Genomic DNA, 110,778 nt, shown 5'->3' on the forward strand with positions numbered 1-110,778 from the left:
GCATTTGTTCACGCACAGTTCCAGCACGGCGCGCTCGATGTGGCGCACTTCTTCCATCTGGCCGCGCAGGGTGTCGCACAGCTTTTCCACGACCTTGGCCGTGAAGCGGATGCCCAGCAATTCCTGCGAAATGGCTTCTTGCGCCTTGACGTAGGCTTTCGAGTTGTAACCCTCGGGCGCCTTGCGCATCTTCTCGTACTGCGTGGAAATGACGTTGAATTTCTCCAACGCATTCTTTTTCAGCTGCGCCAGTTGCTCGCTGGAGAAACCGGCCGCGCCGCCATTGGCGTCGCCGTCTTCTTCCTCGGCTTCCTCTTCCTCTTCCTCGTCGTCACCGCTGGCGGCGACGGGCGCGGCGGCGGGCGCCGGCGCATTGCTTTCGTTCAAGTCGACGAAACCGTCGACCACTTCATCGACCTTGATTTCATCGCGCGCGATTTTTTGCGACAGCGCGACGATTTCGCCGATGGTGGTCGGGCAGGCGGAAATCGCCTGGATCATATCCTTCAGGCCACCTTCGATGCGCTTGGCGATCTCGATCTCGCCTTCGCGCGTCAGCAGCGCCACGGCGCCCATCTCACGCATGTACATGCGCACGGGGTCGGTGGTGCGGCCGAAGTCGGAGTCGACCGTCGACAGGGCCGTCGCGGCGGCCGCTTCCACTTCATCGTCGCTGGTGACGGTGGCGACGTTGTCGGTCAACAACAGGCTTTCCGCGTCAGGGGCGCGCTCGTAGACGGCGATGCCCATGTCGTTGAAGGTGGCGATGATGCCTTCGATCGCTTCCGGATCGATGATGTTTTCCGGCAATTGGTCATTGATCTCGGCATAGGTGAGGAAACCGCGTTCCTTGCCCATGTTGATCAAGCCCGTGATCTGCTTGCGGCGGCGTTCCAGGTCCGCTGCCGACGCTTCCGGATCGCCCAGCGCGTCCGCCAGGCCGCCCTTGGCCTTGCGGTCGCGCGCCTTCGAGACGGCCTTCAGTTCCGCGCGCTCGACGGCGTTGAGTGCCGCCACTTCATCGTTTTCCGGCGTGAATTCGCTTGGCTTGCGGCCGCGGCGGCCCGGCACCTTGACGGTCGGCAAGAAGTAATTCGAGGTATCGATGGCGGCCAGGGCGTCGGCGTCGGTGGTCTTGCTGACCACTTGCGCGCCGGTGATGATGGTCACGGGGGCCGCTTCCGGCTTGGCGCGCACGACTTTCGAGCGGGCTGCCGTCACCACCTTGTTCGTGGCGGCGCTTTCGCTGACCTTGCGCGGCGCGGCCGGGGCCTTGGCGCCAGGGGCGATCTTCACGCTCGGCGTCTTGGCCGGCGCCGCTTCGGCGAGCTCGGCAGCAGCCTCGGCGACAGGTGCGCTGACGGCGGCTTCGACAACCGGCTCGGCCGGCGGCACGGCGGCCAGGCGCGAGCGGCTTTTCTTCACCACGGTGACGACGGTCGGCGCCGTCGTGACGGTGGCTTCCGGATTCGCTTGCGCATTATCGATGAAGTAAGATAAAGTCGTTTTGGGTACGGCAAGTGGCGCCGCGGCTGGGCGTGGCGCCTTGGCGGACAACGTTAAAGTTTTTGGCGTATTCTTCATGAGATATCTCTTAATGCGAGACCAGATGGTGTCGGCGCGAAGTGAATGATTCCACCTAAGCCTGCGAAACCGGACTCGATGGAGCGTATTGTTGCGGCTGCCGTCAAGGGCAGCGGCGCCTGTCTATCGTGACGTTCATAGCCCGCGCAGCCGGCATGAGGAGCGCGGGACCGAACGGCGAGGCCGAAACCGGGTCAGATAAATAAGCGATGTACATTGCGGAATGAAAAAAAGCCCGTACCAGAACGGGCTTGAATCTATTGTTGTTCAGTGAAGACACAGCGGAGAGCAAGATTATGCACGAAGGCCAGTTATCTGGATAATTGATAAACAAAATATCTGATATCAAAATTATCAATAATGATGGCCCTGCACCGCACTGCTCCTATCCCCTGCACACCTGAGCCAGACCTTCAAAAACAGGGCCCAGTCATCAGCGCAAGCCGACATTATACACATTTCCCGCATTTCGCGCTGTGTCCGCTGTAGTGCGAACCCGCTTGTCGCAGCTCAAGTTGCCAAAAAAGACAATGCACTTGCCTGTGGCGCGTGCTATGCTCCCCTTTTATAGCCCAACCAATGATGTCGATGACCAGCTCCACGCCAGACCAGCAAGCCACCACTCCTGACACGCCAGTCGATGCAGCCCCAGCGGCGGCACCGGCCGCAGCGACCACGCCGGCGCCTGCCGGACTGACCGCGCGCGCCCTGCTGAAGCAGTTCCAGGAGCAATTCCCGCCATTCCGCGATTGCCTGCCCTTGTCGATCGGTATCGACAAGCAGATCCTGGCACGCCTGCCGGACCTGGACCGCAAGCTGATGCGCACGGCGCTGGGCATCCACACGGGTTCGCTGCGCTACCTGCGCGTGATGGAAAAAGCCAAGGTACGCTACGACCTCGACGGCACGGCCGGCGCGGAAGTGACGCAAACCCACCGCGAGCACGCCACGCAAGTATTGCAGCAGCGCTTCAAGAAGGAAGCCGAACGCAAGAAAGCCGAACGCGACGCGGCCGCCGCCGAAGAGGCGAACCGCTTGCGCCTGGAAAAACTGAATCAGCTGACCGCGAAATTCTCGCGCAAAGGCTGATCCGGTTTCATGGATACAGCTGCCGCACCGCCCCTGCCCCCCTATCAAGGCATCGCACTCGACCACGTCAAGCTGGTACGCACCAGCGATGACGCAAAAGCGGCCATGGCCGCCCTGCTGGCAGCGGACGCCATCGGCTTCGATACGGAATCGAAGCCGACCTTTGTCAAGGGCGAGTCCTCCACGGGACCCCATCTGATCCAGCTGGCCACCGACGACATCGCCTACCTGTTCCAGGTCGGCAGCACGCCGGCGCCGGCCCTGGCCGAACTCAAAGCCATTCTCGAGTCGACCGCCACGCTGAAGGTGGGCTTTGGCCTGTCCGACGACGTCAAGCGCCTGCGCAACAAGCTGGGCATCGCGCCGGCCCAGGTGCTCGACCTGTCCGTCGCCCTGCGCGGCGGCCAGCGCAACGACCTGGGCGCGAAGACGGCCGTGGCCAAGTTCTTCGGCCTGCACCTGCAGAAATCGAAAAAGATCTCCACCACCAACTGGGCCACGTCGCGCCTGACGGACAAGCAGATCCTGTACGCGGCCGACGATGCGCAAGTGGCCCTGCGCGTGTACCGCCGCTGGATCGCCGAGGGCGGCAAAGTCACGCCGCAAAAAGCCCCGCGCGCCAGCCCGCCGCCTGTCGCCGCCTGAGCCTGCGCGCCGTCCCGCAGTAAGGCGCTGCCCGGCCGCCCGGGCTGAAACCCGGCGGCCGGTGCGGCCTTACTTGACCAGGCGCAAGGTCAAGGGATAGCGGTAAGTGAGGCCGTTGCTGGCCTTGACGGCCGCGACGATCGAGCACACCAGGTTGGCCAGCGCCACGACCCAGAACAGGAACAGGCCGATCAGCACGAACGACAGGATGAAGCAGGCGAAATACCAGATGATCAGGGTGATCTGGAAATTGAGCGCTTCGCGGGCGTTCTCGGCCGAGAATTTATCCGCCTCGTCCTTCTTGATCAAATAAATGATCAGCGGCGCCACCCAGCTGGTGAACAGGCCGCCTACGTGGGACAGGATGGCGATCGTCGTATCCTGCGAACGACCCACTTCCGGCTGCGTGTTATCCATTATCATTCCCATCATTAGTTATAGATACACCAATATAACAGCAATATTTCTTTTTGGAATGAAACACTTGCTGTCGCAAGGAACTTTTTTTGTTCGCCGCTATGCCGCGGCCAGCGCCAGCCGCCCCAGGGTGGCGATGGCTTCTTCCAGCTGCGTGCTCCACGGGTGGCCGTAATTGAGGCGGATGCAGTGGCGAAACGCGCGCGTGGCGGAAAAAATGGGGCCGGGCGCGATGCTGATGCCGGCCGCCAGCGCGCTGCGGTGCAAGGCCAGCGCATCGATACCGGCAGGCATCTCCACCCAGACGAAATAACCGCCCTGCGGCCGCGTCACGCGCGTGCCGGGCGGAAAATGCACGGCGATGGCTTGCAACATGGTGTGTTGCTGCGCCGCCAGGGTCAGCCGCAACTGGCGCAGATGGCGGTCGTAGCCGCCTGCCGCCAGGTAGTCGGCCAGCGCCATCTGCAACGGGATGGGCGCCGACAGGCTGGTGGTCAGCTTCAGGCGCTCGACCTGGCGCGCGTAGCGGCCCGCCACGGCCCAGCCCAGCCGGAAGCCGGGCGCCAGGGTCTTGGAAAACGAGCTGCAATGCATGACGAGGCCGGCGCTGTCGTGGCTTTTCGTCAGGCCCGGGCGCTGCTTGCCAAAGTACAGCTCGCCATACACGTCATCCTCGATCAGCGGCACGCCATGGCGCGCCAGCAGGTCGACCAGCGCGCGCTTCTTTTCCGGCGGCATCAGGCTGCCCAGGGGATTCTGGAAATTCGTCATCAGCCAGCACGCCTTGGGCTGGTGGCGCAGCAGCAATTCCTCGAGCGCCGCCAGGTCGACGCCGTCGCGCGGGCTGGTGGCAATTTCCACCGCCTTGAGTTCCAGCCGCTGCAGCGCCTGCAGGCAGGCGTAGAAGCTGGGCGACTCGATCAGCACCGTGTCGCCGGGCCGCGTGACGGCTTGCAGGCACAGGTTCAGCGCTTCCAGCGCGCCATTCGTGATGACGATGTCGTCGCTGGAAACGGGCACGCCGTCCTGCTGGTAGCGCAGGGCGATCTGGCGACGCAGCTCCGCATTGCCCAGCGACAGATCCGTGACGCTGCTCCACGGGTCGAGGCGGCGCATGCTGGCCGACACGGTCCGCGCCAGTTTTTCCATCGGGAACAGGTGCGGGCTGGGGAACGCCGAGCCGAAGGGCACGATATCGCGCGACCCCACGGCGCCCAGCACCTCGAACACCAGGTCGCTGACGTCGACCGTGGTGCTGGCGTCGACGGGGCGCGAACTGTCCGGCTCGGGGGCCAGCGCGGCGCGCCGCGGCGCCACGTAATAGCCGGAGCGGGGCCGCGAGACGATCATGCCGCGCGCTTCAAGCAAATAATACGCCTGGAACACCGTCGACGGACTCACGCCCCTGCGCGCATGCTGCTGGCGCACGGAGGGCAACTTATCACCAGGCAACAACAGCTGCGTGCTGATCATGGCGGCGACTTCTTCCGCCAATTCCTCATATCGTTTCAACCCTGCTCCTCAAACTGATCCGTAGTTTTATTGCACAACTGATCCTGTCACAGTGACAGCGCCCGTTATATGCTAGGGTAACAACATCCGGGCAGCAACACCGGCACGCCATTATCGACCGACGAGACAGCTTATTTCCCCATGCGACTTTCCATGCTACTGCATTCCCCCCTCGTGCTGCTGGCCCTGGCCGTCGCGCCGCCCGCCACGGCGCAGGCCGCGCCCGCCGCCATCTCCGCCAGCCACGACAGCCTGGAACAGCGCATCAAGGCGTGCACGGCTTGCCATGCACGACAGGAAAAGCATGATGCCTTCTTTCCCCGCATCGCCGGCAAGCCGGCCGGCTACCTGTACCACCAGTTGCTGAACTTTCGCGAGGGACGGCGCCAGTATCCGCTGATGAACTATATGGTGGAACACTTGTCAGACGACTACCTGCGCGAAATCGCCGACTATTTTGCGGCGCAGCACCCGGCCCCGCCGCCGGCCCAGCCCAGCGGCGCCGGCACGGCGGCCTTGGCGCGCGGCAAGCAGCTGGTGCTGCATGGCGATGCCGGCAAAAAAATCCCCGCCTGCATCGCCTGCCATGGCCAGCAGCTGGCCGGCGTGGCGCCCGCCATCCCCGGCTTGCTGGGCTTGCCGCGCGACTATATCAACGCCCAGCTGGGCGCGTGGAAGAACGGCATCCGCCGCGCCCACGCCCCCGACTGCATGGCGCAAGTGGCGCAGCGCCTGTCGGACGCGGACGTGGGCGCCGTCTCGGCCTGGCTGGGCACGCAAGTGGCCAGCGCCGATGCGCGCCCCGCCGGCGGCATCGCCCTGCCCCTGCCCCTGCATTGCGGCGGCGTACCCGGTTCCAGCGCACAGGTGGCGCCATGAAGAAATGGCTGATCGCTGTTGCCGGCGTGGCCGTCGTCGCCGCCGGCGCCAGGTTCGCGCTGTATCCGGGCGACGACCTGGGTCCGCCCGCCGCCGCCAACACCTTGAGCCCGCAACAGCTGGTCGCGCGCGGTGCCTACCTGGCCAAGGCGGGCGACTGCATGGCCTGCCACACGACGCGCGGCGGCGTCCCGTATGCGGGCGGACGGGCCTTGCAGACGCCGTTCGGCAAGGTGCTCTCGCCCAACATCACGGCCGACAGGGAAACGGGCATCGGCAGCTGGACGGCCGACGATTTCTGGCGCGCCATCCACAACGGCAAGTCGAAGGATGGGCGGCTGCTGTATCCGGCCTTTCCCTACACCAGCTACACCAAGGTGCGGCGCGAAGACAGCGACGCCCTGTACGCGTATTTCCAGAGCGTGGCGCCGCACAGGCAAGCAAACGCGCCGCACGCGCTGCGCTTTCCTTACAACCAGCAGATCGCGCTGGCCGCCTGGCGCGCCCTGTATTTCAAGCCGGGCGTGTACCAGCCGCTGACGGACAAGAGCATGGAATGGAACCGCGGCGCCTACCTGGTGCAGGGTCTGGGCCACTGCAGCGCCTGCCATAGCAGCCGCACGACCCTGGGCGGCAGCGACGACGGCCTGTCGGGCGGCCTGATTCCCGTGCTGGGCTGGTACGCGCCCTCGCTGACGTCGGACGCGGAAGCGGGCCTCGGTGACTGGGATACGGCGCATATCGTGGAATTGCTGCAAACGGGCGTGTCGCCGCGCGCCACCGTCTTCGGCCCCATGGCGGAAGTCGTGCGGCAAAGCCTGCAGCACATGGAGACGAGCGACGTGCAGGCCATGGCCGTCTACCTGAAAAGCCTGCCTGGTCCCGCGCAGCCCGCGCAACGGACGCCGCGCGACACGTCAGAGCAGGCGCGGCAGCAACTGGCGCTGGGCGCGAAACTGTATGAGGAGCAATGCGCGAGCTGCCACCAGGCCGACGGCAAGGGCGTGCCGCCCGGCTACCCGCCGCTGGCCGGCAACCGCGCGCTGACGACGCAATCGGCCGTCAACGCCATCCGCCTCGTGCTCAACGGCGGCTTCGCGCCCGGGACCCAAGGCAGCCCGCGCCCGTATGGCATGCCGCCGTTCGGCCCCGTCATGGATGATGCGGAAGTAGCGGCCGTGGTGACCTACCTGCGCGCGTCCTGGGGCAACGATGCGCCGGCCGTGTCGGCGCTGGAGGTGAACAAATACCGCAGCGTGCCGCTGGAGTAAGGCCGTTTGACGATTATCTCAAACTGAGATAATCCATGAATCACGATACCACTTCGTCACAGCATCACTTCAGCCTATGCGCATCGTCGCCAACAAGGGGCTTTGATGGATTTCGCCAGCAGGCATCCCCCGGCTGGCGAACCCTTGCCAGCATGGCGCAAGATCATCGAATCGCGGTCGTTTGCCAATTTCGCCATGCTGAAGTCGATATTTAACGCCGCCGATCGTGTCGGTGATTACTATGTTTTTAATTTTGGCGGTAACAAATACCGGATCATCGCCGCGATTCACTTCAATCGCCAGCTGTTATTCATCCGGAAAGTGCTGACGCATAAGGAGTACGACGCATGGAAACCTTGATGCATCGTGAAATGATTACAGAAATCACCGTCCACTATCAGGCCTTGTCCAAGCTGGTTCCTCTGCAGGCAATACCTGATGCGACCGCGTATGAACATGCTGCCAGCGTCTTGCATCAGTTATTGGACGCCGGGGCGGCCGAGGAAACGCACCCCTTGGCCGGGCTGGTTGAGAGTATTGGCCGGCTGATAGCCGATTACGATCAGGAGCATTTTCCACCGGTTCCCGTCTCGCCTGAGGCCACGCTGCGCCTGTTGATGGAGCAACATGCGCTGACGCAATCCGACGTGCCGGAAGTGGGCACTCAAGGCGTCGTCTCTGAAGTACTCAACGGCAAGCGCACATTGAATGTGCGGCAGATCAAGGCCCTGGCGCAACGGTTCAATGTTCCCGCCAGTGTGTTCATGGCGTAAGCCAATAAAAAAAACCGGCCAGCGCCGGTTTTTCACGTCAAGCAGCCGTTCTCAGCGGAACTTGCTCTTGTGCCCCGTTTTGAGGTCCAGCGCATAGCGCACGCCGTTGTCCGTCAACATGACTTCATCGGGCGGTTCCTCGCCCGCCAGGGCGCCGTCGATCAGCGGCAAGCCTTCGCCCTTGCGCATCAGGTCGTCGCAGCGCTCGTACACGTTGGCGCAACCGGTGGAAGCCATCAGCGATTGCACGATGGCCACTTTCCATGCGTCGACGCCGCCGGCGTTGAATTCGCAGATCAGGTAGCCTTGCACGCCGCCGAACAGCTGCACCACCAGGCCCGGCAAGCCCTCGTCTTCGCCCTTGATCAGGGTCAACAGCTGGTTTTCGCCCGCCTTCTTGATGGCAGATAATTTTTTCTCGATGGCGGCCTTGACGCGGCGCTTGATCAGCGCGTGGTCGACCGGTTCGTCTTCCTTGAAGCTCCAGATGCGCGCGCGGATCTGCGACTTCGAATTGTAGGCGGCGCGGGCGATGAACTGCTTGGACGAGCTTTGCACGATGGCCGTCGAGCCGGGCTTCATTTTTTCCTGCGGCTTGCCTTCGACTTTTTCAATCGCGGACGCGTAAATCCACGATTGGCCCAGCAAGCTCTTTTCCTTGCCCTGTTTGATGGTGATGATCAGCATGTAATTCCAGTAGTGTGAGCGGCGCGTGCCGCTCGTCGTATGTGCAATACCGGCATGATACCTCATGCCATCCTGTCGCATCCTCCCGCATTCCATGCCGCTGCTGGCGCAGTCTGTCGCAACGCGCTACGCAGGCGCGGCCGGCTGGCATACCATGCCTGCAGACCAATTCCAAACAGGGAGCAAGAATGCCACAGCCACTTTTCCACCCACGCCATGTCCGCGCCGCCACCGCCCTGCTGCTGGCCGCCTGCGCGCTCGCCATCCCGGCCGCGCCGGCGCTGGCGTCGCCGCTCGACTGGATTTCCGGCAACAACATCCAGGGCAGCGGCAAGCTGCAAAAGCAGACGCGCGACGTGGGCAGCTTCCATGGCGTGGCGCTGAACGTGCCGGGCACGGTCGAACTGCGCATCGGCAACACGGACAGCGTCAGCATCGAGGCTGACGACAATATCCTGCCGCTGATCGAGACGGCGGTGGAAAACGGCACCTTGCGCATCCGCGCCGCCAAGCGCAACACCAACTTCCGCCAGAGCAGCCTCACCATCGTCATCCAGGCGCGCCAGGTGGAACGCGTCAGCGTGGGCGGCTCGGGCAACATCACGGCAACGGGCTTGCGCGCCGAGAATCTGCGCTTCGACGTGGGCGGCTCCGGTTCCATCGACGCGCGCGGCCTCGACAGCCGCCAGGTGGCCGTGGCCATCGGCGGCAGCGGCAACTTCAAGGCCAGCGGCAAGACGGAGCAGCTGACGGCGTCGATCGGCGGCTCGGGCAATATCCAGGCGGGCCGCCTGGCCGCGCGCGAGGTGCAGGTGAGCATCGGCGGCTCGGGCGAGGCCACCGTGTGGGCCAGGGATGACTTGAGCATCAGCATCGGCGGCTCGGGCGAAGTGAGCTACTACGGCGATCCGCGCATCAGCCGCAGCATGCAGCGTTCGAGCAGCATCAAGCGCCTGGGCGCCGCGCCGAATTAATCACTCACAACGAAAAAAGCCCGGAGCGATCCGGGCTTTGTGCGTTTCAGACGGTCAAGCTCAGCGCGCCGGCTTCACCGGTTCGCGGTCGATCAGCACCGTGTTGACGCTGTCGGTCAGCCATATCTGGCCATCCTGGATCGTGCATTGCAGCTGCATCGTGCGCTGCGCCAGCCTGCTCATGTCTTGCGCCGCGTCGGACGGCAAGTTGATCACGGTCAGGTTCTTCGCCCGTTCCAGCTTGTTGGCGATCTGCTTCCACCAGATGTGGCTGGTTGCGCCATAGCTGTAGACGATGACCTGCTCCGAACGGCCGCAGGCCTTCAGGATGCGCTTTTCATCCGGCTGGCCCACTTCGATCCACAGCTGGATGGCGCCCGTCAAGTCCTTCTGCCACAGGTCGGGCTCCTCCGTGTCGAACAGGCCCTTGGTGAAGGTCAGCGCCTCGTCGGCGTGGATGGCGAACGCCAGCAGGCGCACCATCATGCGCTCGTCCGTTTCGGACGGGTGGCGCGCCAGGGTCAGCGCGTGATCCTGGTAGTAATTGCGGTCCATGTCGGCGATCTGCAGATCGGCTTTGAAAATGGTTGCTTTGAGGGCCATCGTGTTTCTGTCTCGGTAAAGTGAAGAGTGAAGTCGGTATCAGCGGAAAACCACGGTCTTGTCGCCATTTTTCAGGATGCGGTGCTCGACGAACCATTTCACGGCGCGCGCCAGCACCACGCACTCGACGTCGCGGCCGATGGCCGTCAGGGTCTCGGCATCCATCGCATGGTCGACGCGCTCGACATCCTGCTCGATGATCGGGCCTTCGTCCAGGTCGCCCGTGACGAAATGGGCCGTCGCGCCGATCAGCTTGACGCCGCGGTGATGCGCCTGCGCATACGGCTTGGCGCCCTTGAAGCTGGGCAGGAAGGAATGGTGGATATTGATGGCGCGGCCGTCGAGCGCCTGGCACAGGCCCGGCGAGAGGATTTGCATGTAGCGCGCCAGCACCACCAGGTCGATCTTGTGCGTGTCCATCAGCTCGATGATCTTCGCTTCCTGCGCCAGCTTGGCCGCTTCCGGCGCGCCGGTCGCCAGCGGCAGGTGATGGAAGGGAATATTGTAGCTGGCCGCCAGTTGGTAGAACTCCATGTGATTCGACACGATGGCGGGAATTTCCACGTTCAGCAAGCCGCTCTTGTAGCGGAACAGCAAATCGTTCAGGCAATGGCCGATCTTCGACACCATCAGCATGACGCGCGGCTTGACGCGCGCATCGTGCAACTGGCCGTGGAAGGGGCCATTCAACTGCATCGCTTGCGACAGGTCGGCGAAGTCGCTGCGCAACCGGGCGTCGCTGACGGCGCCGTCCTCCAGCGCGAAATGCACGCGCATGAAGAACAGCTGGGATTCCTGGTCGCCGAACTGGGCGGAATCGATGATATTGCAGCCGCGTTCGGCCAGGAAGCCGGAGACGCGGTGCACGATGCCGCGCTGGTCCAGGCAGGACAGGGTCAGGATGTATTCGGGATGCGTCATGGTCGCGGAATCAGGTAAAAAAAGTGGGCGATGCTCGGCTCAGCCACGCGCACCGGCCATCGGCTGCGCTGCCGCGAGCCGGCTATTGTCGCACGGCCGGGCCTGTAAATCTGCATTTTCCACACAAGCAGCATGGCTGCCGACGGCGGCGAGCCGATTCACGTTCATTTGATCTGGCGCAAAGTCATCGCATTTTCCCGCCTGCCGAGCCCCATTCCAGCGCCAAACCGACACCTGACATGGAACCTGGCACGCCATCCGGCGTCTATCCCTTTGCTTGTTTCAGCACACGTCGCATCCGGTGCACCGGGTGTTTCCTGGATCCGCTTTTCATTGAGGTAGAACATGTTCACAAACAGTATGTCCCCCAGTCTCAGCCCCGCCCTGAAGTCCCACCTCGAGGCCCAGTGCAATTTCGCCACGGAACTATCGCGCAAGATGTTCGATACGGCGCAGCAACTGAGCGAGCTGCATCTGCGGCTGGCGCAAGACTTGCTGCAGGAATGGAGCAGCGCCAGCCAGCAACTGCTGAGCGCGCGCGATACGGGCGAATTCATGTCGCTGGCCGCGGCCCAGCTGCAGCCGAGCAGCAACAAGCTGCAGCAGTACCGGCAGCAACTTGGCAACCTCGTCGCCAACGCCAATGTCGAGTTGAACCGCACGGCAGAGAACCACCTGCCCGAAGCGAGCCGCACGGCCGTGGCCTTCGCTGACGAAGTGGTGCGCAAGACGGCAGAGGAAACGGAAAAAGCCACGCAGCGCCAGCGTGAAATGATCGAAAAAATGCATGCCACGGGCCACCGCGACGGCGCGGGCCGCAGCCGCGACACCGGCATGCAATCCGATCAGGCGCATTGAGCGCCTGGATTGACCACTTGACCACCACTCGACAGCAAGGAGAGCGACATGGCTAGCAATCAAGGTAATGAACAGGGTAAAGGCGGCGCTGGCAGCAGCCAGAAAGCCGGCGAATCGGGCAGCGGCAAAGGCCCGGCCAAGCGCGGCTTTGCCGCCATGAACGAGGAGCAGCAACGCGAAATCGCCAGCAAGGGCGGCCAGGCAGCCCATCAAAAGGGCACGGCGCATGAGTTCGACTCGGAAGAAGCACGCCGCGCCGGGCAGAAAGGCGGCGAAGCCGTCAGCCGCAACCGCGAACACATGGCGGAAATCGGCCGCAAGGGCGGCGAAAGCCGGCAATCGGCCCAGCGCGCCAATGAAAGCCGCGGCGGCACGGCGGCGCGCAGCGGCGGTACTGGCCGCCAGGGCGAGAAGGACGAGGGCGAGAAGAGCTGAACGGGCGGAGCGGGCGAGCCAGGCTGCCCCGGCGCGCCGCTTGACGCAGGAAGGCACGGGCTTGCCCAGGCGGCCCGTGCAAGGGCTGGCGCAGCGCGGGGCGCGGCGGTATGGTACATTCTCGCCTTACCGACACCGCCGCGCCCCGTCCCGCCCTTCATCGCATGCAGCCATCCCTGAAATACCTGAGCGCCTATTCCGAACAAACGCAAGCGCAAGTGCAGCAACTGATCGCGCAGGACAAGCTGGGCGATGTCCTGTTGAAACGCTATCCGAATGCGCACGATGTGCGCAACGACAAGGCGTTGTACCAGTACGTGCAGGACTTGAAGAATGAATTCCTGCGCAACGCTGACCCCATCAACAAGGTGGCGTTCGACAGCAAGATCCATGTGATTCAGCACGCGCTGGGCTTGCATACCTCGATCTCGCGCGTGCAGGGTGGCAAGCTCAAGGCCAAGCATGAAATCCGCGTGGCCACCATGTTCAAGGAAGTGCCGCTGGAATTTTTGCGCATGATCGCCGTGCACGAACTGGCGCACGTCAAGGAAAAGCAGCATGACAAGGCGTTCTACAAGCTGTGCACGTATATGGAACCGCAATACCATCAGTACGAATTCGACGTGCGCCTGTACCTGACCCAGCTCGACCTGGCCGGCCAGCGCCTGTGGTCGTAAAGGCTGGCGCCGGACGGCGTAAAAAAGCCGCCTGCAAAACAGGCGGCTTTTTAAATAGCGACTGGCGCGCCGACGTGGCCGGCGCCAGGTTCAGATTCAGATTCCGGCGGCGTTCTTGCGGCGAAGCATGAAGCCCAGCAGGCCCAGCCCGCCCAGCAGCATGCCGTAGGTAGCCGGTTCCGGCACGGCGCTCACGCTGGCGGCGATATTGTCAACCTGGAAGGTATGGAAGGCGCCCTCTTTCCACGATGCCGACAGCAGATTGTTGAAGCCCGAGAATGTGTAATCGGCGAAGCTATGGCCGCCACCGAGGGTGAACGTTTGGCTCACCGTGCCGCCACCCACCTGGTGGCCGACAAACGTGACGTCGAATGAGCCAGGCAAGCTCACGAAGTCGGCCAGGCTGATCGAGCTCAGCGAGAAAGCGCCACCGTCGGCGCGCGACAGGGTCGTTGTCGACAGGGCAGTCGCCCCCAAGCCGGCCGAGCCGGCGTAGGCGAAGCTGCTTTGATGTGCCGAGCTCAACAGGCCCAGGAAGCTGCTGTCAAAATTGTAGCCGCCTTCCGAGTAAGAATTGAAGACGGAGCCGAAGTAGCCCGGATGTTCCAGCGAATCGAAGCCGATCGTGGTGGTTTGTGCGTGGGCGCCGCCAGCGGCGAGGATGGCGGCGACAGCGGTCGCGCGCAAGAGGGTCATAGGTTTCAAAATAGCATCCTTTCGAGATGATGAAGTAGCGTGGCTGTGGCAACTTGAAATGGCTCGGCACCGTTTTTTAGGAGTCTTGTCGCACTCGCGGGTGTCCGATAATCCTAACTTTTGAACAAGGCCAGTAGACCACAAACATAATTAAAAAGCATCTTCATTTTCAAAAAGACATGCATCAAGAGAAATATTCTGGCTATATATTTATCAATTGAATCATTGAATACGATCAATTTTCCCATGCGGAAATAAAAAAGCCATGCACGGCGCAGTGCATGGCTCCCTGTTAGTTTCCATGAAGAAATATTACGGCGCGCAATCTTTCAGCCGCTGCAGCAGCGCCGCCGGATCGGCATCGGCATTCAGGAAGGCCGCATGCTGCGGGCGGATGAAGCCTTGCTCCTTGCCGTTTTGCACAAAAGCGATCAAGCCGTCATAGAAATGGTCGACATTGAGCAAGCCGATGGGCTTGGCGTGCAAGCCCAGCTGGGCCCACGTCAGCATCTCGAACAACTCTTCCAGGGTGCCATAGCCGCCCGGCATGGCGATGAAGGCATCGGACAGGCTGGCCATCATCGCCTTGCGCTCATGCATGTCCTTCACGATGAACTGGCGCGTCAAGCCCATGTGGCCCACTTCGCGCTCGACCAGCTGGGTGGGAATCACGCCCGTCACTTCGCCGCCCAGGCGCAGTACTTCATCGGCGATCACGCCCATCAGCCCTACCTTGCCGCCGCCGTACACAAGCGAAATATTTTCCGCCACCAACACACGCGCCAGTTCGCGCGCCGCCACCGCATAGTCGGGCGAGACGCCCGCGTTGGCGCCGCAGTACACACATAAAGCCTTGATCACAGTAGTCTTATCCTTTCAATTCATCGATCGCCGCCTCGACTTCAAGGCGCTCCTTGGCGTCCAGTGCCACGCACTCGGCCGCCTTTTCATACAGTGCCAGCGCTTCCGCCAGCTTTTTCTTTCCGTCGAGCATGTTCAAGGCGCGCGCATACTCGCTGTGGGCCAAGGCCGAATACGGCGTCAGGGCCAGCGCCGTCTTGAAGTGCTGATAGCCATCTTCCTTGTTGGCGCCGTAGGTCAGGCCGCCGATCATGGCGCCGACCTTGTCGATAATTTCCGTATGATAAATTCCAAACGCGATATGCGCTTCCGCATGCATGGGCGCCACCGTCATCGTGCGGTCCAGGCTGTTACGCACGCGCGCGCCCATGCCCTGCGCCAGGGCCTTGACGACGGAGGTGCCCAGCGCATAGCGGCCCAGGCTGTAGGCATGCCAGTAGTAGCCGGCCGGATTGTCCGGCTGCTCGTTCTGCTGGCGCTCGCAACGCTCCGCCACCTCTTCGTACATGTCGAGTTTCTGGCTGTCGTTCACTTCCAGGTGCGTGGCATAGATGCAGGTCGCCTTGTGCGCCACCGCATAGCCTGGCACGCCAACGGCCAGGCCCAGCTTCACGGCGCGCTCGAAGTCGCCCGCATGGAAAGCCAGCCAGGCCTGCACCAGCGCCGAGTGCGTGGGAAAGGGCTCCACGTCGCCCGCATGCAGGCGCCCCCAGGCCGCTTCCAGGGTCTGCGGCGTGTAGACATAGGCTGCGTCCGGATAGGGGAATTGTTTCCAAGCCATCTCTCTCTCCTGTAATGGACGACGTGGCGCCAGCAGCCGCGTCAGTCGTTCTTGAGTTTGGTCACATACTCTTCCGACAGTTTGCGAAACAGCAAATGCGTTTCATTGCGCAAATACGGCCCGATCAGGGACAGCACCTGGTAGCAGCCACGCGCCAGCGCATCGGACATCGATTGCTGTTCGCTGTACTTGCGCGGGTTGCGCACATACTCGTACGACAGCCAGTAGGTGGCGACGACCACCATATTCGTCGCCATCGCGGCCACTTCCATGTCCGATGCTTCGAGCGACTGTTCGCTGCGCAAGTCTTCGCACAGCTGGGTGGCCACCTTGATCTTGTGCGCCAGGATCAGCTTGAAGTGCAATTCCAGCTTGCGGTTGCGCGACAACAAATCATTGAGGTCGCGATAGAAAAAGCGGTAGCGCCAGATCAGTTCGAACATCAGGTGCAAATACAGCCAGACATCCTCGATATTCGAACGGCGCCCGTCGGGCACGGTCAGGATGCGTTCGATTTCCGCCTCGAACTGGACGAAGATCGAATTGACGATATCGTCCTTGTTACGGAAGTGGTAATACAGGTTTCCGGGCGAAATGTTCATCTCTTCCGCAATCACGGTCGTCGTGATATTCGGCTCACCAAACTCATTGAACAGGCGCAGCGACAACTCCAGGATGCGTTCGCGGGTACGGCGTGGTGCTTTTTGTAGCATGGCGGGCAATCTCTCTGTGTTCTGCCTCAAGCATACCACCTAAGATAGCCATAATGAAACACTGTGCCCCCTGGCGCCAGCGAAAGACGCAGGCAAGAAAAAGCCTGCGCGAGCAGGCTGGAGGGATGCGGCGCCAGCTCAGGCGGCCGGCGCTTTTTTCTTCGCCGCCGGTCTCGCCGCCGGCTTGCTCACGGCTTTGGCGGCCGCGCGCGGCGCGGTCCTGGCTGCCGGCTTGGCCGGGGCCCTGGCGACGGCCGCCTTCACGGCGGGCTTGGCAGCCTTCGGCTTGACCGCCGGCGCGGCCTTGGCCGACAGCGCCGCCACTTGCCGGCTCAAGGCGTCGATCTGCGCGTGCAGCGCGGCGATATCGTGTTGCGTGGGCACGCCGATGGTGGCCAGGGCGCGCGCGACGCGCTCTTCAAACACCTGTTCCAGCTTGTCCCAGGAGCCGCTGGCCTGCCTGCCCACGCCATCGGCCAGTTTGCCGACGGTGCCGCTGACGTCGGCCACCTTGTCTTCGGCGCGCTTCTGGAATTGCGTGCCTTCCTGCACCAGCCGGGAAAACACGCGTCCGCCCTCTTCCTGCGCCTTGGCGAAGGCACCCAGGCCGGCTTGCCATATCTGCTGCGCGGACGAGCGCACGGCGTTCGCCAATTCCGTGTCTTCCGTCAGCTCCTTCAATTTCTTCACCATCGCCAGCTCCCGTCATGTGAAAGGCCATGCCACTTCATGGATGCGTTTTATTCTAGTGAGCAAAACTAGAGACGGGCGTCTAATTCGATACGAAACGGCGGCTCAAGGTGCGCCAGCGCACACAGTCGATAGCGCCTAGGCCGCCGCTTTCACCGGGCCATGCAGCAGCTTGTGCAGGCGGAAGCCTTCGCGGATATTCTCGCGCAGCACGGCGCCTTTCCACGGCTTGGTATAGAAGCGGTCGACGGCGCCGCGGTTGATGGCCGCCATGATGGGCGTCAGGTCGGCGAAGGCCGACAACATGATGCGGAAGGTGTCCGGGCACAGGTGCTTGACCCGCTCCATGAATTCGGTGCCGCTCATGAGCGGCATGCACTGGTCGCACAGGATCACCTGCACCTTGTGGCGCGCCAGGAGGTCGAAGCCTTCGGCGGCCGTCTGCGCCGTCAGGATGCGGTAGCCGTCCTGCGCCAGGAAGTCGCTGAGCACGTCGAGCATGAAGACGTCGTCGTCGACGATCAGCAAGGTTTGCTGCTCTTCGCTGCCCGCATCCTGCGGCGCCTGCAGCTGCTGGCCTTTCATCAGCATCTGCTCGAATTCCTCCTGCGGCACGGGGCGGCTGAAATAATAGCCCTGCATCTCGTCGCAGCCGTGGCGCCGCAAATAAGCCAGCTGCGCATCGTTTTCCACGCCTTCGGCGATCACTTCCAGCTTCATGCTGTGCGCCATGCTGATGATGGCCAGCACGATGGCCGCGTCGTCCGGATTGCTGGTCACTTCGCGCACGAAGGCGATGTCGATCTTCAGCTTGTCGATGGGGAAACGCTTCAGGTAGGCCAGGCTGGAATAGCCGGTGCCGAAATCGTCGATGGAAATCTGGATGCCCAGCGCCTTCAGGTTGCGCAGCACGGCGATGGTTTCCTCGGCGTTCGACATCAGCGAGCTTTCCGTCAGCTCCAGCTCCAGCAGCTCGGGCGCGATATCGTATTTGCGGATCGCCTTGAGCACCTCCTCTTCCAGGCCGCCGACGAAAAACTGGATGCCCGAGACATTCACCGACAGGTGCACGGGGCCGACGCTGCTGGCGCCCCACTCGCTGATCTTCTTGCACGCCTCGTCGAGCACCCAGTTCCCGACCCGCACGATCAATCCCGTTTCTTCCAGCAGGGGGATGAACAGGGCCGGCGAGACCATGCCGTGCCCGGGGCGGCGCCAGCGTATCAGCGCCTCGGCGCCGCTGATGCGTCCCGAGATGATATTCACCTTGGGCTGGAAGAACAGCACGAATTCCTCGTTGTCGATGGCGCGCCGCAGGGCATTTTCCATGTCCAGCCGCGCCATCGACTGCGCGTTCATTTCCGCCGTGAAGAAGCGGAAGGCGTCGCGGCCTGCTTCCTTGGCGCGGTACATGGCCGTGTCGGCGTACTGAATCAGGGTGTCCGCATCGACGCCATCGTCGGGGTACACGGAAATGCCGATGCTGACCGTCACCGTCACCTCGTGGCCCTGCAAGTCAAACGGCTTGCGCATCGCCTCGCGGATCTTGTCGACCACGCCCACGGCATGCTGGGCGCCGTCGGGCAGTACCAGGATGGTGGCGAATTCATCGCCGCCAAAGCGGCCGATGGTATCGCGCACGCGCAGGCAGTCGACGAGGCGGCTGGAAAACTGGCGCAGCAGATCGTCGCCGATGGTGTGGCCCAGGGTGTCGTTGACATTCTTGAAGCGGTCGATGTCCATGAACAGCACGGCCACGGCCCACTGGTGCTCGGCCGCCTGGGACAGGGAATGGGTCAGCGAGGCGTAGAACTGGCTGCGGTTCGGCAAGCCCGTCAAGGTGTCGAAATGGGCCAGCTTCATCAGGCGCTGCTCGGCGTCCTTGCGCTCGGTGATGTCGCGCGCCACGGCCACCAGGATCCAGCTCTGCCCCGAGCGCAGGGTGCGCCGCTGCACTTCCACCGACAACGGCGAGCCATCCTTGCGCTGCAACTGCAATTCCGTCATCGGGCCGCCCTGGTCGCCGGCCAGCAGCTTGTTGTACAGCTCTTCCAGCGGGGCTTCGCCCTCGTGCGCGCGACCCGGCCCCACGCGCAGGAAATCCTCGCGCTCGAAACCGAGCATGCGGCAAGCCGTCTGGTTGACGTCGACGAAACACATGCCGGCGCGGTCGACGAGGAAAATCGCGTCGGCCGTGGCGTCCATCGCCAGGCGGAAGCGGCGCAAGTCTTCATCGAGGCGGATGCGCGCCGCCATGTCCAGGGTCAGCTGCTCGTGGTGGCGCTTGATTTCGTCGTACAGCAGCAGGTTGTCGTAGGCGACGGCGATCTGCGCCGCCACCGTCGCGGCGACCCGCTCGTCGACTTCGGAAAATTCATTCGCCCCCAGCTTGTCGACCAGGTACAGCCAGCCGTGGCTGCGCTCGCGCGAAGCGATGGCCACGCCCAGGAAGGAATGCACGGGCGGATGCGTGTCGGGCAGGCCCAGCGCGCCGGGGTCGCCCTTCAAGCCATTGACCCGGTAGGGTTGGCGCTGCTCCAGCAAGCGGTTCAAAATGCCCGTGCGCGGCGCGCTGGCGATGCGCTCGAGATTTTTCTCGGCGCCGCACGAGGAAAAATAGCTGAGCTTTTCGGCGCCCTCTTCCAGCACGCCGATGCAGGCATACTTGGAGACGCAGATATTCTGCGCCACCTTGCAGCCCGCCTCGATCAGGGCGCGCGGATCGCGTTCGGCGCCCAGTTCGATGCCCAGCTCGATCAGGGCCGTCAGGCGCAGGCTGACCGCCTGCAGGCTGGACAGCGAACGCGACAGGCGCTCCGTCATGACGCCCAGGTCTTCCGGGATGGCGGCATGGTCCTCGCGCTGGGTGGCCAGCTGCGAAATCTGCTGGCTGCTCGATTCGAGTTCGTCAAGGTAGCCGCTGACCTGGTGCTCGATGAAGGCCAGCTTGCCCGTGGCGGGGGGCGCCGCATTGGCGCCGGCGCCCGCCTCGGCCGGCACCGGGGCCGCCGCCGGCATCAGTCCCAGCGCCTCGTTGACGGTGCGCACGATGACCTCGGGGTCGGACGGCTTGGGCAGCACCCAGCGCACGCCGCACGCCTGCGCCAGCAGGATCGCTTCCTGCTCGCGGTAGGTGGCCGTATAAAAGATGATGGGCACGTCGGTCAGCGCGGGATCGGCATGCACGCGCGTGACGAATTCGTAGCCGTCCATGTTCGGCATGAGGATGTCGGAAATGATCAGGTCGGGCCGCTCGGTGCGCAGTATTTCCAGCGCGTCGGCGCCATTCGCCGCCTCCAGCAGGCGGTGGCCGCCGTAGCCCAGCAGCGCGGTCAGGAACTCGCGGTTGAGCACATGATCATCGACGATCAGGATGGTGGCTATGTCGTTTTTAACTGGCGTCGACGGCGCCCCGGGTAAAAAAGATTCCAGCTCCGCGACGAACAAGTCGGGCTCGATCGGTTTGCCGATGTAGCCATTGAAGCCCGCTTCGAGCAGGCGTTCGCGGTCGCCGACCATGGCCAGCGCCGTCACGGCCAGGGCCGGGATCTTGCGCAGTTGCGGGTCTTTCTTCAGTTCCGCCACCACGCCATAGCCGTCGAGCTTGGGCAAATGCACGTCGCAAATGATCAAGTCCGGCAATTCGCTGCGCGCCATGCGCACGCCCTCCTCGCCGTCATAGGCGGCCAGCGGCGTGTACCCGAAGGCGCGCAGCAAATACACCATCAATTCCATATTGGTGGCGTTATCTTCGATAATCAGGATACGTGCGGACAATTAGCGCCCCCAATAAAAACTGCATGGACTCATTTTCCGCCTGCGTTCATCTTTCCGCCTGCGCGCCCACATAACAATCCTACAACATCTTGCCATACATCCAGAGAAATATCTCGCGTCTTGACGCCTGCGGAACGGCGCAAGCGGCCTCATGAACAAATTTTCTCCGGTGGTGTACTGACGTTAGCTTAATACACTACGCCAATGGAAAACAGCATTTTCTGCCCCTTGCGCTGTTAAACAGCGGCAACAGCAGAGTCAAAACAGACAGCCTTGCCATGCAGACAAAACACAACAGGACTCAGGCGAAATGAGGGGTCGAGGGCGGCCGGGCGACTTCGTTCTTGATAGTAATTTCCGCCAACAGCTGACGCAGCACGCGCGCATCGCTGGCCAGCGCCACATGGCCGATGCCGCCGAAGGCGAGATTGCGCGCGCCGGGCAGCTGCGCGGACGACTGCGGCACGACGATATTGTCGTGATGCGAATAGATCGACGTGATCAGGGCGCGCGTTTCCGGCGTCTCGCTGGCGGCCAGCTGCGCCAGCCAGCCGCTCGGCGCGCCATCGACGCGGCGCATCTGGCGCGCATTGGCGCCCGCCGCCAGATTGGCCAGCACCGTGCCGTGGTGCGGCGTGCCGATGGTGACGATGCGCGCCACGCGCGCCGCGCCATGACGGCGCAGCCAGGCGCGCGCCACCAGGCCGCCCATGCTGTGGGCGACGATGATGGCGCGGTCGCTGCCCGTGCGGGCGCACAGCGCCTCGATGGCCTGCTGCACTTGCGGCACGAACTCCTCGATGTCGGCGCCTATCGGTTCCAGGTCGACGCCGTCGTGCGCGATGCCGGCCCGCGCCAGTTGCCGGCTCAGCTTTGTCCAGTAGCCGCGGTTGCACACATAGCCGTGCACCAGCAGCACGGGCAAGCCCTGCGCCGGCGCGGCGGCGTCCAGCACATGCAGGCGCGGACGCAGCATGCCCCACGACGACGTCCACAAGGTGGCGCGCAACTCGCCCAGGAACAGGCGCGCGGCGCCGCCGGCACCCAATTGATATTCCGCCGGCACGGGGCTGCCCATGCGCCGGCTCTGCCAGAAATTGCGCGCCACGATCAGCGCGCGCACGGCCAGCAGCATGCCGCCCGCCAGCAGCAGGGCCATGGCGGGCGAGGCGACGCCCCAGGCCTGCACGGCCAGGTACGCCACGCCCAGCACGGCCAGCACCTGCAGCAGCATCAGCCACCTGAGGATGCGCGCGATCATGCCGTGCCTGCGACGGGAACGGGCGCGGGCTTGCCCGTCAACTCGCGCACCAGGCCGCTGGCCAGGCGCGCCGCCAGCGCATAGATCGTCAGTTGCGGATTGGCGCCGATCGAGGTGGGGAACAGCGAGCCGTCGTGCACGGACAGGTTGCGCACGCCGTGGTAGCGGCCATCGGCGCCCGTCACGCCCAGCCGCGCATCGTCCGACATGGCGCAGCCGCCCATCACGTGGGCCGACACCACGCGCGCCAGCAAGGCCTTCATCGGCAAGGCGCCAATGGCCTGCTTCGCCTGCGCCCAGCTCGTGTAGTGGCTGGCCAGCTCGTGCACGGGATACACGCTCCTGGCCCCGGCCGCGAACTGGATTTCCGCCATCGACAGCAGCGCACGCCGCGCGCCATCCCAGATGAACGGCGTGAGCGGATAGTCGAGCACGGGCGCGCCGAAGCTGTCGATCGAGACGCTGCCGCCCGCCGCCTCGTGGTGAAAGCCGTCGCGCAGCAGCGCCAGCAAGGCGTGCGCATGGGGGAATTCGCGCATGGTGCGCGCATGCTCGTCGCCGAAGCCGCCCATGGTGGTGGCCATCAGCAGCGGGTGCAAAGGCGGCGCTTCAAGCTTGTAGCCGATGGGGCCGTCGATGGGCGCCAGGTGCAGGAAATGGTCGGAATAAATCGTCTGCGGCGCGCCCGCATAGGCGTCTACGCGCTGCGGAAACAGGCCCGCCGACACCACGGTCGGATGCAAAAAAGTGCGCCGGCCCAGCAAGCCGTGCGGGTCGGGCGCCTGCGAGCGCAGCAGCAAGGCCGGCGAGTTGATGGCGCCGCCGGCCAGCACGAAGTGTTTGGCGCGCAGCGTCAGGCGCACGCCCGTGGGCGCCTGCCCGGCCGCGTCGAGCGCCGTCACCTGCAGGCTGTCGACGCGCTCGCCCTTGAAGACGAAACGTTCGGCGCACGCATGCACGAGCAGGCCCGCGCCCAGCGCCAGCGCCGACGGGATCGTCGTCACCAGCATCGATTGCTTGGCGTTCGTCGGGCAGCCCATGCCGCAGTAGCCGAGGTTCCAGCAACCGTTCACGTTGCGCCGGATGGCGGCCGTGGGGATGCCCAGCGCCGTGGCGCCACGGCGCAATAAATCGTTGTTTTCATTGGGCGGCGCGGCCCAGTCGCTCACGTGCAGGCGTTTTTCCATCATGGCGAACCACGGCGCCATGGCGTCCACGGCATAGCCGGACAAGCCGAAATGCTGGCGCCAGTAGTCCAGCGTGCCGGCCGGCGTGCGAAAACTCGAGGTCCAGTTGACGGTGGTCGAGCCGCCCACGGTGCGGCCCTGCAGGATGTTGATGGCCTTGTCGCGCGTCTTGCGCGCGGCCGACTCCTGGTACAGCGCGGGATAGGCGTCCGCTTCGCGCATCTTGAAGTCTTGCGAGGACTTCAAGCCGCCCTCTTCGACGATCAAGACCTTCAGGCCGGCCAGCGCGAGGATTTCCGCCGTCACGCCGCCGCCGGCGCCGCTGCCGATGACGACGACATCGGCCTCCAGGGTGCGGTCGGCGGCCAGGGTGCTGGCGTCGGTGACGTTCCAGCCTTTGGCCACGCCGATGGCGATGGGATCAGGAATGGGGGATGTGCTCATGGATGCCTTATGCGCTCAGTTCGGGCAGCGGTCCCGGATAGCCGATGGCGGCCCAGTGGGCGGCATCGGCATACCAGGCGCCGAGGATCAGATCATGCAGGGCCAGGTAGGCCGTCTGCAAGGTGGCCAGACGGTGCGTGCGCCACGCCTGCAGGAAGGCGGCCACCTGGGCAGGGTCGGCTTCGCGCCAGCCGCCATGCACGCCGGCGACGAAGCGCCGCGCGGGCGCCAGCGCCAGCAGGCCGAACAGGTCCTGCACTTCCTGCTGCGCCGCCAGCGGCAAGCCATGGATGGCCGTGTCCACGCCGGCGATGGCACCATCGAGCGCGCTGGCCCGCGCGGCGGCTTCGCGCGGCAGCGCGCTGCCCAGCATGGCCGGCACGATGGCCGCCAGCGCCGCGCGCGCCGCGCCATCGAGCACGAAGCGGCTCGGCGGCGCCGGCCCGCGCACCAGCCGGTAGGCGGCGCCGCCGGCCGCCAGCGCGCAGGCGCCCAGCACGCCCAGTTTCAGAAACGATCTGCGTTGCATTGCCATCTCTCCCCTTGTTTTGTACCGCCTTTTGCAGGCCAGTGTACGCCAAAGAAAGTACGCTTCCGCGCGCAAAACCTAGAGCTGTGCGTCTATTTTTTCGACTGAAACGACGGCGGCATGGCCGGCCGGGCTTCCATCACGGGCCTTTTTTCGCCACCGCCAGGATGTGGCGCGCGATGCCGCGCAGGATATTGACTTCTTCCGTTTCCAGCCCCGTGCGCGAAAACAGGCGTTTCAGCCTTGGCATCAGCTTTTTCGGGTTGTCGGCGTCGAGGAAGTCGATGGCGACCAGCGCCTGTTCCAGGTGCGCATACATGCCGTCGACCTGCGCCAGGCTGGCCGCGTCGCCGTGGAAACCGACGGGACTGGCGATTTGCGCATCGCCGAGGGCCGCCACGCGGCATTCATAGGCGACGACCTGCGCCGCCTGCGACAGGTTCAGCGACGAGTACTCGGGATTGGCGGGAATGTTGATCAGCACATTGCACTGCTCGACGATCTCGTTGGGCAAGCCGAAGCGCTCGTTGCCGAAGATGACGGCCGCGTGCAAGTCGGCGCTGGCGGCCAGCTGGGCGGCGATGGCGCGCGGCGCCGTGACGGGCGGCGAGAATTCGCGCAGGCGGGCCGACACGGCGGCCGCGTAATTGCAGCCTTCGAGCGCCTCGGCGATAGAGCCGACGATGCGCGCGCCAGACAAAATATCCTGCGCGCCGCTGGCGAAGGCCACCGCTTCCGCATCCGTCAAGGCGTCGGGAAAGCGGGGGTTGACCAGCACCAGATCGGAAAAACCCATCGTTTTCATGGCGCGCGCGACGGCGCCAATGTTGCCGGATCGACTAGTTTCGACGAGAATAAATCGCAGGCGTTTGAAAAGAGACGTGTTGATTTCGGGCAGATTCATTTAAAATAGCGCTATTGCGCGGTATCGATACAGGAAATTTCGGGAAACGGAGTCACACAACGCTGACGCCAGGCCGGGATTTTAACCACTTCGGCACCGCTCCGCTCTTTAATTCATTCTTGCACTCTATCGTACCGGCGCCGCAAGGCGGCCATGGGCGGTCGCGTGCTTTTAACGGAAGCTCACATGCACCCAATGCTCAACACGGCGATCAAAGCCGCCCGCCGCGGCGCCGCCGTCATCAATCGCGCCTCATTCGACCTCGACCGCGTCGTCGTCACGGAAAAACAACATAACGATTTCGTCACCGACGTCGACCAGGCGGCCGAACAAGCCATCATCGAGGTGCTGTCCAAGGCCTACCCGGACCACGCGTTCCTGGCCGAGGAATCGGGCGCTTCCGCCAACTCGCACGACGAGAATGAATATCAGTGGATCATCGACCCGATCGACGGCACCACCAACTTCATCCACGGCTTCCCGCAATACTGCATCTCGATCGCCCTCGCGCATCGCGGCGTCGTCACGCAAGCCGTCATCTACGATCCGGTCCGCAACGACCTGTTCACGGCCACCAAAGGCGCCGGCGCCTACCTGAACGAAAAGCGCATCCGCGTCACCAAGCTGGACCGCATCTCGAACGCCCTGCTGGGCACCGGCTACGTGGCCGGCAGCGCCCGCGCGCTGGACGAATACCTGAAGATGTACGCGATCATGGGCGAACGCAGCCAGGGCGTGCGCCGCGCCGGCTCGGCCGCGCTGGACCTGGCCTACGTCGCCTGCGGCCGCCTGGACGGCTTCTACGAAAAAGGCTTGAAGCCTTGGGACATCGCCGCCGGCGCCCTGATGATCACGGAATCGGGCGGCATCGTCGGTGAATTTTCCGGCGAATCGGACTACCTGTACAAGGGCGACGTCATCGCCGCCAGCCCGAAGATCTTTGGCCAGATGATCACCCTGCTGACGCCATTCGCCTGAGCGGGCGCGTGACTGCCGCGCATGCGGCATGCCTGAAAAAAACCGGCCCTGGCCGGTTTTTTTGCATTCAGGAGCCGAGCTGCCCCGCCGCGACGAAGCCCAGGGTCATGGCCACCACCATCGCCGCGCCCGTCGGCGTGGGCGGCGTGGGCGACGGCAGGTCGAACCAGCGGCATACGACGCCCACCAGCACGCCGAGCACGGAACCGGCCAGCATGACGCTCATGGCGCCTCCCCTTGATTTTCACGCCGCTGCAGGTACAGGCCCGTGAGCCAGTAGCCGCAGCTGGTCAAAAACACCAGCAGCGCGGCGCCCAGCACGGGCGGCGCCGGCACGGGGATGCGCGCCAGTTGGCAGACGAAGCCCACGATAAAGGCCAGCAGCAGGCCCAGGATGACTTTCTTGTAGCGCATGGCTCTGTCCTCCCCTAGAAGGCGAAGCAGCTGCAGCCCAAGGCGCCCCAGAAGCCGGAAAAATCGCTGATCGGCACGGTCGACTTGCGCGCCCGGTCGTGGGCGTGGGCGTGCACGCCGCAGGCGCCCGCGCACTGGTGCGGCAGCACGGCATGCGCCGGCCCGGCCGCGGGCCGGTAATGGCCGGGCACGGCGCGCACGGGCGACCACTCGGGCAGCACGGGAATCGGGGGCGGCGCCAGGGTCGTGAATTCCGCCTGGCCGTAGACGACCTTGCCGCCCACCATGGTCAGCACGGATTCGATGGACTTGATCGCCTCTTCCGGCACCGTGAAATAATCGGCCGACAGCACGGACAGGTCGGCCAGCATGCCCTCGCGGATGCGGCCCTTCTTGCCTTGCTCGCTGGAGAACCAGGCGCTGCCCGCCGTCCACAGTTCCAGCGCCGTGTCGCGCGACAAGCGGCCCGCCGCATCCGTCAGGGCCAGGCCGCCCACGGTGCGCCCCGACACCAGCCAGTACAGCGCCGTCCACGGGTTGTAGCTGGCGACCCGCGTGGCGTCCGTGCCGCCGCCGACGGGCACGCCCGCGTCCAGCATGCGCTGCACGGGCGGCGTGGCCTTGGCCGCTTCCGCACCATAGCGCTCGACGAAGTATTCGCCCTGGAAGGCCATGCGGTGCTGGATGGCGATGCCGCCGCCCAGCGCCCTGACCCTGTCGATATTTTTCGGGCTGATGGTTTCCGCGTGGTCGAACAGCCAGTGCAAGCCGCCGAACGGCGTGTCGCGGTTGACCTTCTCGAACACGTCGAGCATGCGGCCGATCGATTCGTCATAGGTGGCGTGCAGACGGAAGGGCCAGCGCTGCTCGACCAGGTGGCGCACGACCTTTTCCAGCTCGTCTTCCATGCCGGCCGCCAGCTCGGGGCGCGGCTCGAGGAAATCCTCGAAATCGGCGGCGGAAAAGACCAGCATTTCGCCGGCGCCGTTATGGCGATAGTAATCGTCGCCCTGGCCCGGCGTGACCATCTGCGTCCATTTTTCGAAGTCTTCCAGTTCGCGCCCCTTGTTCTGCGTGAACAGGTTGTAGGCGATGCGGATGGTCAGCTGCTCCTTTTGCGCCAGCTCGTCGACGACGGCGTAATCCTCGGGATAATTCTGGAAGCCGCCGCCCGCGTCGATGGCGCTGGTGATGCCGAGGCGATTGAGTTCGCGCATGAACTGGCGCGTGGAATTGACTTGCAGTTCGCGCGGCAGGGTTGGCCCCTTGGCCAGGGTCGCATATAAAATCATGGCGTTCGGGCGGGCGATCAGCAAGCCGGTCGGGTTGCCGGCCGCGTCGCGTACAATCTCGCCGCCGGGCGGGTTCGGCGTGTTCTTGTCGTAGCCGACGGCGCGCAGGGCGGCGCGGTTCAGCAGCGCGCGGTCGTACAGGTGCAGGATGAAGACGGGCGTGTCCGGCGCGGCCGCGTTGATCTCGTCGAGGGTGGGCATGCGCTTTTCCGCGAACTGGAATTCCGTCCAGCCGCCCACCACGCGCACCCATTGCGGATTCGGCGTGCGCAAGGCCTGCTCCCTGAGCATGCGCAGGGCGTCTGCCAGCGAAGGCACGCCTTCCCAGCGCAATTCCAGGTTGTAGTTCAAGCCGCCGCGGATCAGGTGCAGGTGCGAGTCGTTCAGGCCGGGAATGACGGTGCGGCCAGCCAGGTCGATCACCCGCGTGGCGGGACCGCGATGACGGATCACGTCCTCGACGTCGCCGACGGCGAGAAATTTGCCATCGGCGATGGCGACGGCGGACGCCAGCGGCTGCGTCCTGTCGACCGTGTGGAAACGGCCATTGAGCAAGATCGTGTGTGCGTGCAAGGGAACTCCCGTATCAGGTAAACACCCGGCCCCGCCGCCGGGCGGCGGAGCCGGCATCAATGAACAATCAATGGCCTTCGCTGGCGTTGAACATGGATTTGGCGTAGATCAAGCCCAGGCCATAGCCGCCGCCGTGCGCCACGGCCGTCGCCACCGTCTCGTTGTAGGTCTCGCCGCGGGCCCAGTCGCGCTGCAGTTCCAGCAAGTATTGCACGGACGTCAGCGGCTGCGCGCCCGCCTGTATCATGCGCTGCATGGCCGTCGCATGGGCTTCATCGGAGACGTCGCCGCTGGCGTCGGCGATCACGTAGACCTCAAAACCCTGTTCCAGCGCCGACAAGGCCGGTCCCACGATGCAGACGGAGGTCCACAGGCCGGCCAGCACGATCTTGCCCTTGCCGTAGCCATTCACCTTGTCGGCGATGCGCGGATCTTCCCAGGTGTTCATGCTGGTGCGGTCGATCGGCGCCTGTGCGGGGAAGACGGACTGGATTTCGTCGAAGATCGGGCCGGAGAACGACTTGGCGGCCACCGTCGTCAAAATCGTCGGCACCTTGAATTCGGCTCCCGCCTTGGCCACCAGCGCCGCATTGTTACGCAGCAAGGCCAGGTCGATGGAACGGGTGGCGAACGCCATCTGCGACTGGTGGTCGATCATGATCAAGGTATGATCGGTTGGGGTCAGCAGTTTTTGTGCGGCTTGGGCGGTGGCGATAGGCATGATGTTTTCCTTGGTGAAAATAATTGAATATGAAAAAGAAATCTCGTTGCATGGTGTTTCTGCTCCTGCCCTTGCGTCACGCTGTGTGTGCCGGGCCAGTGCTATGCAGTATGGACGAGATACTTTGAAAACAAAAACGGAAAGAATGCCAAGCTATATGCAATTTTTTCGATGATACGAAACCAGCGCAACCGCAAGCTGCGCATCCAGGAGGGAACATGGGATTTGAATTCAGGATCACGGCCAGCCTGACGCCGGAACAGCGCCAGCACCTCGCGCGGCTGCCCGAGCTGGCGGCGCCGGCGCCGCGCCCGTCCGGTAGCGCCATGCCCGACACCGACGCCAGGCTGACGGACACCGGCCTGTATATCTGCCAGCACCTGCGCCCGGACCCGTGGCACGGCCTGGCCGCCGTGCGCGCCTGGCTCGATGCGCAGGGCGTGCGTTACGCCGTCGAAGAGATCGACGACTAGGCGCCATGCCATGGCACATCGCAAGGCAGATGCGCCAGCCTCCCTTTAATTTACTTGCGGCATTGCAAACCTGAAACAAAACAGGCGCGTTTTTGCCATGCTGTTATACTTCGCGTGTGCGGCACATATGACCAGTCCCCTTGCCGCTGTCTTTCGACCCCTAATCTGATTGCCTGCGACTGGCGCCCCACGATGGCGACAGGCCGATCTCACAATAAAGTTACCATGTCCTTTTCCTCCCTCGGATTGTCCGACGCTATCGTACGTGCCGTTACCGAACACGGCTACACCGTGCCGACCCCCATCCAGTCGCAGGCGATTCCCGCCGTGCTGGCTGGCGGCGACTTGCTGGCCGGCGCACAGACCGGTACCGGCAAGACGGCCGGCTTCACCCTGCCCGTGCTGCACCGCCTGTCGACCGACGCGAATGGCGCTGCCATCACCAGCAACACCTCGACGCGCCCGATCCGCGCCCTGATCCTGGCCCCGACGCGCGAACTCGCCGCGCAGGTCGAGGAAAGCGTGCGCGCCTACAGCAAGTACACCAAATTGAACTCGGCCGTGATCTTCGGCGGCGTCGGCATCAACCCGCAAATCAAGCAGCTCAAGCACGGCGTCGACATCCTCGTCGCCACGCCGGGCCGCCTGCTGGACCACATGGGCCAGGGCACGGTCGACCTGTCGAAAGTGGAAATCCTGATCCTCGACGAAGCGGACCGCATGCTGGACATGGGTTTCATCCGCGACATCAAGAAAGTGCTGGCCGTACTGCCGCCAAAACGCCAGAACCTGCTTTTCTCGGCCACGTTCTCGGAAGAGATCAAGGCCCTGGCCGACGGCTTGCTGAACAAGCCGGCCATGATCGAGGTGGCGCGCCGCAATTCGACCGTGGAAGTGATCAAGCAAAAGATCCATCCGGTCGACCGCGACAAGAAGCACCCGATGCTGTCTTACCTGATCAAGTCGAACAACTGGACGCAAGTGCTGGTGTTTACGCGCACCAAGCATGGCGCCAATAAACTGGTCGAGCAGCTGGGCGCGGACGGCATCGGCGCCCTGGCCATCCACGGCAACAAGAGCCAGTCGGCGCGCACGCGCGCGCTGTCCGAGTTCAAGGATGGCACCCTGCAAGTGCTGGTCGCCACCGACATCGCCGCGCGCGGCATCGATATCGACCAGTTGCCGCACGTCGTCAACTACGACTTGCCGAACATTCCGGAAGACTATGTGCACCGTATCGGCCGCACGGGCCGTGCCGGCGCCAAGGGCGAAGCCGTGTCGCTGGTCTGCGTGGATGAGCACGAAATGTTGAAAGACATCGAAAAGCTGATCAAGCAAACCCTGCCGCGCGAAGTGATTCCGGGCTTCGAGCCGGACCTGAACGCCCGCGCCCAGCCTGTGCAATTGCGCAGCGGCACCGGCGGCCACCGCAATCCGCGTCCGGCCGGCCAGGTCGTGCGCGTAAAGACCGGTGGCGGCGGCGCCAAGCCACGCAGCGCCGGCCCGGCGGGCGGCGGTGGCGGTGGCAACCGCAGCGGCAATGCGCCGCGTTCGGCGGCGAACCATCGCTCCGGCGGCCGCGGCCGCTAAAACGCTGCCTGAAAGCCAGGCTTTCAGGCAGCGTTTGTCTTTATCAAAAAGACGATAAAAACCGTTCCAGGACTTGCTTCTGGAACGGTTTTTTCATGCACGCCACCATTTGCCGATTTGGGCTAGGATAGTATCCATCATCCTTACCTGCGTACTGCCATGCCGAACTTCGCTGCCAACCTCAGCATGATGTTTACCGAACTGCCCTTCCTCGACCGCTTTGCCGCCGCCAGGGACGCGGGCTTCGACGCCGTCGAATTTCTTTTCCCCTATGCCGTCGAGGCGCGCCAGATCGCCATGCGGCTGGAGCGCCACCATCTGCAACTGGCCGTCTTCAACTTCCCGCCCGGCGACTGGGAACATGGCGAGCGGGGCATCGCCTGCGATCCGCGCCGTGGCGAGGAATTCCGCACGAACGTGCAGCTGGCGCTCAATTACGCGCTGGCGCTCGGGGCGAAGCAGTTGCACTGCATGTCAGGCATCGTGCCGCCAGGCATGAGCCTGGAACGGGCGCGGCAATGCCTGATCGGCAACCTGCAATATGCGGCCGACGCCTGCCGTCCGCACGGCATCAACGTGCTGATCGAGCCGATCAACCGCTACGACATGCCCGGTTACTTCCTGAACCATAGCCAGCAGGCGGCCGACATCATCGCCGACTGCCAGCGCAGCAATGTCTTCCTGCAATACGACATCTATCACATGCAACGCATGGAGGGCGAGCTGAGCAACACCATCCGCGCCCTGCTGCCGCTGATCCGCCACATCCAGATCGCCGACACGCCGGGCCGCCACGAACCGGGCACGGGCGAGATCAACTACCGGCATGTGTTCAAGCTGCTCGACCAGGTCGGCTACGCAGGCTGGGTCGGCTGCGAATACCGTCCCGCCAGCGACACGTTGGCTGGCCTGGGCTGGCGCGAGCAATTGACAGGCGCAGCGGCCATCGCGGGCACGACGGGCGCCTGATCGCAGCGCGCTTGCGCCCGCACAAGGCGGGCGGCGCGGACCGGCACGACAATACCTTTCCATACAGTATTTTCTGTCGAGAGGTGACGTGTCCGCCCTGCCCGCCCGCCATCGCCGCGCCCTGCGGCTGTTCCATGGCCATCTGCACCTCTGCCTGGCTATCGTACTGTGCGGCTGCGCCACCGCGCGCCCCGAGCTGGCGCAAGTGCGCGCCCTGGCCGCCGGCACCGGGGCCGTGACCGCCTTCAGCGAGTTGTCGCAGCGCCACGTGGACACGTACCAGCGCGCCCGCCCCTACCTGTCACCCGCCGAAGACGCGCGCGAACGCCTGCTCGATGCGCAACGCCGCGCCGCGCAGGGCGACGTGGCGCGCCTGGCGCAGGCCGTGCGCCTGTACCTGCAGGCGCTGGGCCGTCTGGCCGATGCCGATGCGTATGAGGTGCAGCCGGAACTGGCCGGCGCCGGCGCCGCCATCCGCGCCTGGCCCGGCAGCGGCATCGACGACCGCCATGTGAGCGCCTACACGCTGTTGCTGCAGCAACTGTCGCGCCTGGGCGGCGCGGCCAGCCAGCAGGCGCACCTGGGGCAAGTGCTGCGCGATGGCGACGCGCCGCTGCAAGCCCTGCTGGCCGCACTCGACAACTTGCTGGCGCTGTACGACAAGAGCGGCGACAACGAGCGCGACATGGTGCTCGGCTTGCTCGACGTGGAAATCGCGTATGCGGACTCACCGCAGCAGCGCCTGCTGGCCGTGCTGGCGAAAGACATGCAACAAAGCAAAACTGAAGAATACCGGCTGCTTGGCTTGCGCCATACGCTGGCGCGCCGGCAACTGGCGGCACTGGCGCGCGAACACGCGCAGCTCGCCGCCGCCCTCACCACCACGGAGGCAAGATGGACGGATCGGTAGGCAGGAGCGGCAGCGAACGCCGCGAAGCGGCGCTCAGCAGCGCCATGCGCGTCGAACAACTGGCCGACAGCCTGTCGCAGGCGGCCGTCACCCTGCACGGCGCCGTCATGCGCGCCATCCGCAAGCGCGCCAGCCAGGGCGAAAATGGCATCAGCCACAGCCAGGCGCAAGCCGTCTTCGCGCTGGAAGTGGCCTTGCGCCAGCAAGCCAATCAGCTGTATGCCGATGCCGCCGGGCACACGGTGATGGGCCTGGAAACGGCGCAGCGCCAACTCAGCGGCCTGCTCGACACGGTGCGCCTGCGCATCGCCCGCAACGACGACGTGCGGCACTGGATCAGCCTGGCGACGAGCTTGTTGCACCTGGGTAGTGCCGTCCTCGCCGGCAATCCCGAGCGCATTCTCGGCACCTTGGGCAAGGTGCGTGAGCGGCTGCAAGAGATGGCGCCGGACTGATTGAAATCGGCCGGCGAGCGCCTATACTGGGACGTCCCCGCCTGGCAATCGTGCCGGCGGGGCGATGACCAGAGGAGGCCAACATGCGTATCGAACCGTATTTGCAATTCGATGGAAACTGCGCGCAAGCGCTGGAATACTACCGCCAGCACCTGCATGGCACGGACCTGTGCCTGATGCCGTACCGCGGCTCGCCGGCCCAGGAACAGGTGAAAGAAGACTGGTACGACAAGATCATGCACGGCTCCGTGCAGCTGGGTCCCACCATGTTGATGGGCACGGACGGCGGATGCAACGAGGGCGCCAAGGGCATGAGCGGCAGCGCGATCTGCCTGACCGTCGATACGCAAGAGGAGGCGGAACGGGCCTTCGACGCGCTGGCGCGTGACGGCGCCATCCAGATGCCCCTGGAAGAAACGTTCTGGGCCAAGCGCTTCGGCATGCTGAAAGACCAGTTCGGCGTCGCCTGGATGATCAACTGCCTGAAAGAACCAGCATAGAACGGCCCACGCCTGCCTGCGCCATCTCAAACGCGGCGCGGGCATTAGCGCAAGCAGAGTCGCCCATCCTGGACTACCATATAGGAGAGACTCTTAACGGGTGACAGCCATGAATGGATTGCCGCAAGACCAGTTGCAGCGCCTGCAAGGCGTGCTGGAGCAACGCAAGCTGGCACTGCTGGAACAGATCGAGAACGAAGCGGCCGAAGCGGACGCGCGCGCCTCGCTGCTCAATGAAATCGAAGCCTCGCCGGCCGACAACGCCAGCGTGCGCACCTTGAACGCCCTCGTCAGCGAAGCGGCCGAGCACAACCTGGCGCAGCTGGCCATCATCAAGCAGGCGCTGGCCAAGTTTGCCGATGGCAGTTACGGCCTGTGCGACAACTGCGGCGAAGCCATCGGCCTGTCGCGCCTGAACGCGCGTCCCGAAGCGCGCTTGTGCATCGATTGCCAGACGCGGCTGGAAAAGGCCCAGCGCGGGCTACCGTGACGGCTGCGCAACAACAAAGGGCAAGGCATCGCTGCCCTGCCCCCTGTTTTCCAGCGTGACTACCATGCTGCCTGCCGTCCCCCGCCGGCATCGTGCGTGACGGCTGGGTGGACGGGTCTCCTCTACTGCCATTGCCCTGCTTCAAGCATCCAGCTGTACGCTTGCTAACTCATGTGCTGTCCGCCATTGATGGCGATATTCGCGCCCGTGACGAAGGCCGCCTCGTCGGACGCCAGGTAAGCCACCAGGGCCGCCACCTCGTCCGGCTCGCCCAAGCGGCCCAGGGGAATCTGCGGCAGGATCTTCGTTTCCAGTATATCGGCCGGCACGGCCGTCACCATCTGCGTGCGCAGATAGCCAGGCGAGACGGTGTTGACGGTGATGCCGTGGCGCGCCACTTCCAGCGCCAGCGCCTTGCTGAAGCCATGCACGCCCGCCTTGGCGGCCGCATAGTTGCATTGACCAAACGCGCCCTTCTGCCCATTGACGGACGAGATATTGATGATGCGGCCCCAGCGGTTAGCCAGCATCGGCTCGAGCACCTGCTTGCTCATATTGAACAGGCTGTCGAGATTGGTGCGCATGACTTCTGACCAGTGCGGCAATTCCATCTTGCGCATGCTCTGGTCGCGCGTGATGCCCGCGTTATTGACCAGCACGTCGATGCGGCCGAACCGCGCCAGCACGCTTGCCACGGCCTCGCTGCAGGCGGCGAAGTCGGTCACGTCGAGCGCCAGCGGATGGAAATAATACTGCTGCGCCTGTTGCTCGTCGAGCCAGCTCCCCACCCGTGCATTGCCCGGCGTATGCGCCGCCACGACGGCAAAACCCGCCGCATGCAGGCGCCGGCACAATGCCGTGCCCAGGCCGCCCATGCCACCCGTGACCAGCGCTACCTTTTGTTCTTTCATTGCCGTCTCTCCCCACTTGTTATGGTTGTTCTGCGTGGGATCAAGTGTAGGTGGCACTTTTGAAAGCGGCCTTGCGCCAGATCAAAGGCTGAGTCTGCATCCGTCTGCGCTGCATCCATGCAAGGAAAATTGCAAAAATTATACTCACCGAAGAGGTGATGGCACCTCGACAGGCAAGTCGTGCCGACTTTGCTTGACGGTCAGACTCACATGGAGAACGCGATGGAAATCCAGGACGACACAGAAGCATTGAGGGATTTGTTCAACGACATCAATCCCGGCATGAGCGACGTGGAATCGGTGCATCAGGCGGAGCTCGATCCACAGCATGCGCTGGCCTTGATGGCCAATCCGAAGGCGGCCTTGAAGGCCATGGGCATCCCCGTCAGCGATGCCTCGCAAGTGCAGGTGACCATGAAAAACCGCGCCAGCCGCAGCATGCTGGAGGTGGCGCAAAAGGCGGCGCAATTGCGGCGCATCATCGTCATCGTGATTCACTACCGCAACTGCGACGCCGACATCATCATCATCGCCATGAGTTGACGCGGCAAGCGCCGGCCGCAGTCGTGCGCGGCCGGCTCCCCGCTCTGTGCCAGAATGGCCACTACTGCACAGCGAGAGGCCAGGCCATGACGTACAAGACCGTATTGCTCCACATCGACGACAGCGCCGGGCGCGCCGCCCGCATCGAAGCGGCGGCCAGCATCGCCCAGGCTTGCGGCGGTCACCTGACGGGCGTGGCCCTGACGGGCGTGTCGCGCCTGCTGTACCAGAACCAGCCCGACCTCGATGCCGATCCGAACCTGAGCTTGCACCTCAATTTTCTGCGCGAACGGGCGACGCACGCGCTCGACGGTTTCGAGGCGCAGGTGCGCGCGGCCGGCGTCGCCTCGTTCGAACAGCGCGTGCTCGACGACGAGGCGGCGGGCGGCATCAGCCTGCTGGCCCGCTATGCGGACCTGGTCGTCATCAGCCAATACAATGCCAAGGATAAATCGCCGTCCGTGATGCGCGACTTTCCCGCCTATGTGCTGCTGCATTCGGGGCGCCCCGTGCTGATCGTGCCGTATGCGCCGCCGCCCCTGCTGGCGCCGCCGGCGGCCGCGCGCAATGTGCTCATTTCCTGGAATGCCAGCAAGGAAGCGAGCCGCGCCGTGAGCGCCGCCCTGCCCCTGCTGCAGCGTGCCGGACAAGTCCACGTGGCCATTTTCGATGCCCAGGTGCATGCCGCCGAGCACGGCGAACAGCCGGGTACCGAGCTGACGCACTATCTGGCGCGCCACGGCGTGGAAGTGCGGCTGCATTTGCTCGATGGCGGCGGCGTGCGGCGCGGCGACATCGGCGAAGCGCTGCTGTCGCAGGCGGCCGACCTGTCGGCCGACTTGCTGGTGATGGGAGCGTATGGTCATTCGCGCCTGCGCGAAACCATCCTCGGCGGCGTCACGCGCACGATCTTGCAAAGCATGACGATCCCCGTGCTGATGGCGCACTAGGCCGTTAGGCTGACGCCAGGGCTAGCCGCCCTGCCAGGGCTGGCTGCGGATCTTCGCCACCTGGCGCTGCGCCAGCCACTGCCACAGCTGCTGCGCGGTGTCCTGCGGAACGGCCGACATGTGGCGCGGCGTAGCCAGGGCGATTTCGCAATCGCGGTCCGACCATTCCTCGAAAGTGACTTCGCCTCCGCTAGCGACTTCGACCTGATACATCAAGCCGTCGTCGTAGCCGAAACGCAACACGACGGCGGCCGGGCTGCCATCCGGCGCGACGGCGCCGCCGCGGTAGACCTCGGCCAGGGCATCGGCCAGCTGTGCCGGCGAGGGCGCGCAGATGTCGCGCCCATCGGCCCGTGTCAGAATGAACCATGCCTGTGTCATGACGCGACCTCCTATCCATACTCGTTAGCATGCGAGGCAAGTACTACAGGCAGTCACCTTGGTCCAGTGTCACTTCGGGCGCGCGGAAACTATCCCTGTCGGCATTGTTTACCAATAATTACGAATACTAACAAGGATCATACCTAAATTTCATGCGCCGCGGAATTTATGCATCTTGCGCCACGGAGGCGCTCGTTCACGCCACCAGCACGGGAATGCTGAGCGGGTCGAAATCATGCCAATCGCCATTGGCGATCGTGCCTTCCGCCTCCTCGATATGTTCGGCGCCCAGCCGGTGCAGCGCTTCGAGCGCCCGTTCGCGCTCGTCGAGGCCGCCCAGCGCGACGGCGATCAGCATGCCCGGATGGCGTGGCTGGCGGCGGTTTTCGCCATTGTTTTCGCCATGCTTCTCCGCTTCGCCAGCCTCCTTCATCTTGTTGAAACTGTAGAGCGAACCGACGTGGGCGCCCACCAGCGCACCCACCACCGGGCCCAGCGGCCCCGTCGCCAAGGTAGTGGCCGCGCCGATGCCCGCACCGACGGCGGCGCCGACGGCCACGCCCTCCACCACGCCTTCCGGCGTTTCCTTGGCGCCCGGCGAGATATCGCGGTCGCCGCCCAGCGCGTGCAAGTCGTGCTGGCCCGGCTGGTTGACAAAGAAGGCGCTGATGCGGCTGTCGGGAAAGCCCGCCTGGTTCAGGGCGGCGCGCGCGGCGTCTATCTGCTCCTGCAACTGAAAATGACCTGCGATGATGCGTGACATGATAAGCCCTCCTGGTCGGCTGCGGGCGCCCCACGCGCCACTTGCCCAGCATGCGCCGGCCCCCTGCGGCGTACCGTTCGCTTACGCACACAGTCATGCACGCGGGCCGCCTTTCCTCAGGCTGGCGCGCCAAACGGGCTGCGTATATCGGACAGGAACTGTTGTGCGCGCGCATGTTGCGGCCGCGCAAAGAAATCCTCGGGCGCGGCCCGTTCCAGCACTTGCCCATGGTCCATGAACCAGACGCGGTCCGCCACGTCGCGCGCGAAGCCCATCTCGTGCGTCACGCACACCATCGTCATGCCGCCCTGCGCCAGGTCGCGCATCACTTGCAGCACCTCGCCCACCATTTCCGGGTCCAGGGCGCTGGTGGGCTCGTCGAACAGCATCAGCGGCGGCTGCATGGCCAGCGCGCGGGCGATGGCCACCCGCTGCTGCTGGCCGCCGGACAGGGCCGCCGGCATGGCGCGCGCCTTGTGCGCCAGCCCCACCCGCTCCAGCAGGGCCAGCGCCCGCTCCTGCGCTTCCTTGCGGCTGAGGCCGCGCAAGCGCTGCGGCGCCAGCGCGCAGTTGTCCAGCACCGATAAATGGGGGAACAGGTTGAATTGCTGGAACACAAAACCGATGTGCGAGCGGAAGGCATTCACGTCCAGCCCCGGCGCGTGGATGTCCTGGCCGGCCACCGTGATGCGGCCCGAGGCGATCGGTTCCAGGCGGTTGATGGTACGGATCAAGGTCGACTTGCCGGAACCGGACGGCCCGCACACGACCAGCACTTCGCCCTTGGCGACATGCTCGTTGATACCGCTCAAGGCGTGATAGTCGCCATAGTATTTGTTGACGTTGTCAAAGCTAATCATGCCGCCGCTTTCAAGAAACGCGCCTGGCGCCGCTCGAGCCAGAAGGCGGCGCGCGACAGGCTGAAACATAAAACAAAGTAGCTCATTCCCAGCAGGAAATACACTTGCACGGGTTTCGTCAGCACCAGGCCATTGACTTGCGAGGCGATGAACGACACTTCGGCCAGGCCGATGATGGTGCCAAGCGAAGTTTCCTTGATGGTCGAGACGAACTGGTTGACCAGGGACGGCAGCATGTGGCGCAGCGCCTGCGGCAGCACCACCGTGCGCATGCTGTCCAGATAATTCAAGCCCAGCGAACGGGCCGCTTCCACCTGTCCCTTGGGCACGGCTTGCACGCCGGCACGCACGATTTCCGCCAGATAAATGCCGTCGAAAATGACGAGGGCGGCCAGCATGGTACCGAATTGCCCGCTTTCATGGCCCGTGATGCTGGGCAGGAAGAAATACGCCCAGAAGATGACGAGCAGCAAGGGAATCCCCCGCACCACGTGGATCAGCGCGGCGACGGGCCAGCGCAGCAGGCGCCAGGGACTCAGGCGCGCCAGCCCCAGCAGCAAGCCAACGGGCAGGCTGAGCACCAGCGCCAGGCTGGCCAGCAGCACCGTCAGCGCCAGGCCGCCCAGCGGCCCCTCGGGATAGCGGCCCACAAGAAAATACAGCCAGTAATCGTGGATCAGTTCCAGCATCAGGACACCTTCCTCTGCAGCAAGGCGGCCAGGCCCGCGATCAGCAGGGAGACGGCCAGATACGCCACGCTGGCGAAAACGAAGGTCTCCACGCTGCGGAACGAGGCCGCTTCCACGCGCTGCGTCTGGTACATCAGCTCGGCCACGCCGATGACGGTGGCGATGCTGGTGTTTTGCCACAGGTTCAGGGTTTGCGACAGCAGCGGCGGCGCGGCCAGCCGCAGCGCCTGCGGCACGATGCACAGGCGCATGGTGGCGAGAAAGCTGAAACCCAGCGCCCGGCCCGCCTCGAATTGCTGGGCAGGAATGGCGCGGATGCCGCTGCGGATGTCTTCCGCCATGTAGGCGGCCGTATATAAAGTCAGGGCCGTGACGGCGCTGACGGCTTCGATATTGCCGGCATACAAGCGCTCCTTCCACGTGTCGGGCAGCAGTTCGGGCGCGCCGAAATACCAGAACAGGAAGTGGGCCAGCAAGGGCACGTTGCGGATCAGCTCGACATACGCGGCGCCCAGGCCGTTAAGCAGGCGCGACGGCGCCAGGCGCAGCATGGCCACGCCGCACCCCAGCGGCAGGGACAGGAGCAAGGTAATGCCCATCAGCTGCAAGGACAGCAGCAAGCCGGACAACAACCAGTCGCGGTAGTCGCCGGCCAGCAAGAAGTTCAGATCAAACATGCGGAAAAGTCAGGCAAGGTTCAGGCGTCGATCTTGTCCGATTCGATCTTGAAATTACGTTTCTCAAATTTCACATTGCTCGTCGGGCCATACCATTTGAAGAACAGCTTTTCCGCCTCGCCCGATTTTTCCAGCCCGCGCAACACCTGGTCGACGGCCGTTTTCACGCCCGTCTCACCCTTGCGGATGCCGAAGGCAAACACTTCCTGGCTGATGTTCTGCGGCAGCACAAGGTAATCCTTTTGCGCGGCGCCCAGCTTGGCGTAGTTGTTGAGCAGCGAGACTTCATCGTCGACATAGCCGACACCCTTGCCTTGCTGCAAGCCGAGATAGGCCTGGCCCGCCGTCTCGAACGTCACCACGTCCACGCCGGGCACGGCCTTGCGGATATTCGGTTCCTGCGTGCCGCCCTTGACGGTCAGCACTTTCTTGCCGGCCAGGCCAGCGACCGTCGTGATATTGCTGCTTTTTTTGACCAGCACGCGCTGGCCCGTGTAAAACGTGGAGAGGGAGAAATCGACCAGCGCTTCGCGTTCCTTGTTGTGCGTCAGGGACGCCGTCAGGATGTCGATGCGGCCCTGCTGCAATTCGGGGATACGGGCGGCCACGGCCAATTGCTTGATCACCGGTTTGACGCCCAGGCCCTGGGCGATGGCGCGGCACAGGTCCACTTCATAGCCGACCAGCTGGCGCGACTTGGCGTCGATGAAACTGTTCGGTTCATCCGTGCCCAGGGTGCCGCAGACCAGCTCGCCTTTCGCCTTGATGGCGGCCAGCTGGTCCGCTTGCGCCACCTGCGTGAAAGCGATGGAGGTGAAAAGAAGCGCGGCGAAATGAAGACGGGTCTGCATGGAATTCCTCTGGTGGATAACGAATGCCGCCATTAGACCGCGGCGCCCTTATTTCCAAAAAGGAATCTTTTCACCCTTGCTTATAAGCAAATCATCTAAGAGCCTCTCCGTGCTACCAATGCTGGGCAAAGTTGGGAAATGGCGAGACCATGTGTTCCGGCTCGACGGGCGGCGCCATCCAGTCGCGCGGGTCGACCTGGTAGTACTGCAGCAATTGCGCGTACAGCTCTTCGTGGTGCTCGGCCATCTGGTACGGCTTTTCAAAGAAGGTTTCCGTCGCCACGGCAAAGAATTCGGCGGGATTCGTGGCGCCGTAATGGTCCATCACGCTTTGCTGCTGGAACATGGCGTCGTGGCGCAGCTTGTCGAAGTCGCGCGACAGCACGGTGGCCCAGCTGCGGTAGCTCGACACGCTGGACAGGTAGGGCGCGCCATTCGCGGCGCCCGATTCGCTGTCGAGCTGGTGGGCGAATTCATGCAGCACGACATTATGGCCATCGCTCCAGTTGGCCGCTCCGCGCTGCACGTGGTCCCAGGCCAGCACCACGCGGCCGTCGCCCCAGGATTCGCCCAGCAAGCCGTTGGCAGACGGCGTCACCACGCCGCCCGGTCCCACTTCATCGCGCGTGACGATGAATTCCGTGGGATACACGAGGATGGTGTCGAGCTCGGGATACACCTGCGTCTGGCGGTTCAGCAGCAGCAAACAAGCCTGGCCGGCGATGGTGTAGCGCATCTCGTCCGTGATCTCCAGGCCGCCGCAGCCGACGAATTTCTTTTGATACAGGAATTGCACGACAAGCCGGCGCAGTTGCTGCTGCAGCGGTGCCGGCATGCGCACATACACGGGAATATTCTTTTCCAGCACGGCCAGGCCTTCGGCCGGCAAGGGCCTGGCCAGGGCCCGCTTCAGACGCCAGCGGGGGAACCACAGCGAAAAGACGATGGCGGCCGTGACGAGGGCGATCCACAGGAGCGGGTTCATGCGGAGTCCCGTTTCAGGCAGGGCAGTGGCGGAGACGATAACAGGGCGGCGTAGGCAGACAAGGACAAGCTCCTTCGAATGAACCCGCATCGGAACGGGCGGGCAGTCCAGCCCACATGGGGTTGATTAACATCTTTTCAATCCGCCAAGATCAACGGGCGAGCGCCAACGCCAAAAGCCGGGGTGTTACCCGGCTTTCATTGCAACGTCATAACGCCCGACAACAAGTCGGGTGTTACTCGGCAGATTTCTGCTGTGGTGCTCCGAACAAGGCGGCGACCAGCGGATCGCGCGTCACGGGACCACGGTTGACGCGGATGGCGTAATGCGTGTCATCGGCCAGGATGTGGAAGTGGCGGCCGCTGCCTGCCATGCTTTGCTCGCGCAGGCCGGGACGGTCCTTGCGCGGTGGCGCGCCTTCGCGTTTCGGCTGGACGATGGCGGCCAGGAAGGCGCGCACGCGCTCAGGGTCCGGCGTCAGCTGGTACACTGCCTTGCCCAGGTAGGTGGCGGTGCCTTCGATGTAGCGAGCCAGTTCGATCACGCCCGCTTCGCGCAGGTCGCGGATGTATTTGCGGGCGCCCGATGGCGAAAACTTGAGGAACCAGGCGATTTCGTCGGCCAGCATCTCGTGCAGCGACAATTCGCCGATCAGCTTTTGCATGTTTTCGATGCGACGCAGGGTGGCCGACGTCGAACGCACGCGCTCGATCGGCGCCATGGAAATGGGATTCATGCGTTCCGGGGGGATGGGTGCTGCGCGTTCTACCATTTGCGAGCCTTTTTCGGGGCTACGAAGTTCCTGGTGCGCTGCCTTTAATTCGCTCTTCACGTGAGACTGAGTCATTGCATGCATTTGAATACTCCTTTTAAACGATTGCCGGTAGCCCGGATTGTTAAGTTCTTGGCAATTTTTATGCCAGAGCACCACAAATCCTGAGCGTCTGGGCACAGAATGCCATCCTGCTCCTCACTGGTCTGTGCGTTAACGAACATTAGAAGCAAGAAAGTGAAAAATATTGCCCCACTGAACTCTTTCTCTCGCGGCATCTAAAAATGGCATCTCAAAATGACATCAAAATCCGCTGCATGTCCACTTTGCGCCGCCATGCATGGCGCAAAGTGAAATAGCGAACAGAAGCGAAATCTCCATTGCAATAAATTCAAGCTTCGCACGCGGCGCCCGCCGCCCGCATCGCGAACTTTCGACTCTTGCAAAGGAAACATCATGAAAATGCCTGCCCTGTTGGCCGCCGCCTTGCTCGTCACCCTGTCCGCCTGCAAGAAACCGGCCGAAGCGCCCCTGCCCGAAATGGCGCCCAATCCCGCTTCCGCGCCACAAGTCATGCCTGCCCCCGTCACGCCAGCCATGCCGGAAACCGGCCCGGGCAGCACGACGCCGCCTGCGCCGCTGACCGATCCCGCCACCGCGCCCGCCCTGCCGCCGGCCACGGCGCCGAAGTAAAGCCTGCAGTCGAGGCCGGCACACGGCCTCAGACGGGCGCCCCTGCGGCGCCCCCCCTACTCCACGGGGGAGTTACGCGTTGCCAGCCTGTCTGCAACGCGTTTTTTTACGATTGGAGTCGGCCACGCCATTTAGGTTCACATGCAATGCATCGGCCAGCCGACGGCGAACCCACCGACAAGAATGCGGCAATCCGCACGCCCTTTCCGCTCGCCGTGCGGAAAGGCGGAATATCGCCATTTCCCATTTTCAATAGATTCAAATTAAACCTTTATAAACAATCACTTGCAATAAACGTCAAAATGCGCTCCACTGGCACGGAAGATGCTTTTATATTTTCATAGCCGCCATCAGAGCGGTAGCCTGACCCACTATATAAAATCATCTACCTTTTGGAGACAACAGCATGGCAAGCACCTTCCGCATCTCGTCCTTCCTCAACACCAAGGCACTGGCCGTGGCCGTCGCGCTGGCCGCGCAATTCCCGCTGGCCGTCCATGCGGCCGACCTGGTCCGCCTGGGCAACCTGAAATTCGCCCATTACGGCGCCGTCGCCTACATGAAGGAAATCGCGCCGAAGTACGACTTGAAAATCGAGGAGCGCATCTTCGCCAAGGGTCTCGATATCGTGCCGGCCATGATCGCCGGCGAAATCGACGTGTCGGCCAGCGCGCTGGAAGCGGCCATCACGGGCCGCGCCACGGGCTTGCCCGTGTACCTGGTGGGCGGCTTCGCCAAGGGCGGCGTGCAGATCGTCGGGCGTCCCGACCTGAACATCAAGGGCATCGCCGACCTGAAAGGCAAGAAAGTCGGCGTCACGCGCGGCGGCCCGCAGGAAATCCTGCTGTTTGCCGAGCTGACCAAGGCCAAGCTGACCTGGTCCGACAAGCCGGGCAAGGACGTGCAAATTCTGTACATGGGCTACCCTGACCTGAACCAGGCGCTCTTGACCAAGGATATCGACGTCATGAGCCAGTCCGAGCCCTACTCCACGCAAGCCATCCACAAGAAATACGGCGCGGCCATCATCAAGCCCTACGACACGCCGCTGGGGGAGCCCGTGCGCGCGCTCGTGATGACGGAAAAGATGTACAAGGAAAAGCCGGCCGTGGCCCAGCGCTTCATGGATTGCTTCGTCGCCGCCACGCGCGCCTTCCTGGCCGATCCGAAACTGGCGGAAAAATACGTGCGCGAATCGATGTTCAAGAACCAGATCACGTCCGACGATTACCGCGACGCCATCGACAACGCCATCTTCACGGAAGACATCACGCAGAGCCACGTACAGCTGACCACCGACTACATGGTGAAATTCGGCGTGGGCCGCATGGCCAAGGCGCCTGCCGCCCAGGATTGGGTCAAGCTGGACCTGCTGGAAAAAGCCAAGAAGTCTTACGCACCACGCTAATCTGAAAGTGTCACGATGAATACTCAAATGATGAAACGCTTCGCGCACGGCGCCGCCGTGCCCGTGGCCGTGCTGCTGCTGTGGCAGGCGCTGTCCACGTTCGGCTGGATCAATCCGCAAATTCTGCCCTCGCCCGTGGCCGTGGTGGTGAAGTGGTATGAATACCTGATTCCCATGCAGGCGTACACGCCCGAAGCGGGCAATTACCTGGTGTGGATGTTCTCCGGCGAACTGCCGCACGACGCCTGGGCCAGCCTGTCGCGCGTGCTGGGCGGCTTCGCCATCGGCGCCGGCCTGGCCTTGCCGCTGGGCCTGTTGATGGGCACCAACAAGACCATCTATAAACTGTTCGATCCGCTGGTGCAGGTGCTGCGCCCGATTCCGCCGATCGCCTACATTCCGCTGGCGATCCTGTGGTTCGGCCTGGGCAACCCGCCCGCCTTTTTCCTGATCAGCATCGGTTCCTTCTTCCCCGTGCTGATGAATACCATCGCCGGCGTGCGCCAGGTCGACGGCATCTACATTCGCGCCGCGCGCAACCTGGGCGCCAGCCAGATGACGATGTTCCGCCGCGTCATCCTGCCGGCCGCCACGCCCTACATCCTGGCCGGCGCGCGCATCGGCATGGGCACGGCCTTCATCGTCGTGATCGTGGCGGAAATGATCGCCGTCAACAGCGGCCTCGGTTTCCGCATCCTGGAGGCACGCGAGTACTTCTGGTCCGACAAGATTATCGCCGGCATGTTCACCATCGGCCTGTTCGGCCTGGCCATCGATATCGCCATGAATGCCCTGAATAATCATTTGCTGCAGTGGCACCGCGGCCTGGAACACTGAGAGGAACGGCCATGACCACGATCAATATCAATGCAGTCAATAAAATCTTCACCACGGGCGGCGCGGACGTCATCGCCCTGAAGGATATCAACCTGGAAATCGCCAGCGGCGAATTCATCTGCCTGCTGGGGCCGTCCGGCTGCGGCAAGTCGACCCTCTTGAACGCCATCGCCGGCTTTTCGCAGCCGACGTCGGGCCAGATCCTGGCCGGCGGCAAGCTGATCACCGAGCCCGGTCCCGACCGCGGCATGGTGTTCCAGGAATATGCGCTGTTCCCATGGATGACCATCGAAAGCAATATCGCTTTCGGCCTGGAAATCGCCGGCAAGACGCCGGCCGAGATCAGGGAGCGGGTCGACATGCTGCTGAGCATGCTGGGCTTGACGGAATTCCGTGCCCGCTACCCGAAAGACCTGTCCGGCGGCATGCGCCAGCGCGTGGCGATCGCCCGCGTGCTGGCCCTCGATTCGCCGATCATGCTGATGGACGAGCCGTTCGGCGCGCTGGACGCCTTGACGCGGCGCAACCTGCAAGATGAATTGCTGAAAATCTGGAAAGTCTTCGGCACCACCATCGTCTTCGTCACGCACTCGATCGAGGAATCGATCTACCTGGCCGACCGTACCATCGTCATGACCTACCGTCCCGGCACCATCAAGCGCGACGTGGCCATCGAACTGCCCCGCCCGCGCGACCCGAGCGCCCCCGAGTTCAACCGCTTGAAACGCATGCTGGGCGAGATGGTGATGGAAGAGCAGCAACGCCATCACAATGCGGAAACCATGGCAAGTACAGCGGATTAGTCGTCGTGCGGCCAAACCCGAAAGCAAGTGCCGGGGTCGGACCTTAAGGTCCGACCCCAGTCCTCGACTTGCGGGTTTCAGCTACGGTTTTGTCAGACACTGCAACTTTGCATGTCATTCATAAATCAGGATTCACCCATTCGGGTGAATCCCGCCGTACACTACCATTCCTTCTTTGCGGCACACGCAAGCTTAACCCGACACACGGAGCACCATGGCATTCGGCAAATGGACCCTGAGACCCGCGCTCGGCCCCCTGCTGGCCGTGGGCTCGCTGGTCGTGCTGACGTGGGCCTCGTATGCCTGGGTGCAGCAGCGCCAGCTCGATGAATTGCACCGCACCCTCGATTCGCGCGCGGAACTGTATGCGGCGTCCATCGGCGGCGCCCTCAACAAGTACGAATTCCTGCCCCTGGCCGTGGCCCAAAGCGATGCCGTGGCGCAATTGCTGGAACAGCCCAGCGCCGACAAGGTCACGCAGATCAACGCCTACCTGGTCGACATGAACCGCCGCGCGGGCGCCTTTGCCGTCTACGTGCTCGATGACAAGGGCACGACCCTGGCGTCGAGCAACTGGCAAGACCGCAGCTCGTATGTGGGCGTCAACTATGGCTTCCGGCCCTACTTCAAGGATGCGTTCGCGGGCGGCATCGGCCGCTTCTACGGCATCGGCTTTTCCACCTTCGAGGCCGGCTATTTCATTTCGCAGCCCGTGCAGCGCGACGGGCGCATCCTCGGCATCGTCGCCGCCAAGGTCAACCTGGACTGGATCGAACAATCGTGGCGCACGCCCGGCGCGGGTGAACAGATCTGGGTCAAGGATGCGAATGGCGTGGTCATCCTGGCCACCACACCCGCCTTCAAGTTCAAGACCCTGGCGCCCTTGTCGCCGGCCGCCAAGAAAGACATCAGCGAACAACGCCAGTTCCTGCAAGAAAACCTGTCCATCTTGCCGCACCAGGTGCGGCGCCAGTTCGCCGACGGCGCCAGCGTCATGACCCTGGAGCGGCCGCAGGCTGGCGACACGTCGGCCCTGTCCGGCAACGACAAGGTGAACTATCTGGCCGTGAACCGAGCGCTGGGCCCGCTGCAATGGCAAATCACCGTGCTGGCCGAGCTCGACCAGGTCGACGAGGCGGCGCGCAACGCGGCCATCGCCGCCGCGCTGGGCTGGGCCCTGCTGCTGCTGGCCCTGATGTATGCGCGCCAGCGGCGGCGCCGCATCGCCGACAAGCTCAATGCGCAGCAGACCCTGGCGCGCGCCTATGAACAGCTGGAAATCAAGGTCGAGCAGCGCACGGCCGACCTCGTGCATGCGAACGGCCGCCTGCAGGCGGAAGTCGCCGAGCGCGAGCGGGCCGAGCAAACCTTGCGCTATGCCCAGGCGGAACTGGTGCAAAGCGGCAAACTGGCGGCCATCGGCCAGATGGCGGCCGGCGTCACGCACGAGCTGAACCAGCCGCTGGCCGCCCTGCAGACGTTTTCCGACAATGCCAAGGTGTTTCTGGCGCGGGGACGCATCGACGATGCGCTCGACAACCTGTCGACCATTTCCGACCTCGTCAAGCGGCTCGGCTATGTGACCTCGCAGCTGAAAGGCTTCGCGCGGCGCAGCGACGATGCGCGCAAGCCCGTCAGCGTGCGCCAGGCGTTTGCGCAAACCATGCTGCAGATGCGCACGCGCAAGAACTCGCAGCGCCTGACCCTACATGAAAGCTGGCTGGAGGACGACATCATCGTGCTGTGCAACGCCATCGGCCTGGAACAGGTGTTCACCAACCTGATCACGAACGCCATGGATGCCGTGCCGGAAAGCGAACCCGTGCAGATATGGTTCCAGGTGCGCCGCGAAGGCGACCTCGCCGTGCTGCGTATCACCGATAATGGCCCCGGCATCCCGCTGGCCTCGCTCGACAAGATCTTCGACCCCTTCTATACCACCAAGGAACACGGGCTGGGCTTGGGATTGTCGATCAGCGCTGGCATACTGCGCGCGGCCGGCAGCACATTGGCCGTGCGCAACCGCAGCGCGCAGGAAGGGGGCGGCGCGCAATTTACCATCACCCTGAGCTGCGCCCCGGGGGAAAAGAACAAAGAGACAGAGGAAACACCCGATGCACGAGAATAATTTTGAAGGCATGCAAGTGCTGCTGGTGGAAGATGACGCCGTCGTGCGCAAGGGCGCCCGGCAATCGCTGGAACTGGCGGGCTTGCAAGTGACGGCCGTGGCCACGGCCGAGGAAGCGCTGCCCTACCTGGTGCCGGAATTCGCCGGCATTTTATTGAGCGACATCAAGCTGCCCGCCATGGATGGCTTGAAACTGCTCGATATCGCCGTGGCGCAGGATGCCAGCCTGCCCGTCATCCTCGTCACGGGCCACGGCGACGTGTCGATGGCCGTGGGTGCCATGCGCCGTGGCGCGTATGACTTCATCGAAAAACCGTTTTCCGCCGACTTGCTGGTGGAAGTGTGCCGCCGCGCCCTCGATAAACGCCATCTGGTGCTGGAAAACATGAATTTGCGCCGCCAGCTTGAGCAGCGCGTCGGCATCGAGGCGCGCATCGTGGGCCGCAGCGCGGCCATGGCCAAGGTACGCCAGCTGGTGCTGAACCTGGCGCCCAAGTCGGCCGACATCATCATCCTCGGCGAAACGGGGACTGGCAAGGAACTCATCGCGCGCTGCCTGCACGACTTTAGCGAGCGGCGCGACCACCCGTTCGTGGCGATCAACTGCGGCGCCCTGCCCGAATCGATTTTTGAGTCGGAACTGTTCGGCCACGAGGAAGGGGCGTTCACGGGTGCGCAGCGCCAGCGCATCGGCAAGATCGAATACGCCAACGGCGGCACCCTGTTCCTCGATGAAATCGAAAGCATGCCGCTGGCCCTGCAAGTCAAGCTGCTGCGCGTGCTGCAGGAGCGCCAAGTCGAACGCCTGGGCTCGAACAAGCTCATTTCCGTGAATTTCCGCGTGATCGCCGCCGCCAAGGAAGATTTGAGTGTCCTGGCGGAACAGGGAAAATTCCGTCCCGACCTGTATTACCGCCTGAACGTGGCCAGCCTGACCCTGCCCGCCCTGCGCAACCGGCGCGAGGATATCCCCCTGCTGTTCGAATTTTTCGTGCTGCAGGCGGCCTTGCGCTATGGCCAGCCGGCCGCCCTCGTCAGCGGCGAACTGATCGCCTCCCTGATGGCGCAGCGCTGGGCCGGCAACGTGCGCGAACTGCACAACGTGGCCGACCGCTTCGTCCTCGGTTTGCTGGACGACACCCTCAGCCCGGCCGGCTGCCGCGAGGCGTCGCTGGCCGAGCAGGTGGACACCTTCGAGATTTCCATCATCGAGGAAGCCTTGCGCCGCCACAACGGCAACGTCATCGACGCGGCCGCCAGCCTGAATATCCCGAAGAAAACCCTGTACGACAAGCTCAAGCGATTTGATATCTCGACGGAACAATTCCGATAAGCACTAGCAACTAGCCGACACAGCCATGAGGCGGCGTCCTACCCGCGCGGGCGGTCTGCTGTGTGAGAATGCAAGCTCATCTCAACGCTCGCACAGGACACCGCCATGAAAACCGCCGCTCTCTTGCTGGCCGCCACCCTGATGACCGTGGGCGGCGCCTGGGTGCAAGCCCAGTCGACGACCAATGTCAACCAGACGGGCAACCACACCAACAATCCCAACGACCCGGGCCAGCAATCGGACCAGTCCGACAAGCTGGACAACAAGGGCAAGCTGATCCACGACGGCAAGGCCAGCAAAACCCGTACGGACAAGCGCAGCCGCCGCGGCAAGCCCGTCGCCACCTCGGACACCCCGGCCGCCAGCGGAGCGGCCACCTCGCCGCCAGCGACACCGGCGGCACCGACCCGCTAAGTCCGCCGCCAGCGCTGCGCCACATTGCTTCCAAGCACGCTATCATCCCGCCTTTACAAGATAGTCAGGATGGCAATGAAAGCAGCATGGCAAACGATGGTGGCGGCAGGCGTATTGGCCGCCGCGGGTGCACAGGCGGCGCCCACGGTGGGCGAGTGCATGGAACTGACGACGGGCGTCAAGTTCAGCAAGAACAATGGCGACGCGCAAGTCAACGTCGAGGAACTGTTCGAAGGGAAGAAGCTCAAGGGCACGCAGCTGATCCTCGACGGCGGCGTGCTGCTGGCCACGTCCTACCAGGACATCCGCGACGGCCAGGTCTTCCTGACGGGCACGATCCATTACAACGAAGACGGCACCGTGCGCAGCAAGAACGTCTACGCCCCGCAATCGGCCATCCCCGCCAAGATGCGCCCCGGCCAGGAAGTGCGCGTGCGGTTCACGGACACGCAAACGAGCACCCACTATCCGCTGGCCGGCCTGTCCGACAAGATCACCACCTCCACGCGCACGGACGAGCGCAACTTTTCCATCACCTTCCTGGGCTGGGAACGCCTGGAACTGGGCGGCCGCCGCTTCCCCGACGCCTGCAAGTTCGAACTGCATGACGTCGGTAGCAAGAGCCGTGGCAAAAGCGGCGAATACGTGTGGTACGCGCAAGGTTTCGGCGTGATCATGACGGACAAGCTGGACAAGGATGGCGAGGTGCAGCCGGCGTACCGCATAGCGCTGACGAAGATCCTCAGTGCGCCGTAATTTTTGGCAATATTTGCGCTAGAATCGCTGACACACACTTTTTTAGGAAGCCATGTCGCCCATCGAACGCAAATGGTGGTTCATGCTGCCCGTCATGACGGTTGCCGCCGTCGCCACGATGTTCCTGCTCGATAGTGCCCACGTGCCACACACGAACCCGTTCGCGCGCGGCCTGATTTTCGGCCTATGCTTTGTGGCGCTGCACCGGGGCCTGTCGTTCTGTGTCTGGCTCGGTTTGCTGTGGGGCGCGCCGGGGTTGGCCGACAAGACGCTGGCCAAGCGGTAGCGCCATCGTTCCCGGCATCACTGCCATCTTTTCCGCAAAGTTTGCGTCAGCGCAATTAATCAGCCGTTTCGCCCCTCTACACTGACCTGTCTGGCCAGCATGGAGCGGCGATGGCGTATCCTAAACTTCCCTACACCAGCGGCAAGCGTACCGCCCTGCTGCACTGCGACCGCATGCAGGAAGCCATCGTGCGCATCCGCCCGGAGCTGCCCGGCAATGTGATCGTCATCCATGGCGTCAATGACGTGGGCACCAGCTTTGGCGCCGTGGAAAAGGGCCTGTGCCAGGGACTCGATGCGCGCATGTACGGCGGCGGCCATGTTTTCACCCCGGCCACCTACCGCCTGCCGCAGGAGGCCGACAAGCGTGCAACCATCGCCGATCCGGACGCCATCTTTTTCAAGCGCCAGCCTGATGACACGACGTACAACCCCGTGATCCCGTTTTACTGGGGCTATCGCGAACAAGGCAACGCCAGCAAAGTGGTCAACGGCCAGAACACGGACCGCTACGGCAATCGCCTGGACAAGGATATGTCGAAGAACGGCGGCCCGTTCGGTAACGCCACCAACACCCTGCCCGACATGTGGAACAAGGGGCTGTTCTCTCCGTACGACGTGGGCGGCGACCCCGTGCGGCCCCTGATGACGGCGCCGGGCCGCATGTACATGGTGCTGGCGGCCAAGCGCCTGGCGGCCCTGATCGCCATGATCCGCGATTACGACAGCAACGATGTGGTGTCCATCGTCGCGCACAGCCAGGGCTGCCTGATCTCGCTGCTGGCGCAAGCCTTCCTGCTCGACGAGGGCAAGCGCCCCGCCGACACGCTGATTCTCACGCATCCACCCTACAGCCTGGTGGAAGACACGACGATGTTTTTCGGCGCGGCGGAAGCGAGCCGCATCTTTGGCGGCGGCCAGGATGCGGCGATGGCAGAGCAATACGACACCATCGACAACCGCCAGACCCTGCATGCGCGCCTGCAAACCCTCGTCCAGATCGTGCAAGGCGTGGTGGCAAAAAAGCACGCCACGCCCGCCTTTGCGCAGATCAAGGATCACACGATATGCCATGGCATGGCGGGCGCGGCGTGGCGCGCGGAAACGGACCGCGACAACCGGGGCAAGGTGTATCTGTACTTCTGTCCCGAAGACATGACTGTCGCGCTGGACAATATGCAGGGCATCGGCTGGCAAGGCATACCCGACCACATCGACGGTCATGGCTTGTCCAAGACCAAGGGCAAGACGGCCAAAAGCATCTGGGGCGACGGCCCCACCTACTGGGAAAAGGAATTCCAGCGCCGCCAGCCGCTGGCGGAGCTGGGCAAGGGGTTTTACCAGCGCGTGTTTACCAACAAACAACGCCCCGATGCGGCCGGCAAGAATCGCGGGCCGGTGCTGGTGGGCCAGCCGCCGCATGACTTCGCCCTGCGCCTGGAAGGCGAGGACGACCATGCCCATGTGGCGGGCGCCAACCGCGGTCATCGGGGCAACCATGCCGAGACACAATGGCCGCCCGTCAAACCCGCAAAATGGAATATCTTTTCAACGGAAGCTGGACGGCGCGAAGGCTTGCGCACGATTAATGGTGAAGCGCTGCGCGTGCCCAAGGCGGCCGTGCTGGACGGCGGCGAGATCCGCCCTGGGCAGTTCCGAAGGATTCCGATCAGGCCAGGCTGCCGCGCGGCCAGCAAGGACCGTGCGAGGAAGTCGACCCGATCGACGCGGCCATCGCGGTGACCAGCAAGCAAGGTTTGCGCATGCGCAAGCAGGAAATCATCGCCGACCCGCGTCCGCTACAACACCGCATTCCCGAATTCGGCGCCGGCATGTTCGGCGCGGGCCAGCGCGAGCAAGTGGAAAAGGCCCTGAACCTTGGCAAGGAAGCGGGCGACCAATGCAAGCTCGACCGCGTCTCGCGCCATCCGGGCGGCGGCGACAGGCTGCTTGTCGACCGCGAAGAGACTCCGAACGAGGCGCGCAAGCGCTGGCAGAACGAGGTCAGCTCCAAATCCTTCCACGGCGCCATCATCGGCAACGCGGAAAACCACCGCAACGTGACGGCGTATGACGTGGCCATCGGCAGCGGGAAGGCAAGCAGTGATCCGCTGTTTTACCAGTATTTGTGTGCAGTGGCGGATTGGCGGTTGAAAAGGAATGACAAAATACCGCGCCCATCGATATTGAAGTGGGATACCTTCGCAAAAAAATTCGCGGTCTACTTGTCTGCAGAACCACCGAGACGCAGGCAGATTATCGAGGGCAATGCTGACTACTACAGCTCGGGTGAATTACCCGCCTGGCTACCTGCCCTGCAGGCTGGGCTGCCCTCCACCGTCGTATGTGAAACAGTCATCGGCATGCGCACTGAAACGGCCCTTGCTCCAGTCGCCCACAAGCCAAGCGACGATATCCCAAAATGAAAAGTGCATCTCCACGCTTACGATATCCACTCGGTGCAGCCGTCATCGTGTTGGCTCTGTTTGGGTCTTTGCTGATCAGTCCGTCACCTTTCTTATTGGAGTCCACGATGAGCAGCAAAATATGGCGCCACCTGCAATGGCTGTTGCTGATCCCGCCCATCGTCGCGGCTACATTGCTCGGTTCTCGCTGGCTGCATTCGTCCAAGCCCATGGCCGTCACAAAGCAGCAAGTGCAGTTGGCGGCGCCCAACGAGCAGGAAAAGCGCGAGTACGTGCTGGAAGTTATCGGTCTTGGCGTCACACTGGACAAGTATCGCCAGGGCAAGCTGTGGGAAGCGCTGCAGACGGGGAATGCCTATACCAGCATCCGCGAACAAGATACGAAGAAGTATCCGTGGAGTAGCCTGGACAAAGCCGGCACAAGTGGAGGGCGTGCAGGAGACTCGCTGGAAAATGGCGCACTAAACACGCCGATGTATTTTGCCGTGCCCATATTTAACGCCGAAGGTCCCATTGGAGATCCGGCGCAGCAAGATACTCCACATGCCCCCATCATGGGCCTGGCGGGCAGCGCCTCCTCCTCTGGCATGCACTGGCATTTGTTTGTGGCGGGGCCGCGGCGCTTCGACGAACATCCCGAGCATATCTTGGAGGATGTTTTCGCATTTTTTGACGCCCATCCTGACGTGCCATACATCATCCTGAATTCGCATGATGGCATGGAGTCGCGCGATACCAATCGCCTTCCCAACACTCCTGAACTGCTCAAGGACGGCTACTACATCCCCGAAATGCCCGACGCCTCCGCCCTGTTCGTGCTGGCCCGGCGCGAGCGCATCGACGCCGTGCGGAAGTTTGCATATGACGATGCGCCGCCCGAGGACAGCGTCGACGACCTCAATACCTACGGCGTGGCGCGGCGCCTGTATCTGGCATATGACAAATTGATGCGGGCCGTGCCCCATCCAGACAAGAAAGAAGACCCGAGTGCATTCACCCAGCGCCAGCCCTCAATCGCCGAATGGCTGCCCGTCGCCGCACAATTCGCGCAGCGCCCCGACATCCGTGGCACGGGCAGCTTCAGCATGGTCGACAGACTCAGACACAAGACCTATCACCCGCCGAAAGAATGGCAGCCCACGCCCTGGTTTCCTGTGCCCTTCAACAAGGAACAGCTGGCGCAGCTGGACCGCCTGCCCACCTTCGGCTACCTCCACCGGCCCACGTTCGTCAGGATGACGGATGAACACGGCAAGCCGCTGACGCGCCGCGACCAGCGCGAACACGCCTTGCAGGCGGGCTGGCAACAAGCCTTGCGCAGCCTGCCGGACAGCGAACGTCCCGCCGCGCCGGCGCGCCTGGTCGCCGCCACGGGCGGCAATCAGGCCCAGCTGATTGCCTTGCACAAGACCTTGTTGAGCCATGCGGAAGATGGCGGCACGGAACTCGACAGCTGCAACACGGCGCAGTGGATCGATACGGACCAGCGCCTGGGCAACACGGGCGCGGCCACCCTGTTCGTGCAGATGGCCATAGCCGTGATGGGCAGCTACCGCGACGGCGGCGTCAGCGCCGTGGTGAATCTGCGTAATGCGGAAGAAGCGACCATCGTGCTGGTCAGTCCGCCATCGGACGAAAAACGCCGCACGCAAAAACATCCGCACGGCGGCGATGTGCTGCGGCATTACGTCACGCCGGCCATCGACCCAGCGAACTATCCATCGAACTGATTATTTCCCCTGTGCGGCAAGCTGCGCCAAGGCATTGCCCCGTACCTGGAACGCCACCTGCGCCACCGTCTTGCCGGCGCCATCGACGAGGGCCAGCGCGTGCTTGCCCGGCACGGGGCGCCAGCTGATGCTCTCGCTTGCCGCGCCCATGTCCTTGCCGTCGAGCACCCAGCGCAAGGCGTGGCTGCCCTGGGCCTGGAAGAACACGCGCTGCAGGGCGGGCGGAATGTCGGGGTCGATGGCGAGGATGCTGTCCTCGGCCGGGTAGACGATGGCGGCCGGCTTCACCGTGTCGCCCAGCACGGCGATGACGGGGCTTTCCGTGCCGGCAATAAACCATTCGCGGCGCGGCGCTTCCAGCGCGGGCTGGTACGCCACCATCTGTTGCAACACGCCGGGCGGCGCTTTCGGCGCATGGCTGGGCACGTTCTTGTGCAGATAATCCATGACGTCGCGCCACACGGGCGCGGCGCCCGTCACGCCTGACACGTCCCACATGGGCTTGCCGTCGAAGTTGCCCACCCAGACGCCCACCGTGTAGCGCGCCGAGTAGCCTATGCACCAGTTGTCGCGCATGTCCTTGCTCGTGCCCGTCTTGACGGCGCTCCAGAAATTCGTCCCCAGTTCGTTGCGCAAGCCAAAGGTCATGCTGCGCGCGGCGCGGTCGGCCAGGATGTCACCCACGATGAAGGCGGCGCCCGCTTCCATCACGCGGCGTTTGTCCTTGCCAGCCTGGCCCGGCTGCAGGCTGGCCGTGCTGTACAGCCCGCCATTGGCCAGCGCGCGATAGGCGTTGGCCAGTTCCAGCAGGGTCACCTCGGACGAGCCCAGCGCCAGCGAAGGGCCATAGTATTCGGCCGGTTCCGTCAGGCTGGACAGGCCCACGTCCTTGAGGCGATTGTAGAAACCGTCCTGCCCCGTCAGCAGCACCGTGCGCACGGCGGGAATGTTGAGCGAGCTGGCCAGGCTGGTGCGGGCGCTGACGTAACCCTTGAAATTGCGGTCGTAGTTTTGCGGCGCATACATGCCCGACGCCGTGGCGACGTCGAGCGGCGAATCGTCCATGACGGAGGCGGCCGTCATCAGCCGGCGTTCGATGGCCAGTTCATACAGGAAGGGTTTCAAGGTGGAACCGGCCTGGCGCAGGGCCGCCACGCCATCGACGTGGCTGCCGCCCGCATTGCCGACGTAGGCGAGAATCTCGCCGCTACGGTTGTCGAGCACGATGATGGCGCCATCGTTGACATTGCGCTCGCGCAAGGACGCCAGTTGCTGGCGCAGATTGTCCTGCGCGAAGCGCTGCAAGGCGCCGTCCAGGGTGCTGGCGACCTGCGCGCCCGGCTGTTTCAACAGTTGCTGCGCCACTTGCGGCGCGGGGGCCAGGTCGGCGTACAGGGCCGTGCGCTGCAAGGCCGTCTGCACGCGCTGGCCGATCAGCTGGCAGCTGCTGTCCATGCGCCATTCCTTCGCCAGCGCGCAGGCGCGGCGCGTGACGGTGGCTGGCGGCGCGTTGGGCGCGCGCACGAGGCTGGCCAAAATGATGCCATCCGTCTGGTTCAGTCCGGACGGCGCCTTGCCGAACAGGCTGTACGAGGCAGCCGCCACGCCCTGCAGTTCGCCACGGAAGGACACGAGGTTCAGATACGCTTCGAAAATCTGCGCCTTGCTCCAGCTGGCCTCGATCGCCCGGGCCGCGCGCATCTGGTCCCATTTCTGGCGCAGGCTGCGGCCGCCCGCTTGAGCCTGCAAGTCCTCGTCCAGCTGGCCCGCCAGCTGCATGGTGATGGTCGAGGCGCCCCGGGGTTTCTTGGAAAACAGGTTGTCCCAGGCCGCCGTGGCCAGCGCGGACACATCCACGCCGCCATGGCGCATGAAGCGCTGGTCTTCCGCCAGCAGCACGGCCTGCTGCACGGCCGGTGAAATGTCGGCCAACGCCACCCACGGCAGACGCCGCACTTTCATGTCCACGCGCAAGGATTGCAGGGGCGCGCCGCCGCGGTCCAGCAATTGCGCTTCCGAACTGCGGTAGGCGGCCTGCACCTGGGCCGGCGTCGGCACCGCTTGCGCGACCGCCGGGCCAGCCAGCATGCAGCCCAAGACAAAGAACAACTTCTTCACTGCCCCACCTTCACGTTCGCGTTCGGCGACTCGCCGAACATCTCGGGCGAATACATGGCCTCGATGCGCGTGGCCGGCAGGCTGAAATCCCCGGCATTGTTCAAGCGCACCGTGTATTCCACGCTCCAGTTACCCTTCGGCACGAAGGCGTAATACGCGCGGAAAGCGTCGAACGCCCGTTCCTCGAACGTAGGCCAGACCCAGCCCGTGGATTTTTCGCCGGCCGTCAGCAGCTGCGAATCGCGCCCCAGGCCATTGCCCAGCACCGTGGCGCTGGCGGGAATCGGATCGTCGACCACCACCCAGCTCATGTCCGCCTGCGCCGATAAATCCAGGCGCACGCGGTAGACGTCGCCGCGCGACCACTGGCCTGTCGTCTGTTGTTCCACCGGCGTAATGGTTTTCTTGATCGTGTAGCCGCTGGACACGGGCGCCTTGAGCGGGATGGCCGCCAGGCTTTGCACGGTGGCCCACGGTTTGCCCGTGCCGCTGTGCGCCAGGCCCAGGGTATCCGTGCCTTTCGGCCACGCTTGCAGCACGGGGCCGACTTTCGCCGCGCCATTCCACACGAGCGCTTGCGTATCGCCGCCCAGCTTGACGGCGCTGGCGCCCGTCACGGGGGTGGACTCGAACTTGGCCGAGAATTTGGCGATGGCCAGGGTGCCCCAGGCGTTGGCCACCGTCGTATCCCAGCGGCCCTTCTTCTGGCGCCCCATGCTGCCGCGCACCAGGCGACCGATATCGTCCTTCCACGCCGGATTGTCCAGCACGGCCAGCAGCAGCCGGTTGGCGTTGACGTCGCCGGACACCATCAACCACCACCAGTTATCCTTGCGCTCGGTGGAAAAGCCCATGGTCGTGCCCTGGAAGTTCAAACGGCTGCGCAAAATCTGCTGCGCCTCGGCCAGCAGCACATCGCGGCGCGCCAGGCTTGGCGTGCGTTGCAACAACAGGCTCCAGTCGATGACGGCGGACGTCGGCCACAGGTTCGGGCTGATGCTGATGCTTTCCAGCGCATCGGGCGGCACCTTGCCGGAGCGCGACAGCGCTTCCAGCGCGGCCAGCTTGCGCACGGCCAGGTCCGTCGTGGCCAGCGCGGAGCGGCGCACGATGCGCCCCTGCACGAAGGCCGTCAAGGCTTCCTCCATGCGGTTCTTCGTCTGCTCGGGAATCGCATAGCCCGCTTCTGCCGTTGCCGACAGCACGTAGGCCGTCAAGCTGTCGCTGCCCTGCTCCATGATGGGGAAGTATTTCAGCATGCCATCACTGTCCAGGTAGGCAGGCAAGCTGGCGGCCAGCTTGTTCCACGCCTCCTGGTCTTGCAGGGCGATGGCTTTCGACGTATTTTGCTCGAAGCAGGTGTACGGATACGCGGTCATGTACTCGCGCACGCCGGGCAGCTCGCCGCCCAGTCTGGCGACAAAGCTGGTCTGGATGCCGCCCCGGCCCGGCAAGGCGCCGGCCGGCATCTGCACGGACATATTGATGGGCTTGTCGATCTGCTGCAGGGTGGCTTGATACGTGCGCACGGGCGTGGCCTGGCCCACCTTTTGTGTGATTTTGAGTTTGTCGCTATGGTTGCCCGCCTTCGCGCCTATCTCCCACACAATCTGTTGGGCACCGAGCGGCACCTGGTAATCCCAGCCCACTTCGCGCGCTTCGCCCGCCGCCAACGTCAAACTCTGGCGCGGCAAGGCCTTGCCGGCCGCGCTGGCGTTGAGGTCCACGCTCAAGGATGCTGCCGAGGTGTTGCGTACCGTAAAGCCCGCGCGCAACTGGTCGCCCTCGCGCACGAGGGTCGGCAAGCCCGACATCAGGATCAGGTCTTGCGAGCTGCGGATATCCGTGCTGCCCGTGCCAAACAATTCCTTGCCGGCGCTGGCAATCGCAACGATGCGAAACGCCGTCAAGGAATCGTTGAGCGGCACTTGCACCGTCGCCTCGCCCTTGGCGTCGAGCTTGACGGTGGCCTTCCAGAACAGCAAGGTGTCGAACAGTTCGCGGCTGGCGCCCTTGCCGCCGCCACCGCCGGCCGGGAAGGCCTTGCGGCCGAAATGGCGCTTGCCGATCACCTGCATCTGCGCCGTCGCCGTTTCCACCTGCAGGCTGCGCTGTGCCATCATGGTATCGAGCAATTTCCAGCTATCGTTGGGCATCAATTCCAGCAAGCCCGTGTCGACGGCCGCCAGCGCCACTTCGGCGCCGGCCGGCAGCGGTTTACCGTCGGCGCGGCGCACGCGCACGGATACTTCCGCCTTGTCGCGCGTTTTATACACCTCCTTGTCGGACACCACCATCACGTTCAGTTCATGCGCCTGCCAGCCCACGTTCAGCGGTGCGATGCCCATCTTGTAGGCCGGCTTGCCCAGGTCGACCAAGGCCGTCGGCTGCACGCCATCGACGCGCCCGCGCACGACAAACACGGACACGTACACATTCGGCGCGTAATTCGGTTTGACCGGGATAGTCACCACCGGTTCCCGGCCATTGAGCTGGCGCACATAGGTGTCGAGGATGCCTTCGCGCTCGACCGTGATCAGGGCCGTGCCCGAACGGAAGGGCATGCGCACCTGCAAGCTCGCTTCCTGGCCCGGCTCATAGCGTTTCTTTTCAGGCAAGACGTCGATGCGGTCATTGTCGCTGGCGTTGAACCACCAGTCGCCGCTGCCGGCCACCCAGGTGTCGCGGTTGGCCACGGCCGCATTGCCGGACGCATCCTGCGTGCGCGCGCGCAAGATCAGATTACCGCTGGCGGGCGCCTTCACGTCGCACGTCAACAGGCCCTTGTTGTCCGTCTTGCCGCTGCAAGCCGGGCCCAGCTTGACCACTTCGCTGCTGTTCTCATACGCATAGAAGCCGCCGATCAAGCGCCGGCGGTGCGAATAGCTGTTGCGCTGGAAGAAATCGACGGCGACCGGGGCGTTCGCCACGGGCTTGCCATTGGTGCCCAGCACGGCCACCGTGAACTTGAAGGCATCCTTGCTCAAGGCCCAGGCGTCGGGCTTGATGCCGATCACATAACTGGAGGGCCACAGCGGCACTCTTGTCGCCACCGAGGCCGTCTCGCCATTCGCATCCTGGAAAGCCATTTCCGCCACCAGGTCGCGCGGCGCGGACAGCGGCGGCAGCTGGTCGATGACGATGCGCGCGCCGCCCGCCTTGTCCAAAGTCAAGCTTTGCGTGCGCGCAGCCGTCGCGCCGGCGCCGGCACCACCCGCGCCATGGCCTTCGTCCTGCCACTCGCCTTCATCGTCGTCGTAGCCCGTGCCCTGCTTCACCAGACCTTCCTTCACGTCGCCATTGCTGAAGCTATAGTCGGGATAGTCGGCAAACGTCACGCTCTTGTCTTGCAGCACCGTGCGCAGCTTGACGGGCGCATTCGTGGCGGCGCCGCCGGCCAGATACGTGATCTGCGCATCGAGGGCCAGCTGCTTTGCCTGCACGGCGGGCGCTTTCGGCCCCTGCAGCACGGCTTTCATGGTGGGCACGCGGAACGCCTCGACCCGGAAACTGCCGGACGGGCGACCCGCCATCGTCACGCTGTACTCGCCCTGCTTGGCGTCGGCGGGAATGAGCCAGTCGCTTTCCGCCGTGCCGCCGGCCGACCAGCGCAGCGGCAATTGATAGTTCTGGTCGCTGCCCTGGTGCGTGATGACGACGGAGGTGGCGCTGCCGGGACCGTTGTTCTTGTCGACCAGGCGCATGCCTTCACCCGTGTGCTGGCGGATGAAATGCTTCATGTGCACGGTTTCGCCGGCGCGCAGCAAGGTGCGGTCGAATACCGTGGCCAGCAGGGTGTTGTCGGCGCGCGTGTCGTCCGTGGGCAAATTGAAACGCCAGGCTTCGATGCCGCCCACCCAGTCCGACAGGGTGAACGTCATGTCGCCGCCGCTGCGCGCACTGATAAAGTAGCGGCCATTGTTCTTGCAGCTGGAATTGGCCAGCTCGCCAGGGATGTGCGCCACGCCATCCGCGCCCGTGGCGCCTTGCCACAGCAGCTTGCCGGCGCAGTCGCGCACGGCCACTTGCGCCTTCGCCACCGGCGCGCCCTTGTCGAGCGACGTCACCCACACCAGCGACGATTGCGCGCCATGCTTGAAGTGGGCCGCCAGGTTGGTCACCAGCGCGGCCGTGCGGATGTAGGCCGTACTCGGTTTGCCCAGCAGCACCTTGCCGAGGATGGGGCTGGCCAGCTCGACCACATAAAAGCCCGGCTTCGGCAAAGGGATGCCGATCACTTCAAAGGTTTTCCTGCCATCGGGGCGCGGCAGGCTGAGGGGCCGCGTGCCGGACGCGTCGGCCAGTACGGATTTGCTCATATTGCCCGCATACTGGGCGTACGGCTGCCAGTATTCGCCGCCGTCGCCATTGCCGGCCAGGCGCTGCATCCACTCGATGATGAACTTGTCGTCATTGTCGGGCACACGCAAGGTGGCGCCCGTGGCGGCGGCCGAGGCTTGCGCGACTTCCTTGCCCGACAGCACGGGTTCGATATTGCGCACCGTCACGGGCAGCAAGCCGTCGCCCTTCGCTTCGATGATGCCGAACGGGGCCGGGAATTTGAGCAGCGGCGGCTGTTCGCCCGTGCGCACCGTCATGGGAAAGCGCGCGCGGTTGAGCAAGGCGCGGCCCGCGTCATCCTTCAGTGTCGGCGGCAGGCTCAGCACGAAACTGGCTTGCACGGGGAAGGGACCGTTGAAGGTGGCGCCGTACAGGAATTCCGCTTTTTCCTCTTCCTTCGAGATGGTCGGCGCATAGGTCTTGCCGCCTCCCTTCAGGGTCATGGCGCGCACCTGCGCCGCGCTCACGGGGGCGGAAAACTGCACGCGCATGGGCAGGAAGGGAATGCACTGCTCCTTCGGATTGCTGCGCTCGCAGCTGAACTTGGCCGTGAAGTCGGGCCGCGTCTTGAACTGCAGCGTTTGCGCCTTGTCCGTGGCGATGCCGCTGGCGCTGGCGATGCCCTCGCCCCACACGAGCGACACCTTGGCGTTGGCGGGGAAGCTGCGCTTGCATTGCAGCACGGTGACGGGCAGCGGCGGCGCGCCCTTGCTGGCGACGGGCATGCCCACTTTCCATATGACGCCCCGCTTCTTGAAATACACGGTCAGGTAGCGGTCGACAAAATTCTTGCGCAGCGCCAGCACCTGCTCCAGTTCCTTGCCCACAAGCTGCCGCACGGGAATCTTTTCATTGATGCCATCGGCGCGGCAATACGCGTGGGCGGCCACGCTGGCGTCGTTCGGCGCGGCGTCCAGGCCCAGCACGAAGATCTGGTTTTCATCGATATACGGCTGGCCGTCATACGGTACGGCCTCGACGATGGCCGGCCCCCCCGTGGAAAAGCGGTAAGCGCCAGTACCCTGCAAGGCCTGGCCCGCCAAGTCCTTCAGGCCCGGCTTCAAGGTAAAGCTGCACGCCACGCCGGCCGGCAAATCGCGCTCGAAATCATAGTTCCAGTTGCGCTCGTCGGCCCAGCGTCCCGCGCCCGCCACGACGGCCGGCTCGGCCTTGCCGCAATCGATGACAAACGGCGCCGGCAAGCCCATGTCGCCAAACGACACCATCGGCGTGGCGAACTGGGCCCGCACCTGGCGCACGGCCTTGACCGTGCCGCTCGGTGAAAACAGGGACACGCCGCTATCGGCCCAGGCCGGCATAGCCAAGCCCAGCGACAGCAGCAGACCTAGCCGGCCCAGTTTGCCAAACAGCGGGGAAGAAACAACACGGGGGTGATCAGGCACGGGTGACTCCTTGATGAAAAGTGGCGGAGCTGGCTGCGGCGCACAATAGTTGCCCGGGAGAAGGCCGGCAAGGCAACAGAACGCGGCAGGAATACAACATCAATGTAATATTTGTTATCAAGCTCATCATTGTTGCTAATATACAGTGGCACGCCGGTAACAAGTCGTACGATTGCCTCTGGTCGCGGCGCCAGGAAGTGGCCGTGATGACAGAAATTTCCCGAGGCTAATTAGTTTTTTTCAACATAGAAGTCTTTGTCGTGAATCTGCAACACCATTGATATACAACAATGCTTTGTGCGCTAACGCACCGACCACGTGAACCTGCAACCGTATTCTCTAGTCCAACAGCAGTGCATTTATCGCAAGAAAGCGCACCTGGAATTGTTGTCTACCTCTAGCAATAGCATGTCTGGCAGTCGTCGCATTGATGCAGTAGAGAAAATCTCTTATCAACGTTGGGAGTTACTTGTGAATAATCTAAAAAAAATCGCCGTCGCCGCCGCAGTACTGTGCTCCGCCCTCGGCGCACAGGCCCAGGAAATCAATCCTTCCTGGTACATTCAACCTAGCATCAACGCACTCAAGCCAGATTCCGATTTCGCCACGGATAAAACCGGCTATGGCGCGGGCTTGCGTTTCGGTAAACCCGTTTCCCAGGACTGGGATATTCAACTGGGTACCACGTATGCCCGCTCGAAGGATGGCGGTCAACGCTACCAGCAAAATACGCTGGGCGTAGACGGCTTGTACATGTTCTCGCGCAAAGCCTTCCGTCCCTTCCTGCTGGTCGGTGCCGGCATGCAGCGCGACAAGGACACCAGCTTCGCCTTCGGTGAACGCAGCAAGAGCTCGCCATACGCCAGCGTCGGCCTGGGTTTCCAGTCCAGCATCACGGAGCAACTGTCGCTCCAGGCTGACGTGCGCAATGTGCACGGCTTCCTGCGCGGTAACACCTTTGATCCAAGCAGCAAATCCAATAACTACTACATCACGCTGGGCCTGAACTACGCGTTCGACAAACCGGCTGCGCCACCACCACCGCCACCACCGCCGCCAGTGCGTGAAGAGGTCGTCGTGGTCGTACCGCCGCCGCCACCGCCACCGCCGCCAGCACGCTTTGAAAAAGTGACGATGTCGGCAACGGAACTGTTCGCGTTCGACAGCGCCAAGCTGGGTCCGACACAGACCAAGCTCGACGAAATCGCCCGCGTGCTGAACGCCGTGCCGGACGTCAACAACGTCGTCATCAGTGGTTATGCCGACCGCATCGGTTCGCCCAAGTACAACCTGAAACTGTCGCAGCAGCGCGCTGATGCAGTCAAGGAATACCTGGTTGCCAAAGGCGTGGCCGCCAACCGCCTGACGGCCGAAGGCAAGGGCTCCACCAATCCTGTCGTCACCTGCGACAACAAGAAGCGTGCCGACCTGATCAAGTGCCTGGAACCAAACCGCCGCGTTGAAGTGGAACAGATCACCATCGAACGCCGCGTGCAGTAAGCTCAACAGTGGTACGCCACTTGTGAATAAAAAAGGGGCTCGCGCCCCTTTTTTGCATTGAAAGTCATCATGAATTTTTCTACCCGCTATCCCAGACTGGCCGGCCTGGCGCCGTTCAGCAAGCAGATGCGCAGCGTCATCGTCTGTTCCGTCACCGAATGGCTGGAACACCGCGCCTCGAGCAAGGGCGCCGCCCTCGCCTATTACACCCTGTTTTCCATCGCCCCCATCCTCGTGCTGGTGATCGCCATCGCCGGCTTTTTCTATGGCCCGGCCGCCGCGCGCGGCGAGCTGATGGGGCAATTGCAGGGATTGCTAGGCACGCAGGGCGCCGAAGCCATCCAGCTGGTGCTGGCCGGTGCGAAGAACCATGACCAGGGGCGCATCGCCACCCTCATCGCCAGCGCCCTGCTGCTGTTTGGCGCCACCAGCGTGTTTGCCGAACTGAAGGCCAGTCTCGATGAAATCTGGCAAGTACCGCCGCTGAAGGAAGCGGGCGCCTGGGACATGCTGCGCACGCGTTTGCTGTCCTTCGGCCTGGTGCTGGTACTGGCCTTCCTGCTGATGGTGTCGCTGGTGGTCAACGCGGCCATGGCCATCCTCGCCAACTTCTGGGAAGGCGTGTGGAAAGACACGGCCGTGCTGTTTGCCATCCTGTCGAACCTGATCGGCTTTGCCGTCATCGCCAGCCTGTTCGCCGTCATCTATAAAATGCTGCCGCGCGTGCGCCTGTCCTGGCGCGACGTGCTGATCGGCGCCATCGGCACGGCCTTCATGTTTTCATTGGGGAAATATGCGATTGGCGTGTATATCGGCAATAGCGGCGTGGCCAGCAGCTATGGCGCGGCCGGCTCCCTGGTGGCCCTGCTGCTGTGGGTGTATTACTCGGCGCAGATCTTTTTCCTGGGCGCCGAGTTCACGCGCCAGTTCGCCCTGCAGCTGGGCAGCATGCGGGATATGCCGAAGACGGACGACGGCGACGTGCAAGTCAAGATCTTGAAACGTCACCAGTCCTGATTGTCCGCGGCACACGCAAGCGCCCACGGGCGCCGTTGGCGTTTCCGCAAGCTATTCGCCCAGCAGCTCGGCCACCACTTCCATGCCCTGCACGCGCTCGGCCACCACCTTCACGATGACGATGATGGGCACGCCCAGCAGCAAACCCCATACGCCCCACAACCAGCCCCAGAACAGCAGGCTGATGAACACGGCCGTGGGATTCATGCGGGCGATGCGCCCCGTCATCCAGGTGGTGACAAAGGTGCCCACCAGAGTGGCGATGGCCATCGAGGTGCCCGTCACCAGCAAGACCATTTCCAGCGATTCGAACTGCAAGAAGGCGACGAGACCCGTGGAAATGGTGATGAGCAAGGGCCCGAAATACGGCATGATGTGCAACAAGCCGGCCACGATGGCCCAGGCACCCGCGTTTTCCAGGCCGATCACGCGCAGGGCGATCCACATCAGGACGGCCAGCAAGCCATTCGTGACGAGCAGCATGAACATATAGTTCTGGATCGAGGTATTGATGTCTTCCAGGATGTGCACGGTGACCTTCTTGCGACTCAGCGAGGGGCCCGTCAGCTTGACGAGCTTGCGCTTGAAGGTATCGCCCGACAACAGCAGGAAAAAGACGAGGAAGATGACCATGGTGGCCTGGCTGAGGAAGCCCACCAGGCCCAGCGAACCGGCCCAGACCCAGTCCATGATCTTGAAATTGGGCGCCTCGGCGGCGGCGGCGCGGCGGTTGTTGCGGCGCGCCTCGGCGCCGGCGGCCACTTGCTCGATTTCATTGGCCACGGCCTGCATCTTCTGGAAGGTGCTGTTCTTGCCGCCCGTATTGGCGGCGATCAGGCGCGACAGTTTATGTGTGGCGGCCGGCAACTCTTCCACGATGGATTCGAATTCGCCCTGCACGCGCTCGACCACGACGAAGGAACCGAACAGGATCAGGGCCGTGACGGCGGTGGTGGCGACGGCGCGCGGCAGGCGCAGCTTTTCCAGCCAGGCGACGACGGGATTGAGGGTATAGGCAATGAAAATGCCGAAAAGGACGGGAATGAGGAATTTCTGTGCCCACTGCAGCGCATAAATGAAGCTGACGGTGGCGATGATGCCCAGTGCCATGCCACGCGCATTGACGTGCAGCGGCAAACGCAGGGATGCGTCCGGGTGTTCCACCGGCGCGTCGGGAGGCGGCCCGGCAGGCTCGGTGGAGGCAGCCGCCACCGGCTCGGGCGGGGTATCTGTAGGCTGGATATGCATGCGATTCCCGCGACGGTCGGTGGAGGGCCGCAGGGCCAGCCGTGGGGCCGGCCGCTGCGGCAGCTCAGGCCATTACTTGACGCGGATGTCGTTTTTCACCGACTTCACGCCCTTGACGCCACGGGCGACTTCGCCCGCCTTGGCGGCATCGGCTGGCTGGGCCACGAAACCGCTCAGCTGAACCACGCCCTTGAAGGTTTCAACGTTGATTTCCGTCGATTTCAGGGTAGGCTCATTGAAGATGCTGGCTTTCACTTTGGCGGTGATGGCCGCGTCGTCGATGTACTCGCCCGTGCCTTCCTTGGTTGGAGTCGAAGCGCAACCTGCAACGGCGAACAGGGAAGCGACGAAAAGGCCAGTAGCGATAGATTTAGTGAATTTCATGGTTTTTTTCCTTAGGAGTGGTCAATCAATGTGCTCACAATGAGCTTCTTGTACCAGTTGGTGACTGCGCGCCGGAAGGAGCTCAGTAGCCGAACTGGGTTTTTGCAGCCTTGATACAGTCATCCTTGGCTGCGCCGGCCAATGCATCGCATTTTTCTGCCGCGACCTTGTACTCGGCTTTTCTTTTTGCTTCACGCGCATCGCTGCGTGCTTCGATGACTTTCTTGTCCGCCTTGGCGTCGGCCAGGGCCGCCACCTTGGTGGACTTGGCCAGCTTGACGCAGACATCCTTGTCGTTGCCCGTCAGCGCATTGCAGCGGGCCAGGTCGACGTCGTAGTTCGCATCGGCAATCTTGATGCGCGCCTTGGTGTAGGCACGCAGGGTATTCGTATATTGCGCCTGGGCCACCGCTTCATCGTAGGCACGCACGGCCTTCGCTTCGGCGATGCAGACATCCTTCGGGTTGCCCGTGATTTTTTCGCATTCCGCATGCGCCAGCTTGTAATTCTGGCCCGCCTTTTCATTGGCTGCCTTGTAGGCTGCTTTCGCTTCCGGCGTGGCGGCCACTGCCTGGCCGCCCCAGGCGGCGCATGCCAGGCTGACAACGATGGCGGTGCAAAGCTTATTCTTGTTCATGTCGTTCTCCCTGGTGGTAGCAAGCATGTCTGCTTGGCATGACTACCGTTTTACGTGGATCGCCGTCTCTCTTCTGTACGCTGCCGTACACAAGTAATTTATTTTGCAAGCGGGAGACAAACAAGGGGAAATAACAACGTTTTGCCGGATCGCCCCGGGGAAATGACCATTTCAATACGAAATAAGTGCGTGCGGCAGCGTACAGACCGGGGCTGGGGGCATGACTAAGATGGCACTACACCCTCACCTCGTCAGGAGAATAAAATGAAAACCAACGCCACCTTGGCTGCACTGATGCTCGCCGCAACCGCCGTACTGAGCGGTTGCGCCACCGGCCCTTCTTACCAATCACAACAATACTATCCGGCCAACCAGCCTGAATCGGCCATGTACGGCACCGTCGACTCCATCCAGATCGTGCAGGGTGGCGGACAAACCAGTGGCGCCGGCGCCGTGGTCGGTGGCATCGCTGGCGCGCTGCTGGGCAACACCATCGGTTCGGGCAGCGGACGCACGGCCGCCACCGTGGCGGGCGCCGTCGCCGGCGGCGTCGTGGGCAACCAGGTCGAAGGCCGCAAACAGCAGGCGCAGGCCTACCAGATCAGCGTGCGCCTCGACAACGGCGAATACCGCACCGTGGTGCAGGACAATGCGAATGACTTGCGCCCAGGCAACCGCGTACGCGTCGTTGACGGCCGCGTCTACCGCTATTAATTTTCGGCGGAGCTTGCCAGCAGGCATCCGCCATCCCGCATGCGCCGTACGATAACAAGGAGTTGCCATGGGCACCATCATTCTGATCATTTTGATCCTGGCCCTGGTCGGCGTCCTGCCCACCTGGCCGCACAGCCGTAACTGGGGTTACGGCCCCAGCGGCATCGCCGGCCTGGTCGTGGTGATACTGATCCTGCTATTACTGACAGGCAGGTTGTAAAAAAAGGCGCTTCGGCGCCTTTCTTATTTCAAGGAGGAAATATCATGACTATCCACAACACACTGTTGGCCACCCTGTTCGCCTGCAGCGTGGCGCCACTGGCGCTGGCCCAGACGGCCACGCCGCAGCCGGGCGACCCGCAACGCTGGTACCAGGAAGACAGCACGGCGCAAGCCCAGCTGCGCACCCTGCGCAAGGAAATCGCCGCCGCCCTGGCCGAGGCCAAAAAAGCCTGCCGTTCGGAACCGTCCGCCGCGCGCGCCGCCTGCCTGAAGGAAGCACAGGACACTTATCGGCAAGACATGGCGAACGCGGAAAAGCTGCGCGAAGCGGCCCATCCGCAGTGATGCGCAGTGATTTCGACGCGGCCTGATCAGGCCGCGTCGCGCTCGTAGGGCGGGAGTTCGTGCACCACGAGCGGCGTGTCTTCCGTGACAAAGGCGAGCCAGCCAGCCGCCTTGATCGCGCGCAAGCCGTCCTGGTAGCCCTGCTCCCAGCGCCACTCGATGGAGCCCTTGGAAAAATTGATATCCTTGGCCGCCATGTGCCAGTCGCGTCCCGCGTACGGCAGGCGCACGATGTGCATGGTGCTGTCGCAGCCCAGCGCTACCAGCTCTTCCGTCTGCTGGCGGTTGTGCGCCGTATCGGGCAGCTTGGCATACAGTTCGCGCAATTTGCGCTGCAAGGTGTGCGTATTGACATAGTCGGCGATATGCCGCTTCGAGCGCGACGCGAAGGTGACGTCCTTCTGCCGCGTCTGCACTTCATCGAGGGTGGTCGGTTCCGGCCCTTCCGAGCTCCACAAGTCCACCATGAAGACCAGGGTGTCGACGTGGGGCGTGTCGTCGAGCACGGTTTCCAGCGGCGTGTTCGAATACAGGCCGCCATCCCAATATAAATCGCCATCGACGCGCACGCCGGCAAAGCCGGGCGGCAAGGCGCCGCTGGCGCGGATATGCTCGGACGTCAAGCGCTGCTGATGGCTGTCGAAACTGGTGAGGCTGCCACATTTGACGCGCAGGGCATTGACCGTCAGGCGCATGCCGCCGGGCTGGTTCAGGTAATCGAAATCGACCAGTTCCTCCAGCGTGCTGGCCAGCTCGCTGGTGTCATAAAAACTGGCTTCTTCCGGCTTGACGGCGATTCCGGCGGGAAACAAGCTGAAGCTGCGCGGCTTGAAGAAGCCGGGCACGCCGCGCAGCACCGTATCGAGCGTGGCCAGCCAGATGTTCGAACGGCGCTGCTGGTCGGACACGAGGTTCATGTCGATGCTGTCGCGGTGCGCCACGCGCTGCCAGAACTGTTTCAGGCGCACGAGCCTGTCCTCATGCTTGTTGCCGGCCAGAATGGCGGCATTGATGGCGCCGATCGAGGTGCCCACCACCCAGTCGGGCGCCAGGCCATGCTCGTGCAGCGCGTGGTAGACGCCGGCCTGGTAGGCGCCCAGCGCGCCGCCGCCTTGCAGCACCAGCACGATACGCAGGCGCGAGGGATTTAACTGATTGATCGGTGTCTTCGAATTCGTCATCAAGATGGCCCCTCTGTCCGCCGCGCAAAATGCGGCGGGTATCATTGTAAGGGATTGCGTCCGTGTGCGCCGGACCTTGGGTACCAGCAAAAAAAACGCCGTCGATGACGGCGTTTCTGTGCAACACGGCTGGCGTTCAGCGCTTGCGGCGCAGCCAGCTGGCGGCGACGGCGGCCACGGCCACGAGGACCAGGGCCGGCTTGACCAGCTTCTTGCGTCCAATAAATGATAGCGCCGTCAGCACGTAGGGCATGGCGCCTTGCAGGCGCATGCCACCTGGCGCCAGCAAGGACTCGACGCGGTGGCCGGCAAAGCCGACCGCCGTTTCCACCACGCCCTGCAGCATCGACTCGGGGCGCAACGCATAAGCCGCGTTGGCGCGCGCATGCACGATGCCCACGCGATACATTTCGCCCTGGGCGATCAGCAGGCGCTTGCGGGCGGCTTGCGCCGCCAGTTTGTCGTTGTCCGACATGAATTCTCCTCTTACATCAGCATGTCGCGGTCAGCCTTCAATTCCGCCATGGTGGCCGGCATGGACAGCTTTCCTTGACGCAGCATGGCACGCGCATACATGACCAGGGCGATGGCCAGCAGCACGAACACGACCGTCATGATCGCCAGGATCTTCCAGCCCAGGCTATCCCAGGCCAGGAAGACGATCAGCACGCTGCCGTAAGCGATGGCGAACAAGCCCGCCACCGTCGCCAGCGCGAAAATGACAATCAGCTGCAACATGTGATTGCGCACTTCCGACAGTTCGATGGTGGCCAGTTCCAGCCGCGACAACATCAGTCCGACGGCGTTTTTGGCCAGGCCGGCGACCGAGCCGATCAATCCCGGCCCCTGGTGAGACGAAGCAGACTTGTCCATATCGCTCCTGAAGTGGATTACTTGCGGCCCAGGATGAAGCCGACCAGCACGCCGACGCCAGCGGCGACGGCCACCGTGCGCCATGGGTTTTCCTTGACATAGCCGTCCGCCTGGGCAGCCATCTGCTTGGTGGCGACGATGGCCGATGCTTGCGCTTCATGCGCCTTGGCCAGGGCGGCGTCCAGGGTTTTCATGCCCTTGACGCGCACTTCATCGGCCTTTTCGCCGGTCAGCGCGGCAGCGGCGCTGAACAGGGCTTGCGCATCCTTGACCAGGGTTTTGACATCGTTATTGACGGTGGTGATATTGTTTTCCAACATGGTTTAGCTCCTTAGCTGTGGATGAATGTAGTTACTATACCTACTTTACTCAAAAACACTATTCCATTAGATCGCGCATATCATCGGCGTGCTCTTCCTCGACAGCCATGATCTTGATCAACAAATGGCGTGTGGTCGGGTCTTTGTCGCCGATTTTCACGATCATCTGGCGATACGACTCGATCGCCACCCGTTCCGCGATCAGATTGGCACGCACCATGCTTTGCACATCTTCAGAGTCATCATACTCGGCATGGCTGCGTGCAAGCAATGTTGCAGGATTAAAATCTGGCTTGCCATTCAATTGCACGATGCGCTCGGCCAGCCAGTCCGCGTGTTCCTGCTCCTGCTGCGCATGCTCGAGGAACTCGGCCTTGATGCTGCCATTGTCGCGCCCGCTCACCGTGTAGTAATGGCGTTTATAGCGCGCAATACACACCAGTTCGGTGGCCAGCGCCCCATTCAACAGAGTAATCAACTCCTGGCGGTCGCCCTGATAACCGGCCGTCACGGCGCCGTCGTCCAGGTTGCGGGCGGCAGCGCGGATGGCGGCCGTGTCGATGCCAACTGGAATCTCAACAGATGTGTGGGTCATGATGTTTCCTTTCAAGTCTTGCATGGGTATCCACCGGCCAACCTTCGGCCGGTGCTGCCTTTTTATTGCCGAGCCAGGCGGCGCGGCTTAGCGGCGGGCGGGAATAGCGGTATTGTCCTCAGACAAGACGATTTCCACACGGCGATTCAGCTGGCGATTCGCCGCCGTATCGTTGCCGGCGGCCGGATAGGCGGCGCCATAACCTTTCGTGGCGATACGGTCGCGGCTGATGCCTTGTTCCAGCAGCGCATTGCGCACGGACTCGGCACGGCGTTGCGACAGTTCCAGGTTGTGCGCGGAACCGCCCGTGCTATCCGTAAAGCCTTCGATCAGCACGGTGCGCTGCGGATTGTTTTTCAGCACGTCGGCCAGCTTGCGCGCCGTATTCATGCCATCTGCCGTCAGAGCCGCCTTGTCCGTGCCGAACAGCACGTCGCCCAAGGTGATCACCATGCCGCGCTCGGTTTTCTTGGCGGCCAGGTCGGCCAGCTGCGCTTCCAGGCCGGCGGCGCGGGCTTGCGCATCGCGGGCCGACGCTTCGGCCGCTTGCGCCTGGGCCTTGGCCGCTTCCGCATCCGCTTGCGCCGCCTGGGCGCGGGCCGTGGCCTGGTCAGCCTGCTGCGTGCGCGCATCGAGGCGCAACTGGTCGCGCTGCTTGCCCGCGTTGGCGATATCGGCCTCCGCTGCCTTCTGCTTGGCGACTTCTTGCGCCGTGGCTATCTTTTGCTTGGCCAGGTAGGCCAGCTTGTCGACTTTGTCGCTATCTTCCTGGCGCGTGGCGGCCGCGTTCGCCGCTTCCAGCGCAGCGCTCGCTTCGCGGAATTCGCGTGGCGCATAGGTCGACACCATCGGGTTCGATTGCGCCGCCATGTAATCGCCGCGCGTCTGGTCGAGCAGGCTGGTGGTGGTCGGTGCGGAGCTGCAGGCGGCAACGAAAGCGGCCATGGCCAGCAGGCCGGGAATCGTGGTGTAAGTAGCTTTTTTCATGATGGGGTCCTGTTCTTGTTGTTGCTTATTGTTTTGGCGCTTGCTGGTTGGCACGGTCGAGCTCTTCGCGCATGACGCGGATGTTCTCGTTGATTTCATCGGCGGCGCTGGTCGCCTTGGCCGAGTTGGCCTTGCTTTGCGCCAGCTTGGCATCGGCTTGCGCCTGGTCGGCCAGGTCGCGCGCCGTCTTGTAGTCGCGGTCTTTCAAGGCTTGGTTGGCCATGCGCATTTTTTCGCGGGCCGAACGCATTTCATCGGGCGCCAGGTCGGCGGCGCCGGCGCTGGCGGCGTTATCGACGGCGGCGCGCGACACGGCGACGTCGGCCGTGGCCGGCGTCTTCAGGCTGGAACAGCCCGCCATCAGCACGACGGCGGCGACGCAGGCGGCCAGAGCGGTCATGGGCGTCTTGATGGAATCTCGGTTTGTCATTTTTCTTCTCCTGGAGAGTGAGGTAACGATATCAGTCATACATGGAACGAATCAGGAACGGCGTTTGATGTATGACGTTATAGGCCCCGCTCCCCCGCATATCCGTTCGGTGCCGCACATAGGGTAGGAAATCGACAATACTTGCATCGGCAAGGTGCGCCAGCGCACGTGCCCGCCAGTAAAACCTGAAACGGCCCCGGCTTTAGGACGATTCCTGTAGCATCGTGCCTACTTGTCCAGAAAGAATCAGCTTATGCCGCTCTCCCGCCGCCAGAAAATCGCCCTCGCCAGTGCCGCCGTGCTCGTTGCCCTGCCCGTCACGGCGTCCATCGTCCTGCTCAATATGGACTGGAACCGCGCCAAGCCCTGGCTCAATGGGCGCGCCAGCGAAGCGCTGGGACGGCCGTTCGCCATCGAGGGCGACCTGGCGCTGACGTGGCAGCAGCCAGCCGGCAGCGCGGGGCAAAAAAGCTGGCGCGACTATTTGCCGTGGCCGCACCTGCAGGCGAAGGACGTACGCCTGGGCAACCCGAGCACCATGGCAGCGGCGGATGGCCAGGCGCAGCTGGCCAGCGTGAGCCAGCTGGCGTTCTCGCTCAATCCGCTGGCCCTGCTGGACAAGAAAATCATCATTCCGCAATTGCGCTTCGACACGCCGCAGGTCCATTTGCTGCGCAGCAAGGATGGCAAGAACAACTGGACCTTCGACAAGCAGGACCAGCCATCGCCGTGGCAGCTGGAATTGCAAAGCGTGGTCTTCAGCAAGGGCACGGTACATCTGGATGATGGCGTCACCAGGACGGCGATGCGCGCCGATGTCGACACCATCGCGGACGATGCGCGCTACGGCATCGCGTGGAAACTGTCGGGCAGCTACCGCGGCGAAACCGTCACCGGTGGCGGCAAGGCGGGTGGCGTGCTGTCGCTGCAGCGGCAAGGCACGCCCTTCCCTATCCAGGCCGACATGCGCGCGAGCGGCAGCAGCGTGGCCATCGAAGGCACGCTGACGCGCCCGGCAGACCTGGCCGCGCTCGACGTGCGCCTGAAGCTATCCGGGCCCAGCATGGCCCGCCTGTATCCCTTGACGGGCGTGCTGCTGCCGGAAACGCCGCACTTCAGCACGGAAGGCCATTTGACGGGCACCCTGGCGCCGCGCGGCGGCGAATGGGTGTACGACCAGTTCAGCGGCAAGGTGGGCTCGAGCGACATCAGTGGCAAGCTGGCCTTTTCCGCCAGCACGCCACGCAAGCGCCTGACGGGCGAAGTCCACTCGCGCCTGCTGCAATTTTCCGACCTCGGTCCGCTGGTGGGCGCCGACTCCAGCGCCAGCAAGAAGGAACGGGGCGTGCCGTCGACGCAGCCGGCCGGCCGCGTGCTGCCGGTGGAAACCTTCAAGACGGAGCGCTGGATCAGCCTGGACGCCGACGTGCGCTACACGGCCGACAAGATCACGCGCGACGCCGAGCTGCCGATCAGCAAGCTCGACACGCATGTGCAGCTGACGGACGGCGTGCTGTCCCTGGCGCCGCTCAACTTCAACGTGGCGGGCGGCACACTGTCGTCGCAGATCAGGCTCGACGGCAGCGGCAAGGTCATCGCCAACGGCATCGCGGCCGAACTCAAGGCCAGCGCCCGCCATCTGCACATCCAGCAACTGTTCCCCCGCCTGCCTGCCTTGCAAGCGAGCGTGGGAGAAATCAATGGCGATGCGTCGCTGTCGGCCACGGGCAATTCCGTCGCCACCCTGCTGGGCAGCTCGAACGGCGAAGTGCGCGCGCTGATCGACCGGGGCAGCATCAGCAAGCTGCTGCTGGAAGAAATGGGCTTGAATATCGGCAGTGTCGTGCTGGCCAAACTGGCGGGCGACAAGCAGGTCAGGCTGAACTGCATGGCCGCCGACTTCGCCGTCACCAAGGGCTTGATGCGCACGCGCCAGTTCATCGTCGACACGGATGACGCCATCCTGCATATCGATGGCACGGTGAACCTGGCCGATGAACGGCTGGACCTGACCCTGCGGCCGGACAGCAAGGGCTTGCGCATCTTTTCGCTGCGCTCGCCCCTGTATGTGCATGGCACTTTCAGCAAGCCCGACGTAAGCGTCGACAAGGGCGTGCTGGCCCTGCGCGCCGGTGGCGCGCTGGCGCTGGCCGTGGTGGCGCCCGTGGCGGCGCTGCTGCCGCTGGTCAATAGCGGCCCCGTCGAGGACAGCGCCTGCGCGGCGCTGCTGGCCCAGGCGAGAGTCAAGCCGGCGGCGCCGAAACCGGGTAAACCCGCACGCAAGGCACGCTAAGCGTGGTGTGTGCTTTTACAATTGTTACACCCCTATGTGCGTTGGCGAACAGACCCTGCCTTGCCACAATTCTATTCTGTGATCGTGCCTGAAACACCCAAGACGTGGCGACACGAACCACCTCCCGGCGCATGCCAAGCCGGCGCCACGAGACCCGAATTCATAGGAGAACCATCATGCAAACCATCAAAAAACTCGCCACCACCGCTTCCGTCGCCGCCCTGCTGCTGAGCCTTACCGCCTGCGCCAATATGTCGCGCCAGGATAAAAACACGGCCGTCGGCGCCGGCATTGGCGCCGTCGCCGGCTCCGTGCTGACGGGCGGCAGCGCCGTCGGCGCAGTTGGCGGCGCCGCCGTCGGCGGCGTGATCGGCAATCAGGTCAAGCCGAAGTAATTGCTGTTCAAGAAAGCGGGGTGGGTGCCCAGGCGCCCGCCCCGCTTTTTTGCGTCTGCAACGTCAGGATGCAAGCAGGAGGGACGAAGACCGGCCTGGTCAGACGAAGACCTTGGCCATGCCGATGGGGCCGCTATCCTTGACCAGTTCGTAGCAGCGGCAGGATACGGCTTCCAGCCCCGCCGAATCGAGGATCTCGATATTGCCGCGGCTGTAGGTGATGAGTTTTTGCTGTTGCAGCGCGCTGGCCGCCTTGGTCACGCCGACCCGCCGCACGCCCAGGGTATGGGCGAGAAATTCATGTGTCAGGTGAAATTTTTCCGATTGCAGGCGGTCGCGCGTGATCAGCAGCGAACGGGCCAGGCGCGCCTCGAGCACGTGGAAGCGGCTGCACACGGCAATCTGGATGGCTTGCGCCAGCAAGGTGTCCGTGTAGCGGTACAGCAAGCGCTGCAGGGACTCGAGCCGGGAAAACTCGGCGCAGAACTGGGCCCGCACGATGCGGCTGGCCGTGCCGGAACGTTGCACCACGGCACGTACTTGCGCCTGGTCGTGGCCCAGCGCGACGGAAGCGCCCAGCACGCCTTCGCGGCCGACGGAACCCACTTCCAGGGTCATGCGGCCTTCCGCCACGGCCAGCAGCGAAATCAGGCAGTCGCGGGGAAAGTAGATGTAGTCGATAGGCTGGCCCGGTTCGTACAATACCTCTCCCACCTCGACCTTCACGGTATCGAACAGCGCCGCCAGGTGCCGCGAGTCGTGCTCGGGCAGGCTGGCCAGCAAGCGGTTGCCGGCGTCAGGCGCGCCCGCGGACGTGCCCAGGCCGGATCGGCCTGCGTCGCGGGAGACGGTCATGCTGGCAGTCGTTGATGGCATTGCTTTTCCTTGGTGTCGTTACAACTCGACATAATTTTTACCTAGCCTACGGTGCGGCAATGCCCCTGTATGTACGGTGACGCACGGAAGCACGGCAAGCGGCGCAGCACACTGGCAACAGACGCACATAACACGCTGAACACGCACTACCCATTTCATTATTTATAAAAACCAAGGAGCTTTCCATGACGACCACCACCAAATCCCTCCACCCGCTGGTGCTTGCCGCCGCCGTCGCCGTCCTGCTGTTTTGCGGCGTGGGCACGGCTGCCCTGATGGGCTGGCTGCCTTCTTCCCAGGGCGATAGCCAGCCACTGGCGGCCAGCACTTCGGCCGAACAGCTGGCCAACCTGCAGGCGAACCAGCCAGCGGCTGGCGCGCAGCCGCTGGACGCCCTGCCGCCACAGCAGCAACAGCCCGTGCGCCAGCCGCAGCCACAACAGCCACAGCAGCAGCCACAGCAACAATACGCGGCAGCCCCTGCACCACAGGTGTGCGGCAATTGCGGCGTGATCGAAGCCATCCATGAAGTCAATACGCGCGCCGAAGGCAGCGGCGTGGGCGCGGCCGGCGGCGCCGTCGTCGGCGGCTTGCTGGGCAACCAGGTCGGCGGCGGCCACGGCAAGCAGCTGGCCACCGTGCTGGGCGCCGTTGGCGGCGCCGTGGCCGGCAACCAGATCGAAGGCAGCGTGCGCGCCACGCGCAGCTACAACATCGTCGTGCGCCTCGACAACGGCAAGACGCGCACCGTGCACCAGAGCGCCGCGCCGAACTGGCGCCAGGGCGACCGCGTACGCGTCGTCAACGGCGCCTTGCGCGCCATGGGCTAAGCGGCCGGCGGCAAGCAGGCCGCCCGCCAGCGTTGCCAATTCAACACACGCCCGGCCTGTCCGGGCGTTTTCTTTTTGATCATGTTCGTTGGCGTACAGATGAGTTTGCCGTCGCGCGAGATGATGCACTCAGGAAAGTTCAACGGATATTCGCCACAAGGAGCAGCGATGGAAAACGACAAGGCAGGCAGCAACAGGATGTGGCTCGGCTTGATTGGCGGCGGCGTGCTGGCCACCGCGCTGGGCTTCTGCGCGCTGGATCTGGCGCCGCCAGCGGGCGGCCCCGTATTTGGCGTCATGCTGTTGCTCACGGGCGGCATGGTCAGCTGCCTGGCGGGCGCCGTCGGCATGGCCGGCATACTGGCGTGGGTGCCAGGCATGGCCGACGAACACGCCGACCGCCCCCGATAGTTGAGCCTTGTGTACGACAGCGTACAGAACACAGGGGAAACAAAGTGGACACTTAGTCATGGCATCAGCGTTCAGCGACCCGGTCGCCGCGCAATGACAAGCACCGATGACGGCGCAAGGCCAAGGCAGCCGCCGTCATCCACACATCACTCTCGGAGGACACATCATGCTGTATACAATCGCCGTCGTACTCATTATTCTTTGGCTGCTGGGCCTGGTAACTTCCTATACCATTGGCGGCTTCATTCACATCCTGCTGGTGGTCGCCGTGATCATGGTGCTGCTGCGCCTGATCAGCGGGCGCGGTTTATAGCCCAGGCCGTTAACATGGCCAGACAAGAGCGGCGCGCGTGCACACGGGCGCCGCTCTTTTGCCGCCTTTCAGGTGTCGTGTGCGCGCGCTGGCACGCGGCGGCATTTTGCAGTAACGTGTACGGGTAGTCCTGGGTATGTCCCAATAACAAAACAAGGAGAAAATCCATGAAAGAAACCTTCAACAAAGGCCCCGGCGCCAAATCCCTGATCGGCATGCTGGTGATCGCATTGGCCGCCAGCGGCTGCGCGGATATGTCCGCCACACAACGCGGCACGGCCACGGGCGCAGGCATCGGCGCTGGCCTGGGCGCCTTGATCGGCGGCACCACCGGTGGCGGCAGCAGCGGCCGCACGGCCGGCGGCGCCCTGCTGGGTGCGGCAGCGGGCGCCGTCGTCGGCAATATCTGGTCGAACCGCATGGAAAACCAGAAGCGCGCGATGGAACAAGCCACCCAGGGTACTGGTGTGCAAGTGACGCAGACGGCCGACAACCGCCTGAAAATGGAAATCCCAAGCGACATTTCTTTCGACACCAACCGCGCCGACATCAAGGGCAACTTCCGCCCCATCCTCGACCGCTTCGCCGCCACCCTGAATGAAAACCCGAACACCACGGTCAGCATCATCGGCCACACGGACAGCACGGGCAGCGATTCCATCAACGAACCGTTGTCGGTGGAACGCGCGGCCCACACGCGCGACTACCTGGCCATGCGCGGCGTGTCGCCAACGCGCGTCGTCACGGAAGGCCGCGGCGCCCGCGAGCCGATCGCCTCGAATGCGGATGCGGCCGGACGCGCACGCAACCGCCGCGTCGAAATTTATGTCGCGGAATTAGCCCCACGCTAAGCTGACACACGTCAATAAAAAAAACCCGCCGGCAAGTGACCTTGCCGGCGGGTTTTTCTATGTAAAACGGCTTATTTCGACGTCGTCGCCTTGGCGCCGCTGTCGCCCTCTTTCGCCACCTTGGCGAAATCGCCCGCCGTCACGATCGAGACGGCAGCCGGTTTCAGGTACTCGCGCAAGCCCTGGTTCACTTGCGCCAGGGTCAAGGCGGCTACTTTCGCTTCCAGGTCCTTGTCGTAGGCCATGGTGCGGTCTTCGGCAAGGTAGCCGGCCAGCGCGCGCGCCAGGCCCGCATCCTGCGTGCGGCCCACTTCTTCCGATTGCAGCCAGCCTTTCTTCGCCTCGGCCAGTTCCTCTTGCGTGAAACCGTCGGCCAGCACCTTGGCGATTTCCTCGCGCAGGGCCGCTTCGACCTTGACCGTATTTTGCGGCGCGCTGATCGCATACGCCATCCAGTAACCGGCCGGTTCGCGCGACGGGATGCTCACTTGCGAGCCGACGCCGTACGACAGGCCTTCCTTCTGGCGGATGCGGTCGGCCAGGCGGCTGCGCAAGGCGCCGCCGCCGAGCATATGATTGGCGATCAGCAAGGCGGGATAGTTGGCGGCGTCATCCTTGAGGGGCATCGGCTGGATGGCGAACAGCACGCTGTTCGCCTTGTCCGGCGTTTCCAGCGTGACTTTCTCGCCGCTGACGGGCTTGACGGCGTCGGGGATGCGCACATACGGCTGCTGCGCCTTCCAGCCGCCATACAGGCTGGTCACTTGCGCCTTCAGCGCGGCCGGGTCGAAGTCGCCCACGGCGGCAAAGGTGGCGTTGGCGGCGCCATAATACGCGCCATGGAAGGCTTTCACATCGGCCACTTTGATGGCTTTCCATTGCGCCAGATCAAACGGCAGGGTCGCCACGTGGCGCACATGGCCTTCCGGCGTGGCGTCGAGCAGGCGGCGGAAGGCGTTCACGGCCAGCGGCTGCGGTTCAGGCAATTCCTGCTCCGCGCGGCCGACGCGCTCGCGCTGCAATTCCAGGAACTCCGTCTCGCTCAAGGCCGGTTTTTGCAGCACTTGCGCCAGCAGGTCCATGGCGGCCGGCAAGTTCTCGCGCTTGCCCGTCAGCATGGCCGTGACGCCCTCGGCGCCGCCCGAAATGGCCACTTGCATGCCCAGCTGGTCGAACTTGTCCTTCACTTCCTGGCGCGACAGTTTATCCGTGCCGCGCGACAACAGATTGGCCGTGTAGCTGCCCACTTGCGCCTTGCCGCGCAAGTTTTCTTCGCTGCCGATCTGCAATTTCAACACGACGCTGACGGTATTGCCCTTGGTTTTCTTCGGCAGCAAGGCGCCTTTCAAGCCGTTCGGCAAGGTGAAGCGCGTGGTGCGCGCCTCGATATTGTCGGGGCTGGGGTCGAACGCCTCGCCCTGCGCCACGACGGCCCGGCCCGTGTAGCCGGCCAGTTGCGGCGCCACGTCGGCGTAGGCCGGCACGACGGTGCGGTCCGGCGCATCGGTGGGGATGAAACGGCCCAGGGTGCGGTTCGAGCTCTTCAGGTATTTCTCGGCCGCCGCCTGCACCTGCGCCGTCGTCAGTTTATCGAGCTGGTCGCGCTGCAGGAAGAACAAGCGCCAGTCGCCGGCCGCCAGCGATTCCGTCAGGGCGATCGTCATGCGCGCCGTGTTGGAGGTGATCAGTTCGACCTGCTTGTTCAGCTGCTGTTTCACGCGCGCCACTTCCGCGTCCGTGATCGGCTGCGATTTCAGCTCTTCCAGCACCTTCAGCATGGCCGCTTGCGCCGCATCGAGGTTGCCATCGACGGGCACCAGCGCGCCGAACAGGTTGTAGCCCGGCTCCAGGTTGCTCACCGAGTTGTATTCGATCTTGCTGGCCAGCTTGGTTTCCACCAGCGCCTTGTGCAGGCGGCCGGCCGGGGCATCCGTCAGCACGTGACCCAGCACCTCGATGGCGACGGCGTCCGGGTTGCCGGACGGCGCCACGTGGTAGCCGGCGCCGACGAATTGCGTGCCGCCGCTGCGGCGCACCGTCACGGCGCGCTCGCCATCCTGCACCGGTTCGGCCGTGTAGGTCGGCTCGATCACGCGCGTGGGTTTCGGAATCTTGCCGAACAGATCATTAATCTGTTTCAAGACCTTCGCTTCGTCGAAGCGGCCCGCCACCATCAGCACGGCGTTATCCGGCTGATAATATTTATGATAGAACGCGCGCAAACGGGGAATGTTCACCTGCTCGATGTCGGAACGGGCGCCGATGGTCGACTTGCCATAGTTGTGCCAATCGTAGGCGATGGCCTGGATGCGTTCGCTGGTCACGCCGATCGGGTCGCTCTCGCCCATCTCGAACTCGTTGCGCACGACGGTCATCTCGCCCTTCTGCGTTTTCGGATTCCACAGGTCGTTCTGGTCGATGGCGGCGTTGACCATGCGGTCCGCTTCCATGGCCAGCATCTGGCGCAGGTTGTCGTCGTTGGCCGGGAAGGTGGCGTAGTAATTGGTGCGGTCGTACCAGGTGGTGCCGTTGAACTGCGCGCCCGTCGAGTTCAGGATCTCGACCGGGGTTTTGGTGCCCTTCCTGACGCCGAAATTGGCGCTGGGCTTGAACAGCAAGTGTTCGAGCAAGTGGGCCATGCCCGTTTCGCCATAGTTTTCATGGCGCGAGCCGACCAGGTAGACGATGTTGGTGGTCAGGGTAGGCTTGCTGGCATCGGGAAACAGCAGCACGCGCAAGCCATTGGCCAGCCGGTATTCGGTGATGCCTTCGACGGACGTGACTTTGACGGCGGCGGCGCGGCTGGGTGCGGCCTTGCCGGTTTTCTGGGTCGGCACGGCGTCCACCGGGGTGGCGGCGAGGACGAACGACGGCGAAAGGATGCCGGCGGCAAGCAGGAGGGCGGTAATGGGTTTCAAGGCAAAGTCCTGGTAACACTACGTTATATAAAGAAGCGCAAGCGCCATACGATACACACGCAAAAATTGCCACCGGCCCGCGCTGCGTCTTCGCCGCCCAGGGAAACTATTGCTCTCGCAATTTACGGCATACTTATCAGTTACGCAAGTCCTGTCATCAGGCTGTTATCCACCCGTGTTATACTCGTGGTTCCAGAACTATCTGCCTGTATATGAGACGAGCTCTCGTCCTGCTCTGCCTTTTTGTTTTCATCGCCTTACCCCAGGCGTTCGCCAGCATGGCCTACGCCAGCCCTTCCCCATTCCAGCATGCAATCGCGGCCGGCGCTACCGCTGCGCCCGCCTTCAGCATCGATTGTGCCGACGCCAGTGTCCATGCGGGCCTGCCTGGCGACAGCTGCGATAGCGACAATAGCGAAGAATGCGACAACGACCCCATCACGCTATACCCGACCTCGCGCCAGGGGGCGCCATTTTGCGCCATCATTTGGCAAGCGGGACCGGGCGCACTTGCCGAAGCGGACGTGCGGCTGGCCACCCGGCCGCCGCGCGTCCGCCTCTGAACACATGCATGCAGCACCCATCACGCCCGGGGCAGCAGCCGCCAGGCAAGCTTGATACTTATTGACTTTACAAGGTTACACACATGGAATGGTTATTTGACCCGACAATCTGGGTCGGCCTGCTGACGCTGGTCGTACTGGAAATCGTACTGGGTATCGACAACCTGATCTTCATCGCCATCCTGGCCGAGAAACTGCCGCCGCACCAGCGCGACAAGGCCAGGGTGCTGGGCCTGACGCTGGCCCTCGTCATGCGCCTGGGCCTGCTTTCGCTGATTTCCTGGCTGGTCACCCTGACCACGCCATTGTTTTCCCTATGGACATTCTCGTTTTCGGGGCGCGACCTGATCCTGCTCGTCGGCGGCCTGTTCCTGCTGTTCAAGGCCACCACCGAGCTGCACGAGCGCCTCGAAGGCGTCACGCACGCCCAGACGGGCCCGAAAGTCTACGCCGGCTTCGGCCTCGTGGTGGCGCAGATCGTCGTGCTCGACGCCGTGTTCTCGCTCGACGCCGTCATCACGGCCGTCGGCATGGTGGACAACCTGTACGTGATGATGGCGGCCGTCGTCATTTCCATCGTCGTCATGATGCTGGCGTCGAAGGTGCTGACGCGCTTCGTCAACGCCCACCCCACGGTCGTCGTGCTGTGCCTGAGCTTCCTGCTGATGATCGGCCTGTCGCTGGTGGCCGAAGGCCTGGGCTTCCACATTCCGAAAGGCTATCTGTACGCCGCTATCGGTTTCTCGATCGTCATCGAATTTTTCAATCAACTGGCGCGCCGCAACTTCCTCAAGCTGCAGTCGAACGCCCCGCTGCGCGACCGCACGGCGCAAGCCGTGTTGAGCTTGCTGGGCGGGCGCAAGGGCCGCGAAGCCGTGGAAGAGCACGAAGTCAAGGAAGTGCCCGATGCCTCCGCCTTCGGCGTGGAAGAACGCAATATGGTCAGCGGCGTGCTGACCCTGGCAGAACGGTCGATCCGCTCCGTGATGACGCCGCGCGGCGACGTCTCGTGGGTCAACCTGAACGACAGCAGCGGGAAGATGCTGCAATTGCTGCGCGACACGCCGCACAGCATGATTCCCGTCTGCAATGACGACCTCGACAACGTGGTCGGCATCGCGCGCAGCAAGGACCTGATCGAGGACCTGGTATCACGCGGCAAGATCGACCCGGACAGCATGCGCGAAGCCGTCGTCGTGCCGGAAGCGGCCGGCGTGCTGAAAGCCATGGAAACCCTGAAGCGCTCGCGCGGCCAGCTGGTACTGGTGGTCGACGAGTTCGGCACCGTGCAAGGCGTGCTCACGCCGATCGACATCCTGGAAGCCATCGCCGGCGAATTCCCCGACGAGGACGAGCAGCCCGACGTGGAGGTGCTGGGCCCCGGCCACTGGCGCGTCGACGGCGCGACGGACCTGCATTACCTGGAGCAAGTGTTCGAGAAAGAAACCTTGGTCAGCGAAGACGGCGAATACAACTCGCTGGCCGGCTTCCTGCTGGCGCACTTCGAGAACATGCCGGCCGTGGGCGAAGTGCTGGAACTCGACGACTTGCGCTATGAAATCGTCGAGGCCGACGAGCGCCGCATCGCCTGCGTGGACGTGCGCCGCATCGAGCCCGATCACAGTTTGTAACACAATGGCAAGCGTGCTCCGCTTGCCATGCCGTATGCTGGGGTCTGCCCATACCGGAGACCCCCACGATGAAACGATTCCTGCTACGCCTGAGTTTACTGGCCTGCGCCGCCATCGGCGCCCACGCCGGCGCCCAGGCCGCCTCGCCATCCGCCACCATCAAGCCGGGCCTGTGGCAAGTCGACAGCACGATGGCGTCGCCGGACGCCGCCACCGACAACGCCATGTCCATGCTGCTGCAGCAACTGGGCAACCTTCCCCCCGATCAACGCAAGCAACTGGAAAGCATGGCCGCCAGCCGCGGCATGGCCATGCCCACCGTGGGCGCCGACGGCGCCGTGCGCGTGACGGCGTGCGTGACGCCGGAAATGGCCGCGCGCAAGCAGATTCCCACGGGCCAGCCCGGCGATTGCAAGTCGAAGAACAGCGACATCGCGGGCGGCATGCAGGTGTCATTTAGCTGCGCCAACCCGACATCGAGCGGCGAAGGCCAGGTGCGCTTCCATGGCGACCAGGCCTTCGACATGCAGCTGGCCGTGACGACCAGCGCGCGCGGCACGCCGGAACGGGTGAACGTGACGAGCAAGGGCAAGTGGCTGGGGGCCAGCTGCCCTGCCCCTGCCGCGGCGGCAATTCAGAAGCCGTGACGGAAGCCCATATTAAAAGCCGCGTCGCCGCGTCCGCCGTCGCTGGCATTGCCCACCGTGTAGCGGGCGCCGTTCTTGTTATGGATCTTCGCGTAGGACGCGTAGAAATCGCTGCGCTTCGACAGCGAATACGTGAGGCCGACGGCAAGCTGCGTGGCGTCGCGGTTGGCCAGGTCGCGGTCATCCTTGCGCACCCATGACGCCAGCAGCTTGAAGCCGCCCACCGGCACGGACACGCCCAGCAAGGTGTCGCGGCTGTCCGAGGACGACATCGACAGGGCCAGCGCGCTGTAGGCATTGTTCGGGTCCCACGGCGAGCTGCCATAGCCCTTGTTCACGCCCACGGCGGCAAAGGCGGTGGCCCCTTTCAGGTCGATATTGGCCGCGATCAGGGTGTTACGCGACGACATGTCGATGGCGGGCAAGGTGCCGGAGGCGAGGATGAAGTTGTTCTTGCGCTGGTGCGACACGCTGACGTTCACGGCGCCGGCCGAATAGCCGAGGGTGGCGCCATACGCGCGGTTGTTGGCGCTGCTGTATGGCGACTCGCCAAAGCTGTAGATGGCGGCGGCGGACACGCCGCGCAAGGCGGGCGTCACGTATTTGACGGTATTGTCGTAGCGTTTCACGCTGTAGCCGGCCAGGTTGCCGGCGCTGCCGGCCATGCCGCCCTTGAACGGGTCGGCCACGTCGGTGAGGGTCAGGTATTGCAGGTTGTACTGGCGTCCCAGGGTCAGCGCGCCCAGGCGGCTGTCGAGGCCCACGTAGGCCTGGCGTCCGAACAGACGCCCGTCTTCCGATTGGCCCGTGTCGTTCTGCACGCCCACTTCCAGCGTGAATACGGCGGACACGTCATTGCCCAGCGCCTCGCGGCCCTGCACGCCCAGGCGCGAGCCGGACGCGACGCCGCCGGACACCTTGGCGCCGGCGCAACTGGCGGCACAGCCCCGTTCGGCCACGATGCCCGCGTCGAGCACGCCGTACACGGCAACGTTACCGGATGCGGCACTGCCCGCGCCATCGGCAGCCTGGGCCGTCGCGCCCAGCGCGAAAGGCCCCATCCCTATCACAGCAAGCGCAAAATACGAGGTCTTCATGATAAATATCTCGGCAACGTGGGTGAAACTTCCCGGTATTGATCAGGACATGCGCTGTGTGTCTGATCTTAGTGTTACCTTATCCTCGCTTTTTGTCCAGCCATCCGTGCGTTGTACAACAGAAACTTCAGCTTAGCCCCCGGAAAAGAGTCGTGCACTGACAACACGCAAGAGTGAGCACGATTCGCGCAATTTGCGGCACAATGGCGTGAATTGCAGGCCCTGCCGTAAAGCAATGTTCGGTGGCGAACGTTGCGCGATCCGACGCAGGCGGTACACTACTGGTTTTACCGACAGCGGCTCGCCCGTTTTTTCTGCATGCTAGCTATCCTCGAACGCATAGACCCCAACTCCAGCAATATCGACTTGCTGGTGGAATTATTCAATTCACTGCGTCCCAAGCGCGCCCACGACAGCGCTACCGCGATCGCCAACGTGCGCACCCTGCGCCAGCTTCTCAAAGGTAACCCCGCGCAAGCGCGCGCCCTGCACGAATACGTGCTGCGCGTGCTGGCCGCGCGCCGCCACGCCAGCCTGTACACGGACATCGGCGTGCTGTCGAACAGCGGCTTTTTCACGGAATTGAAACGCCGCATCGCCTACCGCATGCTGCCGCCCGCCCTGGGCGACGAATACCTGAACGACGCGCTCGACCAGGTGCTGTACCTGAAGACCGATTATTTGTGGATCAGCAACGTGCCCGCCACGGACTGGCTGGAACTGTTCGACGTGCTCACCAGCGACGACATCGAACTGGCCGTCGGCGACGGCAATATCATGCTGCCCGGCATGCTCGACGCCATCCGCACCCTGTCCTACCGCGTCTGCGCCATGGGCCTGGAACCGGAGCTGACGCGTTTCCATAGCGAAATCGAAGTGTTCCAGTCGCCGTTCATGGTGCAGAACACGGAAGTGAACGCCTATCTGGACGCCTATACGAACTTGCTGCACGGCGACATCGAGCACATCGAAGATGCGCGCCACTTGCTGGTGATGCTGGACCAGTGCGACGCCGTCATCGCCAAGATCCGCAAAAAAGCGCTGTACCAGGGCACCAGCATTCCCCTCACGTATTTATTGGTGGCATTGGCGCAAAGCATAGACCGCCTGCGCAAGCTGCTGTTCCTCGTCGACACGAGCGGCGAATTGCCCGCATCGAACAACGTCGACATCGCCGCCATCACGGTGGACGCCACGCAGGACTGGCACGATGCGCAGCCCGTCAGCCGCCGCCGCGCCGGTTCCGTCGCGCTGGCGCTGGAACTGATCCAGGCGCACAACAACAAATACAAGGTCAGCGACCTGTTTTCCGACAATATCAACTTGCTGGCGCGCAATGTGACGGAAAACGCCAGCCGCACGGGCGAGCACTACATCGCGGAAAACCGGCGCGAAATGGGTGCCATGTTCCTCTCGTCCGCGGGCGCGGGCGTGATCATCGGCTTCATGGCCCTGTTCAAGATATTGATGTCGTATTTGCGCTCGGCGCCGCTGGTCGAAGCCTTCATGTTCAGCATGAATTACTCGATCGGCTTCATGTTCATCCACTTGCTGCACTTCACGGTGGCCACCAAGCAGCCGGCCATGACGGCCTCGCGCATCGCCGCCGGCCTGCACAGCAAGGATGGGCGGAACATCGACCTCGACAGCATGGCCGAGCTGATCAACAAAGTCTTCCGCACGCAAAACATGGCCGTGCTGGGCAACCTGGCGACCGCCATTCCCACGGCCTGGCTGATCGCGCTCGGCTACAAGGCGATTACCGGGCACAACCTGGTGACGCCCGAAAAGGCCATGCGCTTGCTGCACGATATAGACCCCATCGGCAGTCCCGCCATCTTCTATGCCATGATCGCCGGCGTGTGCCTGTTCGTCGCCGGCCTGATTTCGGGCTACTATGACAACCAGGCCCTGTACACGCGCTGGGCGCAGCGCATCGCGCAATTGCGCGGCCTGGGCAAGGTGATCGGCCAGGAGCGGCTGCAACGGCTGGGCCTGTATTTGGAAAACAACCTGGGCGGGCTGATGGGTAACTTCTATTTCGGTATCCTGCTGGGCTCCATCGGCACCCTGGGTTTCCTGATCGGCTTGCCGATCGATATCCGCCACATCACCTTTTCGGCCGCCAACTTCGCCACGGCCCTGGTGGGCCTGGACCACAACATGAGCTGGCAACTGGCCATCAAGTCGCTGTCGGGCATCTTCGCCATCGGCACGGCCAACTTGCTGGTCAGCTTTGGCCTGGCCCTGTGGGTGGCGCTGCGTTCGCGCCAGGTGCGCTTCAAGCACGGCATGCAATTGTTGAAGATTCTGGGCAAGCGCTTCCTGCGCTCGCCCATCGTTTTCTTCTTCGGCTCGAAAAACCCGCCACCATTGGCACTGCTTGACGACTCGGCAAACCTGTCCCCCACGACCAAGGCTCAAAAATGACCGTTCGGCGCATGCAACCCTGCCTCACCGCCCTACTGCTGTGCTGGACCCTGGCTGCATGCGCCGCGTTGCCGAACGTTAAAAATCTCAACACCACCCTGGAACCCGTGGCCAAGCCCAAGGTGATCACGGGCAAGGGCGCCGTGCTGAACGTCAACAGCCGCGCCGCCCTGCTCAACAAGCGCTGGGCCAGGTCCGGCATGGACTTGAAAGCCCAGGCCGCGCTGGAAGAGGCGGCCACGGGCGTGCCTTTGATCAAGGGCAACAAGGTGACGCTGCTGTTTGACGGCCCGCAAACCATGGCCGCCATGTTCCAGGCCATCAGCGAAGCGAAGAACAGCATCAACCTGGAAACGTATATCTTCGACCAGGATCCGCTGGGCCTGAAGTTTGCCGACATGCTGATCGAAAAGCAGCAAGCGGGCGTAACGGTCAACGTCATCTACGACAGCGTGGGCACGCTCGGCGTGCCGCAAGCCTTCTTCGAGCGCATGCGCGCGGCCGGCATCCACCTGGTGGCGTTCAACCCCGTCAATCCCGCCAAGCTCAAGGGCGACGACTGGAAGATCAACAACCGCGACCACCGCAAGGTGCTGATCGTCGACGGCAAGACGGCGTTTACGGGCGGCATCAATATCAGCGACACCTATGCGAAAAGTTCGTTGTTCCGTTCGAAATCGAAAGCCACCGACAAGAAGGACGTGGGCTGGCGCGATACCCACGTGAAAGTGGAAGGCCCCGCCGTGGCCGCCTTCCAGTGGCTGTTCATCCGCACCTGGGCCCAGCAAGACCAGGCAGACTTGCCGGACGCGAATTATTTCCCGCCCCTGTCGGAAGTGGGCGACAAGCTGGTGCGCGTCGTGGCCAGCGAGCCGGAAGGCGGCTTTGAAATCTACAAGGCGTATATCCTGGCCATCCAGGAAGCAAAAAAATCCATCCACATCACGTCCGCCTACTTCGTGCCCGACCAGCAGACGGTCGATGCGCTGGTGGCCGCCGCGAAACGTGGCGTGGACGTGACCGTGGTGCTGCCCGGCGTGTCCGACAGCGGCCTCGTGTTCCATGCGGGACACGCGCTGTACGATCAATTGCTGGCCGGCGGCATCCGCATTTTTCACTTGAAACTGGCCGTGCTGCACGCCAAGACGGCCGTCATCGACGGCGCCTGGTCGACCGTGGGCTCGACCAACATCGACATGCGCAGCTTCCTGCATAACAGCGAGCTGAACGTGATCGTGCTGGGCGACAGCTTCGGCCGCGAAATGGAAAACGCCTTCCAGGAAGACTTGCGCGACTCGGAAGAGATCACCAAGACGAAATGGGAAATGCGGCCACTCTCCGACCGCATGAAGGAGTGGGCGGCGCGCTTCATGAACTACTGGCTGTAAGGGAGTTGCCGTCAAAAAGTCCAGGGCGTTGTTGCATTGCCTCGCCGTACTATTCGTACTGTCTTCGGCAACGCGCCTAGCCCTGGCCATTTTGCCGGCCACTCCTGCTACCGGTGCAGGTCGGCGCAGGTCGGCTTAGCGCAGCGTAAGCCGACATCAGCGTAAGCCGACACCATCACGAAAACCACCACCACCACCGCCAACAATAGCGTCGGATTACGCGCGACTTCGCCCCGCTAATCCGACCTACAGCGGCCGCAAGCTGGCCCACACCCCGCCCTGGCGTTCGAACGCTTCCGTGCTGACCTTTTCAAAATCGGCGCTGTCGTCATTCCAGCTATAGCGCTCGACGCGAATACAACTGTTTTCCACGCGCAGCACATTGAAGGAGTTCGACTCGCCGCGCCCCCGCGTGGACGTGGCCGTGCCCGCCTGCACCATCAGGGCGGCGTAGCCGTCGATCTTGTAGCGCGCCGAGGTATCGCCCGCATGGCTGGCGTGCAAGTGGCCGGCCAGCAATAAATCCACGCCGCATTCGGAAAACATCTGCAGCGCCAGCGGCGCGCGCTCGACCAGATCATCCTTGTCGAAATGTTCGGGCAAGTCAAATGGATGATGCGTGACGATGATGCGCGTCAAACCGGGCGGCAAACGGCCCAGGCGTTCACGCAGGACAGCGATCTGTTCGTGGCTGATGCGGCCATCCTTGAACGTCAGGGAGCGGGCCGTGTTGATGCCCAGCACGGCGATTTCCTCGTCCACATGCTCGGGCGACAAATCGTCCGTCACATGGCGCCGGTACTTCACGAGCGGCGTCAGGAAGCGGGAAAAGACGTTGTAGAGGGGCACGTCATGGTTGCCCGGCACGATGATCTGCGGCCCCGGCAAGCTGTCGAGAAAGTGGCGCGCCTGCTGGAACTGGGCGCTGCGGGCGCGCTGCGTGAGGTCGCCCGAGACCACCACCACGTCCGGCTCCAGCCGCTCGACGAGCGCGCGCAAGGGTGCCAGCAGGGCCGCGTCGACCCTGCCGAAATGCAAGTCGGACAAATGCACGATGGTGCGCATGGCCTTACTCCCCGGCAGGTGCCGGTACGGGCACCAGCACCGCCAGCGCGGCCGTACGGATGCGGTACCGCAACGGCGTATTCATGACGGTCACTTCGCCATCGGTGGCCACGCGCAGGCGGCGGTGCCGCGTGGCGATCTCCAGGTCGGTGGCCGTCAGCACGTCGAAATCCTTGGCCTGCGACAACTTGCCGAACAGTGCATGCAAGGCCAGCTTCAGCAAGCCCAGGCGGCCCGGACGCTGCGCCACGTACAGGCTCAGCTGGCCACCGTCGAGCCGCTCGCGCTCGCCGATATTCAAGCCTTCCATCAGGTATTCATTATTGCCGATGAACACAAACGGCGTGCGCCGCGCATGCACGGCGTCGTTGAGCTTCAATTGCACGCTGAGGAAGGGATAGCGGCGCAAGGCTGCCAGCAGCGCCCAGCTGAAGGCCAGCCACTTGCCCCGCCCCAGCCGGCGCTGCTGCTTTTCGCGGTCGCGCACGATATCCGGATACAGGCCCAGGCTGGAATTGTTCAGGAAGATGCGGCCATTGACGTCACCCACGTCGACCTGGTGCGGCAAGCCCTGCGCCACATTGGCAATCGCCGCATCGAGGTCGAGCGGGATATTCAAATCCTTGGCGAAATGGTTCAGGGTGCCCAACGGCAAGACGCCAAACGGCGTGCCGCTGCCGACAACGACAGACGCGACGGCATTGATGGTGCCGTCGCCGCCTCCGGCCACGACGATCGGTGCGCCATCGCGCAAGGCTTGCTCGGCCGTGGCGATCATCTCGGCGCCGCCGGCGGCCAGCGTGATGGCGGCATCGAGTCCCACGGCGGCGAATTTCGCTTCGAGCCGCTGCGCCCAGTCGGGCGCGTAGCCGCAACCGGCGCCCCCATTGATGATGACTGCGATCTTGCTCAGGATGGTTTCCCCTTATCTGGTTTGCCGGATATGCCGGCGGCGGCGCAGGGTCGACACGCCGGCGATGCAGATGGCCAGCCAGCCATAGCTTTCCGCCATGGCCGCCAGCACATCGCTCAGGTAATGCGCGCCCAGGTAAATGCGGCTGAAACCCACGAGTGACGCCATCAGGAAGGCGCCCAGCGCGATGGCGATGCGCTTGCCCCAGGCGCCCGGCGCCGTCTGGCAAATCAGGTAGGCGGCCAGCAAGCCGTACAGGGCAGTCGAGGTGGCCGTATGGCCGCTGGGAAAGCTGTACGTGCTCAAGGCCGTCTGCAGGATGGGTTCATCAAAACTGGGCCGCGCGCGGACAAAAATGTACTTTAACAGCAGGTTCAAAAACATGACGCCCGGCATGGTGATGAGCAGGGTAAACAGCCAGTAATTGGCGCCCTTGCGGTGCAGATACCAGCCCAGCAGGGTCGCCAGCGTGATGGCGCCGATCACGCCATGCATGTGCGTGACGACCAGCAGGACGCTGGTGATCCACGGCACGGCATGCTGGTTGAACCAGTGCGCCACCTGCAAGTCGATCACGGTGATCTGGGCCATGCCCATGACGGCTTCGGCGATCTCGTGGAACACGACGATGGCCACCAGCATCAGGACCACGCCCACCGTCAGATGCAGGCCCAGCTCGCCCTCGGGCGACAGGCGCGCCTCGGCGAAGCGGCGCAGTTTCGTGGTCCAGCCCGTGGTCATGCCCATGTCATTTTTCTCTTGCAAACTCATCTCTCTTTCATGTTCCCGGTGATGATCAAAAAAACCACACTAGTAAAAAATACTGTTTATTCATACAGTAGCTGTGTTTTCGTACAGTAGTTATGCTATTCTGATGACTCGTTCAACACATCTCCCTCAAAGGAATTGTCATGGCAACATTGAATAGCGGTTTTGGCTCACGGTTCGGCCTGGAATACGCCCCAAGCTCTTTCCTCGTCCGCATGGGCAAGCGCGAAATCCTCGTCTGCCGCGACTTCCGCAAGCGCTACTACACCGTCAATCCCCTGATCGAGTGCGGTACGGGCATCGAGCCGGGCTATGTTGAAGTGCTGCTGATGCGCCGTTGGCTCCTCATCTTATCCAAGGCGCATTAAATACGCCGTAAAAATCTACTGCGCGGCGCGATTTGCGGCCTGCGATGCTCGCTGTACTAAAGTACAGCTGCGCTTCTTAGCCACAACTCGTTGCCGCTCGCTACGATTTTTCTCGGCGTATTCCGAGGCTTTCGACAACCTTGCTTGAAAGCCTAGCCCGGCCACGCCGGGAACGCCCAGTACCGGCCAGCGGCAACGCCGGCCGACCCCTCATTACTGTGTGCGTTCCGGCGCGGCCGGGCTGGCAGGTGTTTGCACTGGAGGCACCTTGTCAGACACATTCGCTTCGTACCACAGGGTCACGAACAGCACCATCACGACGGGGCCGATGAACAGGCCCACGAGGCCCAGGGTTTCCACGCCGCCCAGAATGCCGAACAGCACGGCCAGGAAGGGCAAGCGGGTGGCGTTGCCGATCATGCCGGGGCGCACGAAGTGGTCCGCCACGAACAGCACCACGGTGCCCCACACGGCCACGCCGATGGCGGCGCCCACATTGCCCTGAAACACCAGCAAGGCGGCCGCGCACAGGTAGGCGAGCGGCGCACCGAACGGGATGATGGCCAGGATGCCCGTGGCAAACGCCCACAGGGCCGGCGACGGCAAGCCGGCGATGGCGTAGGCAATACCGATCAACACGCCTTCAGCCAGTCCCACCAGCACCAGGCCGTTGACGGTGGCGCGGATGGCCGTGGGGATCTTTTGCGCATAGCGGCCCCACCGTTCCGGGCGCAGGAAATGGCTGCCGACGGCCGTGATCTGGCGCGTCAACGCCTCGCCATCCTTGTAGAAGAAAAACAGGCATAAAAACGCCAGGCCGAAGTCGACCAGGCGGTGGAACACGTCCGCCCCCAGCACCTTGAGCATGTCGCGCGCGGAATGAAAGCCGCCCACGGCGCTGCCCGCAAAGAAGTGGCCCAGGCCATGGGGCTGGCTCAGGGTGGCTTGCCACCAGTCGCCGATGGCATTGCCGGCCAGCGGAATATGCGCCACCCAGCCCGGCACGGGCAAGCCGTCGGTGTTCGCATGGACGACGAAATTGGCCAGCACGGGCACTTCGCGCGCCGCCTGCGCCACGCCGAACAGCACGGGAATGATGAAGATGCAGGCGAACGCCAGGGTCAGCAGGGCAGCGGCCACGATGGTGCGCTGGCCCAGCGCCGCGCGCACGCGCACATACAAGGGCCAGGTGGCCACGCACAGGATGCCGGCCCACACGAGCGGCAAGAAGAAACGCTGCATGACGAAGGCCGTCATGGCGATCAGGGCCAGGGAAAAGCCTGCGCTGAGCATATCGCGCTGGGTATCGTTCATGCCACTCCATTCGTGCCCGGCGCCATGGGCCGCCGGTATTCGCTATGCGCCACATGCGCAGGCGTAGCGTAACACGGAGATTCGCTGATTTACACGAGGCCCAGTTCCACCGGCTTGACGCCGGCAAACACATGGTCGAGTTGCGCCGGCGTCAAGCCGAAGGTGCGGCGCAGCAAGCCGCCCAGCACGGCCCGGTATTCATTCAGCACGGGCATGTCGCGGTTCTGGAACAGCGTCGCCTGCGACATCGCCACCTGCTCGCCCGCCACCTGTTTCCCCTGGATGCCGCCGCCCAGCACCCAGAACACGCTGCCGTGGCCGTGGTCCGTGCCGCGGTTGCCGTTTTCGCGGAAGGTGCGGCCAAATTCGCTGACCACCACCACCACGGTATTGCGCCAGGCGCCACCCATTTCCTGCGAAAACGCGGCCAGCCCCCGTCCCAGCTCGTCGAAGCGCCCGGCCAGGTAGCCGTTGGCGCCGCCCTGCCCCACATGCGTATCCCAGCCGCCCACGTCGACGAAGCCGATATTGTATTTGTCCTTCATCAAGCGGGCGATGCGCTGCGCCTCCAGCTCAAAGCCGCGGGTAGAGATGGCGTTGCGGTTGGCCGCCTGCATCTCGCCCGTCAACTCCTTCGTCACATCAGCGCGCACGGCAAAGCCTGCGCTGACCGGTTGCTGCAAGGGCGTGCCCCGGTACATGGCTGCGATGACCTGGCTTTGACGCGCATCGATGCCTGCCTTGCCCACGGAGCGCAGCGCCATGTTCGGCACTTGCATGCTTCCCTGGAAGATCAGCGGCAGCTGGTCCGTGAAGGAAATGGCGTGCTTGCTGCCATTGAGGCTTTGCGCCAGCCGGTTCAGGAAGCCCGAGCCGAAATCGCGGCGTCCGCCCAGTTCCTGCCCCAGTTCGATGCTGTCCTGCGTCTCGAAATGGCTGCGCGTCAGATCCGTCGTGCCGGCAAACGGAATGAAGGCCGCCTCGCCGCCGTTGAACAGGGGATAGATGGTCTCGCGCAAGGCCGGATGCAAGGCCCATTCCGCGGTCAAGGGCAGCGCGCCGTTTTCCTCGCCCGGTTTGGCGATGGCGATATTCGGCCGCGACGCATAGTAAAAATCGCTGCCGACCGGCACCAGCAGATTGTTCGCGTCATAGCCGCCGCGCAAGAAGACGAACAGCAGCTTCGCATCCGTGGCCGGCGCGGCCAGCAGGCTGCCCGCATGCGACAACAGGGGCGCGGCGGCCAGGGCTTTCAACAGGTCACGACGGTTCATGGCAATCCTTTCAATCTAGCGGTGCATCATTTCCGGCGAAGACAGGAGAAAGGTGTTCCACTCCTGCGGCGAAGCGGCCTGATCCAGGGCCTGGAGAGTGGCCGGGCTCAGGCCTGGCTGCAGCGCCTGGTAATACAGGGCGCTGGCCAATTGCGGAAAGGCGACTTTTTCCTGCGGCTGCGGGCCATCCGTCTTGAACAAGCCGGCGCTGCCCGAGCCGATGGTGCGGGCAATATCGAAACGCGTCGTCATCTGGCCGGGGCTGGCCCAGGCGGCGTCCGTCAGCGGATAGCCATCGGGCGTCTGGCGTCCGTACAGAGGCTGGCCCATGCGCGACAGCCAGCTCAGCATGGGGCCCGCGTTCAGGATGGGCTTGTCGTCATAGCTGAGGCGCACGGCCGACACCACGTAATGCATGGGGTCCTTGAATTTCTTGCCCAGCGACTGCCTGAATTCGGGGCTGGTGAACATCGTCTGCAGCACGTCGGCGATCATGCCGTCGCTGTGCTGGAAGGTGGCCGCCATGCGTGCCACCAGCGCTTCGGGAGGGTTATCTCCCACGAAATACTGGGCCAGCTTGCCGCTGATGAAATGCGCGGTGGCGGGACTGCGGCTGAGGCGATCCAGCGCTTCATCGAGCTCGGCCAGTCCCCTGCCCTTCACCGTTTGCCCGAGGAATTGCTTGTCGCCGTAATCGTGGCGGTTTGGATTGAATTCGAACAAGCCCCGGCGCACGTATTGCGACTGCAGCGCCGGTCTCACTTTCGGCGTGTCCGGTCCCAGGTTCACGCCCACCCCGGTCAGGATGCGCGCCAGCTCCTGCACGTCCGCCTGGCTGTAGCCGCCGTTGACGCCCAGCGTGTGCAGCTCCATCAGCTCGCGCGCATAGTTTTCATTGATGCGCTTGGCGGCGTTGGCTTCATTGTCCAGGTAGCGCAGCATGGCCGGATGGTGGACGGTGGCGCCCAGCAAGTCACGGAATTTCCCCAGCGCATGCGGCGCGATGGCGTTCGCCTCGTAATCGCCGACCATGGCGCGCAAGTTGTGCTTGCCTTGATGCACGCTGAAATGGTTGAGCCAAAACCAGCTCAGTTGCTGCTGCAACTGATTCGGCGAATACACGTCCAGCAACAGCGAGCGCGTGGCCGCCTCGCGCGCCAGCCGGTTCAGTTCCTGCTGATACTCCTTTTGCGCCTGCTGCTTCGCCATGTCGTCCATCACGCCGGCCGACTCCTTGCGCTTTCGCTCCACGGACATGACGAGCTGATCAAGCGGCACCTGGCTGATGCTCATGGCGTCGATCTGCGCGGAGATGGCCGGCGGCAAGAGCGCTTTTCCTGGATGCAACTGCGCCTGCAGCCAGGCGTTCCAGCCTTGCTCCTGCATCTGGCGCACGCTGCCCCCGTTCACACCCCAGCTGACCCGTTCCAGCATGGCCACGTCCTGCGCGGAACTGGTGTGCGCGGGACTGGCCTGCGCGCGATGACCGGCCTGGACGGCAGGTCCGGTCGCGGCGCAGCCGGCCAGCAAGAACAGGGAAAGCAAGGTCGTCGGCAATAAGCGGTGCGGGGTCATGGCGGTCCTTCAAGCGGTTTCATGCAGAATGCTTGAGGGTACGCCCAGGTTGACCTGCGCATGATTGCCATTTGCAACGAGTTGTAATCAAACGCAATGGCTCGCCTAGCGATTTCGCGCAAGAGCGAGCACATTAGCACTGAATAATCTCGGATAAAATGGTATCGGGAGTATGGCGTATTGCAATGGCATTCCGTCTTTTCTCTCAAACCAGACATTATCCATACAATACGTCCACATTAAAAAGAAATGAAAATATTATTTATCGCTGCATTAGGAACGTTATCGCTCATTCAAGCGCCGTCAGCCTTGGCGGAGAATCTCAATGGCAAAACCCTGTATGTACAGCGCTGTGCCGTGTGCCATGGCGCGGAGATCAAGGGAACGGGGCCATTGGCAAATAAAAGCAATCCGCCCACGCCGGACCTGACCACCGCCGCATTCAAAAAACGCCTCAAGGATTATCCGGGCGTGATCGTATCGTCGGTCATCCTGCGTCCGAATGGCGATCTGATTCCCAAGACCTTGAAAGAGAATGGCGTCAAGATTGCGCCATATGCCTGGCGGGTAAAGGATTTTCGCGATTTGAATCAATACATGAGCGATGTGATTTTAAAAAATCACTGATACCAGATAAACAACACCCTCCGGTCAATTCTGCTGTTTTAATAACTGCGCACATTTATCGCGCAGGAAATCGCGCAACTGCAGCACGAGCGGCGTCACCTGCGCCCGGTGCGTGCAGACCAGGTGCAAGGGCGTGGCCTCGCCCGCCACGTCGGGCAACAGCGCTTGCAGGCGGCCGGCGTCCAGGTCGCCCGCCACGTCGAGCCGCGACTTATAGGCGATACCCAGGCCCGCCACGGCCCAGCGGCGCACCAGGTCGGCGTCGTCGGCGCTGCGGTTGCCGCTCACGGGGACCGTCACTTGCTCGCGCTGCGGCAGGCGGTAAAAGGTCCAGCGGTCGTGCAAGCCGTCTTCCAGCGCGAAACGCAGGCAATTGCGCTGCGACAAATCTTCCAGCGCCAGCAGGGGGCCGTAGTCGCGCAGGTAAGCGGGCGACGCCACCAGCACCCGGTCGTTGGCGGGCGCGATGGGCATGGCGATCAGGCTCGAATCGTCTTGCTGGCCATAGCGGATGGCCACGTCGACTTGCTGGCGCACCATGTCGGCCACCCGGTCGCTGACACTGAGCTGGTAATGCAGTGTCGGATGGCGCAGCTGGAATTCGTCCAGCCAGCCCAGCATCAGATTGCGGCCCAGGTCGGAGGGCATGGCGATTTTCAAGGTTCCCCCGAAACCGTCCTTGCCAGCCAGCAGTGCATCGTGGCCTGCGCGCAGCAGGCGCAAGGCTTCGCGCGCGTGCTCCAGGTATTGCGTGCCTTCCGGCGTCAGGCTCAAGGAACGGGTCGTGCGGGCCAGCAGGCGCAAGCCCAGCGCCCCTTCGAGGCGCTTGACGGCGGCGCTGGCCAGCGCGGGCGAGATGCCGATCTCGCGCGCGGCGGCCGACAAACTGCCCCGGTCGGCCGTGCGCACAAATACCTGCAAGTCATCGAGTCGCAGCAATTTTCAGCATTCCTTTGAAAGTGTTTCGGTACGCGCCCCCTGTTTCCAGCGCGGCATTGCCGCCATCATACGGTATCCACTCAACGAGGAAGCATATGAAAGCCATCGCCTACCACCACAGCCTGCCCATCACGGATGCCGACGCCCTGCTCGACATCGAGCTGCCCATGCCCGTCGCCACGGGGCGCGACCTGCTCGTCGCCGTCAAGGCCATTTCCGTCAATCCCGTCGACACCAAGGTGCGCAAGAACCGCGCCCCAAAAGATGGCCAGCCGGAAGTGCTGGGCTGGGATGCGGCCGGCGTCGTCACGGCCGTCGGCCCCGACGTCACCCTGTTCCAGGTGGGCGACAGGGTCTGGTACGCGGGCGCCATCAACCGCCCCGGCAGCAACAGCGAATTCCAGCTGGTCGACGAGCGCATCGTCGGCCACATGCCGGCCAGCCTGGACTTTGCCCCGGCCGCCGCCCTGCCGCTGACGGCGATCACGGCCTGGGAATTGCTGTTCGACCGCCTGCAGCTCAGCCGCGACAAGAGCCTGACGGGGAAGTCGCTTCTCGTGATCGGCGCAGCCGGCGGCGTCGGCTCCGTGCTGGTGCAACTGGCGCGGCAATTGACCGGGGTCACCATCATCGGCACGGCCTCGCGCGCGGAAACGGCCGACTGGGTGAAGGAATTGGGCGCGCACCACGTGATCGACCACAGCCTGCCGCTGGCGGGGGAAATCACGCGCCTGGGTTTGCCGCCAGTCGATTATGTGATCAGCCTGAACCAGACCGACCGGCATTTCGAGCAGATCGTCGAACTGATCGCGCCGCAGGGCAAGTTCGCCCTGATCGACGACCCCGAGCACATCGACGTGCGCCAATTCAAGGGCAAGAGCGTGTCGCTGCACTGGGAACTGATGTTTACCCGTTCGCTGTTCCAGACGGCCGACATGGTCCAGCAGCATGCACTGCTGGAAGAGCTGGCGCAGCTGGTGGACGCCGGCGTCATCAGGACCACCCTGGCCGAGCGCTTCGGCACGATCAACGCGCAAAACCTGAAACGTGCGCATGCCCTGCTGGAAAGCAATACGGCAAAAGGCAAGATCGTGCTGGAAGGGTTTTAAATTCAGGTAATCAAAATGGCCCGGAAATCATTGACGTTGGTCAATGTCGGGCCCGTGATCACGGAATCTCCCAGCGCCTGGAAGAAGCCGTGGCCATCGTTGTCGTCCAGGCTGTCGCGGGGTTTGATGCCCAGCGCCCACGCCCGTTGCAGGGTGTCCGGCGCCAGGACCGCGCCGGCGATGTCTTCCTGGCCGTCGACGCCATCCGTGTCGCCGGCCAGCGCGTGGATGCCCGCATGGCCATCGAGCGCGATGCCCAGCGCCAGCAGGAATTCCACGTTACGCCCGCCGCGCCCGTTGCCGCGCACGGTGACGGTCGTTTCACCGCCCGACAGCAGCACGCACGGGGCGGGAAACGGCTGGCCCCGCTGCGCCGTTTGCAGCGCGATGCCGGCCATCACCTTGCCCACGTCCCTCGCCTCGCCTTCCAGGCTGTCGCCCAATATATACGGCGTGACGCCGGCCGCGCGCGCCACCTGCGCCGCCGCTTCCAGCGCCATCTGCGGCGTGGCGATCAGGGTCGTGCGCGTGCGCGCCAGGCGGGGATCATCGGGTTTCACGGATTCGCCGCGCCCGCTTTCCAAGGTGGCGCGTATGCTGTCCGGCAAGTCCATGCCGTAGCGGCGCACGATGGCCAGCGCATCCTCGCATGTCGTCACGTCGCCCACCGTGGGGCCGGACGCGATGTCGCCCAGCTTGTCGCCGGGCACGTCGGAAATCGCCAAAGTGATGACCTGCGCCGGATGGCAGGCGGCCGCCAGGCGCCCGCCCTTGATGGCGGACAAATGGCGGCGCACGCAATTCATTTCGCCGATGGTGGCGCCGGACGCCAGCAGCGCGCGGTTCAAGGCTTGCTTGTCGGCCAAGGCGATGCCATCGAGGGGCAAGGCCAGCAGCGACGAGCCGCCGCCCGAGATCAGACACAGCACCGTATCGTCGGCCTGCAGGTTGCCGACCAGTTCCAGCATCCGGCGCGCTGCATCCATGCCGGCCTGGTCCGGCACGGGGTGCGACGCTTCCACGATCTCGATGCGTTCGCAGGGCACGGCATAGCCGTAGCGCGTGACGACCAGCCCGGACAGCGGCCCCGGCCAGTGCCGTTCCACGGCTTGCGCCATGGCGGCCGACGCCTTGCCGGCGCCGATGACGATCAAACGGCCCTTGGGCGCGGGCGGCAGATGGGGCGGTATGCAATGCGATGGCTGGGCCGCTTCGATGGCGGCCTGGAACATGGCTTGCAGCAAGGCGCGCGGCGCCGGGGTGGTCGTCATGGTCAATTCCTCCGGTTCGATGACAGCTTCGTTCAACGGTTCACGATGCGCGCGGGAACGCGCAGCACCAGTATGGCGCCCAGCAGCATGACTGCGGAAAGAATATACAGGGCCACGTCGGTGCCGCCCGTCGCATCCTTGATCCAGCCGACGAGGAAGGGGCTGACGAAGCCCGCCACCTGGCCCAGCGAATTGATCAGCGCCAAGCCGCCGGCCGCCGCCGCGCTGCCGAGAAACGCCGTCGGCAAGGGCCAGAACATGGGCAGGCCGGACAGCGCGCCCATGGTCGCCAGCGACAGGCCGATGAGGGCGACGACCACGTTGCCGTGCGCCTGGGTGGCCAGCAGCAAGCCGCACAGCGCCATCAGCAGGGGGCCGCTCAAATGCCAGCGGCGTTCCTTGTGCTTGTCGGCCGAACGGCCCACCCAGATCATGAAGATGCTGGCGCACAGGTAGGGAATGGCGCTGACCCAGCCCACGGCAACGGGGCTGGCGAAACCCAGCGACTTGACGATGGTGGGCAGCCAGAAATTGATCGCGTACACGCCCATCTGGATGCAGAAATACACGAGGCCCAGCATCCACACGTGCTTGTTGCGCAGCACGCTGGCGAAGGTGTCGGCCGTGTTCGCGCTGTTGCGGCGCTGGCGTTCGTCCTCGTCGAGGTCGGCGCGCAGCAGCTGCTTTTCTTCCGCATTCAGCCACTTCGCCTGGGCGATGCCGTCGTTCAGCAGCACATACACGAGAAAGCCCAGCAGCACGGTGGGGATGCCTTGCAACAGGAACATCCATTGCCAGCCGGCCAGGCCGCCGTGGCCCGCGAACGATTGCATCATCCAGCCCGACAGGGGGCTGCCCAGCAAGCCGGAAATGGGAATGGCCGACATGAACAGACCCATGATGCGGCCCCGGCGCGAAGCGGGATACCAGTTCGTAAAGTACAGCACGATACCGGGGAAGAAACCCGCCTCGAACACGCCCGTGATGAAGCGCAGCGAGTAAAACGCGGCCGGCGTGGTGACGAACATCAGGCAGGCCGAGGCGACGCCCCAGGCGATCATCAGGGTGCCGATGACCTTGCGCGCGCCCAGGCGGTGCAGCAGCAGATTGCTGGGCACGCCGCTGGCCACGTAGCCGATGAAGAAAATGCCGGCGCCCAGGCCGTACACGCTTTCGCTCCATTGCAGCGCATCGAGCATTTGCAGCTTGGCGAAGCCGACATTGACACGGTCCAGGTAATTGAACAGGTAGCAGATGAAGATGAAGGGGATCAGATGCAAGGTGACCTTGCGGTAGGCGCCTTCGCGCACACGGTCCTGCGCGGACGCGCCGGCGGACAGGCTGGCGCCTGGATGGGTGGTCATGGGTGTCTCCTGACTATTTTTTTATGGAATACGAGCAGCCCATCGTACAATCGCCCAGAGAAACAGTCATCGTGCGGATGCATGAAGAAATACAATGCTGAATCCGATGATTTCATGCAAATGCACAAGTTCATAAGGCAGCCCTCCATGCCAAGCATCGACTTTCCCCTGGCGCAAGACATCGTCCAACGCACCATGCACATCATTCCCTTCAGCGTCAACGTCATCGATGCGCGCGGCGTGATCCTGGCCAGCGGCGACCCGCAGCGCGTGGGCGACCTGCATCCGGGCGCGCAACTGGCGCTGGCCCGGCGCGCCAGCGTGGAAATCGGCACGGCCGACATGACCAGGCTGCCGGGCACGCGGGCCGGCATCAACCTGCCCTTGACGGTACGCGGCGAAATTTGCGGCGTGCTGGGCCTGACGGGCGAGCCGGACGCCGTGCGCCAGTTCGGCGAACTGGTGCGTGCCATGGCGGAAATGATGCTGGAGCAGGCGCGGCTGGTCAGCGAATTGCAGCACGAAAAGCGCTACCGCGAGGAATTCGTGTTCCAGCTCGTGTACCGCACGGGCATTTCGGATGCCAGCATGCAAGCGTGGGCGGCGCGCCTGGCGCTGGACTTGCGCGTGCCGCGCGCCATGTTCGTGCTGGAAATTCCCGATGCGCGGGAAGGCCCGGGCGAACGGCTGGACCAGGTGCTGACGCAGTTGCAGCAAGTGCAGTCCGACCTGTCGGCGCGCTGGCCCGCCCTGCTGATGGCCGTCGTCTCGCCGGGCGAACTGGTGCTGCTCGACGCCTTTCCCGCCAGCGGCCCGCAGCAGGCGCGCGCGGCGCAAGCCAGGCAGCGCCTGCTCGAACTGCACCAGGTGGCGCAGCAGGCGCTGACGCCGCCCGCCACCCTGTCCATGGGCGTGGCCTTGCCGGGCCTCGATGGCGCGACGGCGTCGTATGAATCGGCGAAGCAGACGGCGCGCGTGGGACGCGCCCGCGATGGCGAACAAGCCACTTTTTCCTACCTGGAACTGAGCCTGCCCGTGCTGCTGTCCGGCCTGCAAGCCGGTTGGCAGGCCGAGCAATTGCGCCAGACCCTGGCGCGCCTGCAGGCGCACGACCGCAAGTCCGGCACCCTGATGCGCACCCTGGCCGCCTGGTTCCGCCACCACAGCCACCCGATGGCCACGGCCAGGGCCCTGCACATCCACCGCAACACGCTCGATTACCGGCTGCAAAAGATCGCCGAACTGACGGGGCTGGACCTGGACGACACGGATGACCGCCTGCTGCTGTATGTCGCCCTGCAACTGAACTGACGCACGCCGTCTACAATGGCGGCTGACCGCACAACAGGAATAGCATGAACGACGCCATCGAATGGACCAGCCTTGCCCGCACCTTCGGGCTGTTTACCGTCACGGCCGTGGCCGAACTGCTGGGCTGCTACCTGCCCATGCTGTGGCTGAGCAACAAGGGCGGCGCCTGGCTGCTGTTGCCGGCCGCCGTCAGCCTCTTGCTCTTCGTGTGGCTGCTGACCTTGCATCCGGCCGCCAGCGGCAGGGTGTACGCCACGTATGGCGCCATCTATATCGCCACGGCGCTGGGCTGGCTGTGGCTGGTGGACGGCGTCACGCCCGCCTGGACCGACATCGCCGGCGTGGGCCTGGCCCTGGCCGGCGCCGCCGTCATTGCCATGGGACACAAGGCGGCATAATTACGCCGCATGCTGGCGGAAGTTCGTTTCCGCCGACCACGCCGCGCTGGCGCGGGCCAGCAACACGGCTTCGCCATCGGCCAGCCAGTCGTCCGCATCGGCGATCTTCCACATGGCTTGCAGCAGCTTGCGGCGCAAGTCCGGGTCCGTGATTTCATCGAGCAGACTGTCGATCACGCCATGGGCCAGCTGCACCGCGCCATGCACGGTCGAGGTCAGCATGTCGTCGCACAAGTCTTGCAGCAGTTGCTGGAAGGCGGCCGGCGCTAGGTCGATATGCTCGAGGATCTTGCTGCGATGCATCGCTTGCAGCTCGGCGCCGGCCAGGTTGCCGTCGACCACCATCATCAGGGCCAAAATACGTCCCGCTGCCTGGGGACTGTTCGTTTCATAGGTACGCATGATTTTCCACTCTTTCTATTAGTCAATTAAAAGGCACGCCACCGCCAGGCGGGGCGCGCCGTACAGCATTTACTTCTTCTCGCTGCGGGTGATGAACACGCTGGCCACGCAGCTCGACACGATCAGGACCGCCACCACCAGCAAGGACGCTTCCACCGGCACGTGGTACCACGGCATGACCAGCATCTTGGCGCCGATGAACACGAGCACCATCGCCAGGCCATACTTGAGCATGTGGAAGCGGTCGGCCACGTCCACCAGCAGGAAATACAGTGCCCGCAAGCCCATGATGGCGAACAGGTTCGACGTGAAGACGATGAACGGGTCCGTCGTGATGGCGAAGATCGCCGGGATCGAGTCCACCGCGAAGACCAGGTCCGTCACCTCGATCAGGATCAGCACGAGGAACAGCGGCGTGACATAGCGCAAGCCACCCTTTGCCACGAAGAAACGCTCGCCGTGGTCGCCATCGGCCACCCGCAAGTGACGGCGTGCAAAACGCAGCACCGGATTGTTCGCCACGTCCGGCTCCGCGTCGGCCGCCACCAGCATGCGCATGCCGGTAATCAACAGGAAGGCGCCGAACAGGTACAGCACCCAGCTGAATTCGCTCACCACCCAGGCACCGGCCATGATCATCACGGCGCGCATGACGATCGCGCCCAGCACGCCGTAAATCAGCACGCGGCGCTGGTACTGGATCGGCACCTGGAAGGCGCTGAAGATCAGCAGGAAGACGAACACGTTATCGACCGACAGCGCTTTCTCGATCAGGTAGCCGGAGAAAAATTCCAGCGCCTTCTGGTTGGCGATCTCGGGACCGGCCGTGCCGTTCAGGTACCACCACAGGCCGCCGTTGAACAGCAGGGCCAGGCTGACCCACACGAGCGACCACGTCGCCGCTTCCTTGACGCCGACCTTGTGCGCCTTGTTGCCGCCAAAGACGAACAAGTCCAGCGCCAGCATCACCAGGACGAAGGCGATGAAGCCGGCCCACATGGGTGCCGTTGCAATACTTTCCAGGCCGTTCATCGGCGGCCTCCGCAATAATCTATTTGTATCCTGACGTCCATGACACTCTCCTTGCATGAATTGAGCAGCCATCATAGCCTTCTTACAAACATCGAACAAATCGAATATAATTGACAAATACATCGAAAAACTCGATGTATTAACGTACCAGGAGCAGCGATGTCCAACCTCAACTTCAAGCACTTGCGCTATTTCTGGATGGTGGCCAAGACGGGCAGCATCGCGCGCGCGGCCGAGCAGCTGCACCTGACGCCGCAATCGATCTCCGGCCAGCTCAGCGAATTTGCCGACACCCTGGGCGTGGAATTGTTCCGCCGCAGCGGACGCCAGCTGGAGTTGACGGACACGGGCCGGCGCATCCTCAGCCATGCCGAAAGCATTTTCAGCACGGGCGATGCATTGCTGGAAATTGTGCGCGACCAGTCGCGCACGGCGACGACGACGTTTCGCGTGGGCTGCGCCGATTCCGTGTCGAAACTGATCGCCTGCCGCCTCGTCGAACCGGCGCTGGGCCTGGCCGAACCGCTGCGCATGATCTGCCGCGAAGGCCGGCTGGCCAGCCTGCTGGCGGACCTGGCCGTGCATCGGCTGGACCTGATCATCGCCGACCGCCCCATGCCGTCCCACTTGAGCGTGCGCGGCTACAACCACTTGCTGGGCGAAAGCGGCATGACCCTGTTCGGCACGCCGGAGCTGGCCGCCACCCTGACGGGGGACTTTCCGCTATGCCTGGACGGCGCGCCGCTGCTGCTGCCCGGCGAGGACTTCGCCATCTACGGGCGCCTGCTGCAGTGGCTGGGCGACAACCACCTGCACCCGCGCATCGTCGGCGAGTTCGACGACAGCGCCATGATGCAGGCCTTCGGCCAGTCCGGCGCGGGCCTGTTCTTCGCCCCCACCGTCATCGCGCCCCAGGTCTGCGAACAGCATGGCGTGGTGGCGCTGGGCCGGGTCGACAGCCTCGTCGAGCAGGTCTACGCGATCACCACGGAACGCCGCCTGAGCCACCCGGCCACCGTCGCCATCAGCCAGAGCGCGCGGCGCGAGCTGTTCGTGTAACAGTCCCACACCAGCAAATACATTCGAACAAATATATCTATATAATGGCAGTCCTGCCCGACGCCCTGCGCGCCCCTTCCTGGACTTGCCGCAATGAAACACTTGCACGACATCCCCTCTGCCTTCAAGCATGAATTTGCCAACCCGCGCCTGTGGTGGTCGCGCGCCGTCGTCGTCGGCATGGCCGCCATCGCGGGCCTCGTCGTCGTGGGCTTTACGTGGCTGGCCGAGGAAGCGCTCGACCTGTTTCTCTTTTTTAACGGCAAGGCCTGGTGCTTCGCCCTGCTGTGGACGCCCGTTTGCGCCGCCCTCCTCGTCTGGCTGACGCGCCGCTATGCGATGGGCGCGGCCGGCTCCGGCATCCCGCAAGTGATGGCGGCGCTGGATTCGGCCGTGGCGCCCGGGCAGCGCTCGCTGTTCGTCTCCCTGAAACTGAGTGCCGCGAAGATCGTCCTGACGGCGGGCGGCTTGCTGGGGGGACTGTCGCTGGGACGCGAAGGCCCGTCCGTGCAGATCGCCGCCGGCGTGATGCTGGCCGCGCGCCGGGCGCTGCCGCGCCATGCGCAGGTGAGCGCCCATTCCCTGCTGGTGGCCGGTGGCGCGGCCGGCATCGCGGCCGCCTTCAACACGCCGCTGGCGGGCGTCATGTTTGCCATCGAAGAATTGTCGCGTTCGCCCGAGCAGCGCAGCAGCGGCCTGATCGTGGCTGGCATCGTGCTGGCGGGCATGATGGCCGTGTCCATCCACGGCAACGCCACGCATTTCGGCATCATCCACCCTGGCCCCATCGGCCTGGCGCTGGCCCTGCCGGGCTTGCTCGTGACCCTGGTCGCGGGCGTGGCCGGCGGCCTGTTCGCCCGGCTGCTGCTGGCGTCCGCCCGCGGCAATCCGCTGGGAAAACTGTCCGCGTGGAGAAAAGGCCGGCCCGTACTGTTCGCCGCCGTCTGCGGTGTGCTGGTGGCGGCCATCGGCATCGCCAGCCACGGCGCCACGTTCGGCAGCGGCACCGTGGCCACGCGCGCCATGCTGGAAGGCTCGTCCGACGTGGCGCCCGCCTTCGTCGCTTTCAAATATGTGGCGACGTGGCTGACCGTCTGGTCGGGCGTGCCAGCCGGCATCTTCGCCCCCTCGCTGGCCATCGGCGCCGGCATCGGCCACGATATCGCCGTGCTGCTGCACTACCCGCACGCGCCCGCGCTGATCGCGCTGGGCATGGTGGGCTTCCTGGCCGCCGCCACGCAGGCGCCGCTGACGGCGTTTATTATTGTCATGGAAATGGTCGACGGCCACGGCATGGTGCTCAGCCTGATGGCCTGCGCAGTCGTCGCCAGCACCGTGTCGCGCGTGCTCAGCGAACCGCTGTATGGGGCGCTGGCGCAATTGCAGCTACAACGGCTGCCGGCGCCGCCGCACTAGAAACTGCTGCAGGGGCGCAGCAAGCTGCCATCCTGCCATGCGCAGACGGTGCGCGTGCCATCCTCGGTCCAGCTGCGCTCCAGGCCGTGCTTGCGCCCCTGCACGTAATGCAGGCGCGACTTTTCACGGCCGTCCGGCCACCAGGCCTCGTACAGGCCGGTGCGCTGCCCGTCCAGATACGCGCCCCGCTCGGCCAGCCTGCCGTCCGGATGAAACGCTTCCACTTTGCCCGTCAGCACGCCATCAACAAAATGCGCGCGGTTGCTGACCTGGCCATGCGCGTCAAAGCTCAGGTATTCGCCATCGGCGGGCTGGCCCGCCTCGTACCGCAATGCATGACTGAGCTGGCCATTCGGATGATAGTGGCTGTGCATGCCTTCGTACTCGCCGCCGCGGTAAGCCTTGCGGCTTTGCACCGTGCCATCCGCATACCAGGCGACGTTGACGCCGTCGAAGTCGCCCTCCCCATTACGCTCTTCCAGCAGGCCCAGCTGGCCATCGGCGAAATACACGCTGCGCTGATGGACATAGTCGGGCCGCGTCGTATCCGCGTCGCGCAGCCAGGCATCCATGTGCAGCTTGCCTGGCGGCTGCGCGAAATGCAGCTGCCAATGCCAGGCCTGGCGTGCCGCGTCATGCCGCAGCGGCGCGCGCTGCTCGTACATGGCCGCGGCGGGCGCCACGGGCTGGTAATCCTCGTCGAAATACAGGGAAGCCGGCGACTGTTCGGCAGGCAAGGCCGGGGTGGCCAGGGAAATGGCGGAGGAACCGGCCAGGACGGCGGCCAGCAAAACGGAAGTGAGTATCTTCAATGCATGCTTTCATCAACGGTGCGACGGCGCCGATGATAAGGGCAAGCGGGGCGGTCCTGCCACACGCTTGCGCGTGATTACATGGTGAACGGAAACGGTTGCATGCCCGCCTGCCTGTCATCGGGGGCGACGACGGCCAGCAAGGCGCTCAAGCCCTGGTTCAGGTGCGCGAGGCTGTCCGCATCGAGCTGGCTCAGCGCGCTGGGCAGCAAGCCGCGCGCCGGCTGCGGCGCGCCGGCGATGACCGCCTGCCCTTCCGCCGTCAGGGTCAGCGTGACGACGCGCTGGTCGGGCTGGTCGCGCGCCTTGCGCACATAGGCTTTTTTGACCAGCGCGTCGACCAGGTTGCTGGCCGTCGTCTGGTGAATGGACATCTTGCCGGCCAGCTCGCCCATGCGCAGGCCCGGGCGCTCCAGCAATTCCTGCATCACCCACAATTGCGCGCCCGACACGCCGCATTGCTTTTCGATCTGCGCCGAGTGGCGCTGCGCCGCGCGCATGACGACGCGCATGTTTTGCAAGGCCATGCCTTGCGCCTTGGCCAACGCCGAAACTTCCGCTTCCACCACCATTGCCTCCAGTTATCGCGCCGGCGTCGCGCCTGCTGGCGGGCCGGAATCCCTGCATGATACCTGCAAAAGCGCTGCAAAGGCAGGCGACTTCTAGCGCATGGAAACTGGTTCGCCGGCCTGCCACGCCTGTTCCAGCACCAGCTTGCCGGCCTGGTCCCATTGGCGCTCGATGCCATGCTGCTTGCCGTGTTCGTACGGCACGATCTGGCGCAGGCTGCCGTCGTCGTACCAGGTCTGCAGCAAGCCGTGGCGCTGGCCGTCGCGCATGGGAGTGACCTGGGCGCGCACGCCGTTGTCATGCCACTGCGTCACGTCGCCCTGCTCGCGCCCTTGCGCATCCTGTTGCCAGGCAACGGCAGGCTTGCCATTGCTGCCCCACTTCTGCATGCTGAGCAGCTTGCCCTTGCGATACAACGCCTTTTGCGCCAGCTGGCCATTGTCGTGGCTGTCGAATGACCAGCCGTCGGGCTCGCCATTGCGCCACATCGTGCTGGCGAGTACCT

At 63.7% G+C, this 110,778-nt stretch carries 114 protein-coding genes (2 of these 114 cut by a window edge); 56 read left to right on the forward strand and 58 right to left on the reverse strand.

Annotated elements, in window-relative coordinates:
• Positions 1–1,584, reverse strand: the 5' portion of a protein-coding gene (gene rpoD / locus J0O65_RS16135) for an RNA polymerase sigma factor RpoD (RefSeq protein WP_215408212.1). Its footprint begins 960 nt before the window's first position; only the first 1,584 of its 2,544 coding nucleotides appear in the window; it begins with the start codon at positions 1,582–1,584; the stop codon falls past the left edge of the window.
• 579 nt (positions 1,585–2,163) lie between these two features.
• Between rpoD and J0O65_RS16140 the strand changes: the two genes are divergently transcribed.
• A complete protein-coding gene (locus tag J0O65_RS16140) occupies positions 2,164–2,673 on the forward strand; it encodes a ProQ/FINO family protein (RefSeq protein ID WP_215408214.1) in 510 nt (169 codons plus the stop codon).
• Between the two features lie 9 nt (positions 2,674–2,682).
• The gene (locus tag J0O65_RS16145) at positions 2,683–3,318 is read left to right on the forward strand and encodes a 3'-5' exonuclease (protein WP_215408216.1); all 636 of its coding nucleotides are present in this window, start codon (positions 2,683–2,685) and stop codon (positions 3,316–3,318) included.
• Positions 3,319–3,387: 69 nt separating this feature from the next.
• On the opposite strand, the gene J0O65_RS16150 is transcribed toward J0O65_RS16145, so the two are convergent.
• Positions 3,388–3,735: a DUF4870 domain-containing protein gene (locus J0O65_RS16150; RefSeq protein ID WP_215408218.1), complete on the reverse strand. Its 348-nt coding sequence runs from the start codon at positions 3,733–3,735 to the stop codon at positions 3,388–3,390.
• A gap of 99 nt (positions 3,736–3,834) precedes the next feature.
• Entirely contained in the window at positions 3,835–5,247 is a 1,413-nt protein-coding gene (locus J0O65_RS16155; RefSeq protein WP_215408220.1) for an aminotransferase-like domain-containing protein, read from the reverse strand.
• 153 nt (positions 5,248–5,400) lie between these two features.
• On the opposite strand from J0O65_RS16155, the gene J0O65_RS16160 reads away from it, so the two are divergent.
• The 4 genes from J0O65_RS16160 to J0O65_RS16175 all read left to right on the forward strand — a co-directional run bounded on the left by J0O65_RS16160 (position 5,401) and on the right by J0O65_RS16175 (position 8,170).
• The gene (locus J0O65_RS16160; RefSeq protein ID WP_215408222.1) at positions 5,401–6,126 is read left to right on the forward strand and encodes a c-type cytochrome; all 726 of its coding nucleotides are present in this window, start codon (positions 5,401–5,403) and stop codon (positions 6,124–6,126) included.
• Positions 6,123–7,397: a cytochrome c gene (locus J0O65_RS16165; protein ID WP_215408224.1), complete on the forward strand. Its 1,275-nt coding sequence runs from the start codon at positions 6,123–6,125 to the stop codon at positions 7,395–7,397. The genes J0O65_RS16160 and J0O65_RS16165 overlap by 4 nt, the downstream gene beginning before the upstream one ends.
• Positions 7,398–7,502: 105 nt before the next feature.
• On the forward strand, positions 7,503–7,757 hold the full coding sequence (locus J0O65_RS16170; protein WP_215408226.1) for a type II toxin-antitoxin system HigB family toxin: 255 nt from the start codon (positions 7,503–7,505) through the stop codon (positions 7,755–7,757).
• Positions 7,745–8,170: a helix-turn-helix domain-containing protein gene (locus J0O65_RS16175; protein WP_215408228.1), complete on the forward strand. Its 426-nt coding sequence runs from the start codon at positions 7,745–7,747 to the stop codon at positions 8,168–8,170. Before J0O65_RS16170 ends, J0O65_RS16175 begins: the two co-directional genes overlap by 13 nt.
• A 51-nt stretch (positions 8,171–8,221) precedes the next feature.
• Here the strand turns inward: J0O65_RS16175 and J0O65_RS16180 are convergent, their stop codons facing one another.
• Positions 8,222–8,857, reverse strand: coding sequence for a class I SAM-dependent rRNA methyltransferase (locus tag J0O65_RS16180; RefSeq protein ID WP_152253319.1), 636 nt, complete (start codon positions 8,855–8,857; stop codon positions 8,222–8,224).
• A gap of 188 nt (positions 8,858–9,045) precedes the next feature.
• On the opposite strand from J0O65_RS16180, the gene J0O65_RS16185 reads away from it, so the two are divergent.
• Positions 9,046–9,831, forward strand: coding sequence for a head GIN domain-containing protein (locus tag J0O65_RS16185; RefSeq protein ID WP_215408230.1), 786 nt, complete (start codon positions 9,046–9,048; stop codon positions 9,829–9,831).
• Positions 9,832–9,891: 60 nt separating this feature from the next.
• Here J0O65_RS16185 and J0O65_RS16190 read toward each other — a convergent pair whose 3' ends face one another.
• Together J0O65_RS16190 and purU are read right to left on the reverse strand one after the other, a co-directional pair.
• Positions 9,892–10,434, reverse strand: a complete 543-nt coding sequence (locus tag J0O65_RS16190; RefSeq protein ID WP_215408232.1) for a YaeQ family protein — start codon at positions 10,432–10,434, stop codon at positions 9,892–9,894.
• Between the two features lie 39 nt (positions 10,435–10,473).
• A complete protein-coding gene (gene purU, locus J0O65_RS16195; protein ID WP_215408234.1) occupies positions 10,474–11,355 on the reverse strand; it encodes a formyltetrahydrofolate deformylase in 882 nt (293 codons plus the stop codon).
• Between the two features lie 360 nt (positions 11,356–11,715).
• On the opposite strand from purU, the gene J0O65_RS16200 reads away from it, so the two are divergent.
• From J0O65_RS16200 to J0O65_RS16210, 3 genes are all read left to right on the forward strand, one after another.
• Positions 11,716–12,213, forward strand: coding sequence for a phasin family protein (locus J0O65_RS16200; RefSeq protein ID WP_251373783.1), 498 nt, complete (start codon positions 11,716–11,718; stop codon positions 12,211–12,213).
• 48 nt (positions 12,214–12,261) lie between these two features.
• Positions 12,262–12,648, forward strand: a complete 387-nt coding sequence (locus tag J0O65_RS16205) for a KGG domain-containing protein (RefSeq protein WP_215408237.1) — start codon at positions 12,262–12,264, stop codon at positions 12,646–12,648.
• 164 nt (positions 12,649–12,812) lie between these two features.
• Positions 12,813–13,325 (forward strand): YgjP-like metallopeptidase domain-containing protein, encoded by a 513-nt coding sequence (locus J0O65_RS16210; RefSeq protein ID WP_215408239.1) that lies wholly within the window; start codon positions 12,813–12,815, stop codon positions 13,323–13,325.
• 96 nt (positions 13,326–13,421) lie between these two features.
• Here the strand turns inward: J0O65_RS16210 and J0O65_RS16215 are convergent, their stop codons facing one another.
• The 10 genes from J0O65_RS16215 to J0O65_RS16260 all read right to left on the reverse strand — a co-directional run bounded on the left by J0O65_RS16215 (position 13,422) and on the right by J0O65_RS16260 (position 25,168).
• Complete coding sequence (locus J0O65_RS16215; RefSeq protein ID WP_215408560.1) at positions 13,422–14,021, reverse strand: PEP-CTERM sorting domain-containing protein; 600 nt, start codon at positions 14,019–14,021, stop codon at positions 13,422–13,424.
• A 312-nt stretch (positions 14,022–14,333) separates the two neighbouring features.
• Positions 14,334–14,879, reverse strand: coding sequence for an LOG family protein (locus tag J0O65_RS16220; protein ID WP_215408561.1), 546 nt, complete (start codon positions 14,877–14,879; stop codon positions 14,334–14,336).
• A 10-nt stretch (positions 14,880–14,889) separates the two neighbouring features.
• A complete protein-coding gene (locus J0O65_RS16225; protein WP_215408241.1) occupies positions 14,890–15,663 on the reverse strand; it encodes a tetratricopeptide repeat protein in 774 nt (257 codons plus the stop codon).
• A gap of 41 nt (positions 15,664–15,704) precedes the next feature.
• Entirely contained in the window at positions 15,705–16,376 is a 672-nt protein-coding gene (locus J0O65_RS16230) for a TetR/AcrR family transcriptional regulator (protein WP_034758777.1), read from the reverse strand.
• A gap of 138 nt (positions 16,377–16,514) precedes the next feature.
• Positions 16,515–17,069, reverse strand: coding sequence for a phasin family protein (locus J0O65_RS16235; protein ID WP_215408243.1), 555 nt, complete (start codon positions 17,067–17,069; stop codon positions 16,515–16,517).
• Between the two features lie 135 nt (positions 17,070–17,204).
• On the reverse strand, positions 17,205–20,843 hold the full coding sequence (locus tag J0O65_RS16240) for an EAL domain-containing protein (RefSeq protein ID WP_215408244.1): 3,639 nt from the start codon (positions 20,841–20,843) through the stop codon (positions 17,205–17,207).
• A gap of 301 nt (positions 20,844–21,144) precedes the next feature.
• Positions 21,145–22,104 carry an esterase/lipase family protein gene (locus tag J0O65_RS16245; protein WP_215408245.1) on the reverse strand — a complete coding sequence of 320 codons (960 nt, stop codon included), beginning with the start codon at positions 22,102–22,104 and terminating at the stop codon, positions 21,145–21,147.
• The gene (locus J0O65_RS16250; RefSeq protein WP_215408246.1) at positions 22,101–23,735 is read right to left on the reverse strand and encodes a GMC family oxidoreductase; all 1,635 of its coding nucleotides are present in this window, start codon (positions 23,733–23,735) and stop codon (positions 22,101–22,103) included. Before J0O65_RS16250 ends, J0O65_RS16245 begins: the two co-directional genes overlap by 4 nt.
• A 7-nt stretch (positions 23,736–23,742) precedes the next feature.
• Entirely contained in the window at positions 23,743–24,270 is a 528-nt protein-coding gene (locus J0O65_RS16255) for a hypothetical protein (protein WP_215408247.1), read from the reverse strand.
• Positions 24,271–24,403: 133 nt separating this feature from the next.
• Complete coding sequence (locus J0O65_RS16260; RefSeq protein WP_215408248.1) at positions 24,404–25,168, reverse strand: RNA methyltransferase; 765 nt, start codon at positions 25,166–25,168, stop codon at positions 24,404–24,406.
• 195 nt (positions 25,169–25,363) lie between these two features.
• Here J0O65_RS16260 and J0O65_RS16265 point away from each other — a divergent pair, with 195 nt between their 5' ends.
• Positions 25,364–26,146, forward strand: coding sequence for an inositol monophosphatase family protein (locus tag J0O65_RS16265; RefSeq protein ID WP_035826389.1), 783 nt, complete (start codon positions 25,364–25,366; stop codon positions 26,144–26,146).
• A 67-nt stretch (positions 26,147–26,213) separates the two neighbouring features.
• Here the strand turns inward: J0O65_RS16265 and J0O65_RS16270 are convergent, their stop codons facing one another.
• The 4 genes from J0O65_RS16270 to J0O65_RS16285 form a co-directional block, all read right to left on the reverse strand.
• On the reverse strand, positions 26,214–26,372 hold the full coding sequence (locus tag J0O65_RS16270; protein WP_215408249.1) for a XapX domain-containing protein: 159 nt from the start codon (positions 26,370–26,372) through the stop codon (positions 26,214–26,216).
• Positions 26,369–26,560 carry a DUF1427 family protein gene (locus tag J0O65_RS16275; RefSeq protein ID WP_215408250.1) on the reverse strand — a complete coding sequence of 64 codons (192 nt, stop codon included), beginning with the start codon at positions 26,558–26,560 and terminating at the stop codon, positions 26,369–26,371. Before J0O65_RS16275 ends, J0O65_RS16270 begins: the two co-directional genes overlap by 4 nt.
• A 14-nt stretch (positions 26,561–26,574) precedes the next feature.
• The gene (locus J0O65_RS16280; protein WP_215408251.1) at positions 26,575–28,425 is read right to left on the reverse strand and encodes an amidohydrolase; all 1,851 of its coding nucleotides are present in this window, start codon (positions 28,423–28,425) and stop codon (positions 26,575–26,577) included.
• A 67-nt stretch (positions 28,426–28,492) separates the two neighbouring features.
• Entirely contained in the window at positions 28,493–29,146 is a 654-nt protein-coding gene (locus J0O65_RS16285) for a hydrolase (RefSeq protein WP_215408252.1), read from the reverse strand.
• Between J0O65_RS16285 and J0O65_RS16290 the strand changes: the two genes are divergently transcribed.
• The 8 genes from J0O65_RS16290 to J0O65_RS16325 all read left to right on the forward strand — a co-directional run bounded on the left by J0O65_RS16290 (position 29,145) and on the right by J0O65_RS16325 (position 34,533).
• Positions 29,145–29,321, forward strand: coding sequence for a hypothetical protein (locus tag J0O65_RS16290; RefSeq protein WP_215408253.1), 177 nt, complete (start codon positions 29,145–29,147; stop codon positions 29,319–29,321). The two genes, J0O65_RS16285 and J0O65_RS16290, sit on opposite strands and share 2 nt — an antisense overlap.
• Before the next feature lie 43 nt (positions 29,322–29,364).
• Positions 29,365–29,619 (forward strand): hypothetical protein, encoded by a 255-nt coding sequence (locus J0O65_RS16295; RefSeq protein ID WP_215408254.1) that lies wholly within the window; start codon positions 29,365–29,367, stop codon positions 29,617–29,619.
• A 225-nt stretch (positions 29,620–29,844) separates the two neighbouring features.
• Complete coding sequence (locus J0O65_RS16300) at positions 29,845–31,209, forward strand: DEAD/DEAH box helicase (protein ID WP_215408255.1); 1,365 nt, start codon at positions 29,845–29,847, stop codon at positions 31,207–31,209.
• A 159-nt stretch (positions 31,210–31,368) separates the two neighbouring features.
• The gene (gene otnI / locus J0O65_RS16305; protein ID WP_215408256.1) at positions 31,369–32,178 is read left to right on the forward strand and encodes a 2-oxo-tetronate isomerase; all 810 of its coding nucleotides are present in this window, start codon (positions 31,369–31,371) and stop codon (positions 32,176–32,178) included.
• 88 nt (positions 32,179–32,266) lie between these two features.
• On the forward strand, positions 32,267–33,088 hold the full coding sequence (locus tag J0O65_RS16310) for a hypothetical protein (protein ID WP_215408257.1): 822 nt from the start codon (positions 32,267–32,269) through the stop codon (positions 33,086–33,088).
• Entirely contained in the window at positions 33,073–33,543 is a 471-nt protein-coding gene (locus J0O65_RS16315) for a hypothetical protein (RefSeq protein ID WP_215408258.1), read from the forward strand. The genes J0O65_RS16310 and J0O65_RS16315 overlap by 16 nt, the downstream gene beginning before the upstream one ends.
• Before the next feature lie 83 nt (positions 33,544–33,626).
• A complete protein-coding gene (locus J0O65_RS16320; protein WP_215408259.1) occupies positions 33,627–34,043 on the forward strand; it encodes a VOC family protein in 417 nt (138 codons plus the stop codon).
• A 109-nt stretch (positions 34,044–34,152) separates the two neighbouring features.
• On the forward strand, positions 34,153–34,533 hold the full coding sequence (locus J0O65_RS16325) for a TraR/DksA family transcriptional regulator (RefSeq protein ID WP_215408260.1): 381 nt from the start codon (positions 34,153–34,155) through the stop codon (positions 34,531–34,533).
• Between the two features lie 164 nt (positions 34,534–34,697).
• Here the strand turns inward: J0O65_RS16325 and phbB are convergent, their stop codons facing one another.
• Positions 34,698–35,444, reverse strand: a complete 747-nt coding sequence (gene phbB / locus J0O65_RS16330; protein ID WP_215408261.1) for an acetoacetyl-CoA reductase — start codon at positions 35,442–35,444, stop codon at positions 34,698–34,700.
• Positions 35,445–35,666: 222 nt separating this feature from the next.
• Here phbB and J0O65_RS16335 point away from each other — a divergent pair, with 222 nt between their 5' ends.
• Together J0O65_RS16335 and J0O65_RS16340 are read left to right on the forward strand one after the other, a co-directional pair.
• A complete protein-coding gene (locus J0O65_RS16335; RefSeq protein ID WP_215408263.1) occupies positions 35,667–35,987 on the forward strand; it encodes a hypothetical protein in 321 nt (106 codons plus the stop codon).
• Between the two features lie 86 nt (positions 35,988–36,073).
• Positions 36,074–36,937, forward strand: a complete 864-nt coding sequence (locus tag J0O65_RS16340) for a universal stress protein (protein WP_215408265.1) — start codon at positions 36,074–36,076, stop codon at positions 36,935–36,937.
• A gap of 21 nt (positions 36,938–36,958) precedes the next feature.
• Here J0O65_RS16340 and J0O65_RS16345 read toward each other — a convergent pair whose 3' ends face one another.
• The 8 genes from J0O65_RS16345 to J0O65_RS16380 form a co-directional block, all read right to left on the reverse strand.
• On the reverse strand, positions 36,959–37,318 hold the full coding sequence (locus J0O65_RS16345) for a hypothetical protein (RefSeq protein ID WP_215408267.1): 360 nt from the start codon (positions 37,316–37,318) through the stop codon (positions 36,959–36,961).
• Positions 37,319–37,514: 196 nt separating this feature from the next.
• On the reverse strand, positions 37,515–38,081 hold the full coding sequence (locus tag J0O65_RS16350; RefSeq protein ID WP_215408269.1) for a glycine zipper domain-containing protein: 567 nt from the start codon (positions 38,079–38,081) through the stop codon (positions 37,515–37,517).
• A 116-nt stretch (positions 38,082–38,197) separates the two neighbouring features.
• Positions 38,198–38,941 carry an amino acid ABC transporter ATP-binding protein gene (locus tag J0O65_RS16355; RefSeq protein ID WP_215408270.1) on the reverse strand — a complete coding sequence of 248 codons (744 nt, stop codon included), beginning with the start codon at positions 38,939–38,941 and terminating at the stop codon, positions 38,198–38,200.
• Positions 38,938–39,630 carry an amino acid ABC transporter permease gene (locus J0O65_RS16360; protein ID WP_215408272.1) on the reverse strand — a complete coding sequence of 231 codons (693 nt, stop codon included), beginning with the start codon at positions 39,628–39,630 and terminating at the stop codon, positions 38,938–38,940. The genes J0O65_RS16355 and J0O65_RS16360 overlap by 4 nt, the downstream gene beginning before the upstream one ends.
• On the reverse strand, positions 39,630–40,307 hold the full coding sequence (locus J0O65_RS16365) for an amino acid ABC transporter permease (protein ID WP_215408274.1): 678 nt from the start codon (positions 40,305–40,307) through the stop codon (positions 39,630–39,632). Before J0O65_RS16365 ends, J0O65_RS16360 begins: the two co-directional genes overlap by 1 nt.
• 20 nt (positions 40,308–40,327) lie before the next feature.
• Positions 40,328–41,158, reverse strand: a complete 831-nt coding sequence (locus J0O65_RS16370) for a transporter substrate-binding domain-containing protein (protein WP_215408276.1) — start codon at positions 41,156–41,158, stop codon at positions 40,328–40,330.
• Between the two features lie 112 nt (positions 41,159–41,270).
• Complete coding sequence (locus tag J0O65_RS16375; protein ID WP_215408278.1) at positions 41,271–42,143, reverse strand: M90 family metallopeptidase; 873 nt, start codon at positions 42,141–42,143, stop codon at positions 41,271–41,273.
• A 235-nt stretch (positions 42,144–42,378) separates the two neighbouring features.
• The gene (locus J0O65_RS16380) at positions 42,379–42,879 is read right to left on the reverse strand and encodes a winged helix-turn-helix domain-containing protein (protein ID WP_223278908.1); all 501 of its coding nucleotides are present in this window, start codon (positions 42,877–42,879) and stop codon (positions 42,379–42,381) included.
• A 492-nt stretch (positions 42,880–43,371) separates the two neighbouring features.
• Between J0O65_RS16380 and J0O65_RS16385 the strand changes: the two genes are divergently transcribed.
• The 12 genes from J0O65_RS16385 to J0O65_RS16440 all read left to right on the forward strand — a co-directional run bounded on the left by J0O65_RS16385 (position 43,372) and on the right by J0O65_RS16440 (position 55,728).
• A complete protein-coding gene (locus J0O65_RS16385; RefSeq protein ID WP_215408280.1) occupies positions 43,372–43,608 on the forward strand; it encodes a hypothetical protein in 237 nt (78 codons plus the stop codon).
• Positions 43,609–44,014: 406 nt separating this feature from the next.
• The gene (locus J0O65_RS16390) at positions 44,015–45,016 is read left to right on the forward strand and encodes an ABC transporter substrate-binding protein (RefSeq protein ID WP_215408282.1); all 1,002 of its coding nucleotides are present in this window, start codon (positions 44,015–44,017) and stop codon (positions 45,014–45,016) included.
• 27 nt (positions 45,017–45,043) lie between these two features.
• Positions 45,044–45,853, forward strand: coding sequence for an ABC transporter permease (locus tag J0O65_RS16395; protein WP_502793566.1), 810 nt, complete (start codon positions 45,044–45,046; stop codon positions 45,851–45,853).
• A gap of 11 nt (positions 45,854–45,864) precedes the next feature.
• Positions 45,865–46,656, forward strand: a complete 792-nt coding sequence (locus tag J0O65_RS16400; protein WP_215408286.1) for an ABC transporter ATP-binding protein — start codon at positions 45,865–45,867, stop codon at positions 46,654–46,656.
• A gap of 214 nt (positions 46,657–46,870) precedes the next feature.
• Positions 46,871–48,784 (forward strand): sensor histidine kinase, encoded by a 1,914-nt coding sequence (locus J0O65_RS16405; protein WP_215408288.1) that lies wholly within the window; start codon positions 46,871–46,873, stop codon positions 48,782–48,784.
• Positions 48,771–50,117, forward strand: coding sequence for a sigma-54-dependent transcriptional regulator (locus J0O65_RS16410; protein WP_215408290.1), 1,347 nt, complete (start codon positions 48,771–48,773; stop codon positions 50,115–50,117). Before J0O65_RS16405 ends, J0O65_RS16410 begins: the two co-directional genes overlap by 14 nt.
• A gap of 105 nt (positions 50,118–50,222) precedes the next feature.
• Positions 50,223–50,531, forward strand: coding sequence for a hypothetical protein (locus J0O65_RS16415; protein WP_215408292.1), 309 nt, complete (start codon positions 50,223–50,225; stop codon positions 50,529–50,531).
• A 75-nt stretch (positions 50,532–50,606) separates the two neighbouring features.
• On the forward strand, positions 50,607–51,287 hold the full coding sequence (locus J0O65_RS16420; RefSeq protein WP_215408294.1) for a hypothetical protein: 681 nt from the start codon (positions 50,607–50,609) through the stop codon (positions 51,285–51,287).
• 52 nt (positions 51,288–51,339) lie between these two features.
• Positions 51,340–51,573: a hypothetical protein gene (locus J0O65_RS16425; RefSeq protein ID WP_086138597.1), complete on the forward strand. Its 234-nt coding sequence runs from the start codon at positions 51,340–51,342 to the stop codon at positions 51,571–51,573.
• Positions 51,574–51,683: 110 nt separating this feature from the next.
• Positions 51,684–53,315, forward strand: a complete 1,632-nt coding sequence (locus tag J0O65_RS16430) for a T6SS effector phospholipase Tle3 domain-containing protein (protein WP_215408296.1) — start codon at positions 51,684–51,686, stop codon at positions 53,313–53,315.
• A 20-nt stretch (positions 53,316–53,335) separates the two neighbouring features.
• Entirely contained in the window at positions 53,336–53,998 is a 663-nt protein-coding gene (locus J0O65_RS16435; protein ID WP_251373784.1) for an effector protein Tle3 domain-containing protein, read from the forward strand.
• 107 nt (positions 53,999–54,105) lie between these two features.
• On the forward strand, positions 54,106–55,728 hold the full coding sequence (locus J0O65_RS16440; RefSeq protein ID WP_215408300.1) for a type VI lipase adapter Tla3 domain-containing protein: 1,623 nt from the start codon (positions 54,106–54,108) through the stop codon (positions 55,726–55,728).
• Here J0O65_RS16440 and pbpC read toward each other — a convergent pair whose 3' ends face one another.
• Entirely contained in the window at positions 55,729–57,816 is a 2,088-nt protein-coding gene (pbpC, locus tag J0O65_RS16445; RefSeq protein WP_251373817.1) for a penicillin-binding protein 1C, read from the reverse strand.
• 26 nt (positions 57,817–57,842) lie between these two features.
• On the reverse strand, positions 57,843–63,590 hold the full coding sequence (locus J0O65_RS16450; protein ID WP_353056208.1) for an alpha-2-macroglobulin family protein: 5,748 nt from the start codon (positions 63,588–63,590) through the stop codon (positions 57,843–57,845).
• Positions 63,591–64,061: 471 nt separating this feature from the next.
• Between J0O65_RS16450 and J0O65_RS16455 the strand changes: the two genes are divergently transcribed.
• Positions 64,062–65,090 (forward strand): OmpA family protein, encoded by a 1,029-nt coding sequence (locus J0O65_RS16455; protein ID WP_215408301.1) that lies wholly within the window; start codon positions 64,062–64,064, stop codon positions 65,088–65,090.
• Positions 65,091–65,159: 69 nt separating this feature from the next.
• Positions 65,160–66,107 (forward strand): YihY/virulence factor BrkB family protein, encoded by a 948-nt coding sequence (locus J0O65_RS16460; protein ID WP_215408303.1) that lies wholly within the window; start codon positions 65,160–65,162, stop codon positions 66,105–66,107.
• A 51-nt stretch (positions 66,108–66,158) separates the two neighbouring features.
• Here J0O65_RS16460 and J0O65_RS16465 read toward each other — a convergent pair whose 3' ends face one another.
• The 3 genes from J0O65_RS16465 to J0O65_RS16475 all read right to left on the reverse strand — a co-directional run bounded on the left by J0O65_RS16465 (position 66,159) and on the right by J0O65_RS16475 (position 68,376).
• Positions 66,159–67,355, reverse strand: a complete 1,197-nt coding sequence (locus J0O65_RS16465; RefSeq protein WP_502793567.1) for an AI-2E family transporter — start codon at positions 67,353–67,355, stop codon at positions 66,159–66,161.
• Positions 67,356–67,427: 72 nt separating this feature from the next.
• Positions 67,428–67,739: a BON domain-containing protein gene (locus J0O65_RS16470; RefSeq protein WP_215408305.1), complete on the reverse strand. Its 312-nt coding sequence runs from the start codon at positions 67,737–67,739 to the stop codon at positions 67,428–67,430.
• A gap of 82 nt (positions 67,740–67,821) precedes the next feature.
• Positions 67,822–68,376 carry a hypothetical protein gene (locus tag J0O65_RS16475; RefSeq protein WP_215408307.1) on the reverse strand — a complete coding sequence of 185 codons (555 nt, stop codon included), beginning with the start codon at positions 68,374–68,376 and terminating at the stop codon, positions 67,822–67,824.
• A 264-nt stretch (positions 68,377–68,640) separates the two neighbouring features.
• Between J0O65_RS16475 and J0O65_RS16480 the strand changes: the two genes are divergently transcribed.
• The 3 genes from J0O65_RS16480 (at position 68,641) to J0O65_RS16490 (ending at position 69,657) form a co-directional block, all read left to right on the forward strand.
• The gene (locus J0O65_RS16480; protein WP_215408309.1) at positions 68,641–69,090 is read left to right on the forward strand and encodes an outer membrane lipoprotein; all 450 of its coding nucleotides are present in this window, start codon (positions 68,641–68,643) and stop codon (positions 69,088–69,090) included.
• Positions 69,091–69,157: 67 nt separating this feature from the next.
• Entirely contained in the window at positions 69,158–69,310 is a 153-nt protein-coding gene (locus J0O65_RS16485) for a DUF3309 family protein (RefSeq protein WP_010396415.1), read from the forward strand.
• Between the two features lie 44 nt (positions 69,311–69,354).
• Complete coding sequence (locus tag J0O65_RS16490) at positions 69,355–69,657, forward strand: hypothetical protein (RefSeq protein ID WP_215408311.1); 303 nt, start codon at positions 69,355–69,357, stop codon at positions 69,655–69,657.
• A 26-nt stretch (positions 69,658–69,683) separates the two neighbouring features.
• Here the strand turns inward: J0O65_RS16490 and J0O65_RS16495 are convergent, their stop codons facing one another.
• From J0O65_RS16495 to J0O65_RS16525, 7 genes are all read right to left on the reverse strand, one after another.
• Complete coding sequence (locus tag J0O65_RS16495; protein WP_215408313.1) at positions 69,684–70,838, reverse strand: patatin-like phospholipase family protein; 1,155 nt, start codon at positions 70,836–70,838, stop codon at positions 69,684–69,686.
• A gap of 136 nt (positions 70,839–70,974) precedes the next feature.
• Positions 70,975–71,313, reverse strand: coding sequence for a hypothetical protein (locus tag J0O65_RS16500; RefSeq protein ID WP_215408315.1), 339 nt, complete (start codon positions 71,311–71,313; stop codon positions 70,975–70,977).
• 11 nt (positions 71,314–71,324) lie between these two features.
• The gene (locus tag J0O65_RS16505) at positions 71,325–71,711 is read right to left on the reverse strand and encodes a phage holin family protein (RefSeq protein ID WP_034758936.1); all 387 of its coding nucleotides are present in this window, start codon (positions 71,709–71,711) and stop codon (positions 71,325–71,327) included.
• 17 nt (positions 71,712–71,728) lie between these two features.
• Positions 71,729–72,031, reverse strand: coding sequence for an ElaB/YgaM/YqjD family protein (locus tag J0O65_RS16510; RefSeq protein WP_035826246.1), 303 nt, complete (start codon positions 72,029–72,031; stop codon positions 71,729–71,731).
• Positions 72,032–72,089: 58 nt separating this feature from the next.
• Positions 72,090–72,650 (reverse strand): ferritin-like domain-containing protein, encoded by a 561-nt coding sequence (locus J0O65_RS16515; RefSeq protein WP_502793568.1) that lies wholly within the window; start codon positions 72,648–72,650, stop codon positions 72,090–72,092.
• A 63-nt stretch (positions 72,651–72,713) separates the two neighbouring features.
• The gene (locus tag J0O65_RS16520; protein WP_215408316.1) at positions 72,714–73,613 is read right to left on the reverse strand and encodes an OmpA family protein; all 900 of its coding nucleotides are present in this window, start codon (positions 73,611–73,613) and stop codon (positions 72,714–72,716) included.
• 25 nt (positions 73,614–73,638) lie between these two features.
• On the reverse strand, positions 73,639–74,043 hold the full coding sequence (locus J0O65_RS16525; RefSeq protein WP_215408318.1) for a DUF4398 domain-containing protein: 405 nt from the start codon (positions 74,041–74,043) through the stop codon (positions 73,639–73,641).
• A gap of 253 nt (positions 74,044–74,296) precedes the next feature.
• Here J0O65_RS16525 and J0O65_RS16530 point away from each other — a divergent pair, with 253 nt between their 5' ends.
• Together J0O65_RS16530 and J0O65_RS16535 are read left to right on the forward strand one after the other, a co-directional pair.
• Positions 74,297–76,336, forward strand: coding sequence for an AsmA family protein (locus J0O65_RS16530; RefSeq protein ID WP_215408320.1), 2,040 nt, complete (start codon positions 74,297–74,299; stop codon positions 76,334–76,336).
• A gap of 176 nt (positions 76,337–76,512) precedes the next feature.
• A complete protein-coding gene (locus J0O65_RS16535) occupies positions 76,513–76,731 on the forward strand; it encodes a YMGG-like glycine zipper-containing protein (RefSeq protein ID WP_215408322.1) in 219 nt (72 codons plus the stop codon).
• A 99-nt stretch (positions 76,732–76,830) separates the two neighbouring features.
• On the opposite strand, the gene J0O65_RS16540 is transcribed toward J0O65_RS16535, so the two are convergent.
• Entirely contained in the window at positions 76,831–77,607 is a 777-nt protein-coding gene (locus J0O65_RS16540) for a Crp/Fnr family transcriptional regulator (protein ID WP_215408324.1), read from the reverse strand.
• A 185-nt stretch (positions 77,608–77,792) separates the two neighbouring features.
• Here J0O65_RS16540 and J0O65_RS16545 point away from each other — a divergent pair, with 185 nt between their 5' ends.
• From J0O65_RS16545 to J0O65_RS16560, 4 genes are all read left to right on the forward strand, one after another.
• A complete protein-coding gene (locus J0O65_RS16545; RefSeq protein ID WP_215408326.1) occupies positions 77,793–78,437 on the forward strand; it encodes an outer membrane lipoprotein in 645 nt (214 codons plus the stop codon).
• 168 nt (positions 78,438–78,605) lie between these two features.
• A complete protein-coding gene (locus J0O65_RS16550) occupies positions 78,606–78,848 on the forward strand; it encodes a hypothetical protein (RefSeq protein WP_215408328.1) in 243 nt (80 codons plus the stop codon).
• Between the two features lie 166 nt (positions 78,849–79,014).
• Entirely contained in the window at positions 79,015–79,161 is a 147-nt protein-coding gene (locus J0O65_RS16555; RefSeq protein ID WP_010396376.1) for a lmo0937 family membrane protein, read from the forward strand.
• A 215-nt stretch (positions 79,162–79,376) separates the two neighbouring features.
• Positions 79,377–80,012 (forward strand): YiaD family glycine zipper/OmpA-like lipoprotein, encoded by a 636-nt coding sequence (locus tag J0O65_RS16560; protein ID WP_215408566.1) that lies wholly within the window; start codon positions 79,377–79,379, stop codon positions 80,010–80,012.
• A gap of 71 nt (positions 80,013–80,083) precedes the next feature.
• On the opposite strand, the gene J0O65_RS16565 is transcribed toward J0O65_RS16560, so the two are convergent.
• Positions 80,084–82,930, reverse strand: a complete 2,847-nt coding sequence (locus J0O65_RS16565; protein WP_215408330.1) for a M16 family metallopeptidase — start codon at positions 82,928–82,930, stop codon at positions 80,084–80,086.
• A gap of 278 nt (positions 82,931–83,208) precedes the next feature.
• Here J0O65_RS16565 and J0O65_RS16570 point away from each other — a divergent pair, with 278 nt between their 5' ends.
• The 3 genes from J0O65_RS16570 to J0O65_RS16580 all read left to right on the forward strand — a co-directional run bounded on the left by J0O65_RS16570 (position 83,209) and on the right by J0O65_RS16580 (position 85,771).
• Complete coding sequence (locus J0O65_RS16570) at positions 83,209–83,493, forward strand: hypothetical protein (RefSeq protein WP_215408332.1); 285 nt, start codon at positions 83,209–83,211, stop codon at positions 83,491–83,493.
• An 83-nt stretch (positions 83,494–83,576) separates the two neighbouring features.
• Positions 83,577–85,124, forward strand: a complete 1,548-nt coding sequence (locus J0O65_RS16575; protein ID WP_215408334.1) for a TerC family protein — start codon at positions 83,577–83,579, stop codon at positions 85,122–85,124.
• 68 nt (positions 85,125–85,192) lie between these two features.
• The gene (locus tag J0O65_RS16580; RefSeq protein WP_215408336.1) at positions 85,193–85,771 is read left to right on the forward strand and encodes a DUF3617 domain-containing protein; all 579 of its coding nucleotides are present in this window, start codon (positions 85,193–85,195) and stop codon (positions 85,769–85,771) included.
• On the opposite strand, the gene J0O65_RS16585 is transcribed toward J0O65_RS16580, so the two are convergent.
• Positions 85,759–86,868 (reverse strand): porin, encoded by a 1,110-nt coding sequence (locus J0O65_RS16585; RefSeq protein ID WP_215408338.1) that lies wholly within the window; start codon positions 86,866–86,868, stop codon positions 85,759–85,761. The two genes, J0O65_RS16580 and J0O65_RS16585, sit on opposite strands and share 13 nt — an antisense overlap.
• 318 nt (positions 86,869–87,186) lie before the next feature.
• Between J0O65_RS16585 and J0O65_RS16590 the strand changes: the two genes are divergently transcribed.
• Positions 87,187–89,298: a site-specific recombinase gene (locus tag J0O65_RS16590; protein ID WP_215408341.1), complete on the forward strand. Its 2,112-nt coding sequence runs from the start codon at positions 87,187–87,189 to the stop codon at positions 89,296–89,298.
• A complete protein-coding gene (cls, locus tag J0O65_RS16595) occupies positions 89,295–90,686 on the forward strand; it encodes a cardiolipin synthase (protein ID WP_215408343.1) in 1,392 nt (463 codons plus the stop codon). Before J0O65_RS16590 ends, cls begins: the two co-directional genes overlap by 4 nt.
• 246 nt (positions 90,687–90,932) lie before the next feature.
• Here cls and J0O65_RS16600 read toward each other — a convergent pair whose 3' ends face one another.
• From J0O65_RS16600 to J0O65_RS16610, 3 genes are read right to left on the reverse strand one after another with little or no spacing between them, the layout of a single operon-like run.
• A complete protein-coding gene (locus J0O65_RS16600) occupies positions 90,933–91,751 on the reverse strand; it encodes a metallophosphoesterase family protein (protein WP_215408345.1) in 819 nt (272 codons plus the stop codon).
• A gap of 4 nt (positions 91,752–91,755) precedes the next feature.
• A complete protein-coding gene (locus J0O65_RS16605; RefSeq protein WP_215408567.1) occupies positions 91,756–92,664 on the reverse strand; it encodes a diacylglycerol/lipid kinase family protein in 909 nt (302 codons plus the stop codon).
• Between the two features lie 12 nt (positions 92,665–92,676).
• Positions 92,677–93,435, reverse strand: coding sequence for a phosphatase PAP2 family protein (locus tag J0O65_RS16610; protein ID WP_251373785.1), 759 nt, complete (start codon positions 93,433–93,435; stop codon positions 92,677–92,679).
• 140 nt (positions 93,436–93,575) lie between these two features.
• On the opposite strand from J0O65_RS16610, the gene J0O65_RS16615 reads away from it, so the two are divergent.
• Positions 93,576–93,800: a hypothetical protein gene (locus J0O65_RS16615; RefSeq protein WP_010396348.1), complete on the forward strand. Its 225-nt coding sequence runs from the start codon at positions 93,576–93,578 to the stop codon at positions 93,798–93,800.
• A gap of 213 nt (positions 93,801–94,013) precedes the next feature.
• Here the strand turns inward: J0O65_RS16615 and J0O65_RS16620 are convergent, their stop codons facing one another.
• The 3 genes from J0O65_RS16620 to J0O65_RS16630 all read right to left on the reverse strand — a co-directional run bounded on the left by J0O65_RS16620 (position 94,014) and on the right by J0O65_RS16630 (position 97,963).
• Complete coding sequence (locus J0O65_RS16620) at positions 94,014–95,114, reverse strand: AI-2E family transporter (protein ID WP_215408346.1); 1,101 nt, start codon at positions 95,112–95,114, stop codon at positions 94,014–94,016.
• A gap of 89 nt (positions 95,115–95,203) precedes the next feature.
• Positions 95,204–96,388, reverse strand: a complete 1,185-nt coding sequence (locus tag J0O65_RS16625) for a DUF1501 domain-containing protein (RefSeq protein WP_215408348.1) — start codon at positions 96,386–96,388, stop codon at positions 95,204–95,206.
• Between the two features lie 15 nt (positions 96,389–96,403).
• The gene (locus J0O65_RS16630) at positions 96,404–97,963 is read right to left on the reverse strand and encodes a DUF1800 domain-containing protein (protein WP_215408350.1); all 1,560 of its coding nucleotides are present in this window, start codon (positions 97,961–97,963) and stop codon (positions 96,404–96,406) included.
• A gap of 249 nt (positions 97,964–98,212) precedes the next feature.
• Between J0O65_RS16630 and J0O65_RS16635 the strand changes: the two genes are divergently transcribed.
• Complete coding sequence (locus J0O65_RS16635) at positions 98,213–98,590, forward strand: c-type cytochrome (RefSeq protein WP_215408352.1); 378 nt, start codon at positions 98,213–98,215, stop codon at positions 98,588–98,590.
• A 24-nt stretch (positions 98,591–98,614) separates the two neighbouring features.
• Here J0O65_RS16635 and J0O65_RS16640 read toward each other — a convergent pair whose 3' ends face one another.
• Positions 98,615–99,529: a LysR family transcriptional regulator gene (locus J0O65_RS16640; RefSeq protein WP_215408354.1), complete on the reverse strand. Its 915-nt coding sequence runs from the start codon at positions 99,527–99,529 to the stop codon at positions 98,615–98,617.
• Between the two features lie 95 nt (positions 99,530–99,624).
• Here J0O65_RS16640 and J0O65_RS16645 point away from each other — a divergent pair, with 95 nt between their 5' ends.
• Positions 99,625–100,638 (forward strand): zinc-binding alcohol dehydrogenase family protein, encoded by a 1,014-nt coding sequence (locus J0O65_RS16645; protein WP_215408356.1) that lies wholly within the window; start codon positions 99,625–99,627, stop codon positions 100,636–100,638.
• Positions 100,639–100,640: 2 nt separating this feature from the next.
• Here the strand turns inward: J0O65_RS16645 and J0O65_RS16650 are convergent, their stop codons facing one another.
• Both J0O65_RS16650 and J0O65_RS16655 read right to left on the reverse strand, forming a co-directional pair.
• Positions 100,641–101,909 (reverse strand): glycerate kinase type-2 family protein, encoded by a 1,269-nt coding sequence (locus J0O65_RS16650; RefSeq protein ID WP_215408358.1) that lies wholly within the window; start codon positions 101,907–101,909, stop codon positions 100,641–100,643.
• 32 nt (positions 101,910–101,941) lie between these two features.
• On the reverse strand, positions 101,942–103,273 hold the full coding sequence (locus J0O65_RS16655) for an MFS transporter (RefSeq protein ID WP_215408360.1): 1,332 nt from the start codon (positions 103,271–103,273) through the stop codon (positions 101,942–101,944).
• Positions 103,274–103,420: 147 nt separating this feature from the next.
• Between J0O65_RS16655 and J0O65_RS16660 the strand changes: the two genes are divergently transcribed.
• Positions 103,421–104,584, forward strand: coding sequence for a sugar diacid recognition domain-containing protein (locus tag J0O65_RS16660; RefSeq protein WP_215408362.1), 1,164 nt, complete (start codon positions 103,421–103,423; stop codon positions 104,582–104,584).
• A 44-nt stretch (positions 104,585–104,628) separates the two neighbouring features.
• Entirely contained in the window at positions 104,629–104,982 is a 354-nt protein-coding gene (locus J0O65_RS16665; RefSeq protein ID WP_215408363.1) for a YnfA family protein, read from the forward strand.
• Here J0O65_RS16665 and J0O65_RS16670 read toward each other — a convergent pair whose 3' ends face one another.
• Both J0O65_RS16670 and J0O65_RS16675 read right to left on the reverse strand, forming a co-directional pair.
• Positions 104,983–105,384, reverse strand: coding sequence for a TerB family tellurite resistance protein (locus J0O65_RS16670; RefSeq protein WP_215408365.1), 402 nt, complete (start codon positions 105,382–105,384; stop codon positions 104,983–104,985).
• A gap of 69 nt (positions 105,385–105,453) precedes the next feature.
• Positions 105,454–106,416 (reverse strand): TerC family protein, encoded by a 963-nt coding sequence (locus J0O65_RS16675; protein ID WP_152254196.1) that lies wholly within the window; start codon positions 106,414–106,416, stop codon positions 105,454–105,456.
• A gap of 159 nt (positions 106,417–106,575) precedes the next feature.
• On the opposite strand from J0O65_RS16675, the gene nhaR reads away from it, so the two are divergent.
• Positions 106,576–107,475, forward strand: coding sequence for a transcriptional activator NhaR (nhaR, locus tag J0O65_RS16680; RefSeq protein ID WP_215408367.1), 900 nt, complete (start codon positions 106,576–106,578; stop codon positions 107,473–107,475).
• Between the two features lie 93 nt (positions 107,476–107,568).
• Complete coding sequence (locus J0O65_RS16685) at positions 107,569–108,891, forward strand: chloride channel protein (protein ID WP_215408369.1); 1,323 nt, start codon at positions 107,569–107,571, stop codon at positions 108,889–108,891.
• Here J0O65_RS16685 and J0O65_RS16690 read toward each other — a convergent pair.
• The 3 genes from J0O65_RS16690 to J0O65_RS16700 form a co-directional block, all read right to left on the reverse strand.
• Entirely contained in the window at positions 108,888–109,703 is an 816-nt protein-coding gene (locus J0O65_RS16690) for a toxin-antitoxin system YwqK family antitoxin (RefSeq protein WP_215408371.1), read from the reverse strand. The genes J0O65_RS16685 and J0O65_RS16690 overlap by 4 nt on opposite strands.
• Before the next feature lie 77 nt (positions 109,704–109,780).
• Positions 109,781–110,275 carry a MarR family winged helix-turn-helix transcriptional regulator gene (locus J0O65_RS16695; protein WP_215408373.1) on the reverse strand — a complete coding sequence of 165 codons (495 nt, stop codon included), beginning with the start codon at positions 110,273–110,275 and terminating at the stop codon, positions 109,781–109,783.
• A 90-nt stretch (positions 110,276–110,365) separates the two neighbouring features.
• A protein-coding gene (locus J0O65_RS16700) for a toxin-antitoxin system YwqK family antitoxin (RefSeq protein WP_215408374.1) crosses the window boundary here: on the reverse strand, positions 110,366–110,778 show its final stretch. It continues 718 nt past the right edge of the window; 413 of the gene's 1,131 nt are visible here — the last part of the coding sequence; its start codon lies off the right edge, out of view; its stop codon occupies positions 110,366–110,368.

It is taken from the genome of Janthinobacterium sp. JC611 (assembly GCF_018682595.1).
Taxonomy (GTDB): domain Bacteria; phylum Pseudomonadota; class Gammaproteobacteria; order Burkholderiales; family Burkholderiaceae_D; genus Janthinobacterium.

What these genes read in the sequence shown, in the direction of transcription:
- J0O65_RS16165 (WP_215408224.1), top strand. Translation starts at nt 6,123, where the DNA reads ATGAAGAAATGGCTGATCGCTGTTGCCGGCGTGGCCGTCGTCGCCGCC.
- J0O65_RS16460 (WP_215408303.1), top strand. Translation starts at nt 65,160, where the DNA reads ATGAATTTTTCTACCCGCTATCCCAGACTGGCCGGCCTGGCGCCGTTC.
- J0O65_RS16560 (WP_215408566.1), top strand. Translation starts at nt 79,377, where the DNA reads ATGCTGGTGATCGCATTGGCCGCCAGCGGCTGCGCGGATATGTCCGCC.
- J0O65_RS16660 (WP_215408362.1), top strand. Translation starts at nt 103,421, where the DNA reads ATGCCAAGCATCGACTTTCCCCTGGCGCAAGACATCGTCCAACGCACC.
- J0O65_RS16370 (WP_215408276.1), bottom strand. Translation starts at nt 41,158, where the DNA reads ATGCAGACCCGTCTTCATTTCGCCGCGCTTCTTTTCACCTCCATCGCT.
- J0O65_RS16360 (WP_215408272.1), bottom strand. Translation starts at nt 39,630, where the DNA reads ATGCTGGAACTGATCCACGATTACTGGCTGTATTTTCTTGTGGGCCGC.
- phbB (WP_215408261.1), bottom strand. Translation starts at nt 35,444, where the DNA reads ATGAAAGAACAAAAGGTAGCGCTGGTCACGGGTGGCATGGGCGGCCTG.
- cls (WP_215408343.1), top strand. Translation starts at nt 89,295, where the DNA reads ATGACCGTTCGGCGCATGCAACCCTGCCTCACCGCCCTACTGCTGTGC.
- J0O65_RS16375 (WP_215408278.1), bottom strand. Translation starts at nt 42,143, where the DNA reads ATGAACCCGCTCCTGTGGATCGCCCTCGTCACGGCCGCCATCGTCTTT.
- J0O65_RS16400 (WP_215408286.1), top strand. Translation starts at nt 45,865, where the DNA reads ATGACCACGATCAATATCAATGCAGTCAATAAAATCTTCACCACGGGC.
- J0O65_RS16470 (WP_215408305.1), bottom strand. Translation starts at nt 67,739, where the DNA reads ATGAAATTCACTAAATCTATCGCTACTGGCCTTTTCGTCGCTTCCCTG.
- J0O65_RS16590 (WP_215408341.1), top strand. Translation starts at nt 87,187, where the DNA reads ATGCTAGCTATCCTCGAACGCATAGACCCCAACTCCAGCAATATCGAC.
- J0O65_RS16185 (WP_215408230.1), top strand. Translation starts at nt 9,046, where the DNA reads ATGCCACAGCCACTTTTCCACCCACGCCATGTCCGCGCCGCCACCGCC.
- J0O65_RS16285 (WP_215408252.1), bottom strand. Translation starts at nt 29,146, where the DNA reads ATGCCTATCGCCACCGCCCAAGCCGCACAAAAACTGCTGACCCCAACC.
- J0O65_RS16250 (WP_215408246.1), bottom strand. Translation starts at nt 23,735, where the DNA reads ATGAGCACATCCCCCATTCCTGATCCCATCGCCATCGGCGTGGCCAAA.
- J0O65_RS16325 (WP_215408260.1), top strand. Translation starts at nt 34,153, where the DNA reads ATGAATGGATTGCCGCAAGACCAGTTGCAGCGCCTGCAAGGCGTGCTG.
- J0O65_RS16525 (WP_215408318.1), bottom strand. Translation starts at nt 74,043, where the DNA reads ATGACAAACCGAGATTCCATCAAGACGCCCATGACCGCTCTGGCCGCC.
- J0O65_RS16175 (WP_215408228.1), top strand. Translation starts at nt 7,745, where the DNA reads ATGGAAACCTTGATGCATCGTGAAATGATTACAGAAATCACCGTCCAC.
- J0O65_RS16635 (WP_215408352.1), top strand. Translation starts at nt 98,213, where the DNA reads ATGAAAATATTATTTATCGCTGCATTAGGAACGTTATCGCTCATTCAA.
- J0O65_RS16575 (WP_215408334.1), top strand. Translation starts at nt 83,577, where the DNA reads ATGGAATGGTTATTTGACCCGACAATCTGGGTCGGCCTGCTGACGCTG.
- J0O65_RS16205 (WP_215408237.1), top strand. Translation starts at nt 12,262, where the DNA reads ATGGCTAGCAATCAAGGTAATGAACAGGGTAAAGGCGGCGCTGGCAGC.
- J0O65_RS16180 (WP_152253319.1), bottom strand. Translation starts at nt 8,857, where the DNA reads ATGCTGATCATCACCATCAAACAGGGCAAGGAAAAGAGCTTGCTGGGC.
- J0O65_RS16345 (WP_215408267.1), bottom strand. Translation starts at nt 37,318, where the DNA reads ATGACACAGGCATGGTTCATTCTGACACGGGCCGATGGGCGCGACATC.
- J0O65_RS16475 (WP_215408307.1), bottom strand. Translation starts at nt 68,376, where the DNA reads ATGAACAAGAATAAGCTTTGCACCGCCATCGTTGTCAGCCTGGCATGC.
- J0O65_RS16515 (WP_502793568.1), bottom strand. Translation starts at nt 72,650, where the DNA reads ATGCAAGACTTGAAAGGAAACATCATGACCCACACATCTGTTGAGATT.
- J0O65_RS16495 (WP_215408313.1), bottom strand. Translation starts at nt 70,838, where the DNA reads ATGACGAATTCGAAGACACCGATCAATCAGTTAAATCCCTCGCGCCTG.
- J0O65_RS16620 (WP_215408346.1), bottom strand. Translation starts at nt 95,114, where the DNA reads ATGAACGATACCCAGCGCGATATGCTCAGCGCAGGCTTTTCCCTGGCC.
- J0O65_RS16300 (WP_215408255.1), top strand. Translation starts at nt 29,845, where the DNA reads ATGTCCTTTTCCTCCCTCGGATTGTCCGACGCTATCGTACGTGCCGTT.
- J0O65_RS16500 (WP_215408315.1), bottom strand. Translation starts at nt 71,313, where the DNA reads ATGTCGGACAACGACAAACTGGCGGCGCAAGCCGCCCGCAAGCGCCTG.
- J0O65_RS16425 (WP_086138597.1), top strand. Translation starts at nt 51,340, where the DNA reads ATGTCGCCCATCGAACGCAAATGGTGGTTCATGCTGCCCGTCATGACG.
- J0O65_RS16650 (WP_215408358.1), bottom strand. Translation starts at nt 101,909, where the DNA reads ATGACGACCACCCCGGCGCCGCGCGCCTTGCTGCAAGCCATGTTCCAG.
- J0O65_RS16405 (WP_215408288.1), top strand. Translation starts at nt 46,871, where the DNA reads ATGGCATTCGGCAAATGGACCCTGAGACCCGCGCTCGGCCCCCTGCTG.
- J0O65_RS16355 (WP_215408270.1), bottom strand. Translation starts at nt 38,941, where the DNA reads ATGATTAGCTTTGACAACGTCAACAAATACTATGGCGACTATCACGCC.
- J0O65_RS16625 (WP_215408348.1), bottom strand. Translation starts at nt 96,388, where the DNA reads ATGAACCGTCGTGACCTGTTGAAAGCCCTGGCCGCCGCGCCCCTGTTG.
- J0O65_RS16350 (WP_215408269.1), bottom strand. Translation starts at nt 38,081, where the DNA reads ATGTCACGCATCATCGCAGGTCATTTTCAGTTGCAGGAGCAGATAGAC.
- J0O65_RS16665 (WP_215408363.1), top strand. Translation starts at nt 104,629, where the DNA reads ATGAACGACGCCATCGAATGGACCAGCCTTGCCCGCACCTTCGGGCTG.
- pbpC (WP_251373817.1), bottom strand. Translation starts at nt 57,816, where the DNA reads ATGCTGGCTGGCCCGGCGGTCGCGCAAGCGGTGCCGACGCCGGCCCAG.
- J0O65_RS16610 (WP_251373785.1), bottom strand. Translation starts at nt 93,435, where the DNA reads ATGAGTTTGCAAGAGAAAAATGACATGGGCATGACCACGGGCTGGACC.
- J0O65_RS16645 (WP_215408356.1), top strand. Translation starts at nt 99,625, where the DNA reads ATGAAAGCCATCGCCTACCACCACAGCCTGCCCATCACGGATGCCGAC.
- J0O65_RS16695 (WP_215408373.1), bottom strand. Translation starts at nt 110,275, where the DNA reads ATGGTGGTGGAAGCGGAAGTTTCGGCGTTGGCCAAGGCGCAAGGCATG.
- J0O65_RS16540 (WP_215408324.1), bottom strand. Translation starts at nt 77,607, where the DNA reads ATGCCATCAACGACTGCCAGCATGACCGTCTCCCGCGACGCAGGCCGA.
- J0O65_RS16390 (WP_215408282.1), top strand. Translation starts at nt 44,015, where the DNA reads ATGGCAAGCACCTTCCGCATCTCGTCCTTCCTCAACACCAAGGCACTG.
- J0O65_RS16550 (WP_215408328.1), top strand. Translation starts at nt 78,606, where the DNA reads ATGGAAAACGACAAGGCAGGCAGCAACAGGATGTGGCTCGGCTTGATT.
- J0O65_RS16260 (WP_215408248.1), bottom strand. Translation starts at nt 25,168, where the DNA reads ATGAATCTGCCCGAAATCAACACGTCTCTTTTCAAACGCCTGCGATTT.
- J0O65_RS16295 (WP_215408254.1), top strand. Translation starts at nt 29,365, where the DNA reads ATGGGATTTGAATTCAGGATCACGGCCAGCCTGACGCCGGAACAGCGC.
- J0O65_RS16435 (WP_251373784.1), top strand. Translation starts at nt 53,336, where the DNA reads ATGCGCAAGCAGGAAATCATCGCCGACCCGCGTCCGCTACAACACCGC.
- J0O65_RS16505 (WP_034758936.1), bottom strand. Translation starts at nt 71,711, where the DNA reads ATGGACAAGTCTGCTTCGTCTCACCAGGGGCCGGGATTGATCGGCTCG.
- J0O65_RS16485 (WP_010396415.1), top strand. Translation starts at nt 69,158, where the DNA reads ATGGGCACCATCATTCTGATCATTTTGATCCTGGCCCTGGTCGGCGTC.
- J0O65_RS16235 (WP_215408243.1), bottom strand. Translation starts at nt 17,069, where the DNA reads ATGGTGAAGAAATTGAAGGAGCTGACGGAAGACACGGAATTGGCGAAC.
- J0O65_RS16555 (WP_010396376.1), top strand. Translation starts at nt 79,015, where the DNA reads ATGCTGTATACAATCGCCGTCGTACTCATTATTCTTTGGCTGCTGGGC.
- J0O65_RS16395 (WP_502793566.1), top strand. Translation starts at nt 45,044, where the DNA reads ATGATGAAACGCTTCGCGCACGGCGCCGCCGTGCCCGTGGCCGTGCTG.
- otnI (WP_215408256.1), top strand. Translation starts at nt 31,369, where the DNA reads ATGCCGAACTTCGCTGCCAACCTCAGCATGATGTTTACCGAACTGCCC.
- J0O65_RS16520 (WP_215408316.1), bottom strand. Translation starts at nt 73,613, where the DNA reads ATGAAAAAAGCTACTTACACCACGATTCCCGGCCTGCTGGCCATGGCC.
- J0O65_RS16510 (WP_035826246.1), bottom strand. Translation starts at nt 72,031, where the DNA reads ATGTTGGAAAACAATATCACCACCGTCAATAACGATGTCAAAACCCTG.
- J0O65_RS16410 (WP_215408290.1), top strand. Translation starts at nt 48,771, where the DNA reads ATGCACGAGAATAATTTTGAAGGCATGCAAGTGCTGCTGGTGGAAGAT.
- J0O65_RS16340 (WP_215408265.1), top strand. Translation starts at nt 36,074, where the DNA reads ATGACGTACAAGACCGTATTGCTCCACATCGACGACAGCGCCGGGCGC.
- J0O65_RS16615 (WP_010396348.1), top strand. Translation starts at nt 93,576, where the DNA reads ATGGCAACATTGAATAGCGGTTTTGGCTCACGGTTCGGCCTGGAATAC.
- J0O65_RS16465 (WP_502793567.1), bottom strand. Translation starts at nt 67,355, where the DNA reads ATGCATATCCAGCCTACAGATACCCCGCCCGAGCCGGTGGCGGCTGCC.
- J0O65_RS16215 (WP_215408560.1), bottom strand. Translation starts at nt 14,021, where the DNA reads ATGACCCTCTTGCGCGCGACCGCTGTCGCCGCCATCCTCGCCGCTGGC.
- J0O65_RS16585 (WP_215408338.1), bottom strand. Translation starts at nt 86,868, where the DNA reads ATGAAGACCTCGTATTTTGCGCTTGCTGTGATAGGGATGGGGCCTTTC.
- J0O65_RS16670 (WP_215408365.1), bottom strand. Translation starts at nt 105,384, where the DNA reads ATGCGTACCTATGAAACGAACAGTCCCCAGGCAGCGGGACGTATTTTG.
- J0O65_RS16275 (WP_215408250.1), bottom strand. Translation starts at nt 26,560, where the DNA reads ATGCGCTACAAGAAAGTCATCCTGGGCCTGCTGCTGGCCTTTATCGTG.
- J0O65_RS16570 (WP_215408332.1), top strand. Translation starts at nt 83,209, where the DNA reads ATGGCCTACGCCAGCCCTTCCCCATTCCAGCATGCAATCGCGGCCGGC.
- nhaR (WP_215408367.1), top strand. Translation starts at nt 106,576, where the DNA reads ATGTCCAACCTCAACTTCAAGCACTTGCGCTATTTCTGGATGGTGGCC.
- J0O65_RS16145 (WP_215408216.1), top strand. Translation starts at nt 2,683, where the DNA reads ATGGATACAGCTGCCGCACCGCCCCTGCCCCCCTATCAAGGCATCGCA.
- J0O65_RS16320 (WP_215408259.1), top strand. Translation starts at nt 33,627, where the DNA reads ATGCGTATCGAACCGTATTTGCAATTCGATGGAAACTGCGCGCAAGCG.
- J0O65_RS16290 (WP_215408253.1), top strand. Translation starts at nt 29,145, where the DNA reads ATGATGTTTTCCTTGGTGAAAATAATTGAATATGAAAAAGAAATCTCG.
- J0O65_RS16655 (WP_215408360.1), bottom strand. Translation starts at nt 103,273, where the DNA reads ATGACCACCCATCCAGGCGCCAGCCTGTCCGCCGGCGCGTCCGCGCAG.
- J0O65_RS16230 (WP_034758777.1), bottom strand. Translation starts at nt 16,376, where the DNA reads ATGCTACAAAAAGCACCACGCCGTACCCGCGAACGCATCCTGGAGTTG.
- J0O65_RS16335 (WP_215408263.1), top strand. Translation starts at nt 35,667, where the DNA reads ATGGAAATCCAGGACGACACAGAAGCATTGAGGGATTTGTTCAACGAC.
- J0O65_RS16415 (WP_215408292.1), top strand. Translation starts at nt 50,223, where the DNA reads ATGAAAACCGCCGCTCTCTTGCTGGCCGCCACCCTGATGACCGTGGGC.
- J0O65_RS16600 (WP_215408345.1), bottom strand. Translation starts at nt 91,751, where the DNA reads ATGCGCACCATCGTGCATTTGTCCGACTTGCATTTCGGCAGGGTCGAC.
- purU (WP_215408234.1), bottom strand. Translation starts at nt 11,355, where the DNA reads ATGACGCATCCCGAATACATCCTGACCCTGTCCTGCCTGGACCAGCGC.
- J0O65_RS16315 (WP_215408258.1), top strand. Translation starts at nt 33,073, where the DNA reads ATGGACGGATCGGTAGGCAGGAGCGGCAGCGAACGCCGCGAAGCGGCG.
- J0O65_RS16270 (WP_215408249.1), bottom strand. Translation starts at nt 26,372, where the DNA reads ATGAGCGTCATGCTGGCCGGTTCCGTGCTCGGCGTGCTGGTGGGCGTC.
- J0O65_RS16210 (WP_215408239.1), top strand. Translation starts at nt 12,813, where the DNA reads ATGCAGCCATCCCTGAAATACCTGAGCGCCTATTCCGAACAAACGCAA.
- J0O65_RS16685 (WP_215408369.1), top strand. Translation starts at nt 107,569, where the DNA reads ATGAAACACTTGCACGACATCCCCTCTGCCTTCAAGCATGAATTTGCC.
- J0O65_RS16200 (WP_251373783.1), top strand. Translation starts at nt 11,716, where the DNA reads ATGTCCCCCAGTCTCAGCCCCGCCCTGAAGTCCCACCTCGAGGCCCAG.
- J0O65_RS16245 (WP_215408245.1), bottom strand. Translation starts at nt 22,104, where the DNA reads ATGATCGCGCGCATCCTCAGGTGGCTGATGCTGCTGCAGGTGCTGGCC.
- J0O65_RS16385 (WP_215408280.1), top strand. Translation starts at nt 43,372, where the DNA reads ATGAAAATGCCTGCCCTGTTGGCCGCCGCCTTGCTCGTCACCCTGTCC.
- J0O65_RS16630 (WP_215408350.1), bottom strand. Translation starts at nt 97,963, where the DNA reads ATGACCCCGCACCGCTTATTGCCGACGACCTTGCTTTCCCTGTTCTTG.
- J0O65_RS16160 (WP_215408222.1), top strand. Translation starts at nt 5,401, where the DNA reads ATGCTACTGCATTCCCCCCTCGTGCTGCTGGCCCTGGCCGTCGCGCCG.
- J0O65_RS16380 (WP_223278908.1), bottom strand. Translation starts at nt 42,879, where the DNA reads ATGAATCCCATTTCCATGGCGCCGATCGAGCGCGTGCGTTCGACGTCG.
- J0O65_RS16265 (WP_035826389.1), top strand. Translation starts at nt 25,364, where the DNA reads ATGCTCAACACGGCGATCAAAGCCGCCCGCCGCGGCGCCGCCGTCATC.
- J0O65_RS16440 (WP_215408300.1), top strand. Translation starts at nt 54,106, where the DNA reads ATGAGCAGCAAAATATGGCGCCACCTGCAATGGCTGTTGCTGATCCCG.
- J0O65_RS16430 (WP_215408296.1), top strand. Translation starts at nt 51,684, where the DNA reads ATGGCGTATCCTAAACTTCCCTACACCAGCGGCAAGCGTACCGCCCTG.
- J0O65_RS16545 (WP_215408326.1), top strand. Translation starts at nt 77,793, where the DNA reads ATGACGACCACCACCAAATCCCTCCACCCGCTGGTGCTTGCCGCCGCC.
- J0O65_RS16420 (WP_215408294.1), top strand. Translation starts at nt 50,607, where the DNA reads ATGAAAGCAGCATGGCAAACGATGGTGGCGGCAGGCGTATTGGCCGCC.
- J0O65_RS16530 (WP_215408320.1), top strand. Translation starts at nt 74,297, where the DNA reads ATGCCGCTCTCCCGCCGCCAGAAAATCGCCCTCGCCAGTGCCGCCGTG.
- J0O65_RS16150 (WP_215408218.1), bottom strand. Translation starts at nt 3,735, where the DNA reads ATGGATAACACGCAGCCGGAAGTGGGTCGTTCGCAGGATACGACGATC.
- J0O65_RS16480 (WP_215408309.1), top strand. Translation starts at nt 68,641, where the DNA reads ATGAAAACCAACGCCACCTTGGCTGCACTGATGCTCGCCGCAACCGCC.
- J0O65_RS16255 (WP_215408247.1), bottom strand. Translation starts at nt 24,270, where the DNA reads ATGGCAATGCAACGCAGATCGTTTCTGAAACTGGGCGTGCTGGGCGCC.
- J0O65_RS16490 (WP_215408311.1), top strand. Translation starts at nt 69,355, where the DNA reads ATGACTATCCACAACACACTGTTGGCCACCCTGTTCGCCTGCAGCGTG.
- J0O65_RS16225 (WP_215408241.1), bottom strand. Translation starts at nt 15,663, where the DNA reads ATGGCTTGGAAACAATTCCCCTATCCGGACGCAGCCTATGTCTACACG.
- J0O65_RS16580 (WP_215408336.1), top strand. Translation starts at nt 85,193, where the DNA reads ATGAAACGATTCCTGCTACGCCTGAGTTTACTGGCCTGCGCCGCCATC.
- J0O65_RS16190 (WP_215408232.1), bottom strand. Translation starts at nt 10,434, where the DNA reads ATGGCCCTCAAAGCAACCATTTTCAAAGCCGATCTGCAGATCGCCGAC.
- J0O65_RS16140 (WP_215408214.1), top strand. Translation starts at nt 2,164, where the DNA reads ATGATGTCGATGACCAGCTCCACGCCAGACCAGCAAGCCACCACTCCT.
- J0O65_RS16675 (WP_152254196.1), bottom strand. Translation starts at nt 106,416, where the DNA reads ATGAACGGCCTGGAAAGTATTGCAACGGCACCCATGTGGGCCGGCTTC.
- J0O65_RS16365 (WP_215408274.1), bottom strand. Translation starts at nt 40,307, where the DNA reads ATGTTTGATCTGAACTTCTTGCTGGCCGGCGACTACCGCGACTGGTTG.
- J0O65_RS16535 (WP_215408322.1), top strand. Translation starts at nt 76,513, where the DNA reads ATGCAAACCATCAAAAAACTCGCCACCACCGCTTCCGTCGCCGCCCTG.
- J0O65_RS16170 (WP_215408226.1), top strand. Translation starts at nt 7,503, where the DNA reads ATGGATTTCGCCAGCAGGCATCCCCCGGCTGGCGAACCCTTGCCAGCA.